At 70.6% G+C, this 115,343-nt stretch carries 92 protein-coding genes, 1 tRNA gene and 6 pseudogenes (1 of these 99 cut by a window edge); 63 read left to right on the top strand and 36 right to left on the bottom strand.

What is annotated here, in order from left to right; translation table 11 throughout:
- From IE242_RS12025 to dnaK, 3 genes are all read left to right on the top strand, one after another.
- Nucleotides 1-84 carry the 3' end of a vWA domain-containing protein gene (locus IE242_RS12025; RefSeq protein ID WP_189858214.1) on the top strand. 1,722 nt of this gene lie to the left of the window's left edge, so the window shows 84 of its 1,806 coding nt (coding positions 1,723-1,806); its start codon lies beyond the left edge, outside the window; the stop codon is at nt 82-84.
- A gap of 87 nt (nt 85-171) precedes the next feature.
- Entirely contained in the window at nt 172-597 is a 426-nt protein-coding gene (locus IE242_RS12020) for an OsmC family protein (protein WP_189858212.1), read from the top strand.
- A gap of 179 nt (nt 598-776) precedes the next feature.
- Entirely contained in the window at nt 777-2,684 is a 1,908-nt protein-coding gene (gene dnaK, locus IE242_RS12015) for a molecular chaperone DnaK (RefSeq protein ID WP_189858210.1), read from the top strand.
- A 118-nt stretch (nt 2,685-2,802) separates the two neighbouring features.
- Here the strand turns inward: dnaK and IE242_RS12010 are convergent, their stop codons facing one another.
- The gene (locus tag IE242_RS12010; RefSeq protein ID WP_229858826.1) at nt 2,803-4,437 is read right to left on the bottom strand and encodes a subtype B tannase; all 1,635 of its coding nucleotides are present in this window, start codon (nt 4,435-4,437) and stop codon (nt 2,803-2,805) included.
- A gap of 170 nt (nt 4,438-4,607) precedes the next feature.
- On the bottom strand, nt 4,608-5,450 hold the full coding sequence (locus IE242_RS12005) for a helix-turn-helix domain-containing protein (RefSeq protein ID WP_189858208.1): 843 nt from the start codon (nt 5,448-5,450) through the stop codon (nt 4,608-4,610).
- 185 nt (nt 5,451-5,635) lie between these two features.
- Between IE242_RS12005 and IE242_RS12000 the strand changes: the two genes are divergently transcribed.
- The 4 genes from IE242_RS12000 to IE242_RS11985 all read left to right on the top strand — a co-directional run bounded on the left by IE242_RS12000 (nt 5,636) and on the right by IE242_RS11985 (nt 9,933).
- Complete coding sequence (locus IE242_RS12000) at nt 5,636-5,941, top strand: 4a-hydroxytetrahydrobiopterin dehydratase (RefSeq protein WP_189858206.1); 306 nt, start codon at nt 5,636-5,638, stop codon at nt 5,939-5,941.
- 6 nt (nt 5,942-5,947) lie between these two features.
- Nucleotides 5,948-6,688 (top strand): class I SAM-dependent methyltransferase, encoded by a 741-nt coding sequence (locus tag IE242_RS11995; RefSeq protein WP_189858204.1) that lies wholly within the window; start codon nt 5,948-5,950, stop codon nt 6,686-6,688.
- Between the two features lie 102 nt (nt 6,689-6,790).
- Nucleotides 6,791-8,668 (top strand): rhamnogalacturonan lyase, encoded by a 1,878-nt coding sequence (locus IE242_RS11990; protein ID WP_189858202.1) that lies wholly within the window; start codon nt 6,791-6,793, stop codon nt 8,666-8,668.
- A gap of 176 nt (nt 8,669-8,844) precedes the next feature.
- Entirely contained in the window at nt 8,845-9,933 is a 1,089-nt protein-coding gene (locus IE242_RS11985) for a tyrosine-protein phosphatase (RefSeq protein ID WP_189858200.1), read from the top strand.
- 66 nt (nt 9,934-9,999) lie between these two features.
- On the opposite strand, the gene IE242_RS11980 is transcribed toward IE242_RS11985, so the two are convergent.
- A complete protein-coding gene (locus IE242_RS11980) occupies nt 10,000-12,687 on the bottom strand; it encodes a cellulose binding domain-containing protein (RefSeq protein WP_189858198.1) in 2,688 nt (895 codons plus the stop codon).
- Nucleotides 12,688-12,890: 203 nt separating this feature from the next.
- The gene (locus IE242_RS11975) at nt 12,891-15,806 is read right to left on the bottom strand and encodes a glycoside hydrolase family 48 protein (RefSeq protein WP_189858196.1); all 2,916 of its coding nucleotides are present in this window, start codon (nt 15,804-15,806) and stop codon (nt 12,891-12,893) included.
- 460 nt (nt 15,807-16,266) lie between these two features.
- Between IE242_RS11975 and IE242_RS11970 the strand changes: the two genes are divergently transcribed.
- Together IE242_RS11970 and IE242_RS11965 are read left to right on the top strand one after the other, a co-directional pair.
- Nucleotides 16,267-18,027 (top strand): glycoside hydrolase family 6 protein, encoded by a 1,761-nt coding sequence (locus IE242_RS11970; RefSeq protein ID WP_189858194.1) that lies wholly within the window; start codon nt 16,267-16,269, stop codon nt 18,025-18,027.
- Nucleotides 18,028-18,215: 188 nt separating this feature from the next.
- Nucleotides 18,216-19,127: a class I SAM-dependent methyltransferase gene (locus IE242_RS11965; protein WP_189858192.1), complete on the top strand. Its 912-nt coding sequence runs from the start codon at nt 18,216-18,218 to the stop codon at nt 19,125-19,127.
- Nucleotides 19,128-19,590: 463 nt separating this feature from the next.
- Here the strand turns inward: IE242_RS11965 and IE242_RS11960 are convergent, their stop codons facing one another.
- The 3 genes from IE242_RS11960 to IE242_RS11950 all read right to left on the bottom strand — a co-directional run bounded on the left by IE242_RS11960 (nt 19,591) and on the right by IE242_RS11950 (nt 23,511).
- Complete coding sequence (locus IE242_RS11960) at nt 19,591-20,427, bottom strand: aldo/keto reductase (protein WP_271208598.1); 837 nt, start codon at nt 20,425-20,427, stop codon at nt 19,591-19,593.
- A 152-nt stretch (nt 20,428-20,579) separates the two neighbouring features.
- Nucleotides 20,580-22,364, bottom strand: coding sequence for an AMP-dependent synthetase/ligase (locus IE242_RS11955; protein ID WP_189858190.1), 1,785 nt, complete (start codon nt 22,362-22,364; stop codon nt 20,580-20,582).
- 274 nt (nt 22,365-22,638) lie between these two features.
- Nucleotides 22,639-23,511: a LysR substrate-binding domain-containing protein gene (locus tag IE242_RS11950; RefSeq protein WP_189858188.1), complete on the bottom strand. Its 873-nt coding sequence runs from the start codon at nt 23,509-23,511 to the stop codon at nt 22,639-22,641.
- A 313-nt stretch (nt 23,512-23,824) separates the two neighbouring features.
- Between IE242_RS11950 and IE242_RS11945 the strand changes: the two genes are divergently transcribed.
- The gene (locus tag IE242_RS11945; protein ID WP_229858823.1) at nt 23,825-24,865 is read left to right on the top strand and encodes a bile acid:sodium symporter family protein; all 1,041 of its coding nucleotides are present in this window, start codon (nt 23,825-23,827) and stop codon (nt 24,863-24,865) included.
- A gap of 98 nt (nt 24,866-24,963) precedes the next feature.
- On the opposite strand, the gene IE242_RS11940 is transcribed toward IE242_RS11945, so the two are convergent.
- Nucleotides 24,964-26,868, bottom strand: coding sequence for a sialidase family protein (locus tag IE242_RS11940; RefSeq protein WP_373299507.1), 1,905 nt, complete (start codon nt 26,866-26,868; stop codon nt 24,964-24,966).
- A 255-nt stretch (nt 26,869-27,123) separates the two neighbouring features.
- On the opposite strand from IE242_RS11940, the gene IE242_RS11935 reads away from it, so the two are divergent.
- On the top strand, nt 27,124-27,672 hold the full coding sequence (locus tag IE242_RS11935) for an isochorismatase family protein (protein ID WP_189858184.1): 549 nt from the start codon (nt 27,124-27,126) through the stop codon (nt 27,670-27,672).
- A 142-nt stretch (nt 27,673-27,814) separates the two neighbouring features.
- On the opposite strand, the gene fdhD is transcribed toward IE242_RS11935, so the two are convergent.
- On the bottom strand, nt 27,815-28,678 hold the full coding sequence (gene fdhD / locus IE242_RS11930) for a formate dehydrogenase accessory sulfurtransferase FdhD (RefSeq protein ID WP_189858182.1): 864 nt from the start codon (nt 28,676-28,678) through the stop codon (nt 27,815-27,817).
- Between the two features lie 198 nt (nt 28,679-28,876).
- Nucleotides 28,877-29,848 carry a 2-dehydropantoate 2-reductase gene (locus IE242_RS11925; protein WP_189858180.1) on the bottom strand — a complete coding sequence of 324 codons (972 nt, stop codon included), beginning with the start codon at nt 29,846-29,848 and terminating at the stop codon, nt 28,877-28,879.
- A gap of 463 nt (nt 29,849-30,311) precedes the next feature.
- On the opposite strand from IE242_RS11925, the gene IE242_RS11920 reads away from it, so the two are divergent.
- The 27 genes from IE242_RS11920 (at nt 30,312) to IE242_RS11795 (ending at nt 60,503) form a co-directional block, all read left to right on the top strand.
- Nucleotides 30,312-31,034 carry a cupin domain-containing protein gene (locus IE242_RS11920; protein ID WP_229858817.1) on the top strand — a complete coding sequence of 241 codons (723 nt, stop codon included), beginning with the start codon at nt 30,312-30,314 and terminating at the stop codon, nt 31,032-31,034.
- A gap of 68 nt (nt 31,035-31,102) precedes the next feature.
- Nucleotides 31,103-31,657, top strand: a complete 555-nt coding sequence (locus IE242_RS11915) for a DJ-1/PfpI family protein (protein WP_189858176.1) — start codon at nt 31,103-31,105, stop codon at nt 31,655-31,657.
- Nucleotides 31,657-32,406, top strand: a complete 750-nt coding sequence (locus IE242_RS11910) for a haloacid dehalogenase-like hydrolase (RefSeq protein WP_189858174.1) — start codon at nt 31,657-31,659, stop codon at nt 32,404-32,406. Before IE242_RS11915 ends, IE242_RS11910 begins: the two co-directional genes overlap by 1 nt.
- Before the next feature lie 60 nt (nt 32,407-32,466).
- Nucleotides 32,467-33,699, top strand: coding sequence for an MFS transporter (locus IE242_RS11905; protein ID WP_189858172.1), 1,233 nt, complete (start codon nt 32,467-32,469; stop codon nt 33,697-33,699).
- A complete protein-coding gene (locus IE242_RS11900; RefSeq protein ID WP_189858170.1) occupies nt 33,696-34,376 on the top strand; it encodes a type 1 glutamine amidotransferase domain-containing protein in 681 nt (226 codons plus the stop codon). The genes IE242_RS11905 and IE242_RS11900 overlap by 4 nt, the downstream gene beginning before the upstream one ends.
- Nucleotides 34,377-34,483: 107 nt before the next feature.
- A complete protein-coding gene (locus IE242_RS11895) occupies nt 34,484-35,161 on the top strand; it encodes a type 1 glutamine amidotransferase domain-containing protein (RefSeq protein WP_189858169.1) in 678 nt (225 codons plus the stop codon).
- Nucleotides 35,162-35,292: 131 nt separating this feature from the next.
- On the top strand, nt 35,293-36,195 hold the full coding sequence (locus IE242_RS11890; RefSeq protein ID WP_189858167.1) for a LysR family transcriptional regulator: 903 nt from the start codon (nt 35,293-35,295) through the stop codon (nt 36,193-36,195).
- Nucleotides 36,196-36,381: 186 nt separating this feature from the next.
- Nucleotides 36,382-37,710: an OFA family MFS transporter gene (locus IE242_RS11885; protein WP_189858165.1), complete on the top strand. Its 1,329-nt coding sequence runs from the start codon at nt 36,382-36,384 to the stop codon at nt 37,708-37,710.
- On the top strand, nt 37,682-37,813 hold the full coding sequence (locus IE242_RS38580) for an MFS transporter small subunit (protein ID WP_268249447.1): 132 nt from the start codon (nt 37,682-37,684) through the stop codon (nt 37,811-37,813). The genes IE242_RS11885 and IE242_RS38580 overlap by 29 nt, the downstream gene beginning before the upstream one ends.
- 152 nt (nt 37,814-37,965) lie before the next feature.
- Nucleotides 37,966-38,904, top strand: coding sequence for a beta-ketoacyl-ACP synthase III (locus IE242_RS11880; RefSeq protein ID WP_189858163.1), 939 nt, complete (start codon nt 37,966-37,968; stop codon nt 38,902-38,904).
- Nucleotides 38,905-39,076: 172 nt separating this feature from the next.
- Nucleotides 39,077-39,754 carry a GntR family transcriptional regulator gene (locus IE242_RS11875; RefSeq protein WP_189858161.1) on the top strand — a complete coding sequence of 226 codons (678 nt, stop codon included), beginning with the start codon at nt 39,077-39,079 and terminating at the stop codon, nt 39,752-39,754.
- Nucleotides 39,755-40,004: 250 nt separating this feature from the next.
- A complete protein-coding gene (locus tag IE242_RS11870) occupies nt 40,005-41,186 on the top strand; it encodes an ROK family transcriptional regulator (RefSeq protein ID WP_189858491.1) in 1,182 nt (393 codons plus the stop codon).
- Between the two features lie 237 nt (nt 41,187-41,423).
- Entirely contained in the window at nt 41,424-43,010 is a 1,587-nt protein-coding gene (locus IE242_RS11865; protein WP_189858160.1) for a sugar ABC transporter ATP-binding protein, read from the top strand.
- Entirely contained in the window at nt 43,007-44,026 is a 1,020-nt protein-coding gene (locus IE242_RS11860) for an ABC transporter permease (RefSeq protein WP_189858158.1), read from the top strand. The genes IE242_RS11865 and IE242_RS11860 overlap by 4 nt, the downstream gene beginning before the upstream one ends.
- 59 nt (nt 44,027-44,085) lie before the next feature.
- Nucleotides 44,086-45,129, top strand: a complete 1,044-nt coding sequence (locus tag IE242_RS11855; RefSeq protein WP_189858156.1) for a substrate-binding domain-containing protein — start codon at nt 44,086-44,088, stop codon at nt 45,127-45,129.
- A gap of 146 nt (nt 45,130-45,275) precedes the next feature.
- Nucleotides 45,276-46,553 (top strand): Gfo/Idh/MocA family protein, encoded by a 1,278-nt coding sequence (locus IE242_RS11850; protein ID WP_189858154.1) that lies wholly within the window; start codon nt 45,276-45,278, stop codon nt 46,551-46,553.
- A 19-nt stretch (nt 46,554-46,572) separates the two neighbouring features.
- The gene (locus tag IE242_RS11845; RefSeq protein WP_189858152.1) at nt 46,573-47,577 is read left to right on the top strand and encodes a sugar phosphate isomerase/epimerase family protein; all 1,005 of its coding nucleotides are present in this window, start codon (nt 46,573-46,575) and stop codon (nt 47,575-47,577) included.
- Between the two features lie 197 nt (nt 47,578-47,774).
- Nucleotides 47,775-50,297, top strand: a complete 2,523-nt coding sequence (locus tag IE242_RS11840; protein ID WP_189858150.1) for a PQQ-dependent sugar dehydrogenase — start codon at nt 47,775-47,777, stop codon at nt 50,295-50,297.
- Between the two features lie 88 nt (nt 50,298-50,385).
- On the top strand, nt 50,386-51,747 hold the full coding sequence (locus IE242_RS11835; RefSeq protein ID WP_189858489.1) for a ThuA domain-containing protein: 1,362 nt from the start codon (nt 50,386-50,388) through the stop codon (nt 51,745-51,747).
- Nucleotides 51,748-51,847: 100 nt separating this feature from the next.
- Complete coding sequence (locus tag IE242_RS11830; RefSeq protein ID WP_189858148.1) at nt 51,848-53,023, top strand: inositol-3-phosphate synthase; 1,176 nt, start codon at nt 51,848-51,850, stop codon at nt 53,021-53,023.
- Entirely contained in the window at nt 53,020-54,003 is a 984-nt protein-coding gene (locus IE242_RS11825) for an SCO3242 family prenyltransferase (RefSeq protein WP_189858146.1), read from the top strand. The genes IE242_RS11830 and IE242_RS11825 overlap by 4 nt, the downstream gene beginning before the upstream one ends.
- Nucleotides 54,000-54,941 (top strand): sugar phosphate isomerase/epimerase family protein, encoded by a 942-nt coding sequence (locus IE242_RS11820; RefSeq protein ID WP_189858144.1) that lies wholly within the window; start codon nt 54,000-54,002, stop codon nt 54,939-54,941. The genes IE242_RS11825 and IE242_RS11820 overlap by 4 nt, the downstream gene beginning before the upstream one ends.
- Complete coding sequence (locus IE242_RS11815; protein ID WP_373299505.1) at nt 54,938-55,675, top strand: EboA domain-containing protein; 738 nt, start codon at nt 54,938-54,940, stop codon at nt 55,673-55,675. The genes IE242_RS11820 and IE242_RS11815 overlap by 4 nt, the downstream gene beginning before the upstream one ends.
- Nucleotides 55,675-56,523 carry a TatD family hydrolase gene (locus IE242_RS11810; RefSeq protein ID WP_189858142.1) on the top strand — a complete coding sequence of 283 codons (849 nt, stop codon included), beginning with the start codon at nt 55,675-55,677 and terminating at the stop codon, nt 56,521-56,523. The genes IE242_RS11815 and IE242_RS11810 overlap by 1 nt, the downstream gene beginning before the upstream one ends.
- 3 nt (nt 56,524-56,526) lie before the next feature.
- Nucleotides 56,527-57,696 (top strand): metabolite traffic protein EboE, encoded by a 1,170-nt coding sequence (gene eboE / locus IE242_RS11805; protein ID WP_189858140.1) that lies wholly within the window; start codon nt 56,527-56,529, stop codon nt 57,694-57,696.
- Entirely contained in the window at nt 57,693-59,111 is a 1,419-nt protein-coding gene (locus IE242_RS11800; protein WP_189858138.1) for an alkaline phosphatase family protein, read from the top strand. The genes eboE and IE242_RS11800 overlap by 4 nt, the downstream gene beginning before the upstream one ends.
- Nucleotides 59,112-59,315: 204 nt before the next feature.
- On the top strand, nt 59,316-60,503 hold the full coding sequence (locus tag IE242_RS11795) for a sugar phosphate isomerase/epimerase family protein (RefSeq protein WP_189858137.1): 1,188 nt from the start codon (nt 59,316-59,318) through the stop codon (nt 60,501-60,503).
- A gap of 132 nt (nt 60,504-60,635) precedes the next feature.
- Here IE242_RS11795 and IE242_RS11790 read toward each other — a convergent pair whose 3' ends face one another.
- The 4 genes from IE242_RS11790 to IE242_RS11775 all read right to left on the bottom strand — a co-directional run bounded on the left by IE242_RS11790 (nt 60,636) and on the right by IE242_RS11775 (nt 67,303).
- Nucleotides 60,636-62,024, bottom strand: a complete 1,389-nt coding sequence (locus tag IE242_RS11790) for an OFA family MFS transporter (RefSeq protein ID WP_189858135.1) — start codon at nt 62,022-62,024, stop codon at nt 60,636-60,638.
- Nucleotides 62,025-62,196: 172 nt separating this feature from the next.
- Nucleotides 62,197-64,329 carry an acetate--CoA ligase family protein gene (locus IE242_RS11785; RefSeq protein ID WP_189858485.1) on the bottom strand — a complete coding sequence of 711 codons (2,133 nt, stop codon included), beginning with the start codon at nt 64,327-64,329 and terminating at the stop codon, nt 62,197-62,199.
- A gap of 4 nt (nt 64,330-64,333) precedes the next feature.
- Nucleotides 64,334-65,605 carry a formyl-CoA transferase gene (gene frc, locus IE242_RS11780; RefSeq protein ID WP_189858133.1) on the bottom strand — a complete coding sequence of 424 codons (1,272 nt, stop codon included), beginning with the start codon at nt 65,603-65,605 and terminating at the stop codon, nt 64,334-64,336.
- A 12-nt stretch (nt 65,606-65,617) separates the two neighbouring features.
- A complete protein-coding gene (locus tag IE242_RS11775) occupies nt 65,618-67,303 on the bottom strand; it encodes a thiamine pyrophosphate-binding protein (protein ID WP_189858131.1) in 1,686 nt (561 codons plus the stop codon).
- Nucleotides 67,304-67,562: 259 nt separating this feature from the next.
- Here IE242_RS11775 and sucC point away from each other — a divergent pair, with 259 nt between their 5' ends.
- From sucC to IE242_RS11755, 4 genes are all read left to right on the top strand, one after another.
- Nucleotides 67,563-68,693, top strand: coding sequence for an ADP-forming succinate--CoA ligase subunit beta (gene sucC, locus IE242_RS11770; protein WP_189858129.1), 1,131 nt, complete (start codon nt 67,563-67,565; stop codon nt 68,691-68,693).
- 11 nt (nt 68,694-68,704) lie between these two features.
- Entirely contained in the window at nt 68,705-69,604 is a 900-nt protein-coding gene (gene sucD, locus IE242_RS11765) for a succinate--CoA ligase subunit alpha (protein ID WP_189858127.1), read from the top strand.
- A gap of 159 nt (nt 69,605-69,763) precedes the next feature.
- A complete protein-coding gene (locus IE242_RS11760; RefSeq protein ID WP_189858125.1) occupies nt 69,764-71,332 on the top strand; it encodes an aldehyde dehydrogenase family protein in 1,569 nt (522 codons plus the stop codon).
- 185 nt (nt 71,333-71,517) lie between these two features.
- Nucleotides 71,518-71,602 (top strand) — tRNA-Leu (locus IE242_RS11755).
- 303 nt (nt 71,603-71,905) lie between these two features.
- Here IE242_RS11755 and IE242_RS11750 read toward each other — a convergent pair.
- The 5 genes and pseudogenes from IE242_RS11750 to IE242_RS11735 form a co-directional block, all read right to left on the bottom strand.
- Nucleotides 71,906-72,154 (bottom strand): integrase core domain-containing protein, encoded by a 249-nt coding sequence (locus IE242_RS11750; RefSeq protein WP_189858123.1) that lies wholly within the window; start codon nt 72,152-72,154, stop codon nt 71,906-71,908.
- A 49-nt stretch (nt 72,155-72,203) separates the two neighbouring features.
- A complete protein-coding gene (locus IE242_RS11745) occupies nt 72,204-72,791 on the bottom strand; it encodes an IS3 family transposase (RefSeq protein WP_189858121.1) in 588 nt (195 codons plus the stop codon).
- A complete protein-coding gene (locus IE242_RS11740) occupies nt 72,788-73,087 on the bottom strand; it encodes a transposase (protein WP_189858119.1) in 300 nt (99 codons plus the stop codon). Before IE242_RS11740 ends, IE242_RS11745 begins: the two co-directional genes overlap by 4 nt.
- 59 nt (nt 73,088-73,146) lie before the next feature.
- Nucleotides 73,147-73,257 (bottom strand): annotated as a pseudogene (locus IE242_RS39450) (IS630 family transposase); the annotation flags it as partial.
- Nucleotides 73,254-74,297, bottom strand: a complete 1,044-nt coding sequence (locus tag IE242_RS11735) for a recombinase family protein (RefSeq protein ID WP_229858810.1) — start codon at nt 74,295-74,297, stop codon at nt 73,254-73,256. The gene IE242_RS11735 and the pseudogene IE242_RS39450, both read right to left, overlap by 4 nt.
- Before the next feature lie 111 nt (nt 74,298-74,408).
- On the opposite strand from IE242_RS11735, the pseudogene IE242_RS11730 reads away from it, so the two are divergent.
- Nucleotides 74,409-74,846, top strand: a pseudogene (locus IE242_RS11730) (transposase family protein); the annotation flags it as partial.
- Between the two features lie 13 nt (nt 74,847-74,859).
- On the opposite strand, the gene IE242_RS11725 reads toward IE242_RS11730, so the two are convergent.
- Nucleotides 74,860-75,885 carry a LacI family DNA-binding transcriptional regulator gene (locus tag IE242_RS11725; protein WP_189858117.1) on the bottom strand — a complete coding sequence of 342 codons (1,026 nt, stop codon included), beginning with the start codon at nt 75,883-75,885 and terminating at the stop codon, nt 74,860-74,862.
- A 946-nt stretch (nt 75,886-76,831) separates the two neighbouring features.
- On the opposite strand from IE242_RS11725, the gene IE242_RS11720 reads away from it, so the two are divergent.
- From IE242_RS11720 to IE242_RS11705, 5 genes are read left to right on the top strand one after another with little or no spacing between them, the layout of a single operon-like run.
- The gene (locus IE242_RS11720) at nt 76,832-78,142 is read left to right on the top strand and encodes an extracellular solute-binding protein (RefSeq protein WP_189858115.1); all 1,311 of its coding nucleotides are present in this window, start codon (nt 76,832-76,834) and stop codon (nt 78,140-78,142) included.
- Complete coding sequence (locus tag IE242_RS11715) at nt 78,139-79,041, top strand: carbohydrate ABC transporter permease (RefSeq protein ID WP_189858113.1); 903 nt, start codon at nt 78,139-78,141, stop codon at nt 79,039-79,041. The genes IE242_RS11720 and IE242_RS11715 overlap by 4 nt, the downstream gene beginning before the upstream one ends.
- Nucleotide 79,042: 1 nt before the next feature.
- Nucleotides 79,043-79,939, top strand: a complete 897-nt coding sequence (locus tag IE242_RS11710) for a carbohydrate ABC transporter permease (RefSeq protein WP_189858111.1) — start codon at nt 79,043-79,045, stop codon at nt 79,937-79,939.
- Complete coding sequence (locus IE242_RS38575; RefSeq protein ID WP_268249446.1) at nt 79,936-80,064, top strand: hypothetical protein; 129 nt, start codon at nt 79,936-79,938, stop codon at nt 80,062-80,064. The genes IE242_RS11710 and IE242_RS38575 overlap by 4 nt, the downstream gene beginning before the upstream one ends.
- The gene (locus IE242_RS11705; protein ID WP_189858110.1) at nt 80,061-82,445 is read left to right on the top strand and encodes a beta-xylosidase/alpha-l-arabinosidase; all 2,385 of its coding nucleotides are present in this window, start codon (nt 80,061-80,063) and stop codon (nt 82,443-82,445) included. Before IE242_RS38575 ends, IE242_RS11705 begins: the two co-directional genes overlap by 4 nt.
- A gap of 20 nt (nt 82,446-82,465) precedes the next feature.
- Here IE242_RS11705 and IE242_RS11700 read toward each other — a convergent pair whose 3' ends face one another.
- Together IE242_RS11700 and IE242_RS11695 are read right to left on the bottom strand one after the other, a co-directional pair.
- A complete protein-coding gene (locus IE242_RS11700) occupies nt 82,466-83,653 on the bottom strand; it encodes a fumarylacetoacetate hydrolase family protein (protein ID WP_189858108.1) in 1,188 nt (395 codons plus the stop codon).
- Between the two features lie 56 nt (nt 83,654-83,709).
- A complete protein-coding gene (locus tag IE242_RS11695) occupies nt 83,710-85,455 on the bottom strand; it encodes an IlvD/Edd family dehydratase (RefSeq protein ID WP_189858106.1) in 1,746 nt (581 codons plus the stop codon).
- 117 nt (nt 85,456-85,572) lie between these two features.
- Here IE242_RS11695 and IE242_RS11690 point away from each other — a divergent pair, with 117 nt between their 5' ends.
- The 4 genes and pseudogenes from IE242_RS11690 to IE242_RS39190 all read left to right on the top strand — a co-directional run.
- Complete coding sequence (locus IE242_RS11690) at nt 85,573-86,328, top strand: FadR/GntR family transcriptional regulator (protein ID WP_189858104.1); 756 nt, start codon at nt 85,573-85,575, stop codon at nt 86,326-86,328.
- A gap of 426 nt (nt 86,329-86,754) precedes the next feature.
- Nucleotides 86,755-86,901, top strand: a complete 147-nt coding sequence (locus IE242_RS11685) for a hypothetical protein (protein WP_189858103.1) — start codon at nt 86,755-86,757, stop codon at nt 86,899-86,901.
- 32 nt (nt 86,902-86,933) lie between these two features.
- A complete protein-coding gene (locus tag IE242_RS11680) occupies nt 86,934-87,698 on the top strand; it encodes a DUF6531 domain-containing protein (protein WP_189858101.1) in 765 nt (254 codons plus the stop codon).
- Between the two features lie 60 nt (nt 87,699-87,758).
- Nucleotides 87,759-88,474, top strand: a pseudogene (locus IE242_RS39190) (CRISPR-associated endonuclease Cas3''); the annotation flags it as partial.
- 878 nt (nt 88,475-89,352) lie between these two features.
- Here the strand turns inward: IE242_RS39190 and IE242_RS11670 are convergent.
- Entirely contained in the window at nt 89,353-90,900 is a 1,548-nt protein-coding gene (locus IE242_RS11670) for a GH39 family glycosyl hydrolase (protein WP_189858099.1), read from the bottom strand.
- A 401-nt stretch (nt 90,901-91,301) separates the two neighbouring features.
- Between IE242_RS11670 and IE242_RS11665 the strand changes: the two genes are divergently transcribed.
- From IE242_RS11665 to IE242_RS11645, 5 genes are all read left to right on the top strand, one after another.
- Nucleotides 91,302-92,588 carry an ABC transporter substrate-binding protein gene (locus IE242_RS11665; protein ID WP_189858097.1) on the top strand — a complete coding sequence of 429 codons (1,287 nt, stop codon included), beginning with the start codon at nt 91,302-91,304 and terminating at the stop codon, nt 92,586-92,588.
- Nucleotides 92,589-92,598: 10 nt separating this feature from the next.
- Complete coding sequence (locus IE242_RS11660; RefSeq protein WP_189858095.1) at nt 92,599-93,621, top strand: carbohydrate ABC transporter permease; 1,023 nt, start codon at nt 92,599-92,601, stop codon at nt 93,619-93,621.
- Nucleotides 93,621-94,517 carry a carbohydrate ABC transporter permease gene (locus IE242_RS11655; protein ID WP_189858093.1) on the top strand — a complete coding sequence of 299 codons (897 nt, stop codon included), beginning with the start codon at nt 93,621-93,623 and terminating at the stop codon, nt 94,515-94,517. The genes IE242_RS11660 and IE242_RS11655 overlap by 1 nt, the downstream gene beginning before the upstream one ends.
- Before the next feature lie 135 nt (nt 94,518-94,652).
- Complete coding sequence (locus tag IE242_RS11650; protein WP_189858091.1) at nt 94,653-96,074, top strand: alpha-N-arabinofuranosidase; 1,422 nt, start codon at nt 94,653-94,655, stop codon at nt 96,072-96,074.
- Nucleotides 96,075-96,178: 104 nt separating this feature from the next.
- A complete protein-coding gene (locus IE242_RS11645; protein ID WP_229858808.1) occupies nt 96,179-97,867 on the top strand; it encodes a CocE/NonD family hydrolase in 1,689 nt (562 codons plus the stop codon).
- 37 nt (nt 97,868-97,904) lie between these two features.
- Here the strand turns inward: IE242_RS11645 and IE242_RS11640 are convergent, their stop codons facing one another.
- The 8 genes and pseudogenes from IE242_RS11640 to IE242_RS11605 form a co-directional block, all read right to left on the bottom strand.
- Nucleotides 97,905-98,921: a LacI family DNA-binding transcriptional regulator gene (locus IE242_RS11640; RefSeq protein WP_229858805.1), complete on the bottom strand. Its 1,017-nt coding sequence runs from the start codon at nt 98,919-98,921 to the stop codon at nt 97,905-97,907.
- Between the two features lie 176 nt (nt 98,922-99,097).
- Nucleotides 99,098-99,574, bottom strand: a pseudogene (locus IE242_RS11635) (beta-xylosidase family glycoside hydrolase); the annotation flags it as partial.
- Nucleotides 99,523-100,419, bottom strand: coding sequence for an IS110 family RNA-guided transposase (locus tag IE242_RS11630; RefSeq protein ID WP_268249457.1), 897 nt, complete (start codon nt 100,417-100,419; stop codon nt 99,523-99,525). The gene IE242_RS11630 and the pseudogene IE242_RS11635, both read right to left, overlap by 52 nt.
- A gap of 190 nt (nt 100,420-100,609) precedes the next feature.
- Nucleotides 100,610-102,082, bottom strand: a complete 1,473-nt coding sequence (locus IE242_RS11625; RefSeq protein ID WP_189858083.1) for an ISL3 family transposase — start codon at nt 102,080-102,082, stop codon at nt 100,610-100,612.
- A 343-nt stretch (nt 102,083-102,425) separates the two neighbouring features.
- On the bottom strand, nt 102,426-103,604 hold the full coding sequence (locus IE242_RS11620) for a GDSL-type esterase/lipase family protein (protein WP_189858081.1): 1,179 nt from the start codon (nt 103,602-103,604) through the stop codon (nt 102,426-102,428).
- Between the two features lie 83 nt (nt 103,605-103,687).
- Nucleotides 103,688-104,257, bottom strand: coding sequence for a TetR/AcrR family transcriptional regulator (locus tag IE242_RS11615; RefSeq protein WP_189858079.1), 570 nt, complete (start codon nt 104,255-104,257; stop codon nt 103,688-103,690).
- Between the two features lie 624 nt (nt 104,258-104,881).
- Nucleotides 104,882-105,468 (bottom strand): annotated as a pseudogene (locus IE242_RS11610) (inositol monophosphatase family protein); the annotation flags it as partial.
- 160 nt (nt 105,469-105,628) lie between these two features.
- Complete coding sequence (locus tag IE242_RS11605; RefSeq protein ID WP_189858481.1) at nt 105,629-106,600, bottom strand: SDR family NAD(P)-dependent oxidoreductase; 972 nt, start codon at nt 106,598-106,600, stop codon at nt 105,629-105,631.
- A 63-nt stretch (nt 106,601-106,663) separates the two neighbouring features.
- Between IE242_RS11605 and IE242_RS11600 the strand changes: the two genes are divergently transcribed.
- Entirely contained in the window at nt 106,664-107,236 is a 573-nt protein-coding gene (locus IE242_RS11600; RefSeq protein ID WP_189858077.1) for a TetR/AcrR family transcriptional regulator, read from the top strand.
- Between the two features lie 174 nt (nt 107,237-107,410).
- Nucleotides 107,411-107,821 (top strand): DUF6896 domain-containing protein, encoded by a 411-nt coding sequence (locus IE242_RS39185; RefSeq protein ID WP_373299504.1) that lies wholly within the window; start codon nt 107,411-107,413, stop codon nt 107,819-107,821.
- A gap of 13 nt (nt 107,822-107,834) precedes the next feature.
- Here the strand turns inward: IE242_RS39185 and IE242_RS11595 are convergent.
- Nucleotides 107,835-108,405, bottom strand: a pseudogene (locus tag IE242_RS11595) (IS5 family transposase); the annotation flags it as partial.
- 52 nt (nt 108,406-108,457) lie between these two features.
- Here IE242_RS11595 and IE242_RS39180 point away from each other — a divergent pair.
- Nucleotides 108,458-109,240, top strand: coding sequence for an aromatic-ring hydroxylase C-terminal domain-containing protein (locus IE242_RS39180; RefSeq protein WP_373299503.1), 783 nt, complete (start codon nt 108,458-108,460; stop codon nt 109,238-109,240).
- Here the strand turns inward: IE242_RS39180 and IE242_RS11590 are convergent.
- Entirely contained in the window at nt 109,122-109,727 is a 606-nt protein-coding gene (locus IE242_RS11590; protein ID WP_189858075.1) for a TetR/AcrR family transcriptional regulator, read from the bottom strand. The two genes, IE242_RS39180 and IE242_RS11590, sit on opposite strands and share 119 nt — an antisense overlap.
- Before the next feature lie 89 nt (nt 109,728-109,816).
- Here IE242_RS11590 and IE242_RS11585 point away from each other — a divergent pair, with 89 nt between their 5' ends.
- Both IE242_RS11585 and IE242_RS11580 read left to right on the top strand, forming a co-directional pair.
- Nucleotides 109,817-111,019, top strand: a complete 1,203-nt coding sequence (locus IE242_RS11585) for an MFS transporter (RefSeq protein ID WP_189858073.1) — start codon at nt 109,817-109,819, stop codon at nt 111,017-111,019.
- Between the two features lie 1,016 nt (nt 111,020-112,035).
- Nucleotides 112,036-112,434 carry a hypothetical protein gene (locus IE242_RS11580; RefSeq protein WP_229858803.1) on the top strand — a complete coding sequence of 133 codons (399 nt, stop codon included), beginning with the start codon at nt 112,036-112,038 and terminating at the stop codon, nt 112,432-112,434.
- Here the strand turns inward: IE242_RS11580 and IE242_RS37690 are convergent.
- Genes IE242_RS37690 through IE242_RS37680 form a run of 3 tightly spaced genes read right to left on the bottom strand, consistent with a single transcriptional unit; the run spans nt 112,407 to nt 114,391 of the window.
- On the bottom strand, nt 112,407-113,240 hold the full coding sequence (locus tag IE242_RS37690) for a hypothetical protein (protein ID WP_229858886.1): 834 nt from the start codon (nt 113,238-113,240) through the stop codon (nt 112,407-112,409). The genes IE242_RS11580 and IE242_RS37690 overlap by 28 nt on opposite strands.
- Nucleotides 113,237-113,677 (bottom strand): hypothetical protein, encoded by a 441-nt coding sequence (locus IE242_RS37685; RefSeq protein ID WP_268249455.1) that lies wholly within the window; start codon nt 113,675-113,677, stop codon nt 113,237-113,239. The genes IE242_RS37690 and IE242_RS37685 overlap by 4 nt, the downstream gene beginning before the upstream one ends.
- Nucleotides 113,678-113,686: 9 nt before the next feature.
- On the bottom strand, nt 113,687-114,391 hold the full coding sequence (locus IE242_RS37680) for a serine integrase family protein (RefSeq protein ID WP_229858802.1): 705 nt from the start codon (nt 114,389-114,391) through the stop codon (nt 113,687-113,689).
- A gap of 353 nt (nt 114,392-114,744) precedes the next feature.
- Between IE242_RS37680 and IE242_RS11570 the strand changes: the two genes are divergently transcribed.
- Nucleotides 114,745-115,167: an Imm10 family immunity protein gene (locus tag IE242_RS11570; RefSeq protein ID WP_189858071.1), complete on the top strand. Its 423-nt coding sequence runs from the start codon at nt 114,745-114,747 to the stop codon at nt 115,165-115,167.
- Nucleotides 115,168-115,343 lie beyond the last annotated feature (176 nt).

Genomic DNA, 115,343 nt, shown 5'->3' with positions numbered 1-115,343 from the left:
GTGCGCCGCGAGCACGCCTGGCTGATTCCGAAGGGCGCCCGCCTGCCGTTCACGGCGCGCGGGCCGGTGTTCCGCGTTCAGTGACCCCTGTTGCACGTACGGGCGCCCCGGATGTGATCGGATGGGGCGAACGGATACCCGGGCAACGGGACCACAGCGAAAGGAAGAACCGTGGCTACCACGCGCTCCGCACACACCGTCTGGGAAGGCAGCCTGACCGAGGGTAACGGCGTCGTCACCTTCGACTCCTCCGGCATCGGCGAGCAGCCGGTGTCGTGGCCCTCGCGCGCCGAGCAGGCGAACGGCAAGACCAGCCCCGAGGAGCTCATCGCCGCCGCCCACTCCAGCTGCTTCTCCATGGCCCTCTCCCACGGCCTGACCGGTGCCGGCACCCCGCCCACCAAGCTCGTCACCTCCGCCGACGTGACGTTCCAGCCGGGTACGGGCATCACCGGCATCCACCTGACCGTCGAGGGCACGGTTCCGGGCCTCGACGAGGACGGCTTCGTGGCGGCCGCCGAGGACGCCAAGAAGAACTGCCCGGTCAGCCAGGCCCTGGCCGGCACGACGATCACCCTGTCGGCGAAGCTCGCCTGACCCTTCTGTGCCCTTCCGGTGCCGCGGTCCGTACGGGCCGCGGCACCGTCGCGTTCACGCCGGCCGCCCGCGCTCCTCCCGGCGCACCTCGCGCTCTTGACAAGGAGACACTCAAGTTTTGTGCTGGAGGTCGGGAAGCTGTCGGCGAGTGCGAGGACCCCAGGCGGAAGGGGACAGCGATGGCACGTGCGGTCGGGATCGATCTCGGTACGACGAACTCGGTGGTGGCCGTCCTGGAGGGCGGTGAGCCGACCGTCGTCGCCAACGCGGAGGGCGCGCGCACCACCCCCTCCGTCGTCGCCTTCGCCAAGAACGGCGAGGTCCTCGTCGGCGAGGTCGCCAAACGGCAGGCCGTGACGAACGTGGACCGCACCGCACGCTCCGTCAAACGCCACATGGGCGAGGCCTCCTGGCGCTTCCCGGAGCACGGCACGATCGACGGCACCCGCTTCACGGCCCAGGAACTGTCCGCGCGCGTGCTGCAGAAGCTGAAGCGGGACGCCGAGTCCTATCTCGGCGAAGACGTCACGGACGCCGTCATCACCGTGCCCGCGTACTTCGACGACGCCCAGCGGCAGGCCACCAAGGAGGCCGGGGAGATCGCGGGCCTGAAGGTCCTGCGCATCATCAACGAGCCCACCGCCGCGGCCCTCGCGTACGGCCTCGACCGCGGCGACGAGCAGACCGTCCTCGTCTTCGACCTGGGCGGCGGCACCTTCGACGTCTCCCTGCTGGAGATCGGCGACGGCGTCATCGAGGTCAAGGCAACCAACGGCGACACGCACCTGGGCGGCGACGACTGGGACCAGCGGATCGTCGAGCACCTCGTCACCCGCTTCAAGGGGCAGTACGGCATCGACCTCGGCAACGACAAGATGGCCCTGCAGCGGCTGCGCGAGGGCGCCGAGAAGGCCAAGATCGAGCTGTCGAGCTCCTCCGAGACGACCGTCAACCTGCCCTACATCACCGCCTCCGCCGAGGGCCCCCTCCACCTGGACGAGAAGCTGACGCGCGCCCAGTTCCAGGAGCTCACCGCCGATCTGCTCGACCGCTGCAAGACGCCCTTCCACCAGGCCGTCAAGGACGCGGGCGTCAAGCTGTCCGCCATCGACCACGTGATCCTCGTCGGCGGCTCGACCCGGATGCCCGCCGTCACGGACCTGGTGAAGGAGCTCACGGGCAAGGACCCGCACAAGGGCGTCAACCCCGACGAGGTCGTGGCCGTGGGCGCCGCCCTTCAGGCCGGGGTCATCCGCGGCGACGTCAAGGACGTACTGCTGCTGGACGTCACCCCGCTGTCCCTCGGCATCGAGACCAAGGGCGGCATCATGACCAGGCTGATCGAGCGCAACACGACGATCCCGACCCGGCGTTCGGAGATCTTCACCACGGCCACCGACAACCAGCCCTCGGTCGGCATCCAGGTCTACCAGGGCGAGCGCGAGATCGCCGCGTACAACAAGAAGCTGGGCGTCTTCGACCTGACCGGACTGCCGCCCGCGCCGCGCGGGGTGCCGCAGATCGAGGTGGCCTTCGACATCGACGCCAACGGCATCATGCACGTCTCGGCCAAGGACCTCGCCACGGGCCGCGAGCAGAAGATGACGGTCACCGGCGGCTCGGCCCTCCCCAAGCAGGACATCGACCGCATGATGCGCGAGGCGGAGCAGTACGCCGAGGAGGACAGGAAGCGGCGGGAGGCGGCCGAGACCCGCAACCAGGCCGAGCAACTCGTGTACCAGACCGAGAAGTTCCTCCGCGAGAACGATGAACGGGTGCCGGCGGACGTGAAGGAGGAGGTCGGGTCGGCCGTCGCCGAGCTGAAGCGGCTGCTGGAGGAGTCGGCGGACACGGCATCGCTGCGCACCGGGATCGACCGGCTCGCCGCGGTGAGCCAGAAGATGGGACAGGCGATGTACGCGCAGGCCCAGTCGTCGTCCGGGGCGGAGAGCTCGGCGGGTTCCGGCGCGGAACGGGGCACTCCGGAGGACGAGGGCGTGGTGGACGCGGAGATCGTGGACGACGAGAAGGACGAGAAGGACGAGAAGGACGGGAGGGACGCGAAGGGGGGCACCGGCGCCGCGTGACCCGTCGAGTGCGGCGGCGCCGGGCCCGGGGGTTCCGGGTCCGGCGCCGCGCGGGCGGTGTCCTTTCATGACGGGAAGCGGACACCGCGGTCGGGGGAGGGGCCGATCGACAGGCCGCCTACTTCTTGCCCTGGTAGCCGGTCACCTGGGCGATCCACTCGATGAAGTCACCCGCGTCGTCGTTGGCGCCGTGGCCCTTGTCCCAGTACATCGCCGCGTTCACCTCGGCGCCCAGCGCCTTCAGGCTCGCCGCGAGGTTGCCGACGACCGACAGCGAGGTGTCGCTGTCCTTGGTGCCGACGCGGATCCACCAGTGCCGGGCCATGCCCTTGTTCCGCTGGGCGATGAAGTACATCGGGTTCATCAGCCTGAGCTTCTCGGGGATGTCGCCGTCGAGCCGCGCGCTGCCGCCGCTCTCGTGGCGCAGGCTGTACTGCGTGAAGTGACGGGCCTGCGTCGTCCCCTTGCCGAACAGGTTGTTCTCGCCCGAGGAGAGGTCGAAGGCGTCGAACGCCGGGGCGTCCTTCTTCCGCGCGCCCACGTGGGTGAGGAAGTCCGCCCAGGTGAACGTGGCTTTCCCGCCGGACCAGGTGATGAACTGGTTGCTCGCCAGATAGGTCGAGCGCTCCGACTCCGACAGGGCGGCGAGGTACCGGGTGGCCGCCGGCTCCACATACGTCTTCAGCAGGTACTCGTCGAGATTGCGCGCCGTGAGCGTGCCGAAGCCCTTGGCCCGCAGCTTGAGGGAGGCCTGGTAGTCGGCGAACGCGTTCTTCAGCTCCTTGGACACGGTCTGGTCGACGAGCTCGCCGGAGCCGAGCTCGTTGCCGCCCCAGTTCCACTCGTACGCCATGTCGGCGTGCTCCAGGTCGGCGATGGGGCACCAGTCACCGCTGGCGAAGATCGCGTCGCTCGCGTCGGCCGCGCCGATCTCCTTCAGTTGCTCCTCGTACAGCGGGCTGTCGCCGGACGCGCCGAGCAGGGCGGACAGGGCGCCGCCGGCGCTGGTGCCGGAGGTGACGATGCGGTCGGTGTCGCCCGGGATGCGGCCCTTGTTGAAGCGGACGTACCGCACGGCGGCCTTGAGGTCCACGATGGCGGCCGGCGCGACACCGTAGTACGTGCCGTCGGAGTCGACGAGGGTACGGCCGCGCGCACCCGGCTCCACGACCACGTACCCGGCCGCGAGCGCCAGCTTGGCGTTGCTGACCATCTGGCCCCGCCCGTCGAGCTGCGCGTTGCCGCCGGACGCCACCTCGCCGGTGCCGGCGGACGCCGAGGCGCTGGGGGAGCCACTGGGCGAGGCGCCGCCCGTCCCCCCGCCGGGCGCCCCGGTCATGGCGGCGCCGCCCACCCCGGTGGCGTCCGCCACGGACGACGGCATGTAGCCGCCCACCGAGTTCGCGAGCAGGACGGGTGCCCGCGAGGCGTCGACGGACGCGCCGTCGATCTCGACGGGGACGCTGACGTTCAGGCTCTGGTACTTCTCGTCCACCGGGGCGGCGACGTAGGTGACGGCCTTGTAGAAGTGGTACTTCACTTCCTTGTCGCCGTCGTCCGTGGAGAGGGTGGTCGTGAGCTCGGTGTAGGCGTCCGTGTCGAACACCAGTGAGTCCGAGGTCCCCGACGAGCGGGCGGGGGAGCTGTCCGTCGCCCGGGCGTTCAGGGCGAAGCCGCCGACGGCCGCGGCACCGGCGGCCGTGCCCAGTCCGATGACCACCGTTCTGCGCTTCACTGCAGCGTGCTTGCCCACTGATGTCTCCTTGGTGTTCGGGTTCGCGGTCGTCCCGTCACCGCTCGAACGTAGATCCCTGTCGAAGAAAGTGTCAACAATTCTGTAAACCTCACGGTGAACGCACAGCCGGTCATGGCGGACGCACAGGAGGCGGACGTGCGGAAGGCGGACGTGCGGGAGCGGACGGCTCAGCGCCTCTCGAACAGGTAAGCGGCCGTCTCCGGGTCGGCGGGCAGGAACGTCTCGATGGCCAGCTCGGCGACCGTCACGTCCATCGGGGTGTTGAAGGTGGCGATCGACGACACGAAGCCCAGTACCCGCCCGTCGTGCTCGATGCGCAGGGGGAGCGCGAAGTGCGGCACGGGTCCGGGGGACGCCACCGGCTCCTCCGGATGCGGATAGGCCGCGACCTCCTCGTACAGCTCCCGCAGGGCGTCCGACCGCTGGAGGGCGATCTGCCGGGTCATCTGGGCGAGCAGGTGGTGGCGCCACTCGGGCAGGTTGCGGATGCGGGGGGCGAGACCCTCGGGGTGCAGGGTCAGGCGCATCGCGTTCAGCGGGGGTGTGAGCAGGGCCTCCGGGACGCCCTCCAGCAGCATCGCGATGCCCCGGTTCGCGGCGACCACGTCGTACACGGCGTCGACGACGAGCGCCGGATACGGCTCGTACGCCTCGATCAGGCGCTCCACGCCCTGCCGCAGGGTGTCCATCGCCGGGTCGTCCAGCGGGGTCTGCGGAAAGTGCGGGGCGTAACCGGCCGCCAGGAGCAGCGCGTTGCGCTCACGGACCGGTACGTCCAGGTGCTCGGCCAGACGCAGCACCATCTCCTCGCTCGGCCGGGCGCGGCCCGTCTCGACGAAGCTGATGTGCCGGGCCGAGGAGCCGGCCCGCAGCGCGAGGTCCAGCTGGCTGACCCCGCGCCGCTCCCGCCAGGCCCGCAGCAGCGGACCGGCGCCGGTGTCGGGGCCGGGGGCCCGGAGGGCGGAGGGAGGGAGGGGTGCGGGAGAAGGGGCGGATGGGACAGTGGGCATGACAAGGACCGTAGCCGAAGTCCGCCGGGGAAGGCCGAGGCCGGAATCCGGGGCGGCCGAAATGCGCGCCCGCCGGTCTCCGGGGCCCGTCCGACCAGGCATGGAACGAGCCGTTCGTGGCACGCTGAAAGCGGATCAGGCGACGATCGCCGTGGAACAGGCGACCACACCCGAGGAGCGAGCCCATGCCCGTCGAACCCCTGTCGCAGAAGGACATCGAGGACCGCCTGGCGGAGTTGCCGGGCTGGTCGCTGGACGGGGACCGGATCGCCCGCTCCTACCGGCTGGACTCGCACTTCGCGGCGGCCGCGCTGGTCGTCCACATCGCCCAGGTGCAGGAGGAACTCGACCACCACTCCGACCTCACCCTCGGCCACCACACCGTCTCCCTCACGGTCAGCACCCACAGCGTGGGCGGCGCCGTCACCGAGCGCGACTTCGAACTCGCGCACCGGGTCGAGGAGCTGGCGCCGGGACACGGTGCGAGCTGATCGGGTGTGCTGGACTACGACAAGGAGGCCGAACGGTACGACGCCCTGCGTGGGGGCGAGCCCCGGGCCGAGGCGGCCGCCGCGGCCGTGCTGGGCCTCGTGCCCGAGGGTGCCCGCGGCCTGCTCGACGTCGCGTGCGGCACCGGCATAGTCACCCGTCTCCTCGCGGCCGGGCGGGACGGGATGAGGGTGACGGGCGTCGACCTGACCCACGGCATGGTGCGCCGGGCCGCCGGCCGGCTGCCCGGCGCCGTCGTGCTCGGGGACAGCCGCCGGCTGCCCTTCCGTGATGCCGGGTTCGACGCCGTCAGCAGCGTCTGGCTGCTGCACCTGCTCGACGGTCCGGAGGACGTGCGGGCGGTGGTCGGCGAGTGCGCGCGTGTACTGCGGCCCGGCGGCGTGTTCGTCACGACCGTCGACAAGGCCGCCTCCCACAACGTGGGCAGCGATATCGACGCCGTCCTCGCCGGGCGTCCGCGCACCCCGGCCACGGACGCCGCGGAGGCCGTCGGGCGGTACGCCGCCGAGCACGGTCTGCGCCCGGCCGGGCGGGCCTGCTTCCCGGGCCACGGCCAGGGCCGCAGCCCCCGGCGCGCCCTCGCCGACCTCCGGCGCGGCTGGTTCGTCACGCTGCCGCCGGGCGAACCGCTCGCCGAACGGTTCGCCGCCCGGCTCGCGGAGCTGCCCGACCAGGACCGGCCCCGCCCGGATCCGCGGTTCCGGCTGCTGGCGTTCCGCAAGGGCTGAGACAGGGAACTGCCGCGTGTCACCGCGAAACACACGGCAACCCATTCGCGAGCGGCGGCGACTGGGAGGGCGGAACCCTTCCGTCCCCCCAGGAGGTACCTCGTGCAGCACCCGCGCAAGCACCGCAGACGCCGGGCCCGGGCCGTCCTCGCGGCCTCGGCCGCCGTGGCGGCGCTGGCCGGTGCCGGGCTGACCACGCTCACCACGGACGATGCCCAGGCGGCCACGGCGCGCCAGGTCGAAAAGCTCGACCGTGGCGTCGTCAGCGTGTACACCGGCAGCGGCAACCTGGTCAGCTGGCGCTGGCTCGCCACCGACCCGGCCGACGTGTCGTTCAACGTCTACCGCGCCGGTACGAAGGTCAACTCGTCCCCGATCACCGGCTCCACCAACTACTTCCACTCCGGCGCGCCCAACTCCGCCGACTACACGGTCCGCGCGATCGTGAACGGCGTGGAGCAGGGCGACTCCGTCCACGCGATCCAGTTCCGCGCCGGCTACAAGGACGTGCCGATCAGCGCGCCCGCGGGCGGCACCACGCCCGACGGAGTCGCATACACCTACGAGGCCAACGACGCCTCCGTCGGCGACCTCGACGGCGACGGCGCCCTGGAGTTCGTCCTCAAGTGGCAGCCCACCAACGCCAAGGACAACTCCCAGTCCGGCTACACCGGCAACACGATCGTCGACGCCGTCAAGCTCGACGGCACCCGCCTGTGGCGCATCGACCTGGGCCGCAACATCCGCTCGGGCGCGCACTACACGCAGTTCCAGGTGTACGACTACGACGGCGACGGCAAGGCCGAGGTCGCCATGAAGACGTCCGACGGCACCAAGGACGGCACCGGCGCGGTCATCGGCAGCTCCTCCGCCGACCACCGCAACTCCAGCGGCTACGTCCTCTCCGGCCCCGAGTACCTGACCATGTTCAACGGCCAGACGGGCAAGGCGATGCAGTCCGTGGACTACGTCCCGGCCCGCGGCACCGTCTCGTCGTGGGGCGACTCGTACGGCAACCGCGTGGACCGCTTCCTGGCCGGCACCGCGTACCTGGACGGCGCCCGCCCCTCCCTGATCATGGCGCGCGGCTACTACACCCGCTCGGTCATCGCCGCCTGGGACTGGCGCAACGGCCAGTTCACCCGCCGCTGGACCTTCGACACCAACTCGTCCACCAACAGCGGCAAGGGCTACGACGGCCAGGGCTCGCACAGCCTCTCCGTCGGCGACGTCGACAACGACGGCAAGGACGAGATCGTGTACGGCTCGATGGCCGTCGACGACAACGGCAACGGCCTGTGGACCACGAAGACCGGCCACGGCGACGCCCAGCACCTCGGCGACCTCGACCCGTCCACGTCCGGCCTGGAGTACTACAAGGTCTCCGAGTCCACCTCCCAGCCGGCCGCGGTGTACATCAACCCGGCCAACGGCTCGGTGAAGTGGAAGCTGGCCGCCTGCTGCGACAACGGCCGCGGTGTCGCCGGTGACATCTACTCCGGCAACGACGGCGCCGAGGCCTGGTCGTCCTCCGACACGAACATCCGCGACGAGTCCGGCGCCACCAAGGGCCGCGAACCGTCCTCGGCCAACTTCCTGTCCTGGTGGGACGGCGACACCACCCGTGAGCTCCTCGACGGCACCAAGATCGACAAGTACGGCACGTCCTCCGACACCCGTCTGCTGACCGGCTCCGGCGTCTCGTCCAACAACGGCACGAAGTCCACCCCCGCCCTCTCCGGGGACATCCTCGGCGACTGGCGCGAGGAGGTCGTCTGGCGGACCAGCGACAACAAGAACCTGCGCATCTACTCGACTCCGGTCGAGACGAGCACGAAGATCACCACCCTGCTCCACGACACGATGTACCGCACGGGCCTGGCCTGGCAGAACACGGCCTACAACCAGCCGCCGCACCCGAGCTTCTTCATCGGCAACAAGATGGCGACGGCCCCGCGGCCGAGCGTCTACACCCCGTGAGCAGCGCACGCACCACTTGCGCCTGACGAGTGAGAGGCGGTCGTTCCACACCCGGAGCGGCCGCCCTTCGCTGTCACCGGATCCTGTGTGCTGTGCAGGGGCATGACATACGACCGACGACGGCGGTTCGCTCCCCGTTCGCCGGACGCTTCCCCGCCGGCCGAATGATCTCGGCCATGACTCAGCAGACACGTGCCAGGACGGCCGCGTACGCCCTGACGGCGGCCGTCCTGCTCACGGGCGCCGTCGCACCCGCCGCCACGGCCGCCCCCGCGCACCACGCGCAGCAGGCGCAGAAGGACTCCGCCCGGATTCCGTTCACCGCCGCGGAGGTCACGGCCCAGGACGACGGGTCGTACGAGATCACCTGGAAGGCGCCGGGCGTGCACCGCGTCACCATCCGCGCGAACGGCCGCACCGTGGCGTCCGGCGGCTCGACCGGCAAGGTCACGGTGAGGCACCTGCCCGCCGCCGACCGCCAGTGGTTCGACCTGGTGCCCGACCGGGGCGGACGGCTCCACCTCGCCGACCGGCTCATCAAGCTCGAGGGGACCGTCAACTTCCGCGACGCCGGCGGCTACCGCACCAAGGACGGCCACTGGGTGAGGATGGGCGTCGTCTACCGCTCGGACGCGCTGGACAAGCTCACCGACGCGGACCTCGCCAAGCTGAAGCGCCTCGGCCTCTCCGTCGACTACGACCTGCGCACCACCTCCGAGAAGGCCGCCGCACCCGACCGCGTCCCGCAGGGCGTGCGGTACGTCGCGGCCAACGTCCTCGGCGACGACTCCCCGGTCTTCTCGATGCCGAGCACGGCCGACGAGGCCGCCCAGATGATGGTCGACGGCGAGAAGGCCATGGTCAGCGCCGACACCGCCAAGGCCGCGTACTCCACGATCTTTGCGGACCTCTCCGACGGCGACCCCGTCGGCACCCTCTACCACTGCACCGCGGGCAAGGACCGCACCGGCTGGGCGAGCGCCGCACTGCTCACCGCGCTCGGCGTGCCGCGCGGGACGGTCATGGAGGACTACCTGGCCTCCAACGACTACCGCGCCGAGGCCAACGCCGCCGCGCTCGCCGCCATGCCCGCCGCCCAGGCAGCCGTCTACAAGCCGATGCTCGACGTCCGCGCCGAGTACCTGAACTCCGGCTTCGAGGAGGTCGAGGAGGCGTACGGCTCCTTCACGGCGTACGAGAAGAAGGGCCTCGGCCTGGACGCGCGCGAGCTGAAGCGGCTCAAGGCCGAGCTGCTGGTGGGCTGACGCAGGACGGTGGGGCGTGCCCCTTGAGGCACGCCCCGCCGCCTGTGCTGATGCAGGTGACCGTGTTCAGGTGACCGTGCAGGTCTGGTCACCCACCTTGAACGACGCCGGTTTCGAGTTCGTCCCGGTCCAGCTGCCCGTGAAGCCGAAGTTCACCGACGAGCCCGCCGCCACATTGGCGTTCCAGCCGACGTTCTTCACCGTCACCGCCGTGCCCGACTGGGAGAAGTCGGCGTTCCAGAGCTGTGTCACCTTCTGCCCGTCCGCGAAGGACCAGCCGAGCGACCAGCCGCTCCACGCGCTCGTCCCCGTGTTGGTGAGCCGTACGTCCGCCTGGAAGCCGCCCGACCACTGGTTGGTGATCGCGTACGTCACCGAGCAGCCACCCGTCGGCTCAGGATCCGGATCCGGGTCTGGGTCGGGATCCGGGTCCGTGCCGCCACCGCCGCCCCCGCCCGTGTCGGAGGTGTCGCCGTAGATGACACCCCGGCCGTTCGTCGCCACGTACACCCGGCCGTACACCCGCGGGTCACCCGTGATCGCCGCGCCCGTCCAGCCCCACTGGTGGGCGTCGTCGTTGATACGGGTCCAGGTCGCGCCCTGGTCCGTGGAGCGGAAGATGCCGCGTACGCCGCCGATCTTCGCGCTGGTGTAGAGGGTCTGGTACGAGGCGTCCGGTGCCGCCTTGCCGAAGCCGATCGTGTCGGCCTGCTCGACGTTCGAGAGCTTGGTGAAGCTCGTCCCGCCGTTCGTGGAGTGCCACAGGCCGTACGCGCCGTCCGTGGCCCCGCCCGCCAGCCAGATGTCGCCCTTCGTGCCGGGCAGCGCCTTGAAACGGACGCTGTCACCGCTCGGCAGACCCGTCGCGGACGACGCCGTGAACGTCGCGCCTCCGTCCGTACTCACATAGAACTTGCCCGACTTGAAACCGTAGAAGGTCTTCGGGTCCACCCGGTCCGACTCCACGATCGCGCCCGCAGGGATGCCGCTCGACGTCGACCACGAGTTACCGAAGCCGGTCGCGTAGTGCACTCCGGCGCCCGCCGGGCTCCACACGAAGCGGCTGCCGTCCGCCGCCGCGGCGACCGTGCCGCCCCCGCTCACGCCCGAGGGGTCGGTGCCCGCGAACCAGTTGGCGCCGTTGTCCGTCGAGAAGGCGATGTGCGGGCCCGAGTCCAGGTTGCCCACCCGGACCACCGTGTTGGGGTTGGTCTCCGCGTAGTCCAGGCTCGTCGTCGACGTGAAGTTCGGAGAGGTGAACATCATCGAGGGGACCTTGGTCAGGTCCGTGTGGCGGAAGCCGCCGATGTCGCCGAGCGCGCTGAGCAGCGGGGCGCCCGACGGGGGAGAGGCCAGGTCGTTGACCGCCGTCTCCTCCAGACCCTCGACCATGGGCTTGATGGTGAACTTGCTGCCGCCGTCCCAGTTCCCGAGGTTCTCCGTGCCGTAGATCGTCGCGCCCGTCCCGTACATCATCCGGTCCGAGTCGAACGGGTCGATCTCCAGGGCCTCCGTCATCCAGCCCAGCTTCGGCGTCTGCTCGGGCGGTGACGGGTTGGCGCCCCAGGTCAGCCACGGGGAGGACGACACGTCCATCGTGTAGCGGTTCTCGCGGTTCGGGTACGACGTGTAGTCCCACGCCTTGGTCCACGTGCCGCCGCTGTCCGTGGAGCGGAAGATCTGGGTGTCCGGCCACCAGGAGCTGTACGCCGTGGCCATCACCGTGCCGGGGTTCTGGCGGTCGAGCGTCAGCCCGCTGAAGCCGTAGTAGGTGTCGGCCTCCGCGACCGGGCTGATGTCCGTCCAGGTGCCGGTGGCGGTCGCGTACCGGTACAGCCGGCCCTTGCCGCCGTCGTACGGGCCGCCGGTGTCGCTGTAGGCGAGGTAGAGGTAGCCGTTCTTTGCGTCCAGGACGCCCTTGTGGGCGAGGTAGCCGGTGGGCTGGCCGGCGAGGCGGGTCCAGGTCGCGCCCGCGTCCGTCGAGCGGTACACCGCGTTGTCCTTGTCGGCGACCCCGACGTAGATGGTCTTCGTGGCGTTCCCGGAGGTGCCCGTGGACTCGTCGAAGGTGACCCAGACGATGCCCTGGTTGTCGGAGCCGTAGCCGCTCGTGTCGCTCGGGTCCTGGGCGTAGTTGCCGGGGTTCGGGAAGTTCGTCACCTGCGACCAGGTGGCTCCCGAGTCCGTCGAGCGCCACAGGCCCTTGCCGCTGGGCGCGCCCAGGTACAGCACGCTGTTCCTGTTCGGGTCGACCGCGAGCCGCTCGCCCATGCCACGGCCCGGCATGTTGCCGCCCAGCTTGAACGGCAGGTCGGCCTTCTGCCAGGTGGCGCCCCGGTCGGGGGACCTGAGCACGGCGCCGTTCCCCGGGTCCCAGCTGTTGGTGTAGGTGCCGACCGCCGCGTACACCCGGTCCGGGTCGACGGAGTCCGAGGCGAGGCTCACCACGCCCGTGTGGCCCCAGTCGTCCCAGCCCACGTGGTCGAGCAGCGGTGTCCACGTCTTGGTCGACTGCTCCCAGCGGTAGGCGCCGCCGATGTCCGTGCGGGCGTACGCGAGGTTCTTCTCCGTGCGGTTGAAGACAATGCCGGGGACGAAGCCGCCGCCGTCGATGCGGGCGTTGTTCCAGGTGTAGGTGTCGGCGGCGATCGAGACCTGTCTGTCGTCGTCGGCGGCGGCCAGGGCGGGTGGACTGCCCGCCAGCAGGCCGGCCGCGAGCGCGAGCACGGCCGTGAGGATGCGGGTTCTTCGCACGGTGTGTCCTCTCCGTGACTGCGGGGGGAAGGAGGGGAGGAACGCTGGGCGGGACGGGAGGGGGGAACGCTGGGTGGGACGGGAGGGGGAAACAGGGGCACGTGCTGGACCGGGCGGGCCCGATGGGGGCGGGCCCGCCCGGCGGGGTCCCGCCCGCCGTCAGGGTGGCGGGCGGAACCCGGTACACGGAGCAGCGGCGGGGACTATTCGAGGAGCTCCGCGTACGAGCCCATGGCGGTGGCTATGTCCACCTGGGCCCAGAACCGGTGGTACGTGAAGGTGGGCGCCGCCCCGCCCGCCAGGTAGGACTCGACCTTCGACCAGGCCGGGTCGTCCTTGTAGAAGGAACGGATCGACTCGAAGGTGGAGGACGAGTTGATCGTGTCGCCGTTCGGCATGGTGCCGGTCCAGCCGCTCGGGACGTGGATCGGGTCGTCGAAGCGGTTGTAGTCGGCGCGGGTCTCCTCGACGGCGATGCCGAGGGCGTCCTGGTTGTTGTCCCACATGCCGTCGAGCAGCGCCTTCGCCGTCGCGGCCGCCTCGGTGTCACCGGAGCGGTCGGCGTAGTACGTCAGGGTCTTGGCGTACGAGGCGGCCACACCCACGTCGTTGGTGTAGTCGGCGACGGTGACGTGCAGCCCGGAGTTGGCACCCGGGTTCGACGCGTTCCAGGTGTCGGGGGCACCCGACCACTTGAGCGTCGACGGGATCCGGAAGCTGCCGTCCGGGTTGACCGTGGTCTCGGACAGCGCCCAGTCGACCCACTTGTCGAGGACCTCCTTGGCCAGCGCGTCGCCCGACTGCTGGTAGTACTCGGCGACCCGCTCCATGGACCACGCCTGGAAGCCGAACCACTGGTTGGACGGCGGGTCGTGGTACACGGGCTTCTCGTCGTAGAACATGCCGTAGAAGGTCGGTGTGCCCGCCGGCGGGGTGGCGTACCGGCCGCCCCAGCTGTTGGTCGCACCGCCCGCGATGGCGCCCTCGTCGGACTGGAGCCAGCGGTAGAACTCGACCTGCCGGTCCAGCGACTTGGCCCAGTCCGCCTGTCCCGTCGCCGACTTGGGCTTCAGGGCCGCGTACTCGCTGAGCGCGTACGCGGCGAGGGGGTTCTGGTAGCCGCCGTGCGCGTGGCTGGAGCCGATGCGCCAGGCCCAGCCCGCCGAGGAGTCGGTGGCGCCGCCCCACGCGTAGTACCAGGAGAGCAGGTAGAAGGAGGCGTCCTTGCCGGTGCCGGCCGGGCAGGCGGAGGCGCCGACGCAGTTGCCGACCTTCTTGAAGTACTTGTCGAACATGGCGTAGCGCAGGTAGTCGCCCATCTTCGCGGCCTTGCCGACGGTCGTGGAGACGTCACCGCCCTTGCCCTGCTCCTTGGCCCACTTGTCCGCCCAGTAGGCGGCCTGCACGGCGCGCGCGTCGGCGTCGGGGGCGTTGGTGAACTTCCACTGCTTGGCGTACGAGGCGTCCTTGGTGAACAGGTCCAGGTAGCCGTTCTTGCCGCCGTACTTGAAGGCGTCGCAGGTGGGCTGCGGGATCGTCTCCCACACCGACTCCTGCGGGCCGCGCTGGAAGGTGTTGATGTACGACGGTCCGGTGTCGGTCGGGCCCGCCTCGCACTTGCCGGGCGAGTTGCCGTAGCCGTAGACGTTGTCGACGTCCTGGAGCCAGTGCATGCCGTACACGTCGTCCGTGCCGTACGCGCTCTTCAGCTCGGCCGCGATCGGGTCGGGGCCGACGGAGACATTGCCGTCGAGCTGCGACGGGTACTCGTTCGGGGTGTCGTACTCGGGCGCGTAGGTCGCCGGCTTGGAGGCGTTGTAGTAGGAGTTGGTCGACTGGTCGGCGTGGGTGGGGATCATGTACTTCTCCATGATCTCCCAGGCGCCGTTGAACTTGGACCAGTCACCCGTGACCTTGCCGTACATGGCCTGGAGCCAGAGGAGGTAGCTGTACGCCTCCGAGGTGGTCTCGTGGCCGTGGTCGGGCGCCTCCACCATCAGCGTCTCCACCGAGTGGTAGGGAATGCCCTCGGGGGAGAAGTAGCCGTTCGCCGGGTTGGTGATCTTCCCGTAGAGCTCCAGGAAGCGGGCGTCGTACTCCTTCTGCGCGCCGAGCTGCGTCACGGTCACCGCGGCCTTGGAGTGGCCGTTGGCCGTGGACTCGAAGACCGCCGAGCCGGACCCGGAGGAACTGGCCGCGATGGTCACCTTCTGCGCGGTGTTCCAGTTCGACGGGGTGAAGGTGAGGCTGGCCCCGCCGCTGACCGAGAGACCGGAGTTGCCGCTCGCGCGGGCGGTCGTGACCGTCACGTTCGACGAGGGCTGCGTCGAGAGCTTCACGTCGTACGTGCCCGTCCTGCCCTGCTGCACGCCGAGCTGGGAAGGCGACGCGACGATCGCGGGGCCCGAGGCGACCGTGATGCCGACGGGTGTCGAGTCCGCCGACGCGCCCAGGCTGTCGTACGCCTTCGCCACCAGAGAATGACTGCCCACGGTCAAGTTCGAGACGGAGAGCGTGTAGGGCGAGCTCGTGTCCGTGCCGAGCAGCGTGGTGTCGTCGTAGAACTCCACCTTGCTGATGCTCGCGCCGTCGGCCGCCGCGGCGGTGGCGGCGAGCGGTACCGCGGCGCCCTGGGTGTAGACGGCGCCCGCGGTGGGGCTGGTCAGCACGGCGATCGGCGGCTGGTGGGCGCCGGCGCAGGTCGTGCCGTTGACCGCGAAGTTGGTGGGGGCGGCGTTGGAGCCGCTGTAGGTGAACTGGGCGCCGGTGGTCACGGCCGCGTTCGCGGCGATCGTGCCGTTCCAGGACGCGTTCTTCACCGTGACCGTCTTGCCGGACTGCGACCAGGTGCCGTTCCAGCCGTTGCTGAGCTTCTGGTTGCCCGCGTAGTCGTACGTCAGGGTCCAGCCGGAGATCGTGTCCGTGCCCCGGTTGGTGAGCGTGAGCTCGGCGGTGAAGCCGGATCCCCAGTCGTTGGTCTTGTAGTCGACGCTGCACTGGACCGCCGCCGCCTGCGCGGGGCTCGATCCGGTGCCCAGCATCGTGAGCGGGAGGGCGAGCGCCGCCGCGACAGCGGTCCATAACCGCCGCGCGGCCTGGCGTCTCCGTTTCGTACGCATGTGCTGGTTCCTCCTTGCGGCTCGGAGAAGCTCGAAGAGGTGGGGGGAGGAGCAACAAGCCTTGAACCAGTGGGAGCGCTCCCATATTGGGGAGGGGGGTAGGAGGGGTCAAGACTTGTGGTGAGTCGAAAAGATTCGACTGACCCAAGCCGACGCCACCCCTGTTCTTTACCGTGACTTGGCGCTACCTTCGCCTGCACCAGTGGGAGCGGTTCCATCAGTCGACGCGTCCGCCACGACGCGTCCGATCTGCAAGGAGTCGCTCATGCGACACCCGCCGCGTTCAGGTCTTTTACGCGTCGCCGCCCATGCTCCGCCCCCCGCGGGCGTGTCCGGCGACGGCACCTGCGCCCCTTCCGTGTTCAGCAGCTCCGACAGCACGTCCGTGTCGCTCGGTCCCGGGCCGAGTGACACTCCGCGCGCCCTCGACGGAACCCTCGACGGATAAGGAACCCGCACCATGAGCCGCACCAAACCCGTACCCACGAACCGCACACATCGCGTCAGAAGCACCAGAACGGCGCTGCTCGCCTCACTGGCGCTGGTCGCCGGCACCGCCGGGACCGCGCTCGCGGCCGTCCCCTCCGGCGACGTCGGTACCGCCGCCGTCCCCTGCACCGTGGACTACAAGGTGCAGAACCAGTGGAACACCGGCTTCACCGTCGCCGTCACGGTCACCAACAACAGCGCCGCCAAGTCGTCGTGGGCCCTGAAGTGGTCGTACGCCGGCAACCAGAAGGTCACCAGCGGCTGGAACGCGAAGATCACCCAGAGCGGCGCCGCGGTCACCGCGACCAACGAGTCCTACAACGGCTCCCTGGCGACCGGCGGTTCGGCCAGCTTCGGCTTCCAGGGCTCCTACAGCGGCACCAACGCCATACCCACCTCCTTCACGCTCGACGGTGTGACCTGCAACGTCGACGACGGCGGTGGCGGCAACCCCGACCCCGACCCGGAGCCGCAGCCCGGCACGAGGGTGGACAACCCGTACGCCGGCTCCAAGGTGTACGTGAACCCCGAGTGGTCGGAGAAGGCCGCGGCCGAGCCGGGCGGCAGCAGGATCTCCAACCAGCCCACCGGCGTCTGGCTCGACCGGACCGCCGCCATCAACGGCGTCAACGGCGGCATGGGCCTGCGCGACCACCTCGACGAGGCCCTGGCGCAGAAGGGCTCCGGCGAGATGGTGGTCCAGCTCGTCATCTACAACCTGCCCGGCCGCGACTGCTCGGCCCTCGCCTCCAACGGCGAGCTCGGCCCGACGGAGATCGACAAGTACAAGACCCAGTACATCGACCCGATCGCCGCGATCCTCGCCGACCCCAAGTACGCGAGCCTGCGGATCGTCACCACCGTCGAGATCGACTCGCTGCCGAACCTCGTCACCAACGTCACGCCGCGCCCGACCGCCACCCCCAACTGCGACGTGATGAAGGCGAACGGCAACTACCAGAAGGGCGTGGGCTACGCGCTGAACAAGCTCGGCGCGATCAGCAACGTCTACAACTACATCGACGCCGGCCACCACGGCTGGCTCGGCTGGGACGACAACATGGGCGCGTCGGCCGACATGTTCAAGGTCGCCGCCACCACCGAGGGCGCGACGCTCTCCGACGTCCACGGCTTCATCGTCAACACCGCGAACTACAGTGCGCTGAAGGAGACCAACTTCTCCATCAACGACACCGTCAACGGCACCTCCGTGCGCCAGTCGAAGTGGGTGGACTGGAACCGGTACACCGACGAGCTGTCGTACGCCCAGGCCATGCGCGAGAAGCTGGTCTCGATCGGCTTCGACTCCAAGATCGGCATGCTGATCGACACCTCCCGCAACGGCTGGGGCGGCACCGCACGGCCCGCCGGCCCGGGTGCCACGACCGACGTGAACACCTACGTCGACGGCGGCCGCATCGACCGCCGCATCCACCCCGGCAACTGGTGCAACCAGAAGGGCGCGGGTCTCGGTGAGCGTCCGAAGGCCAACCCGGAGCCGGGTATCGACGCCTACGTCTGGATGAAGCCGCCGGGGGAGTCCGACGGTGCCAGCAAGGAGATCGCGAACGACGAGGGCAAGGGTTTCGACCGCATGTGTGACCCGACGTACACGGGCAACCCGCGGAACAACAACAACATGTCGGGCGCCCTCCCCGACGCTCCCCTGTCCGGGAAGTGGTTCTCGGCGCAGTTCCAGGAGCTGATGAAGAACGCGTACCCGGCGCTGTGAGCCGTGACGGCGACCGAAAGGTGACCGTCTAGCGCATGAGGTCCGCCGGGGCCGGGGCGTGAGCGCCTCCGGTCCCGGCGGATCACGTCCGCGTCTCCGTGATTTTTTGCCGGTACGGCAATGGTGATTGCCGAACCCGGGCGCGTCGGCGCACGCTGGCCCCGCAACCGGACGAGAGGCTCATCGCCATGGGACACCACCAGCACACGCACACCGGCCCCCGGCAGCATGCGCACGCCGGGCACCAGCACCTCCACACCGACATGGACTGGGCCGAGATGGCCGCGCACCTGGAGGCCGAGGCGGAACTCTTCTCGCCCCTGTACGCGCAGGCCACGGCCTGGCTGGCGGCACGGCGGCCCGACCCGGGCCTCGTCGTCGACGCGGGCAGCGGCCCCGGCGTCGTGACCGGCGTGCTGGCCGACGCCTTCCCGCGCGCGCGGATCGTCGCCGTGGACGGCTCGGGGCCCCTGCTGGAACGTGCCCGCGCCCGTGCCGAGCGAGGCGGACTCGCCGACCGCTTCAGCACCCTGGAGGCCGGCCTGCCGGACGGGCTCGACGGCCTGGAGTACCCGGCCGACCTGCTGTGGGCGAGCCGGAGCCTGCACCATCTGGGGAACCAGCGGGCGGCCCTCGCCGCCTTCGCCGCGCGGCTCGCCCCCGGCGGCACCCTGGCGATCCTGGAGGGCGGCCTGCCCGCGCGCTTCCTCCCCCGTGACATCGGCATCGGGCGTCCCGGTCTCCAGGAGCGCCTGGACGCCGCCCACAGCGAGTGGTTCACCGCGATGCGGGCCGCTCTGCCGGACGCCGTCGAGGAGACCGAGGACTGGCCGGGACTGCTCACCGCCGTGGGCCTGCGGGGCGCCACCAGCCGTACCTTCCTGCTCGACATCCCGGCACCCGTGCCCGAGGAGGCCCGCGCCTTCGTCGTCACGATGTTCGGGCGGCTGCGGGAGGCGGCCGCGGAACTGCTCGACGCCTCCGACCTCGCGACCCTCGACCGGCTTCTCGACCCGGACGACAAGGCGGGTCTGCACCACCGTCCGGACGTGTTCGTCCTGACGGCCCACACCCTCCACGTGGCGCAGGCGCAGCCGTGAGCGAACCTTCACAGCGCCAGGTCCGTCAGGCGCCGTCCAGGCGGGAGCGGCCGTAGCCGACGTCGTACGCCACCTCGCGGAGGGGGCGGTCAGAGGTATACGCGCAGGCGCGCGGCCGGGGCCGGCGCCTCGTCGGCGGGACCCTCCCCCGACCGGCCCCGGCGGTGTCCGGGAGACCGACGACCGCACCGGGGCATGGCCGACTCGGCCACGGCCGGCGCGTCGGCCATCTGCGACAGGGCGGGGCGGCCCGGCGTCGCACGGCGGCCGGTGAGTTGCGCGATCACTGACAGACGACCGGGATGAGTGTGACAACTGCCCGGAAGGCCCGCGCCCATGAGTCAGTCCGCGGGGTCTCCGCACACGACGGCGCCGCCGCCCGGCACATGCGGGCGGCGGCACCGTGGGAGGACGAGGCGTCACACGGTTCCCGGGACGCTCCCGGGCGGGACGCTCCCGGGCGTCACGCCACGTCGAACGTCGCCGGGTCCGGGCCGAGGCGGCGGTCCTCGTTCAGGGCACTGATGGCGGCGATGTCCTCGGCGTCCAGGGAGAAGCCGAAGACGTCGATGTTCTCCTGGATCCGGGACGGCGTCACGGACTTCGGGATCACCACGTTGCCGGTCTGGATGTGCCAGCGCAGCACGACCTGGGCCGGGGTACGGCCGTGCTTCTGCGCGATGGCGACGATCGCCGGCACCTCCAGCAGACCCTTGCCCTGGCCGAGCGGCGACCACGCCTCCGTGGCGATGCCCTGCTCCGCGTGGTACTCACGCACCGCGTGCTGCTGGAGATGCGGGTGCAGCTCGATCTGGTTGACGGCGGGAATCACGGAGGTCGCCTCGATCAGGCGCTCCAGGTGCTCCGGCAGGAAGTTGGAGACGCCGATGGCCCGGGCACGGCCGTCCGCGTACAGCTTCTCGAACGCCTTGTACGTGTCGACGAACTGGCCCTTGGCGGGCAGCGGCCAGTGGATCAGGTACAGATCCACGAACTCCAGCCCGAGCTTCTCCAGCGACGCGTCGAAGGCACGCAGCGTGGCGTCGTACCCCTGGTCGCTGTTCCAGAGCTTGGTGGTGACGAAGAGCTCCTCGCGGGGGATGCCGGAGGCGGCGATCGCCCGTCCGGTGCCCTCCTCGTTGCCGTAGATCGCCGCTGTGTCGATGCTGCGGTACCCGGCCTCCAGCGCGGTGGCGACGGCCCGCTCCGCCTCGTCGTCGGGCACCTGCCAGACGCCGAAGCCCAGCTGGGGCATCTCGACGCCGTTGTTCAGGGTGATCGGGGGGACCTTGCTGCTCACGAGCTCTCGATCCTTCGGTTCGGTCGGGTGGTACTTGTATCCACCATGGTCAACGATCACGACCTTCGCCGCATTCCTGACCGGTGGACCGGCCACCGAATTCGCGGATTGTCCGGAACCGCACCGCGGACACGACCTGCTCACGGACCGGCTCACGCCCGGTAGAGCGCCTCCACCTCCTTCGCGTAAGCGGTCTCGATCGCTTTGCGTTTCAGTTTCAGCGAGGGGGTGAGGAGCCCCTGCTCCTCCGTGAACCGGTGGGCCAGTATCCGGAACGTACGGATCGACTCGGCCTGTGACACCAGGGTGTTCGCGGCGACCACCGCCCGCCGGATCTCGGTCTCCAGGTCCGCGTCCCGCACCAGCCGCCCCGGCGGCAGCCGCGGCCTGCCGCGCACGCGCAGCCAGTGCTCCACGGCCTCCTCGTCCAGCGTCACGAGCGCCGCTATGTACGGCCGGTCGTTGCCGACGACGACGCACTGCGCGACCAGCGGATGGTCCCGTACCCGCTCCTCCAGGACCTGCGGCGAGACGCTCTTGCCGCCCGAGGTGACCAGGACCTCCTTCTTGCGTCCGGTGATGGTGAGACAGCCGTCCCCGTCGAGCGAGCCCAGGTCGCCGGTGGCCAGCCAGCCGTCGCGCAGCGCGGCGTCCGTGGCACCGGGGTCGTTCAGATAGCCGTGGAAGACGTTGGCGCCGCGCAGCCAGATCTCGCCGTCGTCCGCGATGCGCACGGTGACCCCGGGGACCGGCGGCCCGACCGTGCCGTACCGGGTCCGCTCGGGCGGGTTCGCGGTCGCGGCGGCGGTGGACTCGGTGAGGCCGTACCCCTCGTAGACATGGACGCCCGCCCCGGCGAAGAACAGGCCGAGCCGCCGGTCCATCGCCGAGCCGCCCGACATCGCGTGCCGTACGCGTCCGCCCAGCGCGGCCCGGATCTTCGCGTACACCAGCTTGTCGAAGAGCTGGTGCCGCATCCGCAGGGCCGCCGACGGACCGGGCCCGAGGCCCCAGGCCCTGGCCTCCCGCGCGTCCGCGTACCGCACGGCGACCTCGAGGGCCTTCCCGAACGCGCCGGCCCGGCCCTCCTCCTCGGCCCTGCGGCGGGCCGCGTTGAACACCTTTTCGAAGATGTACGGCACGGCCAGGAAGAAGGTCGGCCGGAAGGCCGCCAGGTCCGGCAGCAGGGCCGCCGCGTCCAGCCGCGGCTGGTGGCCGAGCCTGACCCGGCCGCGCACGGCGGCGACCTCCACCATGCGCCCGAAGACGTGCGCGAGCGGCAGGAACAGCAGGGTCGACGCCGTCTCACCCCTGCGGGAGCCGAAGACCGGCTGCCAGCGCTCCAGCACGGTGTCCGCCTCGAACATGAAGTTCCCGTGGGTGAGCACGCAGCCCTTCGGGCGGCCGGTGGTGCCGGAGGTGTAGATGACCGTCGCCACCGAGTCGGGGGTGACCGCCCGCCGGTGCCGGTGCACGACGTCGTCGTCGAGGTGCGCGCCCGCCTCGTACAGCTCCCGCACGGCGCCCGCGTCGAGCTGCCACAGCCTGCGCAGCCGGGGCAGCCGGTCGATGACCGTGGCGACCGTCATCGCGTGGTCCTCGTGCTCCACCATGGCGGCCGAGACCTCCGCGTCGTGCAGCATCCAGAAGACCTGCTCGGCGGAGGAGGTGGGGTAGACGGGCACGACCTGCGCGCCGATGCTCCACAGGGCGAAGTCGAACAGCGTCCACTCGTAGCGCGTACGGCACATGACGGCGACCCGGTCGCCGAACCGCACGCCCTGGGCGAGCAGCCCCTTGGCGAGGGCGAGCACCTCGTCACGGAACTCCGCGGAGGTCACGTCACGCCAGCCGCCCCGCTCGTCCTTGCGGCCGAGGGCGACACGGAGCGGGTCCTGCCGGGCATGTTCGAAGACGACGTCGGCGAGACCGCCCACCGGCGGTGCCGCCGGCAGCGGAGGATTCCCGAACTCGCGCGATCGCGGTTTGCGCGATCCCGGCTCGTGGACCCCCGGCTCATGCGATCTCGGCTCATGCGATTCCGGCTCATGCGATCCCGGCTCGTGCAATCCCGCTCCTCGTGGCGCTGGCGTCGGCACTGGTCACAGGGCGGTGATTATGACGCGGGAGTAAGGTCCGGCGCCGCGATCTCCATGGAATCTGTACGGCCCGGGCACTGTCCGCACCTCTGCGGACAGCGCCCGGCGGTGATCAGCCGGCCCGTCCCCGGTGCAGCCGGTCCCCGCCGGCCAGGATCGCCGCGGCCAGCGCGTCCGCGGGCCCCTGCGCGCTGGGGCGCCGGCGGCCGTGGACGAGGACGAAGTCCACCTCGCCCAGCTCGGGCAGACCCGCCCGGTCGGGCACCCGGACCAGGCCCGGGGGCACCAGCCCGCGGGAGTGCGCCATCACGCCCAGCCCGGCACGGGCCGCCGCGACCAGCCCGCTGAGGCTGCCGCTCGTGCACGCCACCCGCCAGGCGCGGCCCTCGCGCTCCAGCGCCTCCAGGGCCAGCGCGCGGGTGATGCCCGGCGGCGGGTAGACGATCAGCGGCACCGGCCGGTCCGGATCGAGCCGCAGCCGCTCCGCGCCGATCCACACCAGCCGGTCGTGCCAGACGAGCTCGCCCCGCGGATCCTCGGGCCGCCGTTTCGCCAGCACCAGGTCGAGCGCGCCCGCCGCCAGCATCTCGTGCAGCGTCCCCGACAGCTCCACCGTCAGCTCCAGGTCCACCTCGGGGTGGTCGCTGCGGAAACGCTCCAGGATCTCCGGCAGCCGGGTCAGCACGAAGTCCTCCGAGGCACCGAAACGCAGCCGGCCGCGCAGCCGGGTACCCGTGAAGAACACGGTCGCCTGCTCGTGCACCTCCAGGATCCGGCGCGCGAACCCGAGCATCACCTCGCCGTCCTCCGTCAGCTCCACGGAGTGGGTGTCCCGGGAGAACAGCTGCCGCCCGGTGGCGTCCTCCAGACGCCGCACATGCTGGCTGACCGTCGACTGACGCAGCCCGAGCCGGCGGGCGGCCTGCGTGAAGCTCAGCGTCTGGGCGACCGCCAGGAAGGTCCGCAGATGAGAGGGGTCGTACACGCGGCACAGGCTACTCGGTCATCGCGCTGCGCGATGACAGTCAGAGCGGTATACCGGATTCCCGATCAGTATGAACGGGAGGACGATGGAGAGGGCACGATCCGGCTCCCGGCCGGATCCGCGGGCTCGGGCCGGACTCCGGTCCGCGGTCCGGGCTCCGATGTCCGGGCTCCGGGCTCCGATGTCCGGGCTCCGGCGTCCCGGGCGGTCCCCGAAATGCGGCCCCCGGACCCGGACCATGGCCCTTCGGGCCCGACCCTGACCTCCGGGCACGCCCCGTCCCCGGAGCGCCGACGAGAGCAAGTGGAGCACCGTGAAGCGCCTGCAGTGGCCGAGTTGGATGCCGATCGACCCGTACATCCTGTTGTTGCTCGGGACGGTGGGGCTCGCGGCCCTCCTCCCGGCCCGGGGTACGGCCGCGGACGTCGCCTCCGGGGCGTCCACGGCGGCGATCGCGTTCCTGTTCTTCCTCTACGGGGCCCGGCTCTCCACCCGCGAGGCGCTCGACGGGCTCAAGCACTGGCGGCTCCACGTCACCGTCCTCGCCTGCACCTTCGTCGTGTTTCCGCTGCTGGGTCTCGCCGCGCGCGGGCTGGAGCCGGTGTTCCTGACGCACTCCCTCTACACCGGGCTGCTGTTCTGCACCCTCGTGCCGTCGACCATCCAGTCGTCGATCGCCTTCACCTCCATCGCGCGCGGCAACGTGCCCGCCGCGATCTGCGCGGGCTCCTTCTCCTCGCTCGCCGGCATCGTGATCACCCCGCTGCTCGCGGCGACCCTCCTCGGCTCCAGCGCGGGTGGCTTCTCCGCCGACTCGATCCTCGAGATCGTGCTGCAGCTGCTGGTGCCGTTCGTCGCGGGACAGGTCCTGCGCCGCTGGATCGGCTCCTTCGTCGTCCGGCACAAGAAGGTGCTCGGGCTCTTCGACCGCGGGTCGATACTCCTCGTCGTCTACGTCGCGTTCAGCGAGGGCATGGTGCGGGGCATCTGGTCGCAGGTCAGCCCCGTACGCCTGGCGGGACTGCTCGCGGTCGAGGCGGTGCTGCTCGCCGTGATGCTCACGCTGACCTGGTACGGGGCGAAGGCGCTGCGGTTCGGCCGGGCGGACCGGATCGCGATCCAGTTCGCGGGGTCCAAGAAGTCCCTGGCCGCCGGGCTGCCCATGGCGAGCGTGCTGTTCGGCGCCGAGGCGTCCCTCGCCGTGCTGCCGCTGATGCTGTTCCACCAGATGCAGCTCATGGTGTGCGCCGTCATCGCCAAGCGCCGCTCCCGCGACCCGCTGGAACCGGACGTCACCCGGGGGCGGGACGCGGCGGCACGCAGCGCGGTCGGTACGGGGACACGTTCCGGCTGAGGCTCCGCCGGGCACCACAGGCAACCCGTGCACCGGGCGACCGCCACCGCCCTCCCGGCCGGCCGGGAGGGCGGTGAGCAGCATGGCCACGAGCGATGTCAGCGGCCCCCGGTCACCCGGTCCATGGGCAGCCACAGGACCGTCCCGCGGTCCGGCGCTCCGGCCCGGTGCCGGTCCCGGGCGTGCAGCGCGGCCACCTCCTCGTCGCCGAGCGCCCGGTCGTCGACCCGTACCTCGTCGATCGCGCCGGTGAAGTGCGCCCGGCCGTCGAGCCGCTGCCCGACGTGCGCGCCGAAGGGGGAGTTGCGGCTCACCGACCCCGGTACGTCCTCCGTGTCGGCCGCCGGTGTCCCGTCGACGAACAGCGTCAGGTGCCCTCCGCCCCGCCGCAGCGCGAGATGGTGCCACTCACCGTCGTCGTACGCGCCGGTCGTCCGCAGCGAGAGGCTGCGAGGCGGCGCCGCCCCGTCCCGGACCGTGATCAGCGCCCGGATCCGGTCCTCCGCGGGTTCCCCCCGCACCCACACCTGCGGCTGCGTCGACCCGCTCCCGCCCATCCACAGCAGGGGCTGCTCCCCGGTGCCGGCCGAGTACCGGAACCACAGCGACGCCGTGAACCCCCCGTCGCCCAGCGCGAGCCGGGACCGGTACGGCAGCCGTACGGCGTCGTCGGCGCCGTCGAACGCGAGGGCACCGCCCCGCACGCCCGCCGTCTCCCGGGCACCGCCGAGGACCGCGGCGGGCCGGGCGCCCGGCGCCCGGTCCGGGGTCGTCGGGTCGGGGCCGCGGCGCGGTCCCAGCCGGCCCTCGGTGAAGCGCGCGAAGCGGATCTCGTCCCGGGCGTCCACGGTGCCGCCCTCGTACAGCAGCCCCACGGTGTCCCCGCCGATGTGCACCAGGTCCGAGTAACCGGCCCAGTCCCGCGTCACCGTCGCGCCGCGGTCCACGCCGTCCCAGGTGCGCCCGCCGTCGTACGAGGAGCGCACCATCATGGTCCGGCGGCGGTCCGGGTCGGCCGGGCCGGCCAGCAGCAGCCGCTTCCCGAGGCTCAGCACGGAGCCCTGCACCTGCGGCATGTACAGGTCCGGCACGGTGCTGAAGGGCGCGGTGAAGCTGTCGCCGCCGTCCTCGCTGACGGCCTGTGTGCGATGGCCGGGATCGGTGCCGTCCTGCTCGCGCCCGCTGACGAGGACCGTCCCGTCGGCGCGCTCGGCGAGCGTCAGTTCGGACGGTTTCTGGCGGAACATGCCGTCCGGCGCTGCGCGCCACGAGTCCGTCGCGCCGATCCGCCAGCTGTCCCCGCCGTCGTCGCTGACGGCGAGCGCGGCGTGGTTGGCGGTGACCCGGCCGCCGTCCCACGTCTCGGCGTTGACCCCGAGGACCAGCCGGCCGGCGCGCCTGCCGCGGGTGAGCTGGATGCCGTGCACCGGCCCGGTGGCGTACCAGGAGTTCCAGTCCTCCGGGAGGATGTCCCCGCTCAGATCGCGCGGCTCGGACCAGGTGAGACCGTCGTCGTCGCTGTACCGGAGGTGCGGGACGCGGTCACAGGGCACCGTGCAGTTCGCGCTGTCCGTACGGCCCGTGTTGTACGTCTCCGCCAGCAGGATGCGGCCGGTCGCGCGGTCCACGACCGGGGCCGGGTTGCCGTGGGTGTCGCCCGCGCCCTCGTCGACGACCTGGAGCGGGCCCCAGGTGCGGCCGCCGTCGGTGGAGCGCTTGACGACGACATCGGTGTCGGCGGCGTCCCCGCAGTTGAGCACCCGCCCCTCGGCGAAGGCCAGCAGCGTGCCCTCGACGGTCCGTACGACGGCCGGGATACGGAAGCAGGCGTAGCCGGGGTCCTGGGAGGCCTTGAACAGCACCTGCTCCTCGAACCCCCCGGCCGGGGCCCCGGCGCCGGCCGCGTGACCCGGTGCGGAGAGCAGCCCGGCGGCCGTGGCGAGGACAGCGGTGAACACGCCGGCGAGGGCCGGTCCGAAACGTGCGCGGTGACGTGCCGGCAAGACGCGGTCCGCCCTTCGTGCGAAGCGGTGGAGACGAACAGGGCCGAAAAACAGGACATCGGACATACCGTGTCCGATGTGCGGTCACAGACGGTACGGGCAGCGCATACACCCCACAAGGACCCTGTACGGCCATGTCGTTCACGAAACGGTCAGATCATCGGGCCCGGCCGGAAGTGGCCGGGTACGAGCAGTTCACGGGCTGGTCGACCCGGATTTCCGGTACGGACGGCCCACGCGGGCTAACGTTCCGTCATGACCGCACCCGACACGGACACCGAACCCCGCCTGGCGCTCGACCCCGCGCGCACCGCTCTCGTGCTCGTCGACCTGATGGACCGCATCGTCGGGCTGCCCCTGGAACCCCGCAAGGGCACGGACGTGCTGCTCGCCGCGGAGGAGCTGGCGCGGGTCTTCCGCGCGGCGGGCGCCCTGGTCGTGCTGATCCGCGTCGAACGGTCCGGCGCCGTGGAGCAGCCGCCAGGCAGCGGCCTGGTCGCGGGCCTCGCGGCCGACGGCGACCTGGAGATCGTGAAGCGGACCATCGGCGGTTTCCAGGGCACCGGACTCGACGAGCGGCTGCGTGAGCGCGGCATCACCACGCTCGTCCTCGGCGGCATCGCCACCAACCTCGGCGTCGAGTCCACCGCCCGCGCCGCCGGCGACCTCGGCTACGACCTGGTCTTCGTCGAGCCGGCGATGTCCGCGTTCACGGCCGCGGAGCACGAGGCCTCGGTACGGCTGGATTTCCCGCGGCTGGGGACCGTGGTGGGGGTGGGGGACGTGCGCTTCACGGCGGCGTGAGGCGGATCCGGCGGTTTTTTCCGCGGTGGTTCCCGGCCTTCCCGCAGCGGTTCCCGGCCTCCCCGCAGTGAAGCGGGGCCCCTACGGCGCAGGGGGCGCTCCCCGCCGGTCGGGGCCCCGCCGCCGTGCCGCGGGGAGCCGGTCAGCCCTGGGCGGCCGCGGCCCGCAGGGCGATGCGGTGCTCACCCGCGTACACGTTCATCGAGGCGCCCCGCAGGAAGCCCACCAGGGTCAGGCCCGTCTCGGCCGCCAGGTCCACCGCCAGGGACGACGGGGCCGACACCGCGGCCAGCACCGGGATACCCGCCATCACGGCCTTCTGGGCGAGCTCGAAGGAGGCGCGGCCCGACACCAGCAGGATCGTCCGGGACAGCGGCAGCGCGCCGCTCTGCAGGGCGCGCCCGACCAGCTTGTCGACCGCGTTGTGGCGGCCCACGTCCTCGCGCACGTCGAGGAGTTCGCCGTCCTCGGAGAACAGGGCCGCCGCGTGCAGGCCCCCGGTCCGGTCGAAGACCCGCTGGGAGGCGCGCAGCCGGTCGGGGAGGCCGGAGAGCAGCCCGGGGTCCAGCCGGACCGGGGGAGCCGTACCGCCGCACGTGTCGTCGACGGCCCAGCGCGCGGTCGTGCGCACCGCGTCCAGGCTCGCCTTGCCGCACAGGCCGCAGGACGAGGTGGTGTACACGTTGCGTTCCAGGGTGATGTCCGGGACGGCGACGTCGGGTGCGGTCGTCACGTCCACCACGTTGTAGGTGTTCGAGCCGTCGGCCGTGGCCCCCGCGCAGTAGACGATGTTGCGCAGCTCCTCCGCTCCGCCCAGCACCCCCTCGCTCACCAGGAAGCCCGCCGCCAGCGCGAAGTCGTCGCCCGGGGTGCGCATGGTGATCGCGAGCGGCTTGCCGTTGAGCCGGATCTCCAGCGGTTCCTCCGCGACGAGCGTGTCCGGGCGGCTGGAGACGGCGCCGTCCCGGATGCGGATCACCTTGCGTCGTTCCGTGACTCGTCCCATGTCCCGATCAGCCCCGGTTCCTTGCGCGCTGCGGCCGAAACGGCCCTTGCCCTTGTTCGTGAGGATCGCCGCGGGTCACCGGGCCGCACCGCGCGGCCCGGTGACCCGCGCCGTCTCATTGTCCTGCACACGCACGGCGGAGCCGCGGCCCGTACCGAGGTCCCCGCCCAGGTCCCGGTACCCCGCCTCCGCCGGGCCTCACGCCGCGCTCCGCAGGGCCAGCAGGTCCGAGAGGGCGTGGACGGTGCGCAGGGTGGGCACCTCCACGCCGGTGATCTCCGCCAGCTCGACGACGGCCGCGAGGAGTACGTCGAGTTCGAGCGGCTTGCCGCGCTCCAGGTCCTGGAGCGTGGAGGTGCGGTGGTCGCCGACGCGTTCGGCGCCCGCGAGCCGGCGCTCGACGGACACGCCGACCTCGCAGCCGAGCGCCTCGGCGACGGCGAGCGTCTCGGTCATCATGATCTCGATGACCCGGCGGGTCCCGCCGTGCAGGCACATCTGCCGCATGGTCGCCCGGGCCAGCGCGCTGATCGGATTGAACGAGATGTTGCCGAGCAGCTTGAGCCAGATGTCGTTGCGCAGGTCCGGCTCGACCGGGCACTTCAGGCCGCCCGCCTTCATGGCCTCGCCGAACTCCAGACAGCGCGCCGAGACCGTACGGTCCGGTTCGCCGACGGAGAAGCGGGTGCCCTCGAGGTGGCGTACGACTCCCGGGTCGGCCAGCTCGGTCGCCGCGTACACGACACAGCCGACGGCCCGTTCGGGCGCGAGCACCGCACTGACCGCGCCGTCCGGGTCCACGCTCTCGAGCCGGTGCCCGTCATGGGGCCCGCCGTGCCGGTGGAAGTACCACCAGGGGATGCCGTTCTGGGCGGCGACCACGGCCGTGGTGCCGTGCAGCAGCGGCTCGATCAGCGGCCCGCACGCCGCGTACGAGTTCGCCTTCAGCCCCAGGAAGACATAGTCGACCGGGCCGATCTCGGCCGGGTCGTCGGTGGCATGGGCGTGCGCGGTGAAGTCACCGCGCGGGCTCAGCACCCGTACTCCGTGCCGCCTCATGGCCGCGAGATGCGGTCCACGGGCGATGAGATGCACATCGGCGCCGGCGCGGTGCAGTGCTGCGCCCGCGTAGGCGCCGATCGCACCGGCGCCCAGAACTGCGACTTTCATGTGAGGGAGCTCCGTTCGGTCGAGGGTGTACCGAGGAACTGCCGAACTATTGTCGACGAAATACTGTGTACAGTATGGCGGTTGGGCCAGCAAGGCTTCGTGCGGTGCCCCGACGGCGCGCCGCGGCCACCAGGAGCGCCGGGTGACCGCGTCCGCCCTCGCGCGCCGGCCGTGTCCTGGGAGGGCCGGGGGCGTCCGGGCGGTGTGCACGTCACCCACACCGGTCGACAAGGCCCCCTTCCCTTCCCTTTCATGCAATTGAGCAAGCTTTAAAAGCGAAGTACTCAACCGGAGGTTCCCGGTCCTCGCATGAGGCAATTTATGCCCCTCCAAGAATTTTTAATTTGATGCTCCTCAGTGTCGCCTGGTTAAGTTGTCGGGAAGCACAGACGGCTAGGCACCGGGGGGGCTCATGACCGTCATGTACGAAGCCGGGACCGGAAGCGGAACCGGCATTGTTCGTATGGACGCCGGGAAGGCCGACATCGCGCAACTCAAGAAGCTGGTACGCCGCGGATCACGGGCGCGGAACGAGGAGTTCGACGACGACGCGCATCTGGACCGCATCATCCCCAAGCCGTGGGGCTATGAGTACCGGGCGTACGTCGACGACTTCTTCGACCTGTGGTCGCTGCACATCGACACCCCGCACAGCACGTCGGTCCACGTGCACCCCAGGAAGCTGACGTATCTCCTGTGCCTCGGGGGGCGGGGTGTCACCACAGGACTGGACCGGCAGGACATCCCGATCGAGGCGGGTGCGGTCCTGCGCATCGCGCGGGGCACGTTCCACGGGACGCGGAACACGGGGGACGACCCGCTGGAACTCATCGAGGTCGAGGTGCCGAGGAACAAGTTCGACCTCATGCGACTGCAGGACGACTACAACCGCGCCGGCACGGCGTACGAGTCGGAATCGGTGGAGCATCCGCGGAACACCATGCGAGCCGTTCCGTCCCTGCCGAACACACGAATGCGCAGGCGCAGCCCGGACCGGCGGTTCCGGTTCGAGCTGCGGACCGGAATGGACATTTTCTACCGGCGGCGCACGGAAGACCTCTTCCACATTCCGCTGTGCGTCTCGGGCGTGGTGCAGTCCGACGTCGAGATTCTCACCGGTCACCCGGCCGAAACCCGGCACCCGCGAACGGACGAGCAGTATCTGACCGTCAGCCGGACTCGCTGATATCCGCGTCACGCGTCCCATGACGCGTCACGCGCGAAGAGCCGCAACACAAATGGGGGGAACGACGTATGTCTCGTAACGCAGTCATCATCACCGGTCCCGGCTTCCAGGACCACGACGTCGTCTTCACGTACTACCGGCTGCTCGAGGAGGGCTGGAACGTCGACGTGGCGACGAAGAACGCCGACCCGGTCACCGGCAAGTACGGTGTCCCGCTGCCGATGGACAAGACCGCCCGCCCGCTGATCTCCTTCGAGGATCTGGCCGTCGAGGACTACGACGTCGTCGTCCTCACCGGCGGGCACGAGGCTCCGGACCGCGTCCGCCAGGACCGCGACGTGCTGGACTTCGTCGCGGGCATGGACAAGGCCGGCAAGGTCGTCGCGGGCCTGTGCCACGGCCCCTGGATCATGGTCAGCGCCGGTGTCCTCAAGGGCCGGAAGGCGTGCGCGTACATCGGTCTGCGGGACGATGTGATCAACGCGGGCGCGGACGTGGTGGACAGCGACGTCATCGTCGACGGCAACATCATCACCTGCTCCTACTACGGCTACATGGGCGCGTTCATGCGAGCGGTCTTCGCGACCGCCGCGCAGCTCAGCGGTGAGAAGCAGGCTGCCTGATGGCACGGACGGGGGAGGTGCTGGCGGTCGACTTCGACGGAGTCGTCGCCGACGCGCTGCAGGAGTGCGCGCTCGTCACCTGGCTCGGCGGACGGGGGCCGCAGGCCTCCGTCCCCGGGGCCGAGCAGCTGAAACGCGTACCGGGCGAGTTCGTCGAGCGGTTCCGCCACATCCGGAACTACGCGCGGCTGCTGGACCATTTCGTGGTGGCGCACCTGCCCGGAGCCGACGAGGTCGACTCGCAGGCCGCGTTCGACGCCCTGTTCTCCGGCCTGGAGCCGGAGTACGTCCGTCACTTCACCGCGGCGGCCACCGCGGCGCGGGAGCGGCTGCGGACCGGGGAGCCGGACTTCTGGCTCGGCCTGCACACCCTCTACCCGGGCATGGCCGACCTGCTGCGCCGGCGCAGCGGCCGCGTGGTGGTCGTCACCGCCAAGGACGAGGCCTCGGTACGGGCGATCCTGGCCCGGCACGGCCTCGAACACACCGTGCGTGAGGTGTTCGGGGAGTGCGGGGACAAGGCCGGGGCGGTGCTGGACGTCAGCGCGCGGTGGGGAGTGCCGGTCGGGCACATCACCTTCATCGACGACAACCTCGCCAACGTGCGCAAGGTCGCCGGGACCGGCGCCCGCGTCCGGTGGGCGCTGTGGGGATACGCGACGCCCGAGCACCGGGCAGAGGCGGACCGGTACGCGGTGCCCGCGCTGCACCTCTCCGAGGTGCGTCACCTCGCCTCCGTGGCCGTGTGACCGGACGGACCGCCGGGCCCTTCGCCCGCCCGTGGCGAAGACTTCGAGCAGGAGATCCACATGGACACCGCACAGTCCGTCGTGTCCCCGTCCGGCGGGGTGAAGCCGAGGACGGGGTTCACCGCGCAGCTCGCCGTCCTGGTGGCGATGGCGTTCGCGATCCCCGCACAGCTGTATCTGGCGATCCCGGTGGCGGGCGGCATCCAGCAGGCGTTCGGGGTGAGCGCGGGAGCCGCGGCCTGGACGGGCAGCGCGTTCTCGCTGGCGTACGCCGTCGGCTTCCTGGTGTTCGGGCCGCTGTCGGACCGGGTGGGGCGGCGGCCGGTGCTGGCGTTCGGCACGCTGGCGACGGCGCTCGCGACCGGGGCGGTGGCGATCAGCCCGGACTTCGGCTGGTTCCTGGCCTTCCGGGTGGTGCAGGGCCTGGCCGCGGCCTCCTTCGCGCCGGTGGCACTGGCCTATGTGGCGGAGCACGCGCCGGTGGCGCGACGCGCGGTGGCGCTGTCGTTCCTCACCACCGGCCTGCTGGGCGCGGGGCTGGCCGGGCAGGTCTTCGGGCAGGCGGTCGCCGACCGGTGGCGCCTGGCGTTCTGGCCGGCGGCCCTGGTCTACGCGGCCGCGGCGACGGCCTTCTGGCTGCTGCTGTCACCCGCAGGCGGCCGCTCGTCCACCGCCGCGCGCGGTGTGGCCGTGGCGATGGTCGGACTGCTGCGGAACCGGGGCGTCGCGGCGGTGTTCGCGTCGGCGCTCACGGTGTTCGGAAGCTTCGTCGCGCTGTACGCGGCGCTGAACGCGCATCTCCGGTCGACGGCCGGATACGACGCGGCCGACCTGCTGGGCGTGCAGGCACTGGGCGCCCTCGGCCTGGTCACCGGCCCGGTGGTGAACCGGATCGCGGGGGCCCGCGGGCCGCGCCCGCTGACGGTGGCGGGATTCGTCACGGCGTCGGCGGGACTGCTGCTGGCGCAGGTCACGGCGGTGCCCGCGGTCCTGCTGGCCGGAACCGTGGTGTTCGTCGGCGGGATCAGCCTCGTCGTACCGGGGCTCGTGGGGCTGCTGCACCGGCTCGCCCCGGATGCCACGGGCGCGGCGGTCTCGTTCAACACGTTCGTGCTCTTCGTGGGGGCGTCCCTGGGGCAACTGGCGGCCGCGCACACCGGCTACCGGACGGTGCCGGCCGTGGCGGCGGCCCTGACGCTGGCGGCGGCCTGCGGGGTGGCGGCCTTCGCCCGGCCGGCCGCCGAACGGCGTCCCCGGGGAGCGTCCGCGGAGACGGCGGAGGAGGCTGCATGACGCGCGTCCTCTTCGTCCTCACCAGCCACGGTGAACTCGGCGACAGCGGACGGCCCACCGGCTTCCACCTCGGTGAGACGGCCGAACCCTGGCGGATCCTCCGGGACGCGGGCCACGAGGTCGACCTCGTCTCCGTCCGGGGCGGGCGGCCGCCGATGACCGGGTACGACGCCGGCCGCCCCGACCACGACGATTTCCTGAAGGACCCGGAGGGCAGCCGGCTCCTGGACCGCGCGCGGACGCCGGAGGAAGCGGACCCGGACGACTACGGCGCCGTGTACTTCGTCGGCGGCCACGGCGCCATGTGGGACTTCCGCGGGCATCCGGCCCTGGACCGCCTCACCCGCCGGATCCACGCCTCCGGCGGGGTGGTGGCCGCCATCTGCCACGGACCGGCGGCACTCGTCGACGTACGTCTGCCGGACGGGCGTCATCTGGTGGCGGGCCGGGACCTCACCTCGTTCGCCGACGCGCACGACGAGGCGCGCGGCCTGGACGGCCTGCTGCCCTTCCCGCTCCAGCGCACGCTGGAGGAGCGCGGCGCCGTGTACAGCAGTGCGCCCGACAGGACGCCGCACGTGGTGGTCAGCGGCCGGCTGGTCACCGGGCAGAACCCGGCGTCGGCCCGCCGACTGGGCGAGCGGCTCGTCGCACTCCTCGCCGCGGGACCCGTATGACCGTGACCGTCGCACACCGCCGCCCGACCGGCCGTCCCTCCGTTCCTTCACCCGTTCCTTCACCCGTTCATTCGTCCGTTCTTTCATCCGTTCCGAGGGAGCGCATCATGCCGAAGAAGGTTCTGTTCGCCCTCACCAGCCACGGCGAGCTGGGTGACACCGGCCGCACGACCGGCTTCTACGTCCCGGAGGTCGCCCACCCGGCGGCCGTGTTCCGCGCGGCGGGCTACGACATCGACTTCGTGTCCGTACAGGGCGGCGCGCCCCCGCAGGACGGCGTCGACCCGGACGACGAGGTCGTCACCGGATTCCTCGCGGACCCCGCCACCCGGGCCGCCCTGAGGACGACGCCCACCGCGGCCGACGTCAGCGCCGAGGACTACGCCGTCATGTTCTACGCGGGCGGCCACGGTGCCATGTGGGACTTCCCCGGCAATGCCGAACTGGCCGCTCTGGCCGCCGCCGTCTACGAGCGCGGCGGTGTCGTGGCGGCCGTCTGCCACGGTCCGGCCGGCCTGGTCGACATCAGGCTCAGCGACGGCTCCCACCTCGTCGACGGCAAACAGGTCGCGTGCTTCACCAACGAGGAGGAGGCGGCCGTCGGCTGCGGCGACGTCGTGCCCTTCCTGCTGGAGAGCAAGCTCGTGGAGCGGGGCGCCCGGCACACCGGGACGGCGCCCTTCGCCGAGCACGCCGTCGCCGACCGGCGCCTCGTCACCGGACAGAACCCGGCGTCCGCCGTCAAGGTCGCCGAACTGGCCCTCGCCGAACTCAAGGAGGCCTGAGGCCGGTTCTCGCCGGAGTCCCCCGCTCCCCTGGACCTTGATCCCCCGTGGAGACCCCGCGATGGCAGAGTAATGCTCGCCCATGTCCGTTTTGCCCTTGGCGGCCGGACGGGTTCCTACGGGGGTACTCCATGACGATTCAACTGGGTTGGCTGCGCACGTTCGTCACCGTCTACCGTCTCGGGTCGTTCACCAAAGCGGCCCAGGCCCTGCGACTCTCCCAGCCGGCCGTCACCCACCAGGTGCGCAATCTGGAGAAGGAACTGGGGCGGCTGCTCTTCGAACGGCTGCCGCGGGGTGTGCAGCCCACTCCCGCCGCCGACGCCCTCATCCGCGAGGTGCAGGGTCCCATCGACAGCCTGGCCGGCGCCGTCGAGCGCTCCTTCGGGGACCGGCAGGCGGGCAGGCCCGTCCACCTGGGCGGGCCCGTCGAACTCATGACCAGTCGCGTCATCCCCGCCGTCAGCGATCTCGTCGCCGAGGGGCTGAAGCTCCGGATGTCCTTCGGGCACGCGAACGACCTCCTCGCCATCCTGCTGGACCGGCGGGTCGACCTGGTCCTGTCCACCGTACGTCCGCGCGTGCGGGGCATCGCCGCCACACCGCTCGTCGACGAGGAGTACGTCCTCCTCGCCTCGGAGGAACTGTCCCGGTCCATCCCCCGTGACCGGCTCGCGGAGGACGGTCCGGCGGTGCTGGAGAAATATCCGCTGATCAGCTATGCCGAGGTGCTGCCCATCATCCGGCGCTACTGGATCGCCGTCTTCGGTACCCGGCCCACCGTGGAGCCCACCCTCGTCGTACCCGACCTGAGAGGCGCGCTCGCCGCTGTGAAGTCGTCGGCCGGGATCTCCGTCCTGCCGACGTACCTGTGTGTGGAGGAGCTGGCGGCGGGCGAGGTCGTCCCGCTCCTCGAACCCGAGGTCCCGCCCATCAACACCTTCTACCTCCTCGTTCGCCAGGGCGAACTGTCCCGGCCGAACCTTGCGCTCCTGCACGGGCACCTGCTGGCGAAGGCACAGCTGTGGACATGAGCGAGGAGGAGGAAGAGGACGCCGCCCGGTCCGTCGCCGAGGCGCTCGGCTCCTGCCGTTCGCCGTCCCGGAACGACCGTTCACCGTGCCCCGGGGACCGTTCACCGCATACGGCCGACCATTCGGGAACGTGTTCGGGAACGGTCTCTTCCCAACCGGGCGGCCGCATTCCTATCGTCCGGGATCATGAGTCCCCCTGTAGCGCCGCCCGGCTGGAGCCGCTGGCTCGTCCCGCCCGCGGCCCTGTCGGTGCACCTCTCCATCGGACAGGCCTACGCCTGGTCCGTGTTCAAGCCGGCCCTGGAGTCAGCCCTCGGCCTCACCGGCACCCAGAGCGCCCTGCCCTTCCAGCTCGCCATCGTGATGCTCGGCCTGTCCGCCGCGTTCGGCGGCACGCTCGTCGAGCGCAACGGGCCGCGCTGGGCGATGACGGTGTCCCTGGTCTGCTTCTCCTCGGGCTTCCTGCTGTCCGCGCTCGGCGCCCGGACCGAGCAGTACTGGCTGGTCGTCCTCGGCTACGGCTTCGTCGGCGGCATCGGCCTCGGCATCGGTTACATCTCGCCCGTCTCCACGCTCATGAAGTGGTTCCCGGACCGGCCCGGCATGGCCACCGGCATCGCCATCATGGGGTTCGGCGGCGGTGCGCTGATCGCCTCCCCGTGGTCGGCGCGGATGCTGGAGTCCTTCGGCACCGACAGCACCGGTATCGCGCAGGCGTTCCTCGTGCACGGGCTGGCGTACGCCGCCTTCATGGCGCTGGGAGTGCTGCTGGTGCGGGTGCCGCGTGCCCCGGAGTCCGCCGGCGGCGGCCCGGCACCGCTGAGCGGGGTGCGGGTCTCCGCGAACAGCGCTCTGCGCACCCCGCAGTTCTGGTGCCTGTGGGTCGTGCTCTGCATGAACGTGACCGCCGGGATCGGCATCCTGGAGAAGGCCGCCCCGATGATCCAGGACTTCTTCGCGGACACCTCGGCGCCGGTCTCCGTCTCGGCGGCCGCCGGGTTCGTCGCGCTGCTCTCGGCCGCCAACATGGCCGGCCGCATCGGCTGGTCCTCGACCTCCGACCTGATCGGGCGCAAGAACATGTACCGCGTCTACCTGGGCGTGGGCGCGCTGATGTACGCGCTCATCGCCCTGGCCGGGGACTCCTCCAAGCCGCTGTTCGTCGTCTGCGCGCTGGTGATCCTCTCCTTCTACGGAGGCGGCTTCGCGACCGCCCCCGCGTATCTGAAGGACCTGTTCGGCACCTATCAGGTCGGCGCCATCCACGGTCGGCTGCTCACCGCCTGGTCCACCGCCGGCGTCCTCGGACCACTGATCGTCAACTGGATCGCGGACCGGCAGGAGGCGGCGGGCAAGCACGGTGCCGCCCTCTACGGCCTGTCCATGTGGATCATGATCGGGCTGCTGGCCGTGGGCTTCGTGGCCAACGAGCTCGTCCGTCCCGTCCACCCCCGTCACCACGTCCCCGCCCCGAGGGAGGCCGGCCTTGACGCCGAACGCCAGCAGTCCGCCTAGCCGCCGGGGCCTGATCGTCCTCTCGTGGCTGTGGGTGGCCGTACCGCTCGGCTACGGACTGTACGAACTCGTGCGGAAGGCGACCCAGCTGTTCACCGGCTGACGGCGCCGCCCGGACTCTTCGGGCGTCCGAGGGTCTGACCGAAGCCCACAACCCGGGCGCCTCATTCCTGTCTCTCCGCGCGCCCTGCTACCCGTCGGTCACTGATGAGACTGGGGAATCCCGCTACCCACCCAGGCAACGAGGGGATCCCCATGAACGGCTCGCGTATCATTGCCGTCGGCCACTGCCAGCCCGCCAAGGTTCTCACCAACGAGGACCTGGCGGGGATGGTCGACACCAGCGACGAGTGGATCAGAAGCCGGGTGGGCATCCGTACGCGCCACATCGCCGGCCCCGACGAGCCGGTCGACGAACTCGCCGCCCACGCCGCCGCCAAGGCCCTCGCCGCCGCGGGCCTCGCTCCCGATGCCGTCGACCTGGTCGTGGTCGCCACCTCCACCGCGACCCACCGCTCCCCGAACACCGCCGCACGGGTCGCCGCGCGCCTGGGCATCCCCTCCCCGGCCGTCATGGACGTCAACGTCGTGTGCGCCGGCTTCACCCACGCCCTCGCCACCGCCGACCACGCCGTCCGCGCGGGCGCCGCCGGCCGGGCCCTGGTCATCGGCGCCGAGAAGATGTCCGACGTCACCGACTGGAGCGACCGCTCCACCTGTGTCCTCGTGGGCGACGGAGCGGGGGCCGCCGTCGTCGAGGGCTGCGCCGAACCCGGCATCGGACCCGTCCTGTGGGGATCGGTGCCCGGGATGAGCCACGCGGTACGGATCGAGGGAACGCCCCCGCGGTTCGCGCAGGAGGGGCAGGCCGTCTACCGCTGGGCGACCACCCGGCTGCCGGCCATCGCCCGTGAGACGTGCGAGCGCGCCGGGTTCGCCCCCGAGGACCTCGCCGGGGTCGTCCTGCACCAGGCCAACCTGCGGATCATCGAGCCCCTCGCGGAACGGATCGGCGCGGTGAACGCCGTGGTGGCCCGCGATGTCGTCGACTCCGGCAACACCTCCGCCGCGAGCATCCCGCTGGCGTTCTCCAAACTGGTCGAGCGCGGCGAGATCACGAGCGGTGACCCCGTGCTGCTGTTCGGCTTCGGCGGAAACCTGTCGTACGGGGGGCAGGTCGTCCGCTGCCCCTGAACACCCCTGCGTCAGGGCCGGGTTCGGCGCACGGCCGGATTTCGGAGCGCGGCCGGATTTCGGTGTGAGAGTCGGGTTTCGGCGCGATTGCGCACCGTAGACTGTAGACGAAAGACAATCCATACTGGCTTGGCCGGTCACCGCGCTGCCGCTGCCCTGGAGGGGGACCGCGATGTTGTCGACAGGACTGCCGCAGGGAGCCGTGCCCCGGCTCGAACGTCCCGGCCCGCTGCGCGACCGCGTCTACGAGGCCCTGCTCGAACTCATCACCACGCGTGCCCTCCAGCCCGGCCAGCACCTGGTCGAGAGCGAACTCGCGGGCCATCTCGGGGTCTCCCGGCAGCCGGTGCGCGAGGCGCTGCAGCGGCTGAACACCGAGGGCTGGGTCGATCTGCGGCCCGCGCAGGGCGCGTTCGTGCACGAGCCGACCGAGGAGGAGGCCGACCAGCTCCTCACGGTGCGCACCCTGCTGGAGGCCGAGGCGGCCCGGCTCGCCGCCGCGAACGCGGGCACGGCGGGCATCACGGCCCTGGAGGAGCTGTGCGCCGAGGGTGAGCGCGCGGTCGCCGGGGACGACGTGGACGGTGCGGTCGCCCTGAACGCCCGCTTCCACGCCAAGGTCATGGAACTGGCGGGCAACGCGGTCCTCGCCGAGCTCGCGGGCCAGGTCGACCGGCGGGTCCGCTGGTACTACACGCCGGTCGCCCGGCAGCGCGGCCGGCAGTCCTGGATCGAGCACCGTGAACTGATCGCGGCGATCTCGGCCCGCGACGAGCAGCGCGCCACCGAGGTGATGCGCGCCCACACGGAGTACACGCGGCGGACGTACCACGCGCGGTCGCGCTCCTAGTCCCCGGCGCGCAGGACGAAGAAGGCAGGACGCAGAAGGCAGGACGCAGAAGTGCCGAGCGGCTCGCGCGGGCCGCTCGGCACTTCTTTGTCCTGCGAGTGGAAAAAGTCGCCACCAATTCCTGTGCAACTTCTTCCCCCGCGCGGCACCCGCTGCTACGTTCCCCTCGAAAGCAGGCCACACGGACGTGGCCGGTTTCCGACACCTGACGTACACAGCCGATCGAGGCAGGGAGGGGTTCGTGAGACGCATGACGGCTCGACCCGCGAACGCCCACCAGGCCCGGCTGCTGCGTCTGCTGCGTGACGGCGGTCCCAGCTCCCGGGCGCAGCTCGGCGACCAGGTCGACCTCTCCCGGTCGAAGCTGGCCGTCGAGGTGGAACGGCTGCTGGAGACGGGCCTGGCCGTGGCCGACGGACTCGCCGCCTCGCGCGGCGGCCGGCGCTCCCACAACATCAGGCTCGCGCCCCAGCTCCGCTTCCTGGGCGTCGACATCGGCGCGACCTCGGTCGACGTCGCCGTCACCAACGCGGAGCTGGAGATCCTCGGGCACATCAACCAGCCCATGGACGTCCGCGAGGGACCGGTCGCCGTCTTCGAGCAAGTCCTCGCCATGGCCGCCAAGTTGCGGGCCTCGGGACTCGCGGAGGGCTTCGACGGCGCCGGAGTCGGCGTCCCCGGGCCGGTCCGCTTCCCCGAGGGCGTCCCGGTGGCGCCGCCGATCATGCCGGGCTGGGACGGGTTCCCGGTCCGCGAGGTGCTCAGCCAGGAACTCGGCTGCCCGGTCATGGTCGACAACGACGTGAACCTGATGGCGATGGGGGAGCAGCACGCGGGCGTGGCCCGCACCGTGGGCGACTTCCTCTGCGTCAAGATCGGCACCGGTATCGGCTGCGGCATCGTCGTCGGCGGTGAGGTCCACCGCGGTACGACGGGCAGCGCCGGCGACATCGGGCACATCCAGGCGGTACCCGACGGACGTCCCTGCGCCTGCGGCAACCGGGGCTGCCTGGAGGCCCACTTCAGCGGCGCCGCGCTGGCCCGCGACGCCACGGAGGCCGCCCAGCAGGGACGCTCACCGGAACTCGCCTCACGACTGGAGACGCACGGCGCCCTCAGCGCCGTAGACGTCGCCGCCGCGGCCGCCGCGGGCGACGCCACCGCCCTCGGCCTGATCCGTGAGGGCGGTGTCCACACCGGCCAGGTCATCGCCGGACTCGTCAGCTTCTTCAACCCGGGCCTGGTGGTGATCGGCGGCGGCGTCACCGGCCTCGGCCACAACCTGCTCGCCGCCATCCGCACCCAGGTCTACCGCCAGTCACTCCCGCTGGCGACCGGCAACCTGCCCATCGTGCTGGGCGAACTGGGCCCCACCGCCGGAGTCATCGGCGCGGCCCGCCTCATCAGCGACCACCTGTTCTCACCCGCGTAGACCCGCGTAACCGCACTCGGCACATCCGGTACGTCAGTCCGTCCTACCCGGTACGTCAGTCCGTCCCGCCCGGTACGTCTGCTCCGCACACCTGCGCACGTCAGCACGTCAGCACGTCAGTACGTCAGTACGTCACGTCAGCATGGCAACACGTGTAACCAGAACCGCACCGTCCGCACAGTGCTCCGCCCTGCCCTGCCTTGGATCCGGCCCGCACGCCCGCCGAGGGGAACCGTCATGGCACCCGAACCACCCCTGCTCACCATGTCCGGCATCACCAAGTCGTTCCCCGGAGTCCGGGCCCTTGACGGTGTCGACCTCGACGTCCAGGCCGGCGAGGTGCACTGCCTGCTCGGCCAGAACGGCGCCGGGAAGTCCACGCTCATCAAGGTCCTCGCCGGCGCCCACCAGCCCGACGACGGCACCATCACCTGGCGCGGCGCACCCGTCACCCTGAAGTCCCCGATCGCCGCCGTGCGCCGCGGCATCGCCACCATGTACCAGGAACTCGACCTGGTGGAGCACCTGTCGGTCGCCGAGAACGTGTACCTGGGCCACGAGCCCACGGCCGCCGGGTTCGTCGTACGGAGCAGGGCGGCGAAGGAGTCGACGACGGCGCTGCTGCGGCGCCTCGGGCACCCCGAGGTCGACCCCGCCCGGCTCGTGGGCGACCTGTCCGCCGCCCAGCAGCAGATCGTCTCCATGGCCCGGGCGCTCTCCCACGACGTACGCCTCATCGTCATGGACGAGCCGACCGCCGCACTCGACCCGGACGAGACCGACAACCTGTTCCGGATCGTCGCGGACCTGACCGCCGACGGGGTCGCCGTCATCTACATCTCGCACCGGCTCGAGGAGATCCGCCGTATCGGCGACCGGGTGACGGTGCTGAAGGACGGCCGCTCGGTGGCGAGCGGGCTGCCCGCGAAGACCACCCCGACGCGTGAGGTCGTGGCCCTCATGACGGGCCGCAACGTGGAGTACGTCTTCCCGGAGCGGCCGGCCGGTACCGATCAACGGCTCACCGGAACACCGCTGTTGGAGGTACAGGGCCTCGCCCGCGAGGGGGAGTTCGAGCCCTTCGACCTCACCGTGCACCCGGGCGAGATCGTCGGGCTCGCCGGACTCGTCGGCTCCGGGCGCTCGGAGATCCTGGAGACCGTCTACGGGGCGCGGAAGCCCACCGCCGGCCGCGTCCTCGTCGACGGGAAGCCGCTGCGGCCCGGCAGTGTCCGCGCCGCCGTCGCCGCCGGGCTCGGGCTCGCTCCCGAGGAGCGCAAGGCGCAGGCGCTGCTGATGCTGGAGTCCGTCACCAGAAACGTTTCCGTGTCGTCCATGTCCCGCTTCTCGCGCGGCGGCTGGATCGACCGGGGCGCCGAGTCCGGGGCCGCGCGGGCCGCCGTACGGGAGCTGTCGCTGCGCCCGGACAACCCCGACGTCCCGGTGCGCACGCTCTCCGGCGGCAACCAGCAGAAGGCCGTCCTCGCCCGCTGGCTGCTGCGCGGCTGCAAGGTCCTGCTGCTCGACGAGCCCACCCGCGGCGTCGACGTGGGCGCCCGCGCGGAGCTGTACGCGGTCGTCCGCCGCCTCGCCGACGAGGGCCTCGCCGTCCTGCTGGTCTCCAGCGAGGTGCCCGAGGTCCTCGGCCTCGCCGACCGGGTGCTCGTCCTGCGCGAGGGCCGGATCGTGCACCGCGCCCCCGCCCGCGAACTGGACGAACACCGCGTCCTCGACCTGGTCATGGAAGGAAGCCCCGTGACCCCCGTACCACCCACCAGCCCCACGAGCCTCACGAGCCGCACGGAAGGGAACCCGGCGTCATGACGCAGCCCGTATCACCGCCCAGGGGCAGCGCCGACAAGGTGCCACAGGTGAGCGAGAGGACCGGCCCGCGCGTCGCCTTCGCCCGCGCCGACGTCCGCACCCTCTCCCTGCTCGGCGTCCTCGCCGCGCTGATCCTCATCGGCGGCATCACCAAGCCCGACGAGTTCCTGGACACCCGCAACCTCCAGCTCGTCCTCACCCAGGCGTCCGTCATCGGCGTCGTCACCGTCGGCATGACCTTCGTCATCATCTCCGGCGGCATCGATCTGTCGGTCGGCGCGATCGTCGCCCTCGCCTCGGTGTGGGCGACCACGGTGGCCACCCAGGAGTACGGCTTCGCGGGCATCCTCTTCACCGCGGTGATCGTCGGCGTGGGCTGCGGCCTGGTGAACGGCGTGCTCATCGCGTACGGCGGGATGGTGCCCTTCATCGCCACCCTCGCCATGCTCGCCTCGGCCCGCGGACTCGCCCTGCAGATCACCGACGGCAGCACCCAGGTCGTCACCGTCGGAAGCGTCCTGGACCTCGGCGAGCGCGACGCCTATGTGCTCGGCATCCCGCCGCTCGTCCTCGTCTTCGCCGCCGTCACGGTCGTCGGCTGGCTGGTGCTGAACCGGACGACGTTCGGCCGGCGCTCGGTCGCCGTCGGCGGCAACGCGGAGGCCGCCCGCCTCGCCGGCATCGACGTCCGCCGCCAGCGGCTCTACCTGTACCTGCTCTCCGGGCTCTGCTGCGGCATCGCGGCGTTCCTGCTGATCGTGCTCTCCGGCTCCGGGCAGAACACCAACGGCAACCTCTACGAGCTCGACGCCATCGCCGCCGCGATCATCGGCGGGACCCTGCTCAGCGGCGGCCGCGGCACCATCGTCGGCTCCGTGCTCGGCGTCCTGATCTTCACCACGATCACCAACATCTTCGCGCTGAACAACCTCCAGACCGACGTCCAGCAGATCGCCAAGGGCGCGATCATCGTCGCCGCGGTCCTGGTCCAGCGACGCACGGCAAGCACCACCTGAACGGCCCGCACGGCCTAGTACGACCGATACGGCCCGGCACGGGAAGGGACCCCACCGCCATGTCACAGTTCACGAGCCGCAGAAGGATGCTCTTCGGGACCGCCGCCGTCGGCGCCGGCGCCCTCCTCGCCGGCTGCACCAGCAACGAGCCCAGCGACGACGACGAGCCCGCGTCCAACGACCAGCAGGCCGCCGACGACAAGCCCGGCAAGCAGGTCACCATCGGCTACGCGGGACCGCAGGCCGACCACGGCTGGCTCAACGCCGTCAACGTCAACGCCAAGAACCGCGCGGAGAAGTACGAGGACGTCACCCTCGAGGTCACCGAGGGCTCCAACGACACCGCCCAGCAGATCGGCCAGATCGAGACCCTCATCAACAAGAAGGTCGACGTCCTGGTCATCCTGCCCGCCGACGGCAAGGCCCTCACCCAGGTCGGCCTGCAGGCGATGCGCGCCGGCATCCCGGTCGTCAACCTCGACCGGATCTTCAACTCCCCGCAGGCGTACCGCTGCTGGGTCGGCGGCGACAACTACGGCATGGGCCTCAACGCCGGGCACTACATCGGCGAGAAGCTCAAGGACAAGGAGAACGCGCGTGTCGTCGAACTCGCCGGGCTCGACAACCTGGAGCTCACCAAACAGCGCACCCAGGGCTTCGACGACGCCCTGAAGAACTACCCCAACATCGAGAAGGTGGCCCGCCAGGCGGCCGACTTCACCGTCGAGTCGGGGCAGGCGAAGATGGCCCAGCTGCTGCAGGCGCAGTCGCAGTTCGACGCGCTGTGGAACCACGACGACGACCAGGGCGTCGGCGCCCTGAGGGCCATCGAGCAGGCCGGGCGCGACGACTTCCTGATGGTCGGCGGCGCGGGCGCCCTCTCCGCCTTCCAGGCCATCAAGCAGGACGACGGCGTGCTCAAGGCGACCGTCCTCTACCCGCCGACCATGGCCGCGTCCGCGATCGACCTCGCCCGCGCCCTCGGCCAGGGCAAGGGCATCAGCGGCCTCGCCGAGTTCGAGATCCCGTCGTCGCTGACGCTGTACTCGGCGGTCGTCGACAAGGAGAACGTCGACCAGTACATGTCCACCGGCTTCAAGTGACGGGCCGCGCTGGACGGGCCCGGCCCACCCACCGGACCGGGCCCGCACCCCCCACCGCGTCACGACGACGAGCACGAGAGCCCGAGGGCCCGAGAGTCCGAAAGCCCGAGGGCACGAGAGCCCGAGAGTCCGAGGAGGACACCCCGATGACGAAGCCGCCACAGCCGCCACAGCCGCACCAGGGCGACGGGGGCGGAAAGCCGCCGCTCGGCGTGGGTATGGTCGGATACGCGTTCATGGGCGCCGCCCACTCGCAGGGCTGGCGCACCGCGGGCCGCGTCTTCGACCTGCCGCTGAGCCCCGTCCTCGCCGCCGTCTGCGGCCGGGACGGCGACGCCGTACGCGCCATGGCCGGCCGGCACGGCTGGGCGGCGGCCGAGACCGACTGGCACGCGCTGATCACCCGCGACGACGTCGACCTCGTCGACATCTGCACCCCCGGTGACAGCCACGCGGAGATCGCGATCGCCGCCCTGGCCGCCGGCAAGCACGTGCTGTGCGAGAAGCCCCTCGCCAACACGGTGGAGGAGGCCGAGGCCATGGTCCAGGCGGCCGCGGCGGCCCGGGAGCGCGGGCAGCTCGCCATGGTCGGCTTCAACTACCGCCGCGTGCCCGCCACCGCGCTCGCCCGGAAGATGGTCGCCGAGGGCCGCCTCGGCGCCCTGCGCCACCTCCGCGTGACCTACCTCCAGGACTGGCTGGTGGACCCCGAGTTCCCGCTGACCTGGCGGCTGCGCAAGGAGGCCGCGGGGTCCGGCGCGCTCGGCGACCTGGGCGCGCACATCGTCGACCTCGCGCAGTACCTCGTGGGCGAGCCCGTCGCCGGTGTCTCCGCGCTCACCGAGACCTTCGTACGGGAGCGTCCGCTGCCCGCCGGAGCGTCGAGCGGGCTGGCCGACGCGGGCGGCGGCGACGGGCGCGGACCGGTCACCGTCGACGACGCGGCCCTGTTCACCGGCCGGTTCGCCTCCGGCGTGATCGCCTCCTTCGAGGCCACCCGGTTCGCCACCGGACGCAAGAACGCCCTGCGTATCGAGCTCAACGGCGAACGCGGCTCCCTCGCCTTCGACCTGGAGCGGCTCAACGAGCTCTCCTACCACGACCACACCGAGCCGGGCGCCCACGCCGGCTTCCGCCGCATCCTCGTCACCGAGCCCGACCACCCGTACCTGGAGGCGTGGTGGCCGCCGGGCCACGGTCTCGGCTACGAGCACACCTTCGTGCACCAGGCCCGCGACCTCGTGCACGCCATCGCGTCCGGCACCGCTCCCGAGCCGTCCTTCGCCGACGGACTCCAGGTGCAGCGCGTGCTCGCCGCCGTCGAGGAGAGCGCCGCGAAGAACTCCGTCTACACCCCGGTCCTGCCGGTGGACCCCATCGGCCCGGTCACCCCGACCGCGCCCACCACGCCGACCACGGTCTGACGAGGAGGTCAGCACAGCCATGCCGCGCACCTTCACGCTGTTCACCGGCCAGTGGGCCGATCTGCCCCTGGAAGAGGTCTGCCGCCTCGCCCGCGACTTCGGCTACGACGGACTCGAACTCGCCTGCTGGGGCGACCACTTCGAGGTCGACAAGGCGCTCGCCGACCCCGGCTACGTCGCCTCGCGCCACGCTCTCCTCGACAAGTACGGCCTCAAGTGCTGGGCGATCTCCAACCACCTGGTCGGCCAGGCCGTCTGCGACGCGATCATCGACGAGCGCCACCAGGCCATCCTGCCCGCCCGCATCTGGGGCGACGGCGAGCCCGAGGGCGTACGGCAGCGGGCCGCCGCCGAGATCGCAGACACCGCGCGGGCCGCCGCCGCCCTCGGCGTCGACACGGTCATCGGCTTCACCGGCTCGGCGATCTGGCACCTGGTCGCCATGTTCCCGCCCGCCCCCGAGTCCATGATCGAGCGCGGCTACGAGGACTTCGCCGCGCGCTGGAACCCGATCCTCGACGTGTTCGACGCCGAGGGCGTACGGTTCGCGCACGAGGTCCACCCCAGCGAGATCGCCTACGACTACTGGACCACCCAGCGCGCCCTGGACGCGGTCGACCGGCGCCCGGCCTTCGGCCTCAACTTCGACCCCTCCCACTTCGTGTGGCAGGACCTCGACCCGGTCGGCTTCCTGTGGGACTTCAAGGACCGGATCTACCACGTCGACTGCAAGGAGGCCCGCAAGCGCCTCGACGGCCGCAACGGCCGCCTCGGCTCCCACCTGCCGTGGGGCGACCCGCGCCGCGGCTGGGACTTCGTCTCCGCCGGCCACGGCGACGTGCCCTGGGAGGACGTCTTCCGGATGCTCCGCTCCATCGACTACCGGGGCCCCGTCTCCGTCGAGTGGGAGGACGCCGGAATGGACCGGCTGCAGGGCGCACCCGAGGCCCTGACCCGCCTGAAGGCATTCGACTTCGAGCCGCCGTCGGCCTCGTTCGACGCGGCGTTCGGCGGCGGCGACTAGCCGCCCGCCCCCGCACGTGTTCCCGGGGCGAGGAGTGCCCGAGCCCCGGGAACGCCCGGCACCACCGTTCTCCTCCGGGGTGACGGCGCACCCCGGCATACCGCACCACATCCCGCACTTCCCGTACATTCCGCACTTCCCGTACATCCCGTACACCCCGTACGACCGGCACTCACTGGCCTTACTGGAGGCATTTCGTGCACCCGTACGACGAGAACAAGAACCCCACCGGCCGCATCGGCCGTACCGGCCCCACCAGACGCCCGAGACTCAAGGGGGCGCTCGCCCTGCTGAGCGGGCTGCTGCTCGCGGGCGGCTCGCTCTCCCTCACCGCACCCGCGGCCGGCGCGGCCGACTCGGAGACCGGCGTGCGGGCCGCGGCCGCCGCCGAGGACTTCCAGCAGGTCACCCTCGCCAAGGGGGAGGCGGAGGTCGGCGAGCCCATGTCGCTGGCCGTTCTCCCGGACCGCTCCGTCCTGCACACCTCGCGCGACGGCGAGCTCCGCATCACCGACGCCGCCGGCAACACCCGGCTCGCGGGCAAGCTCGACGTGTACTCGCACGACGAGGAGGGCCTCCAGGGCGTCGGCGTCGACCCCGGCTTCGCGGAGAACCGTTTCATCTATCTCTACTACGCGCCCCCGATGGACACCCCGGAGGGTGACGCCCCCGAGAACGGCACCGCCGCCGACTTCGCCCCCTTCGACGGCGTCAACCGGCTGTCGCGCTTCGTGCTGAACACCGACGGCACGCTGGACCTCGCCAGCGAGAAGCAGATCCTCGACATCCCCGCCACCCGCGGCATGTGCTGCCACGTCGGCGGCGACATCGACTTCGACAAGGACGGCAACCTCTACCTGTCGACGGGCGACGACTCGAACCCCTTCCAGTCGGACGGCTACACGCCCATCGACGAGCGCGCCAACCGCAATCCGGTCTTCGACGCCCAGCGCACCTCCGGCAACACCAACGACCTGCGCGGCAAGATCCTGCGCATCAAGGTGAACGACGACGGCTCGTACTCCGTCCCCGAGGGCAACCTCTTCGCGCCCGGCACGGAGAAGACGCGGCCCGAGATCTACGCGATGGGCTTCCGCAACCCGTTCCGGTTCAACATCGACAAGGAGACCGGCATCATCTACGTCGGCGACTACGGTCCCGACGCGGGCGCTGCCAACCCGAACCGCGGCCCGGCCGGCCAGGTCGAGTTCGCGCGCGTGACCAAGCCGGGCAACTTCGGCTGGCCGTACTGCACGGGGAACAACGACGCCTACGTCGACTACGACTTCGCGACCGGCACCTCGGGCGAGAAGTTCGACTGCTCGGCACCGAAGAACACCTCGCCGAACAACACCGGCCTGGTCGACCTGCCGCCCGCCGAGCCCGCCTGGATCCCGTACGACGGCGCGTCCGTGCCGGAGCTCGGTGACGGCTCCGAGTCCCCGACGGGCGGTCCGGTCTACCACTACGACCCCGACCTCGACTCCCCGGTGAAGTTCCCGGAGGCGTACGACGGCGACCTCTTCGTGGGCGAGTTCGGCCGCCAGTGGATCAAGCGGATCACCTCGGACGCGGACGGCACCGTGCAGTCCATCAACGACGTGCCCTGGGCGGGTACGCAGGTGATGGACATGGCCTTCGGCCCGGACGGCGCGCTGTACGTCCTCGACTACGGCCTCTCCTGGTTCGGCGGCGACGAGCACTCCGCCCTGTACCGCATCGAGAACGCCACCGACGGGCACTCGCCGGTCGCCCAGGCCACGGCCGACCGCACCAGCGGCCAGGCACCGCTGCGGGTCAACTTCTCCTCCGCCGGCTCCACGGACGCCGACGGCGACGCGCTCACCTACAGCTGGGACTTCGGCGACGGCGGCACGTCCACGGCGGCCGACCCGCGCCACACGTACAAGAAGAACGGCACCTACACGGCCACGGTGACCGCGAAGGACCCGCAGGGCCGCACCGGCAGCGCCAGCGTGCAGGTCGTGGTCGGCAACACCGCGCCCACGGTGACGCTGGAGCTCCCGAAGGACGGCCAGCTGTTCAGCTTCGGTGACGCCGTGCCGTTCAAGGTGAAGGTCACCGACCCCGAGGACGGCCGCAGCATCGACTGCTCCAAGGTCAAGGTCACCTTCATCCTCGGCCACGACAGCCACGGCCACCCGCTCACCTCGGCGAACGGCTGCTCCGGCACCATCCAGACCAGCGCCGACGGCGGCCACGACGAGAACGCCAACATCTTCGGTGTCTTCGACGCCGAGTACACCGACAACGGTGGCGGCGGCCAGGCCGCGCTGACCACCCACGACCAGCACGTCCTCCAGCCCCGCCACCGCCAGGCCGAGCACTACGACGCCTCCTCCGGCGTGACGGTGCAGAACCGCACCTCCGCGCACGGCGCCAAGACCGTCGGTGACATCTCCAACGGCGACTGGATCTCCTTCGAGCCGTACGCCCTCTCCAACGCCACGAAGGTCACGGCGCGGGTCGCCGCCGAGGCCGCGGGGGGCAAGCTGGAGATCCGCGCGGGCTCCCCGAAGGGCCGGCTGCTCGGCTCGGCGACCGTCCCGGTGACCGGTGGCGCGGAGACCTACCAGGACGTCACCGCCAAGCTGTTCCTCCCGCCGCGCGACACCACCACGCTCTACCTCGTCTTCAAGGGCAAGAGGGGCACCGCCCAGCTCTTCGAGGTGGACGACTTCACGTTCACGACGAAGTGAGGTGGGTGTGATGCGACTGACGGTCACTTCCACTTCCACGGCCACGGCCGCCCGGCTGGGCACGGTGGGCAGGCTCGGAACGGTCGCCATGGGTGCGGCGCTGCTGATCGCCGGGCTGTCGGGGCCGGCGGTGTCCCAGGGGGCCGGCGGTGAGCGCACGGGCGCGGACCGGGTCAAGGACCGGGTGCTGGTGTTCTCCAAGACGGCCGGGTTCCGGCACGACTCGATCCCCGAGGGCATCGCGGCCGTACGGGAACTGGGCGCCGCGAACGGCTTCGCGGTCGACGCCACGGAGGACGCGCGCGCCTTCACCTCGCGGAACCTCGCGCGGTACGACGCCGTCGTCTTCATGTCGACCACCGGCGACGTCCTGGACCGGACCCAGCAGCGCGCCTTCGAACGGTACGTCGAGCGGGGCGGTGGCTACGTGGGCGTCCACGCGGCCGCCGACACCGAGTACGACTGGCCGTTCTACGGCGGGCTCGCCGGGGCGTACTTCCACTCCCACCCGGCGATCCAGTCCGCCACGGTCGACGTGGAGGACCACGCCCACCCGGCCACCGCCCACCTGGGCGCCACCTGGGAGCGCACCGACGAGTGGTACAACTACCGCTCCAACCCGCGCGCACAGGCCCGCGTCCTCGCCTCGCTCGACGAGTCGTCGTACACCGGCGGCACCATGAACGGCGACCACCCGATCGCCTGGTGCCAGGAGTACGAGGGCGGGCGCGCCTTCTACACCGGAGGCGGGCACACCAAGGAGTCGTACACGGAGCCGGCCTTCCTCCAGCACCTGGCGGGCGGCATCCGGTGGGCGATCGGCGCGGCCCAGGCCGACTGCCGCCCCGAGAACGGCTACCGGTCCCTCTTCGACGGCACCGCGGAATCGCTCGCGGCGTGGAAGCAGGCGGGCCCGGGGACGTTCGAGCTGAACGCCGACGACGGCACGATCACGTCGTCGGGCGGCATGGGGATGCTCTGGTACGCCGGTACGGAGCTCAAGTCGTCGTACTCCCTGAAGCTGGACTGGAGGATGTCCGGGGACGACAACTCGGGCGTCTTCGTGGGCTTCCCGGCCTCCGACGACCCGTGGTCGGCCGTGAACAACGGCTACGAGATCCAGATCGACGCGACCGACGCCCCTGACCGCACGACGGGCTCCGTGTACAGCTTCCGGTCCGCCGACATCAAGAAGCGCGACCATGCGCTGAACCCGCCGGGTGAGTGGAACACGTACGAGATCCGGGTCGAGGGCGAACGCCTCCGCATCTGGCTCAACGGCGTGAAGATCAACGATTTCACCAACACCGATCCGGCCCGCAGCCTGAAGGACGGCCACATCGGCATCCAGAACCACGGTGCCGATGACGAGGTCTCCTTCCGCAACGTCCGGATCAAGGAACTGCCCACGCGGACCTCCGCCACCGCGGACTCCGCACCGGGCAACTGAACGGCGGCGGGCGGGGGACGCCGGACCCCCGCCCGCCGTCTTCCCCTGCCCCCGCACAGGCGCCGCGCAGGAAGCCGCACAGCAACAAGGAGGCTTGCCCATGTCCGTGTCCGTGTCCCTTACCGATTCCCGCCCCAGGGTGGGGGTGTGGCTGATCGGAGCGCGCGGCTCGGTCGCCACGACCGTCGTCGCGGGCTGCGCGGCAGTGACAGCGGGCCTGCGGGCCCCCGTGGGCATGGTCACCGAGACGGCCCCCTTCGCCGGCTCGGGTCTGCCCGCGCTGCCGTCCCTCGTCTTCGGTGGTCACGACACCCTCGACTGCCCCCTCCCCAAGCGTGCCGAGGCGCTCGCCGCCGGGGGAGTGCTGCCGCACGGCCTCCCGACCGCCATCACCGCCGAACTCGCCGCGGCGGACCGGGAGATCCGGCCGGGCGGCCCCCTCCCGGGCGACACCCGCGGCCCCGAGGAACTGATCGAGGCTTTCGCCGAGGACATCCGGGACTTCACCGGACGCCACGGCCTGGCCCGGACCGTCGTGGTGAACGTGGCCTCCACGGAGCCGGTGGCTTCGGGCTCCGGCCTCTCCGACCTCCCTCCGAGCTCCCTGTACGCGGCGGCAGCGCTCCGCGCGGGCTGCCCGTACGTCAACTTCACCCCCTCCACAGGACTGCACCATCCCGCCCTCGCCGACGCCGTCGCGACCTCCGGCCTGCCGTACGCGGGCCGCGACGGCAAGACGGGCCAGACCCTGCTGCGGTCCGTGCTCGGCCCGATGTTCGCCCAGCGTGCGCTGGCCGTACGGGCCTGGTCCGGCACCAACCTCCTCGGTGGGGGCGACGGCGCGGCCCTGGCCGACCCGGCTGCCGCCGCGGCGAAGAACGCGGGCAAGGAACGCGTCCTCACCGACACCCTCGGCGCCACTCCCGAGGGCGAGACCCACATCGACGACGTCCCCGCCCTCGGCGACTGGAAGACCGCCTGGGACCACATCACCTTCGACGGCTTCCTCGGCACCCGCATGACCCTCCAGACCACCTGGCAGGGCTGCGACTCCGCGCTCGCCGCACCCCTGGTCCTCGACCTGGCCCGTCTGACGGCCCGCGCCCACGAGGCCGGCCTGACGGGCCCCCTCACCGAGCTGGCCTTCTACTTCAAGGACCCCGTGGGCGACGCCCCGTCCGCTCTCGGAGCGCAGTACGAGGTCCTGACCGGCTTCGCGGAACGGTTGCGCACACACGCTGCCGACCACGGTGGTGACGCGGAGGGAGCCCGATGACGTTGCCGGGCCGGCTGTCCGACGGCACGGGACCGCAGCAACGGTGGTGGCCGGACCCGAGGGCCTGGTCCGAACTGCTGCGCCTGCCCGCCCTGTTCACCGTCCCCGGCGACGCTCTCGCGGGCGCCGCGGCGGCGGGCGCCCGGCCGAACGGGCGCACCCTGCTCGCCATCGGCTCCTCCTTGTGCCTGTACGAGGCGGGTATGGCCCTCAACGACTGGGCCGACCGCACCGAGGACGCCCAGGACCGCCCGCACCGACCTCTCCCCTCCGGCCGCGTACGCCCTGCCTCGGCACTCGCCGCGGCAGGCGCCCTCACGGCCGCGGGCCTGGCCCTGGCCGCCCGCGAGGGCCGCCCCGCCCTGACGCTCGCCGTACCTCTCGCCGCCACGGTCTGGTCGTACGACCTCGCCCTGAAGCACACGCCCGCGGGCCCTCTGGCCATGGCCGCGGCTCGCGGGCTCGACCTTCTCCTCGGAGCGGCCGCCACCACGGGCACCGCCCGCCCGGCCCTCGGCTCCGCCCTGGCCCTCGGTACCCACACGCTCGCGGTCACCACCGTCTCCCGCCGGGAGACGCAGGGCGGCTCGTCCGCGGCCCCTCTGGGCGGGCTGCTCACCACAGCCGCACTGTCCTGGGGGCTGACGCGAGGGCTCATGGCAAGAAGGGAGCCTGACGGGAGCCGCCTGGGCAAGAGCAACCCGAACAGCTCGACGACAGCGCACACCACCACCCTCACCACCGCGCTGACCGCCGCAGTCACCGCCACATACGCCGTCACCACCGCCCGTCCGTACGCCCACGCCGCCCTGAACCCCTCACCCCCGCTCACCCAGCGCGCCGTCGGCGCCGGCATCCGCGCGATGATCCCCCTCCAGGCCGCCCTCACCGCTCGCGCGGGCGCACCCGTCACGGCCCTTCTCACCGCCGCCCTCGCTCCGGCCGCCCGCAGGTTCGCCAGGAAGGTGAGCGTCACATGAGCAACCGGGCCCACTCCGTCGAGCCCCACCTCGCCCGGCGCGCGTCGCTGACCGGCCAGGATCCGCTCCCGTCCCCCCTCCGCTTCGGCTACGGCACCAACGGCCTCACCGACCTCCGCCTCGACGACGCCCTCGCCCTGCTCGCCGACCTCGGGTACGACGGCGTCGGCCTGACCCTCGACCACATGCACCTCGATCCGTTCGACCCCGCCCCCGGCCTCGCGGCCCGCACCGCCCGGGTGGCCCGCAGGCTGGAGGCGCTCGGGCTGGGGGTCACCGTGGAGACCGGCGCCCGCTATGTCCTCGACCCGCGCCGCAAGCACGGCCCCTCCCTCCTGGACCCGGACCCCGACGAACGCGCCCGGCGCGTCGACCTGCTCCTGCGCGCGGTAGGGATCGCCGCCGACCTCGGCGCCCACGCCGTGCACTGCTTCAGCGGCGTCACCCCGGCCGGCACGGACGAGGCCACCGCCTGGAAGGTCCTGCCCGACGCCCTCGCTCCCGTCCTGGAAGCAGCCGTCGAGGCGGGCGTCCCCCTCGCCGTCGAACCGGAACCCGGTCATCTCCTCGCCACCCTCGCCGACTTCCACCGGCTGCGCGAGGCGCTCGGCAGCCCGGACGCGCTCGGCCTCACCCTCGACATCGGCCACTGCCAGTGCCTCGAACCGCTGCCCCCCGCCGACTGCGTGCGCGCCGCCGCCCCCTGGCTCCGGCACGTCCAGATCGAGGACATGCGCCGCGGCATCCATGAACACCTCCCTTTCGGGGACGGGGAGATCGACTTCCCGCCCGTGCTCCAGGCCCTCGCCGAGTCCGGCTACCAGAACCTGACCGTCGTCGAACTGCCCCGCCACTCCCACGCGGGCCCCCACTTCGCCGAGCACTCCCTCGCCGCCCTCCACCACCACGCGGCCACCCTGGAAGGGAGACAACCGTGAACCACCCGCACGAGATCCCGGGCACCCCGGCAACCCCGGCAACCCCGGCGGCCCCCGGCACCCCGGTCCACCCCAGACCCTCCGCGGCCACGGGCAACACCCTCGCCCGCACTCCACTGGACGACCTGCGCACCCGCGTCACCGCCCACCTCGACGACACGGCCCGCGCCTGGTTCGACCGCGCCCTGGAGGAGGCCACCGACCGTCCGGGCGGCCACGGGCCCATCTCCGCCTGGGAGCTGCGGCTCGCCGAGGCGGGCCGGCGCTGCGGTCCCGAGCACGCCGACGCCGTCCGCGTCCTCATCCTGCACACGGCCGGCGCCGACCCGGACACCCTGGTCCGCGTCTACCGCCAGGGCACCGCCGACGAACGCCGCGCCGTCCTGCACGCCCTGCCCCACCTCGTGCCCGGCCCCGAGTGCCTGCCCCTCGTCGAGGACGCCCTGCGCACCAACGACACCCGTCTCGTCGCCGCCGCGCTCGGCCCGTACGCCGCCCGCCACCTGGACGCCCACAACTGGCGGCACGCCGTTCTGAAGTGCCTGTTCACCGGTGTTCCCGTCGACGAGGTGGCCGACCTGCCGCGCCGCGCCCACGCCGACGCCGAACTCGCCCGCATGCTCACCGACTACGCCGGTGAACGCACCGCCGCGGGCCGTCCCGTACCCGAGGACCTGCACCGCGTCCTGGCCCTGACCACCACCGGCCCCGACGCACCCGGCAAGGAGTCCTGATGCGCATCTTCGACCCCCACATCCACATGACGTCACGGACCACCGACGACTACGAGGCCATGTACGCCGCGGGCGTCCGCGCCGTGGTCGAGCCCTCCTTCTGGCTGGGCCAGCCCCGCACCTCGCCCGCCACCTTCCTCGACTACTTCGACTCCCTCCTCGGCTGGGAACCGTTCCGCGCCGCCCAGTACGGCATCGCCCACCACTGCACCCTCGCCCTCAACCCCAAGGAGGCGAACGACCCCCGCTGCCTGCCCGTCCTCGACGAACTGCCCCGCTATCTCGTCAAGGACCACGTCGTGGCCGTCGGCGAGATCGGCTACGACTCGATGACCCCCGCCGAGGACACCGCCCTCGCCGCCCAGCTCCAGCTCGCCGCCGACCACGGCCTGCCCGCCCTGGTGCACACCCCGCACCGCGACAAGCTCGCCGGGCTGCGCCGCACCCTCGACGCCGTCCGCGAGTCCGCGCTCGCCATGGACCGGGTACTGGTCGACCACCTCAACGAGACCACCGTCAAGGAGGCGAAGGACAGCGGCTGCTGGCTCGGCTTCTCCGTCTATCCCGACACCAAGATGGACGAGGACCGGATGGTCGCGATCCTGAAGGAGTACGGGCCCGAGCAGGTGCTCGTGAACTCGGCCGCGGACTGGGGCAGAAGCGACCCCCTCAAGACCCGCCGCGTCGGCGACGCCATGCTGGCCGCCGGATACACCGAGGACGATGTGGAGCGGGTCCTGTGGCACAACCCGGTCGCCTTCTACGGGCTCAGCGGGCGCCTCGACCTCGACGTCGCGGCGCCGGACGTCACCCACGAGGGCAACTCCATCCTCCGCGGCGGTGAGTGACCGATGCGCTTCCGCCACCCCGACGGCTCCACCGTCCACCTCGCCTACTGCACCAACGTCCACCCGGCCGAGACCCTCGACGGCGTCCTCGCCCAGCTGCGCGACCACTGCGAACCGGTGCGCCGCCGGCTCGGCCGCGACCGTCTCGGCATCGGGCTGTGGCTCGCCAAGGACGCCGCCCACGCTCTCGTCACCGACCCGTCCGCGCTGCGCGGCCTGCGCGCCGAGCTCGACCACCGCGGCCTGGAGGTCGTCACCCTCAACGGCTTCCCCTACGAGGGATTCGGCGCCGAGGAGGTCAAGTACCGCGTCTACAAGCCGGACTGGGCCGACCCCGAACGCCTGGAGTACACCACCTCCCTCGCCCGCGTCCTCGCCGGACTGCTCCCCGACGACGTCACCGAGGGCACCGTCTCCACCCTGCCGCTGGCCTGGCGCACCGCATACGACGACACTCGCGCCGCCATGGCCCGCACAGCCTTGACCACCCTGGCCGAACGCCTCGACGCGCTCGCGGACCTCACCGGCCGCTCCGTCCGTGTCGGCCTGGAACCCGAGCCCGGCTGCACCGTCGAGACCACCGCCGATGCCATCGGCCCGCTCACCGCGATCGCCCACGACCGCATCGGCATCTGCGTCGACACCTGCCACCTCGCCACCTCCTTCGAAGATCCGCTCGCCGCCCTGGACGCACTCGCCCACGCCGGCATTCCCGTCGTCAAATCCCAGCTCTCGGCCGCCCTGCACGCCGAGGAGCCCGACCGCCCCGACGTGCGGGACGCCCTCGCCGCCTTCGACGAACCCCGCTTCCTGCACCAGACCCGCGCCCATATCCCCGCGGGACTCCGCGGCACCGACGACCTCGGCGAGGCCCTGCAGGGCGACGCCCTGCCCGACGCCGTCCCGTGGCGCGCCCACTTCCACGTCCCGCTGCACGCGGCCCCCGCCGCGCCCCTCACCTCCACACTCCCCGTACTGAAGGCGGCACTGACCCGCCTGGTCGGCGGCTCGCGTCCCCTCACCCACCACCTGGAGGTCGAGACCTACACCTGGCAGGCACTGCCGCCCGACCTGCGCCCCCGCGGCCGCAGTCAGCTGGCCGACGGCATCGCCGCCGAACTCACGCTCGCCCGCGACCTGCTGACCGACCTCGGCCTGAAGGAGCTGCCGTGACCTCCCCAGCAGCGGCTGACGCCGTCGCGAACACCACCGCAGACCCCACCCCGCTCCTCGTCCTGGACGTCGTCGGCCTCACCCCCCGTCTCCTCGACCACATGCCTCACCTCAAGACCCTCGGCCAGTCCGGCTCCCAGGCCAGCCTGGGCACCGTCCTGCCCGCCGTCACCTGCGCCGCCCAGTCCACCTTCCTGACCGGCACGCTCCCCGCCGAGCACGGCATCGTCGGCAACGGCTGGTACTTCCGCGAACTCGGCGACGTCCTGCTGTGGCGCCAGCACAACGGCCTCGTCACCGGTGACAGGCTCTGGGACGCCGCCCGCCGCGCCCACCCCGGCTACACGGTCGCCAACATCTGCTGGTGGTACGCCATGGGCGCCGACACCGACATCACCGTCACCCCCCGTCCGGTCTACTACGCCGACGGCCGCAAGGAACCCGACTGCTACACCCGGCCCCCGGCCCTGCACGACGAACTCACCGAGAAGTTCGGCACGTTCCCGCTGTTCCACTTCTGGGGCCCCGGAGCCGACCTCGTGTCCAGCCGGTGGATCATCGACGCCACCCGCCACATCATGCGGACGCGACACCCCGACCTGGCCCTGTGCTACCTCCCTCACCTCGACTACGACCTGCAGCGTTACGGCCCCGACGACCCGCGCTCCCTGAAGGCGGCCACCGACCTCGACACCGCCCTCGCTCCACTCCTCGACGACGCCCGCGCTCAGGGCCGTACCGTCGTGGCGCTGTCCGAGTACGGCATCACCCGCGTGAGCCGCTCCGTCGACATCAACCGCGCCCTGCGCCGCGCGGGACTCCTCGAAGTCCACACGCAGGACGGCATGGAGTACCTGGACACGATGGCCTCCCGCGCCTTCGCGGTCGCCGACCACCAGATCGCCCACGTCTACGTACGCCGCCCCGAGGACCTGGCGGCGACGCGGGCGGCACTCGCCGACCTCCCCGGCATCGAGCAGCTCCTCGACGACGAGGGCAAGAAGGCCCATCACCTCGACCACCCGCGCGCGGGCGAACTCGTCGCCGTGGCGGAGCCGGACGCCTGGTTCACGTACTACTACTGGCTCGACGACGACCGCGCGCCCGACTTCGCGCAGCTCGTCGAGATCCACCGCAAACCCGGCTACGACCCGGTCGAACTGTTCATGGACCCGCACGACCCCTATGTGAAGGTCAAGGCGGCCACGGCACTCGCCCGCAAGAAACTCGGCATGCGCTACCGCATGGCGGTCGTGCCGCTGGACGCCTCACCTATTCGCGGCAGCCATGGCCGCCTTCCGACGAGCGACGACGACGGTCCGCTCCTCATCTGCTCCACCCCCCGCGCAGTCACCGGCCGCGTCGCGGCCACCGAAGTGAAATCCCTGCTGCTCACCCTGGCCGGCCTCGGATGACCGAGACCGGTTGAGCGACTACGGAAAGTGAAGCACGCGCCACTGACAACGCGTCCGGCAAGCGCCTGAGCAGCAGTCTCACCTGCACCTTCGCACCAGTCCCACCTGCACCTTCGCACCAGTCCTACGTGCACCCGACCCAGCTGACCAACCGGCACGACTGGCACCCGCCACGGCCGAACACCGACCAGAAAGAGAGAAACCGTGACCGCGTTCAACGACGAATCGGGAACCGGAACCGGCGACGCCCTGCGACGCGCTCTCGGCGTCGACCGCCGCCGCTTCCTCAGCACCTGCACCGCCGCCGTGGCGACGGCGGCGATCGCCGCCCCCGTCTTCGGCGCCTCACCCGCCCTGGCCGACGACCATGGCAGAGGCCACGGCCACAATCACGACCACGGACACGGCGGCGACGCCCTCGTCCCGCCGGGCAAGCGCGGCATCATCCTCTACACCGTCCGTGATGCGACGGGCCGTGACCCGCTCGCCTCGGACCTGCCCTCCGGCTTCCGCGAGGTCTTCAAGCAGCTCTCGCGCTTCGGCTACCGGCAGGTGGAGTTCGCCGGTTACAGCCAGCACGCCAACGCGCCGGGCGGCGCCGACCTGGGCACCGTCAAGGGCGCCAAGCTGCTGCGCTCCTGGCTCGACGACTACGGGCTGCGGGCCCAGGGCAACCACGGCTTCATCCCGTCCTCCTGGCCGCTGACCACCGCCGACCTGGACACCTTCAAGCAGCACCTGGAGATCGCCAACATCCTCGGCATGGACCACATGGGGACCGGTGGCGACCCCACCGGCAGCTCCTACCGCGCCGACTGGGACGTCGCGGCCGACAAGTGGAACGCGCTCGGTGCCATAGCCCGCCGCGAGGGCATCAAGCTGTACACGCACAACCACGACGCGGCGTACGGCTTCCTGCTCGACGGGGGCCCGCTGGACGACCAGGGCCGCCCCACCCGCAGCTCCGGCATCCGCAAGCTGGAGTACTTCCTCAAGGTCACCGACCCGAAGTCCGTCTGGCTGGAGATGGACATCTTCTGGGCGCACGTGGCCCAGTACAAGTTCCACACCTACACGGCCCACGACGGCTCCACCCGCAGGAACGTCTTCGACCCGGCGGCGCTCGTCGCCCGCCAGAACAAGCGCTACCCGCTGTTCCACGCCAAGGACGGCACCGTCAACACCACCAACGGCCAGGGCTACGACATGGTGGCCTTCGGCACCGGCGTCATCGACTACCGCACGTTCTTCTCCCGGGTGGGGGAGCGGAACTACCACAACCCGATGGTCGAGCAGGACAACGCCCCGAGCTCCACCGACCCCGGACAGTCCCTGAGGTACGCGAAGATCGGCTACGACAACCTCGCGGCCCTCCGCAGGAAGCGCCCCTGACCTTCGGGCACGCACAGGGCGGCCCTCCCCACGTGGCGTCGTGGGGAGGGCCGCCCGTTCGAGCGTTGCGGTCATGGCCGGTGCGTACGGGGACGAGCGCGGCGGACAGAGGCACACGGAAGAGTCGAAGGATCAGGCCGTCTCCTCACCGAGCGGCCGCGGGTTGGGGACGACGCGCCGGGCGTCCGGCCTGCCCGGTGCCTTCAGGAAGCACGCCAGCACCGCGGAGGCGAGCCCGATGGACCCGGCCAGCACGAAGGCGCCCTCGTAGTCCCACGCGCCGACGACGACCGCGCCCATGCCGGAGCCGACGAGTCCGGATATCAGCTTCGAGCTGTACACCATGCCGTAGTTGGTCGCGTTGTTGTTCTCACCGAAGTAGTCGGCCGTCATGGCCGCGAACAGCGGGAAGATCGCGCCGCCGCCGAAGCCGGAGACCATCGAGCAGAACAGGAAGAACGGCATGCTGCCCATCTGGCCGGAGACGAGCACGCCGAACTGTGCGGTGCCCAGCACGACGCAGACGATGATCAGCGTGTTGCGCCGCCCGTAGCGGTCGGAGATCCACCCGATCACCCCGCGGCCCGTGCCGTTGACGATCGCCTTCAGGGACATCGCCGTGGCCACGATCCCGCCCGCGAAGCCCATGTCCTTGCCGAAGGGCACCTGGAAGGCGATGCCGAAGATGTTGATGCCGGCCGTGCACAGCAGACAGAACCACATCATCCACAGGACGGGTGTGCGAGCGGCCTCCCTGGGGGTGTACTGCTTGACCGCCGGCGGGTTCTTCTCCAGGGCCCGGCGGATCTTCGGGTCGTCGGTCTGCCGCAGCGGGTCGACGTGCGGCGGCCACCAGTTCTTCGGAGGGTCCTTGAAGAACCACCCGGCCGTGGCGACGACGAGACACAGGCCGACGCCCACACACGCGAGGACGGTCTGATAGTTGCTCAGATCCATGTACGAGGTGAACAGGAACACGAACGGCACGGATCCATAGGCGAAACCGCCGTTCACGAAGCCGGTCTTGCCGCCCTTTCGCTCCGGATACCACTTGCCGACCATGTTGACGCAGGTCGCGTAGACGAGACCGGCGCCGATGCCACTGCACATGCCGAAGCCGAGGTAGGCGACGAGCACATGCGGCGCGTAGGCCAGGGACACATAGCCCAGCATGGTTCCGACCGCGCCGATCAGCATGGCCGTGCGCGCGGGCAGCCTGCCGCTCTCCCTCAGTTGTCCGGCCGGGAAGGCCACGGCCGCCTGGAAGAACACCCAGACGCCCATCAGCCAGAAGATGTGCCCGCTGCTCCACAGATGAGCCTCGTGGAGCGTGTCCTCCGCCGACGTGAACGCGTACTCGGCGGAGCTGATGCCCATCATGCCCACCCAGGGCAGAATGACCATCCATTTACGTGGTCGGCCCATGATGTCCCGGTCGGTCTCCCCGATCCGGTACAGGCGGCCGTTGCGGTCCGTCACCTCCCTGTAGGGGACGGACGTCGTCAGGTCGGTGGTCGTCATTGACTCATGCACCCCTTGCGTCGAAAGTTCTGGCCAGCGCCCCCTGTCCAATGCCTTTCGTGCGCGCACGGGTCCTGGGGGCGGCCGACGCGCACCGTCGGCCGCCTCCGCCCTCACTCACCTCATGTACCGCCCCCCAGCAGCCGCAGCGATCCCGGTACTGGCCGCTCCGTCACAGCAGCCCCGCCGCCCGCGCCCACCGGTACTTGGCACCGAGCACGGCCACCGGCTTCTCGGTCGTGTACGGGTACGCCACGACCCCCCGCTCGAAGAGGTACTGGCACGCCTCCTCGACCTCGACATCGCCCGCGAGCGACGCCACCACGGGCTTCTCGACGCCACGCGCGCGGAACTCGGCCACCACGCGCGCGGTGAGTTCGGCGAAGACCATGGGAGGGGTGACGATGGTGTGCCAGTAGCCGAGGACGAGCGCGTGGATGCGCGGGTCCTCGAGGCCGAGCCGGATCGTCGCCTCGTACGTCGACGGTGGCTCGCCACCGGTGATGTCCACCGGGTTGCCCGCGGCCCCGAAGGGCGGGATGAACTTCCGGAAGGACGCGTCCAGGTCCGGCGGGATCTCCATCAGGGACAGCCCGTTGTCGGTGACTGCGTCGGACAGGAGCACGCCGCTGCCACCCGCCCCCGTGATGATGACGACGTTGTCCCCGGTGGGGACCGGAAGCACCGGCAACGCGCGCGCGTACTCCAGCATTTCGTTCAGCCCGGGCGCCCGGATGACACCGGCCTGCTTCAGCACGTCGTCATACACGGCGTCGTCGCCGGCCAGCGCGCCCGTGTGCGACCCGGCCGCCTTCGCGCCCGCCGCCGTACGCCCGGCCTTCAGCACCACGACCGGCTTCTTCGGTACGGTCGCCCGCGCGGCCTCCACGAACGCGCGCCCGTCCTTGAGGTCCTCCAGGTGCATGGCGATGCAGTCGGTGTGCGGGTCCTCGCCGAACCAGGTCAACAGGTCGTCCTCGTCCAGGTCGGACTTGTTGCCGAGCCCGACGATCGCCGACACACCCGTCTTCGTGGTCCGCGCGAACCCCAGGATGGCCATCCCGATGCCACCGGACTGCGAGGTCAGCGCCACCCCGCCCTTGACGTCGTACGGCGTGCAGAACGTGGCGCACAGGTCCTGCCACGTCGAGTAGTAGCCGTAGATGTTCGGCCCGAGCAGCCGGACGCCGTGCCGCTCGGCGACCGCCACGATCTCGGCCTGAAGCTCGTGCTCACCGGTCTCCGCGAACCCGGAGGGGATCAGCACGGCGTTCGGGATCCTCTTGCGCCCCACCTCCTCCAGCGCCGAGGCCACGAACTTGGCGGGGATCGCGAAGACCGCCACATCCACCTCACCGGGAACGTCCGTGACACTCTTGTACGCCTTGCGGCCCAGAATGTCATCGGCCTTGGGGTTCACCGGATGGATGTCCCCGGCGAAGCCCCCGTCGACGAGGTTGCGCATCACCGAGTTGCCGATCTTGCCCGGCTCGTTGGAGGCGCCGATCACGGCGACCGACGAGGGCTGCATCAGCCGCCGCATCGAGGTGAGGATCTCCGCGCGCGTGTAGGTGCGCCGCGGCTTCGGCACCGAGTCGGCGAGGATCACGCGGATGTCCGCCGCGACGGCTCCCTCCGGGGTGGCGATCACGGGATTGAGGTCCACCTCGGCGATCTCCGGGAAGTCCGCGACGAGCTGGGAGACCCGCCGGATCTGCTCGGCGACCGCCCACCGGTCCACGGCCGGCGCGCCCCGCACCCCGCGCAGCACCTCGGCCGCGCGGATGGAGTCCAGCATGGACAGGGCCTCGTCGGCGGAGACGGGCGCCAGCCGGAAGGTGACGTCCTTGAGGACCTCCACGAGGACCCCGCCGAGTCCGAACGCCACGACCTTCCCGAAGGTCGGGTCGGTCACCGCGCCGACGATGACCTCCTGCCCGCTCGGCAGCAGCTCCTGGATCTGCACGCCCTCGATGCGCGCCTCGGCGTTGTACGCGCGCGCGTTCTCGACGATCCGGCAGAACGCGGCCCGTACGTCCGCCGCGCCCTCCACACCGACGACCACGCCGCCCGCGTCGGTCTTGTGCAGAATGTCGGGGGAGACGATCTTCATCACGACGGGACCGCCGAAGCGCGCCGCGCACGCCACCGCCTCGTCGACGTCCGTCGCCAGCTCCTCACCGGGTACGGCGATCCCGTACGCGTCGGCGATCACCTTGCCCTCGGGCGCGGTCAGCGCGCCGCGCCCCTCGGCGCGCACGGCGTCGAGCAGCGCACGCACCCTGAGCACCCGGTCCTCGGCCATCACGTCAGATCACCCCGTTCGACTTGAGCAGGCGCAGCTCCTCGTCACCGAGGCCGAGCTCACCGACGTACACCTCTTCGTTGTGCTCGCCGAGCAGCGGAGAACTGGTCACCTCCACAGGCGAGTCGGAGAGCTTCAGCGGGCTGCCCACGGTCGTGAACTCGCCCCGCTCGGGGTGCGGCACCGTCACGACCATCTCGTTGGCGACCAGCGACCGGTCCTCGATGATCTCCTTGGTGGAGAGGATCGGCCCGCACGGGATGTTGTGGGCGTTGAGCCGCTCCAGCACCTCCCACTTCGGCAGCGTCGAGGACCACTCCTCGATCAGCTGGAACATCTTGTTCAGCTTGGGCAGCCGGGCCTCGGGCGTCGCCCACTCGGGGTCCTCGGCGAGTTCCGGCCGGCCGATGAGCTCGGTGATCGGCTTCCAGCCCACCGGCTGCACGATCACGTACACGTAGTCGTTCGGGCCGCCGGGAGCGCACTTCACCGCCCACCCCGGCTGACCGCCGCCCGAAGCATTTCCCGAGCGGGGAACTTCGTCGCCGAAGTCCTCGTTGGGATATTCAGCGAGCGGGCCATGGGCCAGGCGCTGCTGATCGCGCAGCTTCACCCGGCAGAGGTTGAGCACGGCATGCTGCATGGCCACATTGACCCGCTGACCGCGCCCGGTGTTCTCCCGCTGGTACAGCGCCGCGAGAATCCCCGCCACGGCATGGACGCCCGTGCCCGAGTCCCCGATCTGGGCCCCCGTCGCCAGCGGCGGCCCGTCCTCGAAGCCAGTGGTCGACATCGACCCGCCCATGGCCTGCGCGACGACCTCGTACGCCTTGAAGTTGGTGTACGGGCCGTCCCCGAACCCCTTGATGGAGGCATAGACGATCCGCGGATTGATCTCCTGGATGCGGTCCCAGGTGAAGCCCATGCGGTCGACCGCGCCCGGCCCGAAGTTCTCGACCATGACGTCGGAACGCCGGATCAGCTCGGTGAGCAGCTCCTTGCCGCGCTCGGTCTTGGTGTTCAGGGTGATGCTCCGCTTGTTGCAGTTGAGCATCGTGAAGTAGAGGGAGTCGACGTCCGGGATGTCCCGCAGCTGCTTGCGGGTGATGTCACCGGTCGGCGCCTCCAGCTTGACGACGTCCGCGCCGAGCCAGGCGAGGAGCTGGGTCGCGGAGGGCCCGGACTGGACGTGCGTCATGTCCAGGACGCGGATGCCGGCGAGGGCCTTGGCCGAGGACGCCTCGGTCGAGGGTGCCGTGCTCGAGGGAGTGGTCATGCCGAGCGCTCCTCACTTGTACATGGTCTGGTTCATGGTTCCGGGGGCGTACGCGTCCGGGTCGACCCAGACGTTGATCAGCGAGGGCTTCCCGGACTCGCGGGCGCGCCGCAGCGCGGGGCCGATGTCGGCGGGGTCGCGGACCTCCTCGCCGTGGCCGCCCAGCATGCGCGCGAACTCGTCGTACCGGACGTCACCGAGGGTGTTGCCGACCCGCTCGCGCTCCTTGCCGTACTTGGCGGCCTGGCCGTAGCGGATCTGGTTCATGGAGGAGTTGTTGCCGACGATGCCGACGAAGGGGAGGTCGTAACGGACGAGGGTCTCGAAGTCCCAGCCGGTCAGGGAGAACGCGCCGTCACCGAAGAGGGCGACGACCTCCTTGTCGGGCCGCGCCTGCTTGGCCGCGAGCACGAAGGGGACACCGACGCCGAGTGTGCCGAGGGGGCCCGGGTCCATCCAGTGCCCGGGTGACTTGGGCTGCACGACCTGCCCGGAGAAGGTGACGATGTCACCGCCGTCGCCGATGTAGATCGAGTCCTCGGTGAGGAAGTCGTTGATCTCGCTGACCAGCCGGTACGGGTGGATGGGGGAGGCGTCGGACCTCAGCTGCGGCAGCCGCTTCTCGATCGCCGTCTGCTCGGTGGCGCGCAGCTCGTCGAGCCACTCCTTGCGCTTCGACGCGCCCCCGTTGAGGCGCCCGGAGGCGGCCTCGGTCACGGCCTTCAGCACCATTCCGGCGTCACCGACGATCCCGAGGTCGATGTCGCGGTTCTTGCCGACGGTCCGGTAGTCGAGGTCGATCTGCACGACGGTCGCGTCCGGGGAGAGCCGCTTGCCGTAGCCCATGCGGAAGTCGAAGGGAGTACCGACGATGACGATGACGTCGGCGTTGGTGAAGGCGTACCGGCGCGAGAGCTGGAAGTGGTGAGGGTCCCCGGGCGGCAGCGTGCCACGGCCGGCGCCGTTCATGTAGGCGGGGATGTTCAGCGTACGGACGAGCTCGATGGCGGCCTCGGTGCCACGGGTCGTCCACACCTGGCTGCCCAGCAGGATGGCGGGCTTCTCGGCGTGCACCAGCAGATCGGCCAGCTTCTCCACGGCCTCGGGGTCACCGGTCGAGCGGGTCGAGGCACGGTAGGCGCCGGCCTTCGGCACCCGCGCCTTCTCCACCGGCACCTTGGCGTCGAGCACATCCCGCGGAATCTCGAGGAAGGAGGGCCCCGGCGCTCCGTGGTAGCACTCGCGGAACGCCATCGACACCATGTCGGCCGCACGCGCCGTGTCCGGCACGGTCGCCGCGAACTTGGTGATCGGCGTCATCATGTCGACGTGCGGAAGGTCCTGCAGCGACCCCATCTTGTGCTGGGTGTGCGCCCCCTGGCCACCGATCAGCAGCATCGGTGACTCGGCGCGGAACGCGTTGGCGACACCGGTCACGGCGTCGGTCGTACCCGGGCCGGCCGTGACGACCGCGCAGCCGGGCCTGCCGGTGATGCGCGCGTACCCGTCGGCGGCGTGGGCGGCGACCTGCTCGTGACGGACGTCGACGACCTTGATGCCCTCGTCGACGCAGCCGTCGTAGATGTCGATGATGTGGCCGCCGCAGAGGGTGTAGATGACCTCCACACCCTCCGCCTTGAGTGCCTTGGCGACCAGGTGCCCACCGGAGATGAGGTTCTGGCTGTTGTCGTCGGGCATGGCGAAGTCCTGTCCCTTCGTAGGGGATGGGGTGCGCGTTCACGCAGCTCGAACGAGGTGCGGACACTGCTCGTGGATGCCGTCGCGGTAGATTGCATACAGTCGACGAATACTGTATGAAGCTTGTTATCCCGCATCCGGTGGGTGGTGTCCAGGGGGCGTGCGGCACTTTCCGAGGGTTTGGTGAACGGCTGCGTGACGCGGCCCTTCCACCGGCCCCCGATCGACTCTTCAGCTGACTCGATGGTCAGGAGCCGGAATGGACCTGTACGAACACCAGGCAAGGGAACTCTTCGAGGAATACGGCATCCCGGTGCCGCGGGCCGAGGTCGCGCACTCACCCGAGGAGGCGCGGGAGATCGCCCGCAGGCTCGGCGGGCGCTCCGTCGTCAAGGCCCAGGTGAAGACCGGGGGCCGCGGCAAGGCGGGCGGCGTGAAGCTCGCCGCCGATCCGGCGGCGGCACAGCTGACGGCCCGCCACATGCTCGGCATGGACATCAAAGGCCACACGGTCGGCAAAGTGATGCTGGCCCAGCCGGTGGAAGTGGAGCGCGAGTTCTACGTCAGTTATGTCCTCGACCGGGCCGTCGGCCGCTTCCTCGCGATCGCGTCGGCCGAGGGCGGCATGGAGATCGAGGAGGTCGCCGCGACGAGGCCCGAGGCGGTCGTCCGCATCCCCGTCGACCCGGCCGAGGGCGTCACGACCGCGAAGGCGGCACGGATCGCCGACGCCGCCGGACTGCCACCCCAGACCGTCGACGTCCTCGTACGCCTCTGGGAGATCCTCACCCGTGAGGACGCCCTGCTGGTCGAGGTGAACCCCCTCGTGCGCACGACACAGGGCCGGATCCTCGCTCTCGACGGCAAAGTCACCCTCGACGACAACGCCCGCTTCCGCCAGGCACGCTGGGGCGACGAGGACGACACCCACGAGGACCCGCTGGAAGCGGCAGCCGCCGCCAAGGGCCTCACCTACGTGAGACTGGACGGCGAGGTCGGCATCATCGGCAACGGCGCCGGCCTCGTCATGTCGACGCTCGACGTGGTCGCCGGCTGCGGCGCCCGCCCCGCCAACTTCCTCGACATCGGCGGCGGCGCGAGCGCCCAGATCATGGCCGACGGCCTCTCCGTCATCCTCTCCGACCCGGCCGTGAAATCGGTCCTCGTCAACGTCTTCGGCGGCATCACCGCATGCGACGCGGTCGCCGACGGCATCGTGCGGGCCCTGGACTCGGTCCGGCTCACGAAACCGCTGGTGGTCCGCCTCGACGGCAACAACGCGGCACGCGGCCGCGCGATCCTCGACGAGCGGGCCCACCCCCTGGTCCAGCAGGCCACCACCATGGACGGTGCCGCGCGCCGCGCCGCCGACCTCGCCCACGCAGCGTAAGGAGCCGGCACATGGCGATCCACCTCACCAAGGAAAGCAGGGTCCTGGTCCAGGGCATGACGGGCGGCGAGGGCATGAAGCACACCCGCCGCATGCTGGCGGCCGGCACGAACGTGGTCGGCGGCGTCAACCCGCGCAAGGCGGGCAGGACGGTCGACTTCGACGAGCGTGCCGTTCCCGTCTTCGGCACGGTGCACGAGGGCATGGACGCGACCGGCGCGGACGTCACCGTCGTCTTCGTGCCACCGGCCTTCGCGAAGGCGGCCGTCACCGAGGCCGCCGACGCCGGCATCGGCCTGGCGGTCGTCATCACCGAGGGCATCCCGGTCCACGACGCGGTCGCCTTCACCGCGTACGCGAAATCGAAGGGCACCCGCATCATCGGCCCCAACTGCCCCGGCCTGATCACTCCGGGCCAGTCCAACGCGGGCATCATCCCGGCCGACATCACCAAGCCGGGCCGCATCGGCCTGGTCTCGAAGTCCGGCACGCTCACCTACCAGCTCATGTACGAGCTCCGCGACACCGGCTTCTCCACCTGCGTGGGCATCGGCGGCGACCCGGTCGTCGGCACCACCCACATCGACTGCCTCGCCGCGTTCGAACAGGACCCGGAGACCGACGTCATCGTCATGATCGGCGAGATAGGCGGCGACGCGGAGGAACGAGCTGCGTCCTACATCCGCGAGCACGTCACGAAGCCGGTCATCGGCTACATCGCGGGCTTCACCGCGCCCGAGGGCAGGACGATGGGACACGCGGGCGCCATCGTGTCGGGCTCCTCGGGCACCGCCCAGGCGAAGAAGGAGGCCCTGGAGGCGGCCGGAGTGCCCGTCGGCGGCACACCGACCGAGACGGCACGGCTCGTCCTCACCCGCCTGGAAGCGGAGCGTGCGGGGAATCAAGCCTGATGTCACCCATCGCTGACGAAAGATGACTTCCCGGCGCCACCCCCTCTGACTACCGTCTTGGGTACCGCGCCTCGCGTACCCACCGTGGCTCCACCGGTACGCGAGGCGAGCCATGTGTACGACCCCGCCCCCGACTGTGCACCGAGAGCGGAGCAACGAATGGCATCAACGGCTTCAACCCCCACGACCCCCACCACCCTCACCCTCAAGTCCGAAACCTCCTGGCCGGAGGCCTGGCAGCGCTGCCTCGCCGTGGCCCCCGAGGCCTTCCGCGACGACCGCGTCCTCAATCTCTGGGACGCCACCTGGCAGGCGGACGGCCGGGCCCTGCCCGCGACCAGCCCCGTGGACGGCAGCCCCATCGCCGGCCCGCCCCGCCTCGACGGCGCCACCGCCCACCAGGCCGTACGCGCCTCACTGGACCAGCACCGCGCCTGGCGCCACATCCCCCTCCCCGAACGCCGTGCGCGCGTGGCGGCCACCCTCGACGCCCTGACCCAGCACCGGGAGCTCCTCGCCCTCCTCCTCGTCTGGGAGATCGGCAAGCCCTGGCGCCTCGCACAGGCCGACGTGGACCGCGCCATCGACGGCGTGCGCTGGTACGTCGACGGCATCGACACCATGATCGACGGCCGCGCCCCTCTGCCCGGCCCGGTCTCCAACATCGCCAGCTGGAACTATCCGATGAGCGTGCTCGTTCACGCGATGCTGGTACAGGCCCTGGCGGGCAACGCGGTCATCGCCAAGACCCCGACCGACGGCGGTGTCGCCTGCCTCACCCTGGCCTGCGCGCTGGCCGCCCGCGAGGGGATACCCGTCACCCTGGTCAGCGGCAGCGGCGGCGAACTCTCGGAGGCACTGGTCCGCGCCCCCGAGATCGGCTGCGTCTCTTTCGTCGGCGGCCGCGACACAGGCGCCGCGGTGGCCACGGCCGTGGCAGACCTGGGCAAGCGCCACATCCTCGAACAGGAGGGCCTGAACACCTGGGGCATCTGGAACCACACGGACTGGGACGCGCTCACGGCCGTCATCCCCAAGCTCTTCGACTACGGCAAGCAGCGCTGCACGGCGTACCCCCGCTTCGTCGTCCAACGCTCCCTCTTCGACGACTTCCTGGCGGCCTACCTCCCGGCGGTACGCACCCTGAAGATCGGCCACCCACTCGCGGTGGAGCACCCGGACGACCCGTACCCGACCCTGGACTTCGGCCCGGTCATCAACGCGGCCAAGGCCAAGGAACTCACCGACCAGGTGGCGGAGGCCATCGACCGCGGCGCGATCCCGCTCCACCGCGGCAAGCCGGCCGACGCCCGCTTCCTCCCCGGCCAGGACACAGCGGCGTACGTCCAGCCGGTCACCCTGCTGAACCCGCCCCCGTCCTCACCCCTCCACCACGCCGAACCCTTCGGCCCGGTCGACACGATCGTCCTGGTCGACACGGAGGCGGAACTGCTGGCAGCCATGAACGCGTCGAACGGTGCCCTGGTCGCCACCCTCTCCACGGACGACAAGGCCACCTACGACCGCCTGGCCCCCCAGATCCGCGCCTTCAAGGTCGGCCACGGCAAGCCCCGCTCCCGCGGCGACCGCGACGAGCTGTTCGGCGGCTTCGGCGCATCCTGGCGCGGCGCCTTCGTCGGCGGTGAGCTCCTGGTCCGCGCGGTCACCGAGGGACCGGCGGGGGAGCGGCTGCCGGGCAACTTCCCGGAGTACCAGCTGATGCCGTGACCAGTCCGTGCCGCCTAGCGACCTCGCCGCACGCAGCGACCGGGCGCACACCCCGAGTGAGGGTGCGCGCCCGGCTTCGGCGGGGTCGCCCACGGCACGGATACGCAGGTGAAAGGCACTGCGAAACCTTGGTATGGTTGTCCTGTCGCCGCGGGGAAAACCCCCGGTCAGGCGACAGACACCTAGTCCGGGTGGCGGAATGGCAGACGCGCTAGCTTGAGGTGCTAGTGCCCTTTATCGGGCGTGGGGGTTCAAGTCCCCCCTCGGACACAGCCGGGGACGTTCACGAGATCGTCCCGAAGCGTTCACGAATTACCGGTCGAGTCATGTGACTCACCGGTATTTCGTCGTTTCTGGGGCCTCGAGCCTCGTGATCGGCTCGATGAGGGGGTGAGGCGGTGGCGGTCCAGGTACTGCGTCTCTCACCTGCGGAAACAGGACATGCCTGCGCGACGGCTGGTAGCCGTGGTGCAGGCATGTGGGGTTTTCAGGGGGCGGAGCGCGGCGAGGGTGTGTCACTCGCGTGGTGGAGGCTCGACCTGAAGTTTCCCCGTGATCCTGGACACTCGTTCGTTAGGCCGCGAGGGCGTGTTGATGCCGCTGCCTGGTCTCGGCCGGGGTGAGGTAGCCGAAGATTTTGTGCTTGCGCAGGCGGCGGCGGTCATAGAAGGTCTCGATGAAGTTGAAGACCTCGGCGCGGGCGGTGGCCCGGTCGGGCCAGGTCCGGGTTCCGATCTCTTCCTTGAGCAGGGCCCAGAAACTCTCTGCTGCGGCGTTGTCGAAACACGAGCCGGTGCGTCCGCAGCTCTGCCGTAGCCCCAACTCTGTTATTCGGGCGCGAAATTGAGCCGACGTGTACGCGCTTCCGCGATCACTGTGGTCCACGCATCCGGGCCAGACCGCCTCGGCCGTGGGCCATGTCGAGGGCGTCCACGACGAGCTCGGCGCGGTGGTGGTTGGCCATCGCGTAGCCGACGACCTCGCGGGTGGCCAGGTCCGACCAGCAGGCGAGGTAGAGCCAGCCCTCGGCCGTCGGAAGGTAGGTGATGTCGCCGACCAGCTTGGTGCCGGGGTGCTCGGCGTGGAAGTCGCGGCCGATCAGGTCCGGGGCCGGCTTCGCCTTCGCATCCGGCCGGGTCAGCGAGCGCCGCTTGCGGCGGGTAACGCCGCGGATGTCGCGCTCACGCATGACGCGGGCGATGCGCTTGCGGTTCACTCGCCGCCCCAGACGCCGCAGCTCGGCGTGGATGCGCGGGACGCCGTAGGTCTTGCGGGAAGCGATGTGCAGCACGGTGATCTCGTGCGCGAGCGCGTCGTCGGCCGCCTGGCGGGCCTGGCGGGCGGCCTCGCCCTCGCGCCAGGCGTAGCAGGAGGAGCGGGTCACGTGCAGCACCCGGCACAGCAGCATGACCGGATAGTTCGCCTTCTCCGCGCGGATCAACCGGTACAACACGGTCACCGGTCGCTCTCCTTCACGAAGAAGGCCGTCGCTTTTTTCAGGATCTCGATCGTCTGCTGCTGCTCGCGGTTCTCCTTGCGCAGCCGGCGCAGTTCCTCACGCTCAGCGCTGGTCAGCTCGCCCCGGGCGTCCTCGCCCCGGGCGGCTCTGGCCCGGCGGTACCAGCCGCGCAAGGACTCCGAGCTGATGCCGAGTTCCCGGGCGACCGCGGTGAGCGTCTTGCCAGAGGAATCGACAAGCGCGATCGCGTCCCGCTTGAACTCCTCGGTGTACCGCTTCGTGTACTTGTTTCCCACCTGGTGCTACTTCCTCTGGAACCTCAGGTCCCAGTCTCCAGATGTCCACGATCAAGGGGAAGCTTCATCGGCTTGATGCCCCGCTCGAACAACTCGGCGGCCCGCATCCGCACTATCTCCCGGCGTCCGCGTCCCGCGGCGGTCAGCCCGCCCCCATCCGCATACCTCACACACCACGGAGTACAGCCATCGCACCAGGCGAAGCAGGGACTTCCCTCAGCTTCCAGCACCTGATGTCGTTGTGGCCGAGGCTGGTGTTGACCGGGTCGAGCAGGTCGTGGTCGGTGCGTTGGCGGTTCCAGATCTGGTGGCCGGTGTAGCGGGGGTTGGCCAGGATGGCTCGTACAGTGGTCAGCCCCCAGCGTGTTCCTGTCCGGTGCGGGTTGCGGTCCGGATCGGCGGCGGCCGGGCAGGGGACGGCGGCGTCGTTGAGGGCCCGGGTGATGCGGGCGACGTTGTGCCGGGCCAGCCGCTGGCTGAAGATCCAGGACACGATCGGCCCGCACTGCGCATCGATGTCCAGGCGTTGGGCTCGCACGCCGCGGCGTGCGAGGGCCCGGTTGGGGTGTGGTCCGGCATCGGCGAGGCGGTAGCCGTAGGGTGGCCGGCCGCCGAGGTAGCGGCCCTGGTCGCGGTTCTGCACGGTCATCGAGGTGCGGGCCCGGATCCGGGCGCGGGCGATCTCCCGCTTGGACAGGATGCCCTGCAGGCTCATCAGCTTCTCCTGCCCGGCGATATGCGGATTGACGGCGCCGCCCAGCTCCGGCACCCGGACGGCGATGCCGTAGTGCTCGAACAGCGGCGCCATGGTCGCGAACTGGTTGCCGTAGAAGGCGCGCTCGCTGGAGCCGATGACGACCGCGTCGAAGGGGCGGTCGTCATCGGCCATCGCGGCCGGCAGGGCGGCGGCCTCCGGACGGCGGGCCCAGGGCAGGGTACGGCTGCGGCCGGCATCGAAGAACTCGGTCACGATCCGCCCGTGGCCGGACACCAGAGCTTGAGCACGCAGCAACTGCCAGGCCTGCGATGTGGCCGCATCTTGATGGTCCTCGGTCGACATGCGGCCGTAGACCGCGAACCGTAGACCGCCGACGGCCGGGATGCCGGTGTGGGAGGGATCGGGGCTCCAGTCGCGGGCCCATTCCGTCAGTGCACCTTGTCCTGCGGGCGGAGCGGATGTCTGTTCGGCCGAGCCCTGCGGCATTGCCATGATCGGCGCCTCCTCTCGGCCGCCGTGCTCTGCTCCCGAAATGCCCGGATGCGCGTTCTGCCGCATCAGCATGAAGGGTGACTGACCTGAATGAGTGAAGATCGACCGTCGCCGCGATCTCGCGGCTCGCGTTCCGGCCGTTGTGCTTCGGCGACCGGCATGCCCGAACCGGTGCTGGACGAACTCATCGACCGAATGGATCAGGAACTGGGTGAGTTACGTGAGCAAGGACGGCTCAGGCAGCGAGGAGGCGAACGCATCCGTGCTCGGGGCGCGGGAGCCAAGGACAAGCCGACCACCGCCGACCGAGTCCTGGCCACCGTGCTCTACCTGCGCACACTCGGCACCCGCGACCTCCTCGCCCAGCTCTTCGGAGTCAACACCAGCACCCTCACCGGAGCTGTTCACCAAGTCCAGCCCCAAGTCCAGCCCCTCCTGGCCGAACGCGGCTGCACGATTCCGCCCTCGACAGCCAGATTCCGGACACCCACCGACCTCACCGCGTCCCTCGCCAACAGCAGCCCCACGAAGATTGAACCAACGTGTTGATTCTCTGCCAGTCTCAAGGTGCCGAGGTCGCTTCGCGGGGCGGCGCCGTCGAGGCGCGTACCACGAGTTCGGTGGCGAGTTCGATGTGGTGGGACTCGACCTTCTCGCCGTTGGCCAGCCGGAGGGCGGTGCGCAGGGCGGCACCGCCCATCTCCTGCAGTGGCTGGCGCACGGTGGTGAGTGGCGGTGAGGCCATCCGGGCGAGGCTCGTGTCGTCGAAGCCGACCACGCTCATGTCCTCGGGGACGCGCAGACCTCGGACGCGGGCGGTCTCGACGACACCGAGGGCGATCTCGTCGTTGCCTGCGAAGATCGCCGTCGGTGGCTCCTGCAGGGCCAGGAGCGCCGCGGCGCCGGACAACCCGGTCTCGTGAGTGAATTCCCCGGCCCGGACGTAGGTGTCGGGTACCTGCGCTCCTTCCGCCTCCATGGCGGCGCGGTAGCCGTGCATGCGCGCCTGGTTGCACACGGCCGTGGCCGGTCCGCCGAGGTAGGCGATGCGGCGGTGGCCCAGGGAGAGCAGGTGCCGGGTCGCGGCCAGGCCGCCGGCGAAGTTGGTCGCCCCGACGCTGTGGACCCGGCTGTCCGGCAGGTGCAGTGGGTCCAGCACGACCAGCGGCAGCCCGGACCGGGCCAGTTCCTTCAGGTGCGCTGTGGTGTACACGCTGGTGACCGCGATGACGGCGCGGCGCCCGGCCGAGACCAGGTCGCGGGCCCAGTGCGGGGCGCGGGACGCCTTGCTGATCACCACTGAGGCCCCCGAATCGGCGGCGGAGTCGATGATGCCTTCCAGCGTCTCGGCCACGTACGATTTGAGGCCGCCCGCGAACTGCACCTCGATGGTCGGGTTTTCGATGGCCTCGGTGTGACGGAACACGGGCGCGAGATAGTCGTGCTGACGCAGGAGTTCCTGCACCCGGGCGCGGGTCTGCGGCGCCACGTCACCGCGGCCGTTGACCACTTTGGACACGGTCGCCACCGAGACCCCGGCCGCTCGGGCGATGTCCGCCAAAGTGGTGCGCCTGGCGTTCGCTCGCATCGGTTCCTCCCAGTCGTACGTCCACCGGTGTGGTGAGGCGCCGGTCGGACCGGCAACGCGAATGGAACCGGTCAACCGTACGGCAACCCGGCAATGAGCCCGTCCGCGGAGCCACCGACGAGCCGCTCGGCCTCGACACGTCCGACGATGCGGGAGATCCGTCCGGTGAACGCGGTCCGATCCGCATGCACGCACCCCGTGCGCGTGCGCTTGCGCCCGGCTCCGGCCGTACCCGGGCGCAGCGGGCCGGCTGCCGGGCCGTCCTGCCCGAGCGCCCGGGCGGCGAGGGATCCGCACCCGCAGTCCGGTGGGCAGCCAGTCCGGTGGGCAGCCCCGGCCGGTCGGGACGATCGCCGCCGCGCCCTCCTGGCCGGTCGTGAACGCCCGGACCAGGCCGACAGCGTGAGGCGACCGGCCATGTCGGGCGACCTCCACCGACGGACGGATCGCCTCGCATTTCCGTGAACACATGCGACGGAGGCACCGCCCGCAGACCCCCGGTCCGTCCTTCGCCGCCTTCGGCCGCACGCCCCAGCCAGTTGCCGACCCGGCGGCTGCCGGGCTGCGCGGTCCCGCCCACCACCGTCGCCCCGGCCAAGAGGGCAACGCCCCGGTCCGGCATGGGCGGTGCCGGGTCCTGTCGGCGCGGCATGACCTGCACCGACAGTGTGCCAGCCGCCGCAGCCAGACGTCCGCGCCCCTCTTCCTCAGAGAATTTTCGAAACAGTTTCGGTGCGTGTCGGGTGCGTGCCGATGTCTTCCCAGGGTCGCTGAGGCCCGAGACTACGCAGCTGTCTGCGGTCTCGCAACGCCTCTGCATGCACGCACCTTGACAGCGCGTCAGACCGAAACCTAGCTTGCACGAACGGAGCTCGAAGAACGTCATTTCGAAAACCTTTCACCACGACTCACGAGAAGCCGATGGCTCTCGAGTGCGGAGAAAAACATGGCGCTCTCCCGACGTACCCTCCTCGGCCTGGCAGCCGGTGTGCCGGTCTCCGCGGCGCTGGCGGCCTGCGGCTCGTCCGGTCCCGGCAAGAGCGGCGGTGGGGCCACGTACTGGTACCTGAACGGCCAGCCGCAGGAAGGCGTCCGAGCCGGCGCCGTGGACGCGTTCAACAAGGCCCACCCCGACGATCAGATCGCGGACACCACCTTCCAGAACGACGCGTACAAGACGAAGATCAAGACCGCCATCGGTGCGGGGCAGGCACCCACCATCATCTGGGGCTGGGGCGGCGGGACGCTGCGCACCTACGCGGAGGCGGGCCAGGTCGAGGACCTCACCTCGTGGTTCGACGAGCACTCCGAGGTCAAGGAGCGGCTGTTCCCGACCTCGTTCGGCGCGGCGACCGTCGACGGCAAGATCTACGCGATGCCGTGCGAGACCGTGCAGCCGATCGTCCTCTACTACAACAGACAGGTCTTCGACCAGGTCGGCGTGGAACCACCGCAGTCCTGGGAGGACATCATGGCGCTGGTGCCCCGGTTCAACGCCAAGGGCATCGCACCGTTCTCGCTCGGTGGCCAGTCCCGGTGGACGAACATGATGTGGCTGGAGTTCCTGTTCGACCGCATCGGCGGTCCCGAGCTGTTCCAGGCCATCGCCGAGGGCGAGAAGGACGCCTGGTCCCACCCGGACGCCATCACCGCGCTGACCAAGGTGCAGGAACTGGTCGAAGCCGACGGGTTCGTCAAGGGCTTCTCCTCGATCACCGCGGACTCCAACGCCGACCAGGCACTCCTGTACACCGGACGGGCCGCGATGATGCTGCAGGGGGCCTGGTCGTACGGCATCCAGAAGACCGACGGCGGGACCTTCGTGTCCAGCGGCGCGCTGGGCTTCATGAACTTCCCACCCGTGGAGGGCGGCAAGGGCGATCCGAGCGGCGCCGTCGGCAACCCCGCCCAGTACCTCTCCATCTCCTCGAAGGCCAGTGCCGAGCAGAAGAAGGTCGCCAAGGACTTCTTCGCCACCGGCGTCCTCCAGGACGCCGAGGTGAAGAAGTGGATCGGCAACGGGTCGGTCCCGATCCGGCTGGGTACGGAGAAGCTGCTGGCCGCCTCCGAGAGCGCGGACTTCCTGCAGTTCACCTACGACCTCGCCAGCAAGGCCGAGGTGTTCACCCAGTCCTGGGACCAGGCGCTCAGCCCGACGGCCGCCGAGACCCTGCTGGACAACATCGTCAAGTTGTTCCAGCTGTCCGTCTCACCGGAGCAGTTCGCCCGCAACCTCAACGCGGTCACCGGCAAATGAGCGCACTCACCGGCCGTCCGCCGCGTCGCGAACCGCGCAGCATCCTGCCGTGGCTGGCGGCACCCGCGCTGGTGGTCTTCGTCGGCTTCGCCGTGATTCCGCTCGTCGGTGTCTTCGCGCTGAGCTTCACCACGTGGGACGGGATCGGCGCCATCCAGCCGTCGGGGCTGACCAGCTGGCGTGCGGTGCTCACCGACCCCGGGCTGCCGCACGCCCTCTGGGTGACGTTCCTGGTGATGGCCGTGTCCTGGGCCGTCCAGACGCCGCTGAGCATCCTGATCGGCACGTTCCTGGCAGGCCGCCAGCGCTACCGTGCGGTGCTGGGCGTGGTGTACTTCGTGCCGGTGACGCTCAGCTCCGCGGCGATCGCGATCGCGTACAAGGCCCTGCTGGACCCCAACTTCGGGCTCGGCGCCGGGCTGAAGATCCAGGCGCTCAGCCAGGACTGGCTGGGGCGGCCCTGGCTCGCGTTCGGGGTCGTCGTCTTCGTCGTCTCCTGGCAGTTCGTGCCGTTCCACTCCCTGATCTACCAGGGTGGTGTCCAGCAGATCCCGCAGTCCCTGTACGAGGCGGCACAGCTGGACGGGGCCGGACGGATCCGGCAGTTCTTCAGCATCACGCTGCCTCAGCTGAAGTACACCATCATCACCTCGTCCACCCTGATGGTGGTCGGGTCGCTGACCTTCTTCGACCTCATCTTCGTCCTGACCGAGGGCGGCCCCGGCGACGCCACCCGGGTCCTCGCACTGGACATGTACAAGCGGGGCTTCCAGGCCAGCCTGATGGGACCGGCCAGCGCCATCGCGGTCATCCTCGTCCTGGTGGGTCTGGCCCTCGCCCTGCTGCTGCGCCGGCTCGGCGGCCGGGACGCCGGCGCGAGCCAACTCGAGGGGGCCTGACGTGACCATCACGCCGACCGAGACGCGACGACCGCAGAAGGGCACCCACCGCGAGCGGCAACGCCCCTCCCGTCCGGCGGCCCGCCGGCGCAACTGGGCCGGCGGCCTGGCCGGATGGCTCTGGTTCGTCGTCGTCGCCGTACCCCTGTACTGGACTCTCATCACCAGCCTCAAGGCCCAGAGCCGCTACTACGCGAGCAACCCGCTGGTGCCTTCGGCCGACCCGACACTGGAGAACTACCGGCTGGTCCTCGAGTCCGATTTCCTCCGCTACTTCATGAACAGCGTCGTGGTCACCGTCGGCGCAGTGGTGCCGGCGGTCCTGTTCTCCTTCATGGCGGCCTACGCGATCGTCCGCGGTTGGCGCATGCGGGTCCTCCGCGCCATGAACGGGCTGTTCCTCATGGGCCTGGCCATCCCCCTGCAGGCGACGGTGATCCCGGTCTACCTGATCATCATCAGACTGCGTCTGTACGACAGCCTGCCGGCGCTGATCCTCCCGTCGATCGCCTTCGCCATCCCGCTGTCCGTGCTGGTGCTCGCCAACTTCGTCCGCGACGTGCCCAAAGAGCTGTTCGACTCGATGCGGGTCGACGGCGCCACCGAATGGACGACACTGTGGCGGCTGGCGGCCCCGCTCACCCGGCCGGCCATCCTCACCGTGACCATCTTCAACGCACTGACCATCTGGAACGGATTCCTGCTGCCACTGGTCCTCACCCAGAGTCCCGGCCAACGGACCCTGCCGCTCGCACTGTGGACCTTCCAGGGCGAGTACGGCGTCAACGTTCCCGCCGTTCTCGCCGCTGTCGTCCTCACCACGCTGCCCGTCCTCGTGCTGTACGCGTTCGGCCGCCGCCAGCTGCTGAGCGGTCTGACCGCCGGATTCAGCCGTTGACCGACGCCGACGCCGACGCCGGCGCCGTGGGCGGCGGCCGGCCTGCCCCGCCTCGAGTCCTGCTCGTCTACCTGTTCGCCCGTCGTGCCCTGGTCAAGGGACTGATGGGCGGAGGAGGAAAGTGAACACCGACGTGGCCGTTGAGAAGACCCACGGAGTCCCCCTCTGGAACGACCCCGCCGTTCCCGTCACCGCGAGGGTCGACGCCCTGATCGACGCGATGACCCTCCAGGAGAAGACCGCCCAGCTGTACGGAGTGTGGGTGGGCGCCTCCGATCAGGGCGGTGAAGTGGCTCCCCACCAGCACGAGATGGAGGAGGCCGTCGATCTCGACGCACTCCTGCCCACCGGACTGGGCCAGCTGACCCGGCCCTTCGGCACGGTCCCGGTCGATCCCGCCCTGGGCGCGCTCTCCCTGGCCCGCACCCAGACCCGGATCGCCGCCACGAACCGGTTCGGCATCCCCGCTCTCGCGCACGACGAGTGCCTGGCCGGCTTCTCCGCCTGGGGGGCGACGGCCTACCCCGTCCCGCTGTCCTGGGGCGCCACCTTCGATCCGGACACGGTGCGGCGCATGGCCGCCGCCATCGGCCGCGACATGCGTGCCGTCGGCGTCCACCAGGGACTCGCGCCCGTCCTGGACGTCGTACGCGACGCCCGCTGGGGCCGGGTCGAAGAGACCATCGGCGAGGACCCGTACCTCGTCGGCACCATCGGAACGGCCTACGTGCAGGGCCTGGAGTCCGCCGGAATCGTCGCCACCCTCAAGCACTTCGCCGGCTACTCGGCCTCACGCGCCGGCCGCAACCTCGCTCCCGTCTCCGTGGGCCCGCGTGAGCGCGCCGACGTCCTGCTGCCTCCCTTCGAGATGGCGATCCGCGAAGGCGGCGCCCGGTCGGTGATGCACGCCTACACCGACACCGACGGCATACCCTCCGCGGCCGACGAGGACCTGCTCACCGGACTGCTGCGCGACACCTGGGGCTTCGACGGCACGGTCGTCGCCGACTACTTCGCCATCGCCTTCCTGACAACCCTGCACGGCATCGCGGCCGACTGGGCCGGTGCCGCCGGCACGGCGCTGCGCGCGGGCATCGACGTCGAACTGCCCAATGTAAAGACGTACGGCGTGCCCCTGACCGAGGCCGTCGCCGACGGGCGCGTTCCGGAGGCGCTGGTCGATCGCGCCCTGCGCCGGGTACTCACCCAGAAGGTGCTGCTCGGCCTGCTCGACCCGGACTGGAACCCCGTGCCGGCCGCGCTCGACGGGGCGGACCTCGACGACCCGGCCGCCCTGCGCGGCCGGATCGACCTGGACGGTCCGGAGAACCGCGCGCTGGCCCGCACGGTCGCCGAGGAAGCGGTCGTGCTGCTGAGCAACGACGGCACCCTGCCGCTCGGCAGGCCGCGCCGCATCGCCCTGCTCGGTCCCAACGCCGACGAGCCCACCGCCGTACTGGGCTGCTACTCCTTCCCCCAGCACATCGGCGTCCGCCACCCCGGAACCCCCCTGGGCATCGAACTGCCCACGCTGCGCGACACGCTCGCCGCCGAGTTCCCCGACGCCGAGATCACGGTCGCCCGCGGCACCGGGATCGACGACGGGGATCTCTCCGGCATCCGCGAGGCCGCCCGGGTGGCACGCGAGGCCGACGTCGCCCTGGTGGTGCTCGGCGACCGCGCCGGGGTCTTCGGGAAGGGCACCAGCGGTGAGGGATGCGACGTCGAGGCGCTGGTGCTGCCCGGCGCGCAGCAGCACCTGCTCGACACCCTGCTCGACCTGGAAACACCCGTGGTCACCGTGCTGCTCGCGGGACGACCGTACGCCCTCGGCCGCGCCGTGGAGGAGTCCGCCGCGATCGTGCAGTCCTTCTTCCCGGGTGAGGAGGGCACGCACGCGATCGCCGGGGTGCTCAGCGGCCGTACCAACCCCTCCGGGCGTCTCCCGGTCGGCGTGCCGCGCGGGCCGGGCTCCCAGCCGGCCACGTACCTCGGAGCGCGGCTCGCTCACGCGAGCAAGGTGTCCTGCGTCGACCCGGCCCCCGCGTTCGCCTTCGGTCACGGCCTGTCCTACACGCGGTTCGACTGGACGGACCTGGCCGTGGACGTCCAGGAGGCCCCGACGGACGGCGAGTTCACCCTCGCCTTCACCGTCCGCAACACGGGCGGGCGGTCCGGCACCGAGGTCGTCCAGGTCTATCTGCACGACCCGGTCGCCTCCGTCGTCCAGCCGGTGCAGCGCCTCGTCGGCTACACCCGGGTCGCACTGGAGCCGGGCGAGGCCCGGCGCCTGCGTGTCACGGTCCCGGCCGACCTCGCCTCCTTCACCGGACGCGACGGCCGGCGCGTCGTCGAACCGGGCGAGCTGGAGGTGCGGCTGGCAGCCTCCAGCGCGGATCCGCGTCTGACGGCCAGGGTCACGCTGACGGGAGCCGAGCGCCACGTGGATCACACGCGGCGCCTGCACGCCACGGTGGTGGTGCAGGAGCCGGTCGCCCGGGCGTAACCGTACGGGTTCTCGTCGTCTCACAGCACGCCGCGCCGGGCGAGGTTGCGCATCAGCGCTCGTACGCCGAACGTCCACGGCGCGGCCTGCTCACTGGTGACGACGGTGTTGACCAGAGCGCCGAGCCGCGGGCTCGAGATCCGCACGATGTCGCCGTACACGTGGGTGAAGCCCGCGCCGGGTGCCTGCCGGTCCTCGGTGGGGGCGAACAGCGTGCCGGTGAACAGCACGAAGCCGTCCGGGTACTGATGGTGCGGACCGTGCGTGGCGGCCACCAGGTCCAGTACGTCGCGGCTGATCTCACGCAGGGAACTGCTGCCGTGCAGTACGTAGCCGTCCGTGCCGTCGACCCGCAGGTCGACGTCGAGCCCGCGTACGGTGTCGAGGTCGAAGCCGTCGTCGAGCAGGCGGACGAACGGGCCGATCGCGCACGAGGCGTTGTTGTCCTTCGCACGGGACAGCAGCAGGGCGCTGCGTCCCTCGATGTCGCGGAGGTTGACGTCGTTGCCGAGCGTCGCGCCGCGTACCCGGCCGCGCGAGTCCACGACGAGGACGACCTCGGGCTCGGGGTTGTTCCACACCGAGGCGCCGAGCACTCCGATGTCGGCGCCGGTGCCGACCGCGGACAGTACGGGGGCCTTGGTGAACACTTCCGGGTCCGGCCCGATCCCGACCTCCAGGTACTGCGACCACAGTCCTTCGGAGACCAGCAGTTCCTTGGCCTTGTCCGCTTCCGGCGATCCGGGACGGATGCCGTCGAGTGCGCCGCCCACCACCTGCCCGACGCGGGCCCGCACCCGCGCGGCCTGCGCCGGATCGCCGCCCGTGCGCTCCTCGATGACGCGCTCCAGCAGACTCCGGGCGAAGGTGACACCCGCGGCTTTGATCACCTGCAGGTCGACGGGGGCGAGCAGATGCGGAACGTCACGGCGGCCGGCCGGTGCCGCCAGCAGTTCGTCCAGGCGCCACACGTGTCCGCCCTCGGACTCACGGACCACTGTCGCCGCGTCCTCGCGTTCCATGAGGTCGGAGACGGTGGGTACGGTGGCCGTCAGGTCGACGACCTGATCGCCGCGGACCGCGGCCACGCACGGCCCGTCCTGTTCCGGGTGGTGGACGCGCGCGACGAGGGCGGCCTGGTCGGAGTCCTCCGGCAGGACGGAGCCGACTGTGAGGAGCGGACGGGGGCGCGCTGCTGCCGATTCCACGATCGATGCTCTCCTGGATGCGAGGGGGTGCGGTCGCCCGGGGCGGACTCAGGCTTTCAGTGGGAGTCGCGGGGGACCTCGTGTCCACGGCTTCCGCGCAGGAAACCGAAGTCGGCGCCCCGGTCGGCCTGTTCCACGTGCTGGGTGTAGAGCCAGGTGTAGCCGCTGGTGTACTGCTCGGTGGGGGCCTTCCACGCCTGCCGGCGTCGCGTGAGCTCGGCGTCGTCCACGTCCAGGTGCAGGGTGCGGTTCGGGACGTCGAGGACGACGGGGTCCCCGTCGCGCACCAGGGCGAGAGGTCCGCCGACGGCGGCCTCGGGCGCCACGTGCAGGACCACCGTCCCGTACCCGGTGCCGCTCATCCGGCCGTCGCAGACGCGCACCATGTCCTTGACGCCGGCCTTCAGCAGCTTGGCGGGCAGCGGGACGTTGGAGACCTCGGGCATGCCGGGGTAACCCTTGGGACCCGCGTTGCGGATGACGATGACGGTGTTCTCGTCGACGTCGAGGTCCGGGTCGTCGGCCACCGCGTGATAGGCCTCGGGGGAGTCGAAGACGCGCGCGGGGCCGCGATGGGTGAGCAGATGCGGTGACGCGGCGGACTGCTTGATCACGGCGCCGTCGGGGCACAGGTTGCCGCGGAGGACGGCGGTACCGGTGCCGGCCGGCTGGAAGGGGGAGTCGAGGCCCGTGATGACGTCGGAGCCGACGCGTGCGGTGTTGTCGGTGGTCTCGGTGTTCTCGGCGACGCTGCGTCCGGTGACCGTGATCTGTCCGCCGTGCAGCAGCTCGCCGCGGAGGAGCTCGGCCATGACGGCGGGCAGCCCGCCCGCATAGCAGAAGTCCTCCATGAGGTATTTGCCGCTGGGCATCAGATTGACCAGGGTGGGCACCGCGCGCACCAGCTCGTCGAAGTCCCGCAGGCGCAGGTCGACGCCGACGCGTCCGGCGAGGGCGGTGAGATGGATGATCGCGTTCGTGGAGCCGCCGATGGCCGCGTTGACCCGGACGGCGTTCTCGAACGCCTCGCGGGTCAGGATCTGCGAGGGCCGCAAGCCCTCCTCCACCATCCGTACGATGCGCCGCCCCGCCGCCTGCGCGGTCTCCATCCGCCGGGAGTCGACCGCGGGCCAGGCGGCCGAGCCCGGCAGCTGCATGCCGAGCGCCTCGGCCATGCAGGCCATCGTCGAAGCGGTCCCCATCGTCATGCAGTGGCCGTTGGAGCGGGCCATGCACCCTTCCGCGAAGAAGCTCTCCTCCTCGGTCATCCGGCCGGTCTTCAGGTCCTCCTCGAACTTCCACACGTGAGTGCCGGATCCCACGTCCTGGCCCCGGTACTTGCCGTTGAGCATCGGTCCGCCGGTGACCATGACGGCCGGCAGGTCGACGCTGGCGGCGCCCATGAGCATGGCGGGGGTCGTCTTGTCGCAGCCGGACAGCAGGACGACACCGTCGAGCGGATTGGCCCGGATCAGTTCCTCGACCTCCATGGCCATGAGGTTGCGGTACAGCATGGCGGTGGGGCGCATCAGGGTCTCGCCGGTGGCCATGGTGGGGAACACTAGCGGCAGGCCGCCCGACTGCCACACGCCGCGCTTGACGGCTTCGGCGACCTGGGTCAGATGGGTGTTGCACGGGGCCAGTTCCGAGGCGCTGGTCGCGATGCCGATGACGGGACGTCCGTCGAACACCTCGTGCCCGAGTCCCTGGTTGCGCATCCAGGAGCGGTACAGCATCCCGCTGCGGCCCTGTGCGCCGAACCATGCCTGGCTGCGGCGGTTCTTCTGCTGACCGTCGGTCATGTGGGCACTCCCGTGGCTCCGGCGTCGTCCGCTTGGCGATGGGGCGTTGTATGGGGCGTTGTCGGGTGAGGGCCCGCAGGCCGTACCCTGGAGCGCAATCATTGAATGATTCGATGAATGGTGTCCAGGGGGCGAGCGGAGATCGTGGCGCACTTCCTGACCACGCACCAGCGCGTGGTCGACGAACTCGGGCGGCGCATCGTGGGTGGCGCGTGGGAGCCGGGGGACCCACTGCCGGTGGAGGACGCGCTCGCGGCCGGGATCGGCGTCAGCCGAGGGGTGGTGCGGGAAGCGGTCAAGGCGCTGGTGGCCAAAGGGATGCTGCACGTGCGCCCGCGCACCGGCACGCGCGTGCTGCCCCCGGAGCACTGGAACCACCTGGATCGTGACGTGCTGCGCTGGAAACAGGCCGGGGACGCCGCGGCTCTGCTGCGCGACACGGGCGAACTGCGCCGGATCGTCGAGCCCGAGGCGGCCCGGCTCGCCGCCGGACGGGCCGGCCCCGACGACGTACGCGCCCTGTACGACTCCCTGGCGGCCATGGAGGCCGCGGCGGCGACCCCCGGCCGCAGCGGTTACGTCGAGGCCGACATCGCCTTCCACCGGGCCCTGCTCGACGCCAGCGGCAACCGTCTCCTCGGCTCACTGGGCCGCGCCGTCGACATCGCACTGGAGCACAGCTTCCTCATCAGCACCCGGACCCCCGGCGCGGTCGAAGCCTCGCTGCCGGGTCACCGCGCCGTCGTGCGAGCCGTCGAGGCCCGCGATCCCGCGGCCGCGGCGGCCGCCGTACTGGCCATCATCGAAGCCGCCGAACAAGAGATCATCCAGTCCCCCGTAATGCCGGGCGATGTCCCGCGCGATGCCGTATGACTTGTCACGGCCGCGCCCCCGCGGTGCCACGGGCACGGACGCGGAGGCGGGCGGCGCCGACGACATCCTCGTCCGGCCCACCGGGCAGGCCGACCGCGGTCCGCGCCGCGGGACTGCCGGCTGAGCACGAGCCGGCCGAGCGCGGCCGGCATCGGGGCGCGGCCCGTCGTCTTCGCCCGGCCGTACCGCTGCTCGTCGAGCACCGCATACCCCGGTCCGGGGGCCGTGGGCGGTCGCGCGGCCCCATGGCCGGCCGATGCTCCACCGGCGCCTCGCCCGCGACCACGAGATCCTGTCCGCCTGTTCCGAAGTCATGACCCGTCTTGCCGTGACCGACCGGCCTCATGACCCGCCGCCTCACCGGCGAGAACGCCATCTCCTGGTGCGACTCGGCGCTGAGCCCGTATCCAGAAGTCTTGCAAGGGCGTGGGCGGCGCGGCCAAGGGCGGGCTGAAGGGCAGTGTGAAGGGCGGCTTGAAGCAGGCGGGCAAGGAGGCCGTCGAGCAGGGCGTGAAGGAGACCGCCCGCAAGTCCGTCAAGGGGAACGCCTCGGCGACCTGGCGCGGGACCTGAACTGCAAGGTCCTGCGGAACGAGCCGGTCGACATGGCCACCGGCCGCATGGTCCTCCTCCAGACCGATGTGACCCTCCCCGGGACCTTCCCGCTGGAGTTCACCCGCACCTTCGAGTCCGCCTACCGCAACGGCGGCTGGTTCGGCCCCGCCTGGGCCTCCACCATCGACGAACGCCTCGAGATCGACGCCGAAGGCGTGTGCCATGTCGCCGCCGACGGCAGCGTCCGCGCGTACCCGCATCCGGCTCCGGGCCTGCCGGTGACGCTGGTGCAGGGCATTCCGTGGTCACTGGAGCGGCACCCCGACGGCTCCTACGAGCTCACCGACCCCGTCACGCGCATCACCCGCACCTTCGAGCCGCCGGCCGGCGCCGCACCCGGCGGCGACGGCACCGCGCGACTCGCCTCACTCGCCGACCGCCTCGGAAACTGGATCTCCGTCGACTGGGAGTCCCTCGGCCGGCCCCACTCCATGGCGCACTCCGGTGGCTACGAACTCCACTTCACCTGCGCCACCGACCGAATCACCCATCTCTCGCTCACCACACCCGACGGACCCGTACGGCTGCGCACCTACGCCTACTCCGAGCGCGGCTTCCTCACCTCCGTGGCCGACGCGGACGACCGCACCACCCGGTACCAGGCCGACGAACGGGGCCGCATCGTCGCCTGGACCGACACGAACGGCCGCTCCTTCTCGTACACCTACGACGACGCGGACCGGTGTGTCCACCACTCAGGGGGAGGCCCCGTTCGTGTTGCTCCGGGTAGGCATCACAGGTCGGGGATCGACTGAAGGTGGGGCGCGTCCACTCGATTTGGTCTGGTGAGTGTGGTTTTGTGATAGTTACTGTCCATGATCGGTGGGGGTGCCGGGCAGACGTTGTTGTCACGGCTGAGTGGCGCGGCGCGGTCGGTTTGGGCGAAGCATGACCGTGACAGTGACGGCTGGATGCCGTTGTGGCGGCATATGGAAGACAGCGCTGCTGTCGCGGGCCTGCTGTGGGATGAGTGGCTGCCTGCCAGTGCGCGCAGGGTAGTTGCCGGGGCTTTGCCCAATGATGAAGCGAACGGGCATGCGCTGGTGGTGTGGCTGGCGGCAGTGCACGACATCGGTAAGGCCACGCCAGCGTTCGCCTGCCAGGTGGAGCAGCTGGCGGATGTAATGCGCGCTGCGGGGCTGGGGATGCGGTCGCGGCAGGCGATGGGGTCCGACCGGCGGTTTGCGCCGCACGGGCTGGCTGACCAGGTGCTGTTGGGGGAGTGGCTGGAGGGCGGTGCGGCTGGGCGGCGCGGCAGGCGGGCCAGTTCGCAGTCGTGGTGGGCGGGCATCACGGAGTGCCGCCGGACCACGGTCAGGTCAAGGCGCTCCTCGAGCATGAGCAGTTGCTGCGGACGCCAAGCCGAATCGGCGGACTGTGGCGGCAGGTGCAAGCGGAACTGCTCGATGCGTGCGCGGAGCGGTTCGGGGTGTGCGAGCGGCTGGCGCAGTGGCAAGGAGTGAAGCTGCCGCAGCCGGCGCAGGTGCTGCTGACCGCGGTGGTGATTGTTGCTGACTGGGTCGCCAGTAACCCTGATCTGTTCCCGTACTTTCCGGAGGCCGCAGCCCATACCGGTGAGCAGCGGCTGGCAGCGGCCTGGCGGGGGTTGGATCTTCCGGCGCCGTGGGTGGTGCGGGAGCCGGCCGGGGAGGTGCAGGATCTGTTCGGCTCCCGGTTCCGGCTTCCGGCGGGAGCTGACGTCCGGCCGGTGCAGGCGGCCGCGGTCGGGCTGGCCCGGCAGATGCAGGCACCGGGGCTGATGATCATCGAGGCGCCGATGGGCGAGGGCAAGACGGAGGCGGCGCTGGCGGTGGCCGAGGTGTTCGCGGCACGGTCGGGTGCGGGCGGGGTGTTCTTCGCGCTGCCGACGATGGCTACGGGCAATGCGATGTTCCCGCGGCTACTGGACTGGATCAAACAGCTACCCGGTGCGGACGGCGCACGCCACTCGGTGCATCTGGCGCATTCGAAGGCGGCGTCGAACGAGGACTTCGCGCCTCTCATGGCCCGCAGTGGGCGGGTCGCGGCGATTGACGTGGACGCTGAAGATGGTTCCCCATGGCAGCCGGGCAGTCAGCCTTACCGCGCGGGCGGGGAACTGGTGGCGCATGCGTGGCTGCGGGGCCGTAAGCGGGCCATGCTGGCGTCATTCGTCGTCGGGACGCCGTCCCCGGGTCGAGTCGCTTGTCCATTCCCAGGTGGAAGGTGCCGTAGCGGTTGCCGTCGGACCGGAACAGCGCGGTCGGGCCGCGCCTGTCCTCGTCACTGGTCCTCGATGCCCGGGCCGGTTCCGGAGCCTGTCGGCCGGCAGGGTATTGACGTGAACGAATATGGACCGGAGCCGGTGCAGGGCGAGCATCGAGGTCTGCGCTCCCGGCCGTGCGAGCGGGCCGGTGGGCGGCGGGGCGCTCACGGCCGGTTCACGGAGGCGTCGGCGTCCTCGCCGCCGAGGCCGAACAGCCGGTCGTCGCTCCACCACTCCGGCGTCTCGTCGACGACCGGGGTGAGCTCCAGCAGCGTCACCTCGTTGCGGCCCAGGACGAGGTCCACGTCGGCGCGCCCGCCGGCTACGGGCACGCTCCGGTGCGAGCGGGCGGGTTCGGCGGCCTCACGGAGAGCGTCGAGCTGGCGGTTGCCGGGCGCGAGTGGCCGCCCCATCTCGCACCAGGCGGCCCAGGGATTGCCGGCGTCCTCGCTCACGGAGCGGCGGCGGGCGTAGGCGGAGCCCTGCGCGTCCGGGGCGCCGACGGGCAGGGACAGCCGGACGGTGTGGCCGTCGACGGGATCGCCGCCGGCCGGGTCGGCCGGCGACCAGGCCAGTACGGTGACGCGTCCGTCGCCGTGCCGCGTCACCAGGTGGTCCTCGCCTCGGGCGAGCACTTGCTCGCCCATCTCGGCCATGAACGTGTACAGGTGGTAGGTGGGCTTTCTGATCTGGCGATGCGTCAGCAGGCCGAAGCCGCCGTGGAACGGCGCGGTGGGGATGCCCACCTCCTCGAACACGTCGCTGAACGTCCAGTACGAGAAGGAGTCCGCGAGGTCACCCCCGTTCGCCAGCACCGGTGCGAGATACGCCGCGTGGAACGCGGTGTCATGGACCGGGTTGTCCGGCCGGTACGAGGAGTTGAACTCGGTGATGTGAAGCGGCAGGTCCGCGAGCCCGGTGCCCGCCAGCTGCTGCCGTGGGGCACCGAACTGCTCCAGCAGCGCGGACGCCGGCATGAGCGTCTGGTGAGCGCCGAACGGGACGGGCTGGACGGGGCCGGAAGAGTAGGCGTGGCGGCTCACGAAGTCGATCGGCAGGTCGCGGGCCTCGACGAACTCGGCGAAGCACTGGATCCACTCGTCCTCGTAACCCGGCGCCAGTGAGGGGCCGCCGACCTGGAGTTCCGCGTCGACCTCCTTGACGGCCAGCGAGGTCACCTCGTAGAGGCGGTGATAGGCGTCCTGGCCCGCGGGCCAGAACGGCGCCAGGTTGGGCTCGTTCCACACCTCGATCGGCCACCGGCGCACCTGGTCGATGCCGTAGCGGTCGACCAGGTGCCCGATGACGGCGCGGACGAGATCCGCCCACTCCTTCTCGTCGCGAGGAGGAGTGACGTTGCCCTTCCACCAGAACACGGTGTCGTCGCCGGAGGCGAGGCCGGACGGCATGAAGCCGAGTTCGAGGAAGGGCGCGATGCCCATGCTCAGGTAGGCGTCCACGACCTGGTCGACGTATGTGAAGGCGTGGCGCACGCGCCGCTCGCCGGCGTAGTCGTAGGGGCGGTGGACGCCCATCCCGTCACTGAGCAGGCCGTGCCCCCGGATGTGTCGAAAACCGATCTCCCGCTGAACGAGGTCGAGCGATTCCTGGTAGTCGCGCCGCAACGCCAGGTCGAGCCGGCCAGTGCCGACGCAGTGGCGCCAGGCGTCGGAGAGCCGGGCTGTCGGCTGCCGGGGGACGACGATCCGCATGGTGGGGTTCCTTCACTGCGGTGGGTGGGGGAGAGGGACTCGCCGGGGCGGGCGGATGGACCAACCGGCTCTCGCCCGACGTGGCGCGCACCGTAGGAAGAGGGGGAAGACGGTGTCAAGACGTCGAGCGGTCCGCCTGTCGGCGTTCGGTGTCCTGCCGGTGCCCGGTCGGCCGGGCACCGAAAGGGTGCGACCGAGCACGTTCCTGATTGTCACCGTTCCCGTTCGTCATTACGAACGACGGCCGCCATATCGGTAACGATTGCGCAACTCGCGAAAACTGCTGGTTGCCTCTCGTTCGATTCGGACGGTACACCTTGCTCCTGCTCGGCTGATGGACCATTAGTTTGCGCAAACTTTTGGCAGTCGAATCTTCGACGAAAAATCAGGGAGTTTCCACGATGATGAGGAAAACCCGCAGCGCGACGGCTGCCGCGATCGGCTTGTGCATCACACTCGCCGTCGCCGGCTGCGCCGGCGGCGGCGACAGCGGTTCTTCCGATGGCCAGGGGACGGTGACCCTCTGGACGAACGCGATGGAAGGGCGCGGTGCGCAGTACTGGAAGGACGCAGCGAAGGCGTACCACGCGCTGCACCCGGACGTCACGATCAAGATCCAGTCGGTCCAGAACGAGGACCTCGACGGCAAGCTGCAGAACGCGCTCAACTCGAACTCCGCGCCCGACATCTTCCTGCAGCGCGGTGGCGGCAAGATGCAGGCCATGGTCGACGCCGGCCAGATTCAGCCACTGGAACTGACCGGAACCGACAAGGCGAACGCGGGCGAAGCGGCCCTCGAAGGCGTCACGATCGACGGCAAGGTCTACGCGATGCCGCTCGACACGCAGCCCGAGGGCATCTACTACAGCAAGGACCTGTTCAAGAAGGCCGGCATCACTTCGACGCCGACGACGATGGACGAGCTCGAGGACGCCGTCGCGAAGCTGAAGGCGATCAAGGTCGCGCCGATCGCGGTCGGCGCCAAGGACGCCTGGCCGGCCGCGCACTGGTACTACAACCTAGCCCTGCGCGAGTGCAGCCAGGACACCATGCAGGAGGCTGCCAAGTCGCTCACGTTCGACGACCCGTGCTGGACCAAGGCCGGCGAGGACCTCGCCGGCCTCCTGGGAACCGACCCCTTCCAGAAGGGTTTCCTCACGGCGACGTCGCAGCAGGGCGCCGGGTCCTCGGCGGGCATGATCGCCAACCACAAGGCGGCCATGGAGCTCATGGGCAACTGGAACCCCGGTGTGATCGCCGATCTGACCCCGGACAAGAAGCCGCTACCCGACCTGGGCTGGTTCCCCTTCCCCGCCGTGCCCGGCGGCAAGGGCGACCCGACCGCCATCATGGGCGGCGCCGGCGGATACTCGCTCTCCAAGAACGCACCGAAGGAGGCCCTGGGCTTCCTCCAGTTCGTCGTGACCAAGGAGCAGCAGGAGGCCTACGCCGAGGCCTTCGACACCGTCCCGGTGAACAAGGAAGCCCAAGGGGGCGTCACCGAGCCCTACAACATCTCGGCACTGCAGGCCTTCAACAAGGCCGCCTACTCGATGCCGTTCCTCGACACCGTGTTCGGCCAGAACGTCGGCAACGCCATGAACATTGCCGTCGTGAACCTGATGGCCGGCAAGGGCTCCGCTGCCGACATCGTCAAGGACGTCAGAGCTGCCGCCGAGAAGGGCTGAGTAAGCAGACATGAGCGACACCCTGGGCACTGACACGGCCGACGGCCGCCAGTCGCAGGGCACGCCCGGAGCCGAGGACGCGGCCACGTCCGCGCCCCCGGCTCCGCCGCGAGCGACTGCGCTCCGCCGAGGCCGTGCCAGGATGCGACTGGAGATCGCGGTCCTGTCCGCACCGGCGGTCATCACGTTCCTGGCGTTCGTGATCTTTCCGGTCGCGCTCGCCGCGTACTACGGCTTCTACCAGTGGAAAGGCTACGGAGAGCCCACCGACTGGGTCGGCCTGAACAACTACAAGCTGATCCTCACCGACTCAGCGTTCCACGACGTCCTGTGGCACAACGGCCTGATCCTGGTGCTCTCACTGGTTATCCAGGGTCCGCTGGCGATCGTCCTCGCGCTCCTGCTCAACCAGAAGATCCGCGGCCGCTCGGCCATCCGCGTCCTGATCTTCGTGCCCTACATCATCTCCGAGGTCATCGTCGGAACCGGCTGGAGCCTGATGCTCCAGAGCGACGGAGCCGTCAACGACCTGCTGCACCGGATCGGCCTGGGCTCCCTGGCAGCCGACTGGATCGCCGACCCGGACCTGGCCGTCTGGACGCTGATGGCCATCATCACGTGGAAGTACATCGGCTTCGCGGTGATCCTGATGCTCGCCGGCCTGCAGTCGATCCCCGACGAGATCTTCGAGGCCGCTCAGATCGACGGCGCGTCCTACTGGCAGATCCAGCGCCGCATCACGCTGCCGTTGCTGGGACCGACGATCCGCATCTGGGCCTTCCTGTCGATCATCGGCTCGCTGCAGTTGTTCGACCTCGTCTACATCATCTGGGGTCAGTACGTCTCGGGCACCGCGGGCACCTCGACCATGGCGATCTACATGCTCGCCCAGGGCCGCAACGCGGGCAACTACGGCTACGGCAGCGCCGTCGCGGTCGTGATGTTCGTGATCTCGCTCATCGTCGCGCTGATCTACCAGCGCTTCGTCCTGCGCCGCGACCTCAGGGGCGCCGTCACCGAAGGGACCGTGTGATGAGCGCGACGACCGCCCGGATGTCCCCCGCGCCGGAGCGGAAGGCGCCCACCGGCCGCCGCGGCAACCGCGACAAGCCGCAGAAGTGGGGCAACCCCGTCACCTACTTCATCGCGCTGCTCTTCGTCGGCGTCTGCATCGCACCGGTGCTCTTCATCGTGCTCGGCGGATTCCGCACCAACTCGCAGATCACCACGGAGCCGGCCGCCCTGCCGCACCCCTGGGTGGTTGGCAACTACACCGGCATCCTGAAGTCGACGGTGTTCTGGGGCGAGTTCGCCAACTCCCTCATCGTCGCGATCACCAGCACCGTCGGCATCGTCGCCCTCGGTCTGATGGTGAGCTTTGTGATCGCGCGTTACGACTTCAGGCTCAAGGGCGCGATGTACGCCCTGTTCGCCGCGGGCCTGATGTTCCCGATGGTCATCGCGATCACTCCGCTGTACCTCGTCATCAAGGACCTCGGCCTCGTCGACAACCTGCTCGGCGTGATCATCCCGCAGATCGCCTTCGGCCTGCCGACGACCGTCATCATCCTCGTGCCGTTCCTCAGAGCCATCCCGAACGAGATCGAGGAGGCCGCCGCGATCGACGGCATGAGCCGCCTCGGCTTCTTCTTCCGCATGGTGGTCCCGCTGTCGCTGCCCGGTGTGGTCACCGTCGGCATCCTCGGATTCGTCGGCAGCTGGAACAACTACCTCCTGCCCCTGTACGTCCTCAACTCACAGGCGAACTACACCTTGCCGCTCGGCGTCCAGGTGTTCTCCTCGCAGTACTCCACCGACACCGCGAAGGTCCTCGCCTTCACCTCACTCGCCATGCTGCCCGCACTGGTCTTCTTCTCGGTCTTCGAGAAGCGCATCGTCGGCGGCCTCACCGGCGCCGTGAAGGGCTGACACCGGTACCAGGACCCGAACCGGAGCGTCCCACGCCTGCCCCTGCCATGCCTTTCGGCAGGGGCAGGCCGCCGGCCGCCGGCACCACCCGGCCCGCGACACCACCGCGCCGTCCCCCGGGAAAGGACCCCCGCATTGCCCCGCGCCCACATCGAACTCGGCAGGCAGGCCGTCATCGCTCCCGTCCGGCGCCGCACCTTCGGCTCGTTCGTCGAGCACCTCGGCCGCTGTGTGTATACCGGGCTCTACGAGCCCGGACACCCGAGCGCGAACGATGACGGGTTCCGCATGGACGTCGTCGAACTCGTCGGAGAACTCGGCAGCACGACCATCCGCTACCCGGGCGGCGACTTCGTCTCCGGGTTCCGCTGGGAGGACTCAGTCGGCCCACGCGAGAAACGCCCGGTACGCCGCGACCTCGCCTGGCGCTCGCTCGAATCGAACCAGGTCGGCCTCGACGAGTTCGCCGGATGGCTGAAGCTCACCGGCTCCGAGCCGATGCTGGCGGTCAACGTGGCCACACGGGGCATCCTGCCCGCCCTGGACCTGCTCGAGTACGCCAACCACCCGTCCGGCACGGCGCTGTCGGACCTGCGCATCGCCAACGGCACACCGCAACCGCACGACGTGCGCATGTGGTGCCTCGGCAACGAGATGGACGGCCCCTGGCAGACCGGATTCATGACGGCGGACGACTACGGCAAGCCGGCCGCCCGCACCGCCGCCGCGATGAAGAGGGCCGACAAGGACCTCGAACTGGTCGTCTGCGGCTCCTCCGGATCCACCACGCCGACGTTCGGCGACTGGGAACGCACCGTACTCGAGCACAGCTACGACCACGTCGACTACGTCTCGTGCCACGCGTACTACCAGGAGCACGACGGCGACCTCGGCTCGTTCCTCGCCTCGGCGACCGACACGGACTACTTCATCGACACCGTCGTCGCGAGCGCCGACCACGTGGGGCACAAGAAACGCTCCAACAAGAAGATCAACGTCTCCTTCGACGAGTGGAACGTCTGGTACCTCAAGGGGCACCAGGCGTCCGAGAAGATGCACGACGAGTGGCGCCACGCCCGTGACCGCGTCACCTCGGCATCCCTCGCACAGCTCGTCAACGTCATCGCTCCGATCATGACCGAGCCCGGCGGCCCGGCCTGGCGCCAGACGACCTTCTACCCGTTCTCGATCACGAGCCGGCTCGCCTCCGGCGAGGTCATCCGACCCCTCATCGAGGCGCCGACGTACGAAACGGCGCGCTACGGAGAGGCGTCCGTCGTCGACGCCGTCGCGACCGCCGACGAGGACCGGGCCGCGGTCTTCCTCGTCAACCGCGACCTGGCACAGGCCGCGCAGGTCACGATCGATGTGCGCAGCCTCGGCTCCTCGCGCATCACCGAGGCGGTCACGCTCGCCGACTCCGACGTGTACGCGAAGAACACGCTCGCCCGGCAGGACCGGGTGACCCCGGCCGCGAACAACGGCGCGGCACTCGCCGACGGCCTGCTCACCATCGAACTGCCGCCGACGTCGTGGACGGCGGTCGCCCTCCGGTGAGCGACGACACGAGCCCCGTCCGGGAGCCGGCCCCTCTCCGGAGCGGCGACCCGGCCCGTGAATCGCCGGACCCGGTCGCCGAACGCCGCGAGGTGACCTGTGCGGTGCGCGACGGAACACGGCTGCGGACCGTTCTGCTGGTTCCGCACGGGACCGGTCCGTGGCCGGCCCTGCTGACCCGCCATCCCTACGACGTGACCCGTGAGGAACACGACGGGATGCTCGACCTCGGGCGCCTCGTCGCCGCCGGTTATCTCGTCGCGCTCCAGGACGTACGGGGCCGCTTCGACTCCCAAGGCGTCTTCGACCCCTGTGCGCAGGAGGTGGCCGACGGCGCCGACGCCGTGGCCTGGCTCGCGGCGCGTCCCGAATGCACCGGCACCGTCGGCATGTGGGGCGCGTCCTACGCTTCGGACACCCAGTTCAGCGCCCTTCTGGGAGGCGCACCGGCGTTGCGGGCGATCGCTCCCGCCATGACGCCGGCGATGTCGGCGCTCGACGGCTTCCGGTTCCGCGGCGGGGTGCCGGAGATCGGAAGCACCCTTGCGTGGACGCATTACGCGATCGCCCCGGACCTGATCACGCGCATCGGTTCCGCCCGCGAACGGGAGGCGGAGCGCAAGCGGTGGGAGGCGACCGAGCGGGCGATCGCGACCCGCGACGCGTTCCGGGCCGGAACCCCGCACGCCGGATGGGACGCCGAGGCGATCGTCGGGTGGGGTCTGGGCCGGTTGCGGGAGCCGCTCGGGTCGGCGCGTCACCGCGAGGGGAAGATCGTCGACCGGATCGAGGCGGTCGACATCCCGGTCTTCCTGATCGGCGGGTGGTTCGACGTCTTCCTCGGATCGACCCTGGAGATCTACCGGCGGCTGCTGCGCCGCGCGAAGGACACCGGCGGGCCGGTGCCTCGACTTCTGGTCGGCCCCTGGTCGCATGACAACTGGTCGGGCCGGACAGCCGGTGTGGACTTCGGGCCGGCCGCGTCCGCCGACGATCTCGGCGGCGGCGGAGACCTCACCGCGCGGCACGTGCGGTTCTTCGACACCGCCCTGCGCGCGGACGCGGCGGACATGCCGCCGGTGCGCGTGTTCCTGATGGGCTCGAACCGGTGGATCGACCTGGACGAGTTCCCCCCGCGCGGCACGCGGACGCTCGAGCTGTACCTGAACGCCGGGGGAACACTTGCGACCGAGCCGGCCGGGAGCGGTGAACGGCGGCTGACCAGCGATCCGGCATCCCCGGTGCCGACGTGCGGCGGCGCGGTACTCCTCTTCGCGCCGTTCGAGGCGGGGCCCGCCGACCAGGGGGCGATCGAGGCGCGGCAGGACGTGGTCTCGTGGCGCACCGTGCCGCTCGCCGAGGAACTCACGGTGATGGGCGCGGTCCATGCCGTCGTCCACCTCGCGACCACGGGAACGGACGCGGATGTGGTCGTGCGGCTGTGCGACGAGCACCCGGACGGCAGCAGCCTCGTCGTCACCGACGGCGTGCAGCGGGGGTCGGCGCGGTCCGTCGACCCGGTCATGGGCCTGGGCGACAGACGGCCGGTCGAGCCGGACCAGGAACAGGAGTTCGTCGTGGACCTCTGGTCGACAGCACACACGTTCCTGCCGGGCCACCGGGTGCGCGTCGACATCGCACCGAGTTCGTCACCCCGCTGGGACGTCGGACGCAATGCCTTCGATCCGGCCGGGGCGGCCACGGAGCCCACCGCAGCGGAATACACGATCCGTCATGGCGCTGCCCGTCCGAGCCGCCTCGTCCTCCAGGTCATGACGACAGCACCGCGATGAGACCGACCGGAAAGCGACCGGAACACGCCTGCCCGCGTCATCGGCGTGGCGCCGCGGTCGTCGGCACGGGTCCGGTGGAGGCACGGACGACCAGCTCGGTGGCCAGCTTCATGCGGGCGGGGGACCGGGCGCCGCCGTATTCACGCCGGGACAGCTCGATCAGGAGCTTGACCGCCGCGGCGCCCAACTCAGTGCTGGGCTGTCTGACGGTCGTCAGTCCGGGGGTGATGTACTGCGCCTCGGGCAGGTCGTCGAAACCGATGACACTGATGTCCTCGGGAATCCGCAGGCCCCGGGCATCCAGTGCGTCGTAGACGCCGAGTGCCATGGAGTCCGCGCAGGCGAAGATCCCCGTGATCCCCGGGTCGCTGTCGAGCAGGGTATGGGTGGCGGTCGTCGCCTTGGCGCGGTTCCATCCGCCGTGGGCCACCGACACCGTGGCACTGCCGGCGGTCGCCGTGTCGGCCGCCGCACGGAAACCGTCGACGCGCGCTCGGCTGAAGAGATGGCGGGCATGGCCGGCGACCACCCCCATCCGCACATGGCCGAGGGACAGCAGGTGCTCAGCGGCCATACGGCCGCCTTCCCAGTTCGCCACGCCGACGCTCGCCACCCCTGACGGCGGTGTGCTCATCGGGTCGATCAGCACCACGGGCACGCCCGCGGCGAAGAGTGCGCCGAACTGCCGCGAGGCGGGATCGACCAGCGTCCCGATCGCGCCGAGGGTGCGCCTTCTCAGCACCCGCGACACCCAGTCGCTGTGCGGCTCGGCCAGCGTCAGTACGACATCGAGTCCCGCTGCTGCCGCTTCTCGCCCGACCCCGGCTATCAGCAGGTTCGCCCATGACCCCTCGAAGTGGGTGACCACGAGATCGAGCACGTGGGACAAGCCGCCCTCGTGCCGCACACTCTCGCCCTTGGACCCGGCCCGGCGGGTGTAGCCGACGGCGCGCACGGCTTCCATGACCTTCGCGCGCGTCTCCGCCGAAACGTCGGTTCCGCCTCGCAGCACCTTGGACACGGTGGGCACGCTCGTACCGGCGGTCTTGGCCACCAACGACAGTGTGGGGCGCGATCCGGCTGGTCGGGGAGGCATGGGCACAGGTTAACCGGCGAGGCGGCCGTCCGGGGGCCAGGGGTTGGGGACCGGGGAGGCACCTCGGCCGGGGGCGGGTCAGTCGGCTGCGGGCGGGTGCCCAGCAGGGTGGGGCACCCGCCCGCCGCCGGGCGTCACACGGACGGCGCGGGGGTCGGGGTGTACTCGAACCAGTCGAAGGCGACCGCGCCCTCGGTGGCGTACATGCCGATCACTCGGCCGGTGAAGCCGCAGGCGACCTCGGTGGACAGGTAGCGTCCGTCCAGTTCGGCGAGCGGCCGGGCGTCCGGAGCGTCGGGATCGCCGAGCCAGAAGGCGATGGTGTCGGGGCCCGTGGTGCCGCCGTCGGTGAGTTCGGGTGACGCGGGCACGAGGCCCGACGTGCGGATCGTCACGGTGAGGGGCAGCGGCCCGGCCGGGGCCGGCCGGCGGGTCACGGTCTGGCGCAGTGGTCCGATGCGGGCGGCGACGCGGACCTCCCCGTTTCCGGCCTCGACCTCGTCATGGTGGGCCTCGTCCAGGCGTACGCACAGACCACCGCGTCCCGTACCCGGGTCGGTCATGGCGGTGACGCGGCAGTCGTGGTGCTGCTGGCGGCGGCCGACGAATCGGAGGTGCAGCGCTGCACCGCTTCGACACAGGCCCAGCGCAGCAGCGGTGAACCCTGCTGGGTGATTGATCCGCGGCGGACCTTGGTGTCGGACGCGCGGTGGCGGGGCGTCAGCCCGGCCCAGGAGCACAGCGGGGCGGGGCCGCCGAAGCGTGTGACATCGCCTATCTCGGCGACCATCACGGCGGCGAAGACCGGGCCGATGCCGGGAATCGTCTGCACCGCGCGGTAGCCGGCATCATCGGCGAGTGCCTGCGCGGTGAGCTTCTCGATGTCGGTGATCTCCTTCTTCTCGAGGAAGGCGATCAGCCGCAGCAGCGAGGCGACGCGTGTCCGGTAGGAGCCGTGCAGCGAAATCTGGGCCAGCCAGTCGCCGCCGGCCCTGCCGAACAGGTCGCTCACCGGCACGCGCAGACCGGCCTTGGCCAGCACCGCGTGGATCTGAACCTTGGCCGATGTGCGCATGGTGAGCAGCTTGTGGCGGTAGCGCACCAGTTCCCGGACCTCGCGGGTGCGGGGCGGAGCGATCCAGGCCTCGGGCAGCCGCCCCATCCGCAGCGGGTCGGCCAGGTCGGCGGCGTCCCTGTCGTCGGTCTTCACGCGCCGGTAGGTGAACATCTTCACCCCCAGCGGGTGTGCCAGATGCACCTCCGCCCCGGCCTCCCTCAAGGTGTCGACGGCCCAGTACCAGCCGTAGCCGGCCTCCAGCACGACCTTCGGGTGGGGACCGGCGCTCGCGATCTGCGCTTTCAGGGCGGCGGCACTGTTGTCGATGCGGGCCCGGCCCAGATGCCTGCCCTCCGGTGTCATCCGCAGCAAGACCGACCGGCGGGCGTGCAGGTCCATGCCGACGATCTGCGGCCCGCCGTAGGCTTGTTCCCGGTCCATCAGGGGCCTCCTGCCTGTGGACAGCTGTTTCATCTCCTGGACCGAGCATCGTCCGCACCCGGCCGGAGCGGGAGGTCCCGCCTCTTCATCGCATCAATCGATCGGCTCTTCCAAGATTCTCGTAGGCATTGATCGTCCGGGCCAGGCTTCAGTTGAGCAGGACGATCTGGCGCAGGAGACGGTGGCCGGCGCGGCCGTACATCAGACGCTTGAGGAACTTGATCTGTGTGTTGGCGCCTTCCGTCCGACCGTTGTGCCACGGCAGGGTGAGGGCGGCATCGACGGCGGCGCGGTCACGCTCCAGGCCGTTCGCGAAGGAGTGCAGAAAGGGCAGGTCAGCAGCACGAGTCCGGCTGATCCAGGCCGTCGGCTTCCCGGCGTTGTCCTCGTGCGGAACCAGCAGCTCGGCGAAGGTACGGATCCGGTCGGCCAGCACGGTCATCTCCGGGCAGGCACCGGTGAGCTGGTCATGCAGAGCACGCTGGTCATCGGAGAGGTGGCCGGGGCGGCAGGTGAGCAGGCCGGTGACCTTGCGGGACGACAGGGCGGCGTGGTCGGCCTCGACGCGTCCTTGATTGATGTAGCGGACCAGGAGGTTGGCGCTGCCGGTGTAGCCCTGTTCCCGGATCTCCGCCAGCAGGTGGGTGACGGGGACGGCCGGTTCCTCTGTGCGACGTCTGCGCAGATGATCGCGGTAGGGGTCTACCGGACAGGCCCGGTAGACGGGGGTCCGGACCATGCGGTCCGGCTCGCTGTGGCGGGCATAGCGCTTGACCGTAATCAGCGACACGCCAAGACGGCGAGCGCACGCGAGCAGGCCGACGCCCTGGTCGAGGAGGTCGTGCACCTGCCGCCACCGCTCACGGGTGGTGGCGGCGCTCTTGCCGTCGGGCAGCGGCGGACCGAACTTGCCCCAGCAGGAGGCGTGTGCGCCGACCTCCTTCAGCACCGTCCCCGCCAGGCCGTGCCAGAGGTGCCAGCGGTCGCCGACCTGCACGATCGTCGGATCGGCGTCGATGGTGGCCTGGGCGAAGGAGCCCGAGCCGTCCCGGCACACCACGCGGACGCCGGGATGCTCACGCAGCCAGGCGGTCACCGTCCCCGCCTTACGGTCGGGCAGCACATCGATACGCTCGCCGTTGTCCGCGTTCGTGATGACCGTGGCATAACGGTACCCCTTGAGCAGGGTGAACTCGTCGATCCCGGCCGCCACGGATGTGAGCCGGCCGGGCAGCGGCATGTGCATCAGACAGTTCAACACCGGCGCCGCGGACAGCGTCTGGTGCAGCACCATGAGCAGCCGGGCACCGGCCGAGCCCGCCAGCGTCACCGCGACCGCCTCAACGATCCGCCCCAGCGCCGGCGTCCTGCGCTGGTATCGCTCCGTCAGCCCGTCGACCTGCTCGACGAACGTTGCCCTCGGGCGGACCGGGTCCTCGCAGTACAGCCGCCGCACCGAAAGATCGATCACCACGGGCCGCCCGCCGACCGCCTCGTCCGCGACATGACGCACATACCGCGAGTGCACCCAGCCAGACTCCCGGCCACATTCCGGGCACGCACGGCGCGCACCATCCCTGGTGAACGCGGTTATCCTCACGGCCACCGGGCCGGCCTTCACCCGCTCAACTCATAATCCGGCCAGCCGGGGCAGCAGTTCGTCAAGGGCGACGTCACACACCGCCAGCCTGGCACCGGCAGCCCGACTCACGCGGCCAATCGTCAGAACGATCAACGCCTACGAAAATTGTGGAAGAGCCGATCGATTTACAGTCCCCTGGCTGGCGTGCGGTGGCCGCTGAGTGCCCGGTCCTCGCGCAGCGTCCGAGACGCAGATGCCCGGCCCGGCCGCGGAGGGCGCGGCCGGGCCGGGCATCTGCGTCCGAGACCCGGTGCCGTCAACGGGCAGCTGGAGCGTGGCGCGCGGCGGAGCCGCCGGGCCCGATCTCCTCGTCGGCCTGGGATCAGCCGGTCTTGGTGGCGAAGGGGCCGTTGTCTGCGAACGCGAGTTTCGCGAAGTTCTCGCCGATGCGGCGGTGACCTTCGGGACTGGGGTGGATCGCGTCCGGCAGCGGGAACTCGGCGTGGTCGCTCTCGCCGTAGAGGTCGCGTCCGTCGAGGTAGTGGAGGTTCGGGTCCTCGGCAGCCCGCTGCTTCACGATGTCGGCGAGTACGTCGCGAACGATGGTGAGCGTCAGCCGTCCAGCGGCAGTTTCGGCCGGATCGCCGGTGGCCTTGAACCGAAGGGACCCGCTGGCGAGGTCCGGCATGAGAGGGCCGGGGGTGTCTTCCTGGACCGGGCACAGGACCGGCGACACCACCAGCAGGGGTGTCGCCGGGTGGCCCTCGCGGATGGTGTCGAGGAAGCCGTGGATGGCGGGGGCGAACGCACGCAGGCGCATTGCGTCGCTGTTGACGACGTTGATGCCCAGCTTGACGCTGATCAGGTCCGCGGGGGTGTCCCGCATCGTACGTGCGGTGAACGGGTCCACCAGTGCACTGCCGCCGAACCCGAGGTTGATCAGCTCCACGTCGCCTGCGGCCGCGGCCAGGGCAGGCCAGATGGTGCTCGGGGAGACGGCGTTCGAGCCGTGGCTGATGGAACTGCCGTGGTGCAGCCACACCAGGCGTCCCCTGTCCGGGGCCGGTTCGACGGGGGCGTCGGTGCGCAGGGCGATCACCTCGGTGATCTCCGTGTGGGGAAGCCAGATCTCGATGCCCTTCTCACCCTCGGGGAGGTCGGTGAAGCGGGCGGTGCCCGCCGGTCCCTCGGTGAACTCCGCGGTCTGGGTGAGCATGTCGGTGATCGTGCGGAGGTTCCCGCCGACCACGGTGGCCTGGGCGGTGAGTCGGCCGTCGACCAGCAGGTCGTACACGCCGTCCGGCGGGGACGGGAAGCCCCGATAGACCCGCTTGGTGGGCAGCGCGTCCAGTTCGATGGTGGTGGCCCGGGTACGGAAGGCCAGCCGGACGCCGGAGGGCTGGGCCTCGGCCACAGCCAGCCGGTCGTCGGGAATCTGTCGGCGCGCCCAGGTCGGCAGCCGGTGAGGCAGCAGACCGTGCGCGGTCTGTTCCACTTCAAGGTGCCCGCGCAGAAAGTCGGCGGTGATGGGGGTAGCGATCCAGTTCTGGTCGGTGCTCATTGCCTCAGCCTGTGGTTCTAGGTGGAGGGGCGGGGGATCGGGTCAGTGCGCGGGAACCGTCGCGGAAGGTGCCACGCCGCGGGTCAGGGGGTGGCTCGGGTCCGCAGCGCGGCGTCGAGGGCGTCCAGGGTCCAGGCCCACGATTCCTGCGAGGCGACGTTCGTGTGGCTGAAGCCACCGGCTGTCTCCAGGCTGACGTAACCGTGGAAGACGCTGCCCAGCATGCGGACCGCGTGTGTCTGATCCGGCTCTGCCAGGTCGTAGCCGCGCAGAATCGCCCGTGTCATCTGCGCGTGCCGGACGCCGGCACTGGCTGCGGCCGTCTGCGGGTCGAGCCTGAACCGGGCTGCGTCGTACCGGCCGGGGTGCGCCCGGGCGTAGTCCCGGTAGGCATTCGCGAAGGCAGTCAGGGCGTCTTTGCCCGCACGTCCGGCCACGGCGTCGGCGACCCGGTCGGCGAGTTCCTCCAGCGCGAACAGCGCGATCCGGGTCTTGAGCTCCTGGGAGTTCTTCAGGTGCGAGTACAGGCTCGCGACCTTCACGTCGAAGCGCCGGGCGAGCGCCGAAAGGGTCACCTGCTCGAAACCGGCCTCGTCGGCAAGTTCCGCACCGGCGAGGGTCAGCCGCTCCGGGGTCAGTCCTGCCCTGCCCATACCATCACCTACTCTCGATGAGCCTATAGGTAGTATGCGTTCACCTAAACCATATAGGCAAATCGCTGCATCGCTTCACGAGGGACGCGCGCCACGACGGACGCGCGCCACGAGGCGAACCCCCCAGGGCCGGGCGCGGCGGCCCTCGACCGCCGCCGGCTCACTCGGCGGCTGGGCGGCCGGACAGGCGGGGCCCACAGCTCCGCATCCCGATTCGCAGAAACGCGGCAGCGGATTCTCCCCGAGCCGGCGACGCGCTTGCTCCGCCTGCTGATGACGTCCGATGCCGTCCAGCAACCGGGCCTGCGGACCCAGCACGGCAGGGAGTCGAGGAAAAGCTGAAGGCAGCGTGCCGACACAGCGGCGGCACAGTTCCACAGCCTCCCCCGTGGCGAGTAGTGCTCTGAGAAGCTCACTCCCCGTCGCCAAGATCATCGCCAGGACAGACAGCGAGGCGGCGACGTCGGGTTCGAAGGCGGCGGGGTTGTCGTGTGCAGTTGCCGGTTGGCCCGGGCGAGGTTGCTGGTGAGCCGCAGGGGCGAGGGGCGCGATGACGCGGGAGGGGTAGGGGAGCGCGGCTGCCGCGGTCTGGACGGCCTGGTGGCCGAGGGGGTGGTGTCCAGGACAGCCAGCAGCCCGGCACAAAGCGATGCCGGCCGCGAAATGCACGCTCCTGGAGAGGTCGCCGCCATCGGTGACATACGCGGCGCGTTTGTCGGCAGCGACCCAGGCCAGTGCCAGCGTCGTGGATACGACGCGCGGCCGGGACGTTCGACGAACTCAGGGCGGGCCAGCAGGTCCACGGCTCGGGATCCGGGCGCACTCGGGAACGGCGGGTCCAAGTTGACGTCCACCAATCGGGTAACGGGCGCGGGCCTCAGTAGCACGTCGTCGGCCCCGTCATGCCGCACCCAGGCGGTCTGACCGTCGGTGAAGAAGACCTCGCCGTTGAACGGGTCGGCCACCGCCGCCGCCCCCTCGCGCAGCGCCACGTTGACGGCCACCAGCATGGTGCCGACGGCGTAGTTCAGCGTGCCGCACAAGGGATCCACCAGCCATTGGCGCACAGCGTCGCCGGCGCCCTGCTGCCCGCCTTCCTCGCCGAGCACCGCATCATCGGGCCGCGCGGCACGGATGACGCCGAGGATCGTCTTTTCGGCCTCCACATCGGCGGCGGTGGCAAAGTCCCCGGCACCCGCGCCGGTCAGCATCGCCCGCGCGCTTCCGAGCCCCGCCCTCCACGGCACGGCCCCTGAACAACCACTTTCGACACACACCCCAGCAGCTCAGCGCTCCCCCGCCAGCCGAAGAGCCGTACCCAACCATGCAGGCAGCAGTGCCGCTTGCTGTGGCGCCGAGGTCAGACGAAGGTCAGACGCGGAGCAGGTCGGTCGAGACCGTCCAGAGGCGCTGGGCGGTGGCGGGATCGAGCGCCCATTCCTTGACACCGTGCGGGTGCTGCGCGAGGTCGGCGTTGTTCGGCACGGTGTAGGCCTCCTGTGAATCGTCGAGGTAGTGGCCTCCGGAGTGAGCGAATTCCGGGGCGACGGCCGCGACGATACTGGTGGCGGCTCCCTGCGCGACCGTTTTGTACGTGAAGACTCCGGCGGCCTCGGCCGCATCGAGCGACGCCTTCTGTCGCGCTGTGAAGTTCCTCTGCAGTCCCGTCGCGACACCGCCGGGGTTCACCGCATTGGCAACGATGCCGTCGGACGTCCAGCGGCGGGTCGCCTCGACGGCGAAGAGGGAGTTCGCCGTCTTCGATTGGGCGTAGGCAATCTGAGGGTCGTAGCTGCGACGCTCGAAGTGGAGGTCGTCGAAGTCGACGCCGGAACGCATATGCGCTGTCGAACTGACCGAGACGATCCGTGCTCCGTCGCGGTCGGCCGCTCCCCGGGCCAGGGCCTCGTGAAGGCCGGTGGCCAGGGCGAAGTGGCCGAGGTGGTTCGTCACGAATTGCAGCTCCCAGCCCTCACGCGTTCGTTCGAGGCCGCCTGTGACCACGCCCGCGTTGTTGATCAGCAGGTGAAGCGGGCCGTCCCACGCGTCGACGAAGTGCGTGACGGTGGCCCTGTTGGCGAGGTCGAGCCGGACGACTCGGGGTCGGATCCCTTCGGTCGACTTCGCGATCGTCTCGGCGACGGCGTCACCCGCAGTCGTGTTCCGGACGGCGAGCGTCACTTCCGCTCCGGCGGAGGCCAGCACGCGAGCCGTCTCGATCCCGATGCCGGAGGATCCTCCCGTCACGATGGCGCGGACGCCTGTGAGGTCGACGCCCCGCAGTACTTCTTCCGCGGTGCTGGAGGAGGTGAAGGGCGTGGTGATGAGTTTGCGGGGCACCATGGCGCCGACTATACGGTTTAGACTTGATTTGTATAGTGCGTCTGCCGCTCGTATGCTCGCTTCATGAGCAGCCCCGATGCCGGCCACCCGCCGTCGACCATCGCCGACACCGGCCGCCGGACCCTGGTTCTGGACTCCGCCATGGCCACGTTCGCGCGATTCGGTTACAGGAAGACCTCGATGGAGGAGGTGGCGCGGGCGGCGCACATCTCTCGGCCAGGGCTCTACCACCTCTTTCCCTCGAAGGAGACTCTGTTTCGTGCCGCAGTCACCCAGGCCCTGGATCGCGACATCACCGCGGTCGAACACGTCCTGGCCGACACGGGCCGACCTCTCCCGGAGCGCCTCGTCGCAGCGTTCGATCAGTGGGCGGGCCGCTACATCGGTCCGCTGACAGGTGATGTCAAGGTGGTCATCGAGGACAATCCCAACCTCCTCGGAGAGATCGCCGAGACCACGCGGCGACGTTTCGAGGAACTGATCAGGGACGCGATTGCCGTCGAGTCAGGACGAGAGGCGGCCTCCCCTGTCGCACAGACGATGATCAGCGCATCGATCGGCCTCAAGCACCAGGTCACCTCACGCGAGGTCTACCTCGAACGACTGAAGGTGGCCGTCGATCTCCTGGTGCGCTGAAACCGAAGACGCCGGCCGAAGCCGCACAAGAGATCCCGGCCGCCCCATAGGGCTGCATGAGGCCGCATCCAGGCCGCATAACTGATCGTTTCAGAATGCCGGCGTCTCCCGCGGAGACGCCGGCGGCCCCATGGAACAATCCCTTCAGTCACGGGCTCACGCGGGTGACGCCGTATGGAACGGGTCGAGACTGCGCGAGACCTCGTGCTCGGTTACGTCCGCGCGCTCAGCGCGATGGACGAGGCCATGAGGGCGGCGATCCCCTCACTTGAGCGACTGGCGGACGTCGTCGGCCTGGCCCGTTCGGGCTGGATCAGCCGGGGTGATCACATCGGCACCTATTCCTCCAAGGTTCATGGAGCAGGGTGCCGCTTTGTGAGTGACAACGGTACTGAGGTCGATGTGGACTTCGCAGCCGACGGGAGCGGGGTCTTCGACTGCTGGCGGCTGCGTGGGTATGGGCTGAGCCTGCCGGAGCCTCTTGACGTCACGGATCAGGACGTACGGTCCGCAGTGACGTACGGTCCGCAGTGCGGTCGCTGCAACCGCTCCTGCACGAGGTCCGGCCGGGGTGGTTCAGCGTAGCCAACTGATCGCTTCAGGGTGTGGTTCGTAGGCGGCGGAGGCATATGAGGCTGCAGGCCAGTTCGAGCAGGCCCTTTGGAGATCAGGGCGCCGCTCGTAGCGGATGCGGAGCCGTCTGAACTGGTGCAGCCAGGCGAAGGCGCGCTCGACGACCCAACGCACTTTGCCCAGTCCCGAGCCGTGGACGACACCGCGTCGGGCGATCACTGGCTTGACGCCGCGCTTCCATAGCAGGCGGCGGTACATGTCGAAGTCGTAGCCCCGGTCGGCGTACAGGCGCCGCGGCTTGCGGCGGGGGCGTCCCCGCAGGCCCCGGATCGGTGGGACCGCGTCCAGCAGCGGCAGGAGCTGGGTGACGTCGTGCCGGTTGCCGCCGGTGAGCGTGACGGCGAGCGTGACGGCGAGCGGGGTTCCGTGGCGGTCGACGATCAAATGGTATTTCGAGCCGGGGCGGGCGCGGTCGACGGGCGAGGGTCCCGTGTGATCCCCCCTTTGAGGGCCCGGACGCGGGACCCGTCCACGGCGCAGTCGTCCAGGTCCAGCAGGTCGGCGCGGCGCAGCTCGGTCAGCAGGGCGGCGTGCATGGGCCGTGAGGCTCGATGAGACCAGGTCGGTACTGCAGCCGTTTCAGTCGTAATGATGCACTTGTACCAGGTGAATCATTCCCTCACCGGAATGCTCAGGCCACCGACATCCGCTACGACGTGCACGTTCGCGATGACGCCCTCGCAGGGACCTTTGCCCCGGACGCAACGGCTGAAGACCGCCCAGGGCTCCACAAACCTCGTCGCCCTGCTGCACGACGGGCGGCCGTTACTCGTTCACACGGCCCAGGCAGCCCACCACGCCGAACTCGTCAGGCCCTGGTCCGACCGGCTGTCGATCGTCGAGGTGGTACCGGACTCCTCCTCCGCGATGCGATGCCGGCTCCGGCGCTCCTCATCCGCCCGGACGGGACGGCTGCATCTTTTGGAGTGCGCTGGGACGGCAGGCCCGGACTCCGGGACTGGCCGAGGTGGCCGCGGAGTGGTTCGGCACGCCGGGTCAGCCGAGTGCTGGTGTGCGCGGTATCCGGAGACGCTCCTTCTCCATGGTTCCGAATGCCGTCAGTGGCCTCCGCGCTCCAGTGGCCGTTCGGGTCCTCAGCCGCATGGTCGGCCGTGTCGGTTCGCCATCCGCCAGGAGGCCGGGCCGGCTGTTGCTGCCGCCGGGCGGCGCACGGTCGGCGGTGGTCCTTCGCCCGGCTCCGGTCGGTCGGCGGTGGCCCTGGAGCTGGGATGCCGGGCCTGGGCGAGTGTGGTCAGGCTGGTTCCGTGGGTGCGGGCCCCAGTGCCTGGATCGCGGCGTCGATCGCGGTGGTCAGACGCGCTAGGTCGTGACCGGCGCGCTCCCGTACCCGCAGCCCGAGCACCATGGTGAACAGCAGCTCCACGGCGGCGTCGATGTCGAGGTCAGTGGGGAGTTCCCCATGATCACGCCCCTCGGTCAGCAACGATCGCAGTGCCTGCCGGGTGACCTCGAATGCGGCCTCGGTCCGTTGATGGACCTGGTCGTCGGTGGTGCCGAGTTCGGTGGCTGTGTTGACCACGAAGCAGCCTCGGCCGGACTCGCCGTCGGCCGGGCAGGTGACCAGCCACAGCATCCATTCGCGGATTACTTCTCGAACCGGGCGGTCACCCGCGTGCAACCGCTGCCGGGCCTCGGCCGACTCGGTGGCCCGGTAGTGGTCGAGCGCGCGCAGGAACAGCGTGTGCTTGTCCGTGAACGTGCGGTACAGGCTGCTGGGCGTGAGTCTCAGCTCGTCACCCAGATCGCGCACCGAGGTGGCGTGGTAACCGCGTCGCCAGAACAGCTCGGTCGCTGAGGCGACCGCGTTCTGCTCGTCGAACTGTCGGGGGCGTGCCATACATGCACTCTAGCGAACTTGTGGAGCGATCGCTCTCATACTAGAGTCGGTTTTGGGAGCGATCGCTCCCGAATGGTGGAGGAGGCACGGTGACGACCGCAGAACAGACCCCCGCCCAGGCGAAGGTCCTACAGGCCCCGCAGACGAATCACTGGCCGGCGGTCAGTGCGGTGGCCCTGGGAACATTCCTGCTGGTGACCGCCGAGCAACTGCCGATCGGTCTGCTGACCGCAGTGGGGTCCGCGCTGTCGGTCTCCGAGGGGGCGGCCGGACTGATGGTGACGGTGCCCAGCCTGGTCGCCGCGGTCTCGGCACCGCTGGTCCCGATGCTCGTCGGGGGACTGGACCGGCGCATACTGCTGCTCGGACTGATGGCTTTGATGACCGCTGCCAACGTGGCCACAGCCCTGGCACCGAACTTCGCTGTCCTCGTGTCCTCCCGGGTGCTGGTCGGGGTGGCCATCGGAGGCTTCTGGGCGATCGCCAGCGGCCTGGCCGTCCGGCTGGTGGCAACCGAGAACGTGCCACGTGCCACCGCGATCATCTTCGGTGGTGTCGGAGCGGCGAATGTGTTCGGCGTCCCGCTCGGCACCCTGGTCGGCGAACTCACCGGCTGGCGCATCGCCTTCGCGTCGATGAGCGGCCTGGCGCTCGTCGCGCTGATCGCCCTGCTGGCCGTGCTGCCCTCGCTGGCCGCCTCGCAGGCCATCCGGCCGCGTCTCCTGGCCGAGCAGTTGCGTAACCCGGGGGTGCGCATCGGCATCATCGCGACGGTCCTCATCGTGTTCGGGCACTTCTCGGCCTACACGTTCGTGAGCCCGGCCCTGCAGAAGCTGTCGGGCATCGACGAGCGCTACGTCGGCCCACTGCTCTTCGGGTTCGGTGTGGCCGGCATGATCGGTAACTTCGTCGCCGGCTCGGCGCTCTCGCACCGGACGCACCGGAGCGTGCTGATCATCGCCGTGTCCCTGACGGTCGCCATGCCGCTCTTCCTGCTGCTGGGCCGGACGACGATCGGCGGCGCCATCCTGCTGATCGTCTGGGGTCTGGCCTACGGCGGTGTGTCCGTAGGCCTGCAGACATGGATGATCAAGGCCGCCCCGCAGGCGGTGGAAGCGGCCTCCTCCCTCTGGGTGGCGGTGTTCAACCTGTCGATCGGCCTCGGTGCGCTGGCCGGCGGCGTCATCGTCGACACGCTCACCCTCCAGGGCGTTCTGTGGCTCGGCGGCGCCTGCGCCCTGGCAGCCGCACTGGCGATCTGGAGCGCCCGCACCGACGAGTACCTGCGATGACCGGAATCCTCGCCGAGCGCCCCAACGGTTCATCTTTGACGTGACCCGACCGCAGGACCGGATCCTGGCCGGTTGCCCGAGTGACTGGAGGAGTGCCGTCGGCTCCTGGCCGAACCCTGGCCCGGAGCCACACCGCAGCACACGCAGCGGCGCCACGGCCACCTTTGACAGCCTTGCCGTACACCTCCGACGCGCGGCCGAGGACCGTGCCCATACTCGGATACCGAGGAACCGGTCCCGGACGTGTCGGCCGAAGGCCCACGCGAGCAGGCTGCTCGCGTGGGCCTTGAGGTAGGTGGTCCACTCGCGGTGTGCCGACTGACGACGCGGAGCCGCGACCTCGCGGCCGCCGTAGGATGAGCGGTTCCGCTCTCCGCCGCGGTGCATCCGCACAGCAGCGCCGGCCGGGCAACGATCCGAGTGGCGAACAGGTACATCCCCGTATGAGCACGACGATTGATCCTGCCGGCCAGCTGATCGGACACACCGCTTCAGTCAGCAACGGTGAGGCTGCCTCCGAGCACCACGGGGCACGGCCGGGTGTGAGCGTGGCACGGAGGCTCCTGTACCGGGCTGCACGCAGGGGACCCGCGCTGGACGGGGTACTGGTCAAGGCACTCAGGAGAGGAGAAGCATCCGTGGATTGGCTGTTCATTGTGAAACCCGCAGGTACCGTCCCGGACGGCGGGTCCTCCGCCAAGGACCGCATGCTGGAACTCGTCGAGACCGCGCCCCGCCGGGAGTGGTGTCTGTCCAGGTGACGGCGCATGGCGTCCGGTGACCGCCTGTGGATCTACTTCGCCGCGCCGGTACGGGAGATTGCCGCGGTGGCCGTGCTGTCGCTGTCACGGATGGCACCTCCACGACCGTCGGCGGCGGTGGGCCGTTCATAGCGCGAGTAGGCGTGGCATTCGGTGCGAAACCCGCGGAGTTCGCGCGTCGAACAGGTCTGGATACGCTTCCTTTGAGGCTGGTGTGGAGGCTGGCGTTGAGGAATTCGAAATGGATGGTGAGGAGTGGGCTTCCGTTCCGATCGTCGTCACGGCGGTTCGATAAGAGTGCATCCGAGGCAACTGGACCCGGCAGGACTGAAAAGGATCTCCGAGCGCACTGTCAGCCTGCGCGACATCAGGTGGCTTGCTGAGGTCGATGTCGATCGTGCGGCGTTGGAGGAGCGCTGGGGCGGCCCGGAGACCGTCTACGACGACCTCGCAGAGTGGGTTTGCTTCGCCTTCTCTCCGGTGAAGGGGGAGGCGTTCTTCCTGCAGCGGGAGACGGAGCATCCTCCTATGCCTCAATTCGGCCTCAGCGTGACCAGGGGGCTCTTTTCCGCAGGCGCCGCCGCTCAGATCGTTGAGGCCCTGGGAATCGTCGGGGCGCGGTTGACTCAGGTGAACGCTGAGGTCGCCCGGTAGCGTCTGGTGCGCCGGGTGCGCCCCCCGGGGAGCGTCCGCATTGGGCGCGCCCCTGTTTCCTGCCTCGGTGGTTGGCGACCGCGTGCGGCTCCAATCACGCGAGGTCGCGTCCAGGCCTCCGCTGCAACCACCGCCACCATGACGGCGCGCTGGGGTGCCCATGCTCGATGTCGGTGCAATGACGCAAGGATCTCTGGCGCCCCGGCGAGTGGGGGCCGCGTCTCATGAAGTGAGGCTGGGGCCGCCCGGTGACTCCTGCAGCGTGAGCCGTCCCTGCGCGACCGCGACCGTATCGTCAGTGCCGGACTCCGACTTCGGACACACAGTTCCCCCACGGTGCTCGGTTCTCGGGCAGGTGGAATCGGCACCCGCTTCCGGCTCCTGGCCGGGGCGGGTGTTAGTCGTTTCGGTGTCCGCCTGCGGCTTCTCCCTTCATCGGTGAGAGTCGGTGGGACTCTGGTCAGCCGATACTGATCCTCTCTGCTTGGGGGGTGCTGGCGGTCAGGGTTCTGGTTGCCGGGTCGTAGGGCCGGGTCGTAGGTCAGGGAGATCGCCTCGATGCGGAGGTGGGCGATGGCCTCGGTTGGTGTGGGCGGTCCCGTACTCGTGCTGAGGGCGGCTGGCGCGTCGGGTCCTGGCCCTGTGAGGCGGTGGGTGAGACGGAGAAGCAGAGCCGGCAGGTGCGGCAGGACGTGGTCCTCGCGCAGGTGGGTGTTGGGGGTGCGGCCGGGCTTGGACCGGGTGGCGCTGGTGTGGCCGTGGCGGCAGCGGTAACCGGGTCGGTGGTAAACCCAGTGGGTTTTCAGGCGGCGGCCGCAGGGGCCGCAGTGCAGCAGGCCGGCCAGCAGGTGGGTGCGGTGCGGGGCTGTTGTCCGGGTGGTGCGGCTGTGCTGGACGGCGATGTAGTCGGCCTCGCTGACCAGGGCCGGGTGGGCGGGCCGGGCGGAGATGACCCAGTCGGCAGGCGTGTTCCAACGCCTGACGTCGTTGTGGCCGAGGCTGGTGTTGGTCGGGTCGAGCAGGTCGTGGTCGGTGCGCTGGAGGTTCCAGACCTGGTGGCCGGTGTAGCGGGATTGGCCAGGATGGCCCGCACGGTGGTCAGCACCCAGCGCGTCCCTTGCCGGTGCGGGTTGCGGTCTGGGCCGGCGGCGGCTGGGCAGGGAATGGCCGCGTCGTTGAGGGCCCGGGTGATGCGGGCGACGCTGTGCCGGGCCAGCCGCTGGGTGTAGATCCAGGAGACGATGGGGCCGCACTACGGGCCGATGTCCAGGCGCTGCAGGCGGACGCCGCGGCGGGCGAGGGCCCGGTTGGGGTGTGGTCCGGCGTCGGCGAGGCGGTAGCCGTAGGGTGGTCGGCCGCCGAGGTAGCGGCCCTGGTCGCGGGTCCGCACGGTCATCGAGGTGCGGGCCCGGATCCGGGCGCGGGCGATTTCCCGCTTGGACAGGATGCCCAGCAGGATCATCAGCTCCTCCTGCCCGGCGAGCTGCGGGTCGACGGCGCCGCCCAGCTCCGGCACCCGGACGGCGATGCCGTAGTGCTCGAAGAGCGGCGCCATGGCGGCGAACTGATTGCTGTAGAAGGCGCGCTCGCTGGAGCCGATGACGACCGCGTCGAAGGCCCGGTCCGGGTCGGCCATTGCGGCCAGCAGGGCGGCGGCCTCGGGAGGGCGGGCCCAGGGCAGGGTGCGGCTGCGGCCGACGTCGAAGAACTCGGCTACGTTCCGCCCGTGGCCGGACACCAAGGCCTGGGCGCGTAGCAGTTGCCAGGCCCGCGAGGTGGCCGGGTCCTGATGGTCCTCGGTCGACATCCGGCCGTAGAAGGCGAATCTCAGCTTGCCGGAGGCCGGGACACCAGCGCGATAGGAACCGGGGCTCCAGTCACGCGCCCATTCCGTCAGAGGGATCTGGCCCGCTGGCAGATCGGTGATCTGTCCGGGTGGCGCATACGAGGCTGTCATGATCGGCGCCTCCCCTCGACCGCCGTCCTGCACTCCCCGTGATGCCCGGACGAGCGTCCCGCCGCACGGACATGGGGAGTGGTTGACTCGAACAAGTGAAGATCGGTGTGTGACCACTCCGTGTACATCGACCAGCAGGTACCGACACGCACCGTGGTACTCGGTCGCCCGCTCCCTCCGGCAGCAGGGAAAGGAATGGAGTCGAGCGGTCGGGAGGGGAGGCACGCTCAGGTATCCGAGCCGACCGGCGCGGGCCGGTACGCAGCTACGTACCAGGTACGGATGGGGCGGGCAGCAAAGGGCTGGGGGTGATCGGCGTGCAAGCATGGCAGCAAGAAGAGGAGTTGGAGCGGATGACCGGCCTATCCCCCTACTGGGCGATCACAGCACTGGTCGCTGGGGAAGCTGTCCCCGGCGCGACGTTCACCGTTTTCGTTGGTGATGGGGAAGACGCAGAGAGTAACGGGTATTACTTCGACTTTCAGCGTCCTCTGCGCGAGGAGCTGGATGAACAGGATGTACGGAATGAGACCGACAGCTACTGCGTCGTGAACGAGAGCGGGGCCGTGCACTATGGCGGTCTCGAAGAGGTCGCGGTGCTGCCCGGTCTCCTGTACTTGCGCTTTGACGATGAAGCCGTTGGAGTGTTGAACCTGCCGTCTGACATCGTGCCCTTGGCTATCGACCCCGGGATTGATGTCGATGAGATGCGAGCAGATCTGAGAAAGGTTCTGTCATACGGGAACCCCGCCAAGGTTCCGATCATGAACCTGTAGCGAGTGAGCTGCACTGCTGTTGAGGGGAGGGTTCCGACCGGGGCCTGCCTTCGCGGTTCAGGCCGCCTTAGTGGGCCCGCACCTCCGCGGTCACCGGCTGGACCGCGATGTGCGGGTGCTTGGCGGACCTGGAGGTTGGCCCAGCGGAAGCCGTAGATCCGCACCACCTCGGCGAG

This window comes from Streptomyces poonensis (assembly GCF_014650915.1).
In the GTDB taxonomy this organism is placed as follows: domain Bacteria; phylum Actinomycetota; class Actinomycetes; order Streptomycetales; family Streptomycetaceae; genus Streptomyces; species Streptomyces poonensis.
This window is presented reverse-complemented; position numbering and strand designations above follow the sequence as displayed.

What these genes read in the sequence shown, in the direction of transcription:
- IE242_RS11850 (WP_189858154.1), top strand. Translation starts at nt 45,276, where the DNA reads ATGACGAAGCCGCCACAGCCGCCACAGCCGCACCAGGGCGACGGGGGC.
- IE242_RS11855 (WP_189858156.1), top strand. Translation starts at nt 44,086, where the DNA reads ATGTCACAGTTCACGAGCCGCAGAAGGATGCTCTTCGGGACCGCCGCC.
- IE242_RS11895 (WP_189858169.1), top strand. Translation starts at nt 34,484, where the DNA reads ATGCCGAAGAAGGTTCTGTTCGCCCTCACCAGCCACGGCGAGCTGGGT.
- IE242_RS12005 (WP_189858208.1), bottom strand. Translation starts at nt 5,450, where the DNA reads ATGCCCACTGTCCCATCCGCCCCTTCTCCCGCACCCCTCCCTCCCTCC.
- IE242_RS11880 (WP_189858163.1), top strand. Translation starts at nt 37,966, where the DNA reads ATGAACGGCTCGCGTATCATTGCCGTCGGCCACTGCCAGCCCGCCAAG.
- IE242_RS11890 (WP_189858167.1), top strand. Translation starts at nt 35,293, where the DNA reads ATGACGATTCAACTGGGTTGGCTGCGCACGTTCGTCACCGTCTACCGT.
- IE242_RS11870 (WP_189858491.1), top strand. Translation starts at nt 40,005, where the DNA reads ATGACGGCTCGACCCGCGAACGCCCACCAGGCCCGGCTGCTGCGTCTG.
- IE242_RS11670 (WP_189858099.1), bottom strand. Translation starts at nt 90,900, where the DNA reads ATGCGGATCGTCGTCCCCCGGCAGCCGACAGCCCGGCTCTCCGACGCC.
- IE242_RS11690 (WP_189858104.1), top strand. Translation starts at nt 85,573, where the DNA reads ATGGTGTCCAGGGGGCGAGCGGAGATCGTGGCGCACTTCCTGACCACG.
- IE242_RS11860 (WP_189858158.1), top strand. Translation starts at nt 43,007, where the DNA reads ATGACGCAGCCCGTATCACCGCCCAGGGGCAGCGCCGACAAGGTGCCA.
- IE242_RS11775 (WP_189858131.1), bottom strand. Translation starts at nt 67,303, where the DNA reads ATGCCCGACGACAACAGCCAGAACCTCATCTCCGGTGGGCACCTGGTC.
- IE242_RS11695 (WP_189858106.1), bottom strand. Translation starts at nt 85,455, where the DNA reads ATGACCGACGGTCAGCAGAAGAACCGCCGCAGCCAGGCATGGTTCGGC.
- IE242_RS11830 (WP_189858148.1), top strand. Translation starts at nt 51,848, where the DNA reads ATGTCCGTGTCCGTGTCCCTTACCGATTCCCGCCCCAGGGTGGGGGTG.
- sucD (WP_189858127.1), top strand. Translation starts at nt 68,705, where the DNA reads ATGGCGATCCACCTCACCAAGGAAAGCAGGGTCCTGGTCCAGGGCATG.
- IE242_RS11600 (WP_189858077.1), top strand. Translation starts at nt 106,664, where the DNA reads ATGAGCAGCCCCGATGCCGGCCACCCGCCGTCGACCATCGCCGACACC.
- IE242_RS11620 (WP_189858081.1), bottom strand. Translation starts at nt 103,604, where the DNA reads ATGAGCACCGACCAGAACTGGATCGCTACCCCCATCACCGCCGACTTT.
- IE242_RS11720 (WP_189858115.1), top strand. Translation starts at nt 76,832, where the DNA reads ATGGCGCTCTCCCGACGTACCCTCCTCGGCCTGGCAGCCGGTGTGCCG.
- IE242_RS11900 (WP_189858170.1), top strand. Translation starts at nt 33,696, where the DNA reads ATGACGCGCGTCCTCTTCGTCCTCACCAGCCACGGTGAACTCGGCGAC.
- frc (WP_189858133.1), bottom strand. Translation starts at nt 65,605, where the DNA reads ATGACCACTCCCTCGAGCACGGCACCCTCGACCGAGGCGTCCTCGGCC.
- IE242_RS11735 (WP_229858810.1), bottom strand. Translation starts at nt 74,297, where the DNA reads ATGGCAATGCCGCAGGGCTCGGCCGAACAGACATCCGCTCCGCCCGCA.
- IE242_RS11665 (WP_189858097.1), top strand. Translation starts at nt 91,302, where the DNA reads ATGATGAGGAAAACCCGCAGCGCGACGGCTGCCGCGATCGGCTTGTGC.
- IE242_RS11920 (WP_229858817.1), top strand. Translation starts at nt 30,312, where the DNA reads ATGGACGCCGGGAAGGCCGACATCGCGCAACTCAAGAAGCTGGTACGC.
- IE242_RS11915 (WP_189858176.1), top strand. Translation starts at nt 31,103, where the DNA reads ATGTCTCGTAACGCAGTCATCATCACCGGTCCCGGCTTCCAGGACCAC.
- IE242_RS11910 (WP_189858174.1), top strand. Translation starts at nt 31,657, where the DNA reads ATGGCACGGACGGGGGAGGTGCTGGCGGTCGACTTCGACGGAGTCGTC.
- IE242_RS11630 (WP_268249457.1), bottom strand. Translation starts at nt 100,419, where the DNA reads ATGGACCTGCACGCCCGCCGGTCGGTCTTGCTGCGGATGACACCGGAG.
- IE242_RS11970 (WP_189858194.1), top strand. Translation starts at nt 16,267, where the DNA reads ATGAGCCGCACCAAACCCGTACCCACGAACCGCACACATCGCGTCAGA.
- IE242_RS11725 (WP_189858117.1), bottom strand. Translation starts at nt 75,885, where the DNA reads ATGCGAGCGAACGCCAGGCGCACCACTTTGGCGGACATCGCCCGAGCG.
- IE242_RS11655 (WP_189858093.1), top strand. Translation starts at nt 93,621, where the DNA reads ATGAGCGCGACGACCGCCCGGATGTCCCCCGCGCCGGAGCGGAAGGCG.
- IE242_RS11760 (WP_189858125.1), top strand. Translation starts at nt 69,764, where the DNA reads ATGGCATCAACGGCTTCAACCCCCACGACCCCCACCACCCTCACCCTC.
- IE242_RS11935 (WP_189858184.1), top strand. Translation starts at nt 27,124, where the DNA reads ATGACCGCACCCGACACGGACACCGAACCCCGCCTGGCGCTCGACCCC.
- eboE (WP_189858140.1), top strand. Translation starts at nt 56,527, where the DNA reads ATGCGCTTCCGCCACCCCGACGGCTCCACCGTCCACCTCGCCTACTGC.
- IE242_RS11820 (WP_189858144.1), top strand. Translation starts at nt 54,000, where the DNA reads ATGAGCAACCGGGCCCACTCCGTCGAGCCCCACCTCGCCCGGCGCGCG.
- IE242_RS37680 (WP_229858802.1), bottom strand. Translation starts at nt 114,391, where the DNA reads ATGACAGCCTCGTATGCGCCACCCGGACAGATCACCGATCTGCCAGCG.
- IE242_RS11975 (WP_189858196.1), bottom strand. Translation starts at nt 15,806, where the DNA reads ATGCGTACGAAACGGAGACGCCAGGCCGCGCGGCGGTTATGGACCGCT.
- IE242_RS11715 (WP_189858113.1), top strand. Translation starts at nt 78,139, where the DNA reads ATGAGCGCACTCACCGGCCGTCCGCCGCGTCGCGAACCGCGCAGCATC.
- IE242_RS11845 (WP_189858152.1), top strand. Translation starts at nt 46,573, where the DNA reads ATGCCGCGCACCTTCACGCTGTTCACCGGCCAGTGGGCCGATCTGCCC.
- IE242_RS11680 (WP_189858101.1), top strand. Translation starts at nt 86,934, where the DNA reads ATGGCCACCGGCCGCATGGTCCTCCTCCAGACCGATGTGACCCTCCCC.
- IE242_RS12000 (WP_189858206.1), top strand. Translation starts at nt 5,636, where the DNA reads ATGCCCGTCGAACCCCTGTCGCAGAAGGACATCGAGGACCGCCTGGCG.
- IE242_RS11865 (WP_189858160.1), top strand. Translation starts at nt 41,424, where the DNA reads ATGGCACCCGAACCACCCCTGCTCACCATGTCCGGCATCACCAAGTCG.
- fdhD (WP_189858182.1), bottom strand. Translation starts at nt 28,678, where the DNA reads ATGGGACGAGTCACGGAACGACGCAAGGTGATCCGCATCCGGGACGGC.
- IE242_RS11590 (WP_189858075.1), bottom strand. Translation starts at nt 109,727, where the DNA reads ATGGCACGCCCCCGACAGTTCGACGAGCAGAACGCGGTCGCCTCAGCG.
- IE242_RS11790 (WP_189858135.1), bottom strand. Translation starts at nt 62,024, where the DNA reads ATGACGACCACCGACCTGACGACGTCCGTCCCCTACAGGGAGGTGACG.
- IE242_RS11660 (WP_189858095.1), top strand. Translation starts at nt 92,599, where the DNA reads ATGAGCGACACCCTGGGCACTGACACGGCCGACGGCCGCCAGTCGCAG.
- IE242_RS11885 (WP_189858165.1), top strand. Translation starts at nt 36,382, where the DNA reads ATGAGTCCCCCTGTAGCGCCGCCCGGCTGGAGCCGCTGGCTCGTCCCG.
- sucC (WP_189858129.1), top strand. Translation starts at nt 67,563, where the DNA reads ATGGACCTGTACGAACACCAGGCAAGGGAACTCTTCGAGGAATACGGC.
- IE242_RS11615 (WP_189858079.1), bottom strand. Translation starts at nt 104,257, where the DNA reads ATGGGCAGGGCAGGACTGACCCCGGAGCGGCTGACCCTCGCCGGTGCG.
- IE242_RS11835 (WP_189858489.1), top strand. Translation starts at nt 50,386, where the DNA reads ATGGGTGCGGCGCTGCTGATCGCCGGGCTGTCGGGGCCGGCGGTGTCC.
- IE242_RS11985 (WP_189858200.1), top strand. Translation starts at nt 8,845, where the DNA reads ATGACTCAGCAGACACGTGCCAGGACGGCCGCGTACGCCCTGACGGCG.
- dnaK (WP_189858210.1), top strand. Translation starts at nt 777, where the DNA reads ATGGCACGTGCGGTCGGGATCGATCTCGGTACGACGAACTCGGTGGTG.
- IE242_RS11810 (WP_189858142.1), top strand. Translation starts at nt 55,675, where the DNA reads ATGCGCATCTTCGACCCCCACATCCACATGACGTCACGGACCACCGAC.
- IE242_RS11785 (WP_189858485.1), bottom strand. Translation starts at nt 64,329, where the DNA reads ATGGCCGAGGACCGGGTGCTCAGGGTGCGTGCGCTGCTCGACGCCGTG.
- IE242_RS39180 (WP_373299503.1), top strand. Translation starts at nt 108,458, where the DNA reads ATGATGCACTTGTACCAGGTGAATCATTCCCTCACCGGAATGCTCAGG.
- IE242_RS11905 (WP_189858172.1), top strand. Translation starts at nt 32,467, where the DNA reads ATGGACACCGCACAGTCCGTCGTGTCCCCGTCCGGCGGGGTGAAGCCG.
- IE242_RS11605 (WP_189858481.1), bottom strand. Translation starts at nt 106,600, where the DNA reads ATGGTGCCCCGCAAACTCATCACCACGCCCTTCACCTCCTCCAGCACC.
- IE242_RS39185 (WP_373299504.1), top strand. Translation starts at nt 107,411, where the DNA reads ATGGAACGGGTCGAGACTGCGCGAGACCTCGTGCTCGGTTACGTCCGC.
- IE242_RS11875 (WP_189858161.1), top strand. Translation starts at nt 39,077, where the DNA reads ATGTTGTCGACAGGACTGCCGCAGGGAGCCGTGCCCCGGCTCGAACGT.
- IE242_RS11825 (WP_189858146.1), top strand. Translation starts at nt 53,020, where the DNA reads ATGACGTTGCCGGGCCGGCTGTCCGACGGCACGGGACCGCAGCAACGG.
- IE242_RS11965 (WP_189858192.1), top strand. Translation starts at nt 18,216, where the DNA reads ATGGGACACCACCAGCACACGCACACCGGCCCCCGGCAGCATGCGCAC.
- IE242_RS11570 (WP_189858071.1), top strand. Translation starts at nt 114,745, where the DNA reads ATGACCGGCCTATCCCCCTACTGGGCGATCACAGCACTGGTCGCTGGG.
- IE242_RS11925 (WP_189858180.1), bottom strand. Translation starts at nt 29,848, where the DNA reads ATGAAAGTCGCAGTTCTGGGCGCCGGTGCGATCGGCGCCTACGCGGGC.